This window comes from Tenacibaculum lutimaris, from assembly GCF_003610735.1.
In the GTDB taxonomy this organism is placed as follows: Bacteria; Bacteroidota; Bacteroidia; order Flavobacteriales; family Flavobacteriaceae; genus Polaribacter; species Polaribacter lutimaris.
The window spans coordinates 434630-549972 of sequence record NZ_RAQM01000006.1; the positions used below are offsets into that span (position 1 = coordinate 434630).

The following is a 115343-nucleotide window of genomic DNA, read 5'->3' on the forward strand; positions in this document are numbered from 1 at the left end:
GGAGCTACCTAAAACAATGGTTTACGCTACCTAAAATAATTTTAACTGTAAGTTCTGTTTTTATCTTTTATTTTTTATTCCAAATACCACATTATGGAAAGTATTTCTTCTATAGTTTAGAAGTTTTCTTTTTCCTTTTTATAATAATTAGATGTCAATTTTTAATCAAGCAACAAAAGCAGCGAGTAATAGAAACTAGTAAAAACTGGTTATTAGAAGATATCATTTTTAAAATGGCATCTTCTAACTTTATTGTCTTTTTTTGTAATGTGTATAATATTTTTCGATTAGCAGAACTGATGCATAGAAAAGAGTTCACACTTCTTATTTCTGTCTTTTCGGTTCTTTTAATATTAGTCTCTTACATCACTTTAGAGTTAATCCCTAAAAAGTCAGAAGAATTACTCGAAGCACAGTATCCTGAATATAAATTTGCTAACAATTAAAAATCCAACAATCTAAAAATCCAAGGATCCAACAATCTAACCTACTTCTTCCCTTCAACAACAATAACAATTTCACCTTTAGGTGGTTTTTCAGTATAATATGATAGTACTTCTTTTACAGTTCCTCGCTTGGTTTCTTCAAATAATTTTGTCAACTCTCTAGAAACTGATAGTTGCCTTTCCTCTCCAAAGTATTCTGCAAAATTTGCCAAGGTTTTTAATAGTTTGTGCGGACTCTCATAAAAAATCATTGTACGAGTTTCTTCAGCTAAGAACTGTAAACGCGTTTGACGCCCCTTTTTTACAGGTAAAAAGCCTTCAAACACAAATTTATCATTCGGTAAACCAGAATTTACCAATGCAGGTACAAAAGCAGTTGCTCCAGGTAAACATTCTACTTCAATATTATTTTGCACACATGCTCTTGTCAATAAAAAACCAGGATCGGAAATTGCAGGAGTTCCAGCATCGGAAATCAGAGCAAAAGTTTCTCCACTTTGTAAACGTTTTACGATTGTTTCTACCGTTTTGTGTTCGTTGTGCATATGATGCGATTGCATAGGTGTAGCAATATCAAAATGCTTTAATAGTTTTCCGCTAGTTCGCGTATCTTCTGCTAAAATATAATCTACTTCTTTTAAGACTTTCAACGCTCTTAGCGTAATATCTTCTAAATTCCCAATCGGTGTAGGTACCAAGTACAATTTGCTCATACAACAAAACTACAAAGTTTTTAGTCTAAAAAGTTAGGAATCTCTACCTTTTTGTACTTTTGCTATATGTCGAACGACCTATTGAAACACATTCAGATTCCTGCTGATTTACGTAAGTTAACATCAGACAAATTACCACAACTTGCCCAAGAATTGCGTGAGTTTATTATTGATGTAGTTGCAACAAAAGAAGGACACTTAGGCGCAAGCTTAGGTGTGGTAGAACTAACCATTGCACTTCATTATCTGTTTGATACTCCTAACGATTTATTGGTTTGGGATGTTGGACACCAAGCATACGGACACAAAATTTTAACAGGAAGAAAAGACATTTTTCATACTAATCGTCAGTTTGATGGTATTTCAGGTTTCCCAAAACGATCTGAAAGCAAATACGACACCTTTGGTGTAGGACATTCATCTACCGCTATTTCTGCAGCTTTAGGAATGGCAATTGCTTCGAAATTACAAGGTATTCATAAACATCATATTGCGGTGATTGGTGATGCTTCTATTGCAAGCGGAATGGCTTTTGAAGCCTTGAATCATGCAGGAGACACTAATGCTAATTTGTTGGTTATTCTGAATGATAATGCGATTGGAATCGATCCATCCGTAGGTGCTTTAAAAGATTATTTAACGAAAATTAAATCTCCACGATTAGAAGTTGAACAACACAATATTTTTGAAGCCTTAAATTTTGACTATTCTGGACCTATTGATGGACATAATTTTGAGGAATTATTATCGGAACTAGAACGTTTAAAAAACATTCAAGGACCAAAGTTTTTACATGTAATTACTACCAAAGGAAAAGGATTACGACAAGCAGAGCAAGATCAAGTAAAATACCATGCTCCGGGAAAGTTTGATAAAATTTCTGGAGATGTATTACCAAAAGAAGAAAGCAAGTACACAAAATATCAAGATGTTTTTGGTAAAACCATTGTTGAATTAGCACAGCAAAACGAAAAAATTGTAGGAATCACCCCAGCCATGTTAACAGGAAGTTCGTTAAAATTTATGTTGGAAGCTTTTCCTGACCGAACTTTTGATGTTGGTATTGCTGAACAACATGCGGTAACCTTAGCTGCAGGTATGGCTACCCAAGGGTTAATTCCGTTTTGCAACATATACTCTACTTTTTTACAACGCGCTTACGACCAAGTAATTCATGATGTAGCTTTACAAAACTTACCTGTAATTTTTTGTTTAGACAGAGCCGGATTGGTAGGTGAAGACGGAGCAACACACCATGGGGTTTTTGATTTGGCTTATTTACGTTGCATTCCGAATCTAATTATCTTTGCTCCTCGCAACGAAATTGAGTTACGTAACATCATGTTTACTGCCCAACAAGGCTTGGAACATCCGATTGCAATTCGTTACCCAAGAGGGAAGGGAAAAATAGAGCAATGGCAACTTCCTTTTGAAAGCATAAAAATTGGAAAAGGGACTTGTTTAAAGGAAGGAACACAAATAGCAGTGCTATCTATTGGAACTATAGCTGATAATGCATCAGAAGCAATAAATTTGCTTGAAAACAACAAATCGATTGCACATTACGACTTACGTTTTGTAAAACCGTTAGACACCCAGCTTTTAAATATAATTTTCAACAAATTTAAAACAATTATCACTATTGAAGATGGTACGGTAAAAGGTGGTTTTGGAAGTGCAGTCTTAGAATATGCTTCCGAAGTAAATTATCAAGGAAAAATCAAGTTATTAGGAATTCCTGATGAGTTTATACACCACGGAACTATTCAACAATTACAAGAAGTTTGTGAGACAGATATTACTTCTATTAAAGAAACAATTCAAGACTTTTTATAAAATGAATCTTTTTTAAGACTAATTATTTTCATGTTTTATATTCGCGGAATATAACCCCCAAATATTTAATACATGAAATTATTATTTAAAGCTCTTGTATGCTCTTCTATTTTCTTAGCATCATGTAGCGACAAAGAAAGTATTCCTAATGTTAAGCTTCAAAGCTATTCTTTTGATTCTGAAACGAATTCTACTCTAATGTTTCAAGATGGCGAATCACAAGAAGTTATGACGTCCGAATGGAGAGCTTATGAAATTAGTAAGGTAATACGTGTTAAACCTATTGATAACAAAACCATTGAAGTTGCCAATTTTGCTCCAATAGATTTAGAAAACATCACAATTACTGCCGTGATAGAAAATGAAGGAATTGATAAACCGATCAAACTTTTTAATATTGATAAAATAAGAGCTCATGGTAAACAAGAAATTAACTATCCGTTTATAGGTAATACTTCTTTGTTTCTAAATACCAGCAATGAGATAGTTGACCTATCTAACTTTGAAGAGACAGGTATTAATCCTAACCATATTACATTTGATTTTACTGGTGACAATAAAATTGTTCATAAACTTAAAGCCTTACGTAAATTAAAATGGGTTATAAAGTACCACGATTTTGATCATAATAACGATACAAGTAATAATTGGGCTGAAGATATAAGCGCAAAAGACATTCGTAGGTTTACAGGATTAATGATAAACCTTGGTGTTGTATTTACCTCAGATAATTTTAAAAATGAATTTATTAGTGAACATATTGTAGGAAATGATGGTACAACTGCGCTAACTGAAAACGAAAAATTAGGAGCTTATAATATAATCTTAAACAAACCTCGTTACAATTGTGGTAAAGTTGTTAATGTTTCTGGTTTAGGAGGTGGTGCTACTTTTGGTTTAGCTGAACATGTGCTAAGAGATTATATTCGCAAAGAAACTGGTTTTATTACAGCTCATGAAATTGGGCATACAATAGGTTATAATCATTCTTCAAATATGACATACCCTCATGAAGTAAATGGTGTGAGTACAGGAATTAGTCCTGTTACTACTCGAATTATGAATCAATTTTTCGAAGATGGTTTATTCCCTGTAACATTAGAAAATTATTATCTACCATCCGATTTTGAATAATAAGAATAAAAAAAGCGAACCTAAATTGGTTCGCTTTTCTTTTATAAAATTTAGAAACCTATAGGGTCTCCAACTGCATTACAGTCTTCTGCATATAATATAAATTTTTCTACTCTAGAACCCACAACATTAGTTGTTGTTAATGTAACTGTGTATGTACCTGGTTGAGTAACTGCCACAATTGCCGAATTGTGTGATGGGAAAACTTTCCCTAAATTTCCTGCTGGTGTTATAGACCAATTATAACTTGCACATCTTTCAAAAGGAACTGATAATTCATTGTTTATTGTTGTTGTACAAATATAGTTACTTCCTAATCTATCTTTCTCATAATTATTGGGTACAGGAGATCCAAAGGTTGAATAAACTGGATAAGCTAAAGGTCGTGTCGGGTAATTCACACAGTCAACATTACATCGAGTATCTGTTAAAGTAAATCTTTCGTCACAGTCACCAAAAACTACTCTAATTTCTGCTTGTGAAAATCCAGTACTAAAATATAAGGTTACCGACTTTTGATTAGAAGCTCCTACAATTTGCACAGAATTACCATTTTCTATAGACCATTGATATGTAGAATGGTTTTCTACAACAGTATAGGTCCTGTACTGTCCAATATAGTCTTTGCTCTCATTATCCACTTCAATATAAGAGCATACTCCACTCCTAGAGACTAAGTTACTTTCATCTTTTGATTTTTCTGTTTTAATTTTTGGAGACATATCATCTATAGAGTCTTCAGTTTGACATGAAAAAAGAAAAATAGAGGATAAGACAATAAATGCGAAGTTTTTAAAATTCGTTTTCATAATAATTTTTTTGGTTAAACTGTCACCAAAATAGTAAATAAAAAAAAGCGAACCAAATTGGTTCGCTTTTTTTATAATAATTCTCGGAATATTCCGAGGTATTTCTCTTAGTTATTTAAAGCTTCTGCTCCACCAACAATCTCTAAGATTTCGTTTGTAATAGCAGCTTGACGAGCTTTGTTATAAGTTAATAATAACTCATTACGTAATTCCGTAGCATTATCTGTTGCTTTGTGCATTGCAGTCATACGAGCACCGTGTTCGGCAGCAAATGAATCACGAATTGCTTTGTATAATTGCGTTTTTAATGACTTAGGAATTAACTCTAAAATAATTTCTTCTTTAGAAGGTTCAAAAATGTAATCTAAATTAGCATTTGATTCTCCTTCTACAGGTTGAATTGGTAAGAATTGCTCTACCTCTGCTATTTGAGTAGCAGCATTTTTAAACCTGTTGTAAATAATTTCTATCTTGTCGTAAGAACCATCTACAAATAAATTCATTAACTTTTCAGCTACTTCAGCAACATTATCAAAAGTTAAGTCATCAAAAATGTCGTTTCTGTTTTCAATAACTGTATAGTCTTTTGATAAAATATCGTTACCTTTTTTACCAATCGTTAATAAATCAACAGTAGTATTGTTATATTTTTCATTGATTGTTTTAACTGTTTCTTTTATAATAGATGAGTTAAAACCACCACATAAACCTCTGTTTGAAGTTATACTAACTAACAATACTTTATTTACTTCTCTTTCTGTTGAATATACTCCACCAGCATCACTATCTAAAGTAGCGCTTAAGCTTTGTAATAATTCGGTAAGCTTAGATGAATACGGGCGCATTGCCGTAATTGCATCTTGAGCTTTTTTCAACTTCGCAGCCGATACCATTTTCATGGCAGAGGTAATCTGCATTGTTGATTTAATCGAAGTAATTCTGTTACGTATTTCTTTTAAGTTTGCCATTTATTTGAACTTAAAATTTATAAAACCCCCGTTGTTACACGGGGATGCCTTTTTTGTTTTTATTAAGCTGAAAATTTAGCTGAAATTTCTTTAGCAGCGTCTCTTAAAGTATCAATTACTTCATCAGTTAATTTTCCTGCTTTTAAAGTATCTAAAGTATCTCTGTGCTTCGCATTTAAATACTCTAAATAATCTTTTTCGAATTCTTTCACCTTGTTTACAGGTACATCTTTTAACAAGTTCTTAGAACCTGCATAGATAATAGCTACCTGATCTTCTACGGTATAAGGGTCGTTTTGAGCTTGCTTTAAGATCTCAACGTTACGCTTACCTTTTTCAATTACATTTAAAGTAGCTGCATCTAAATCAGAACCAAACTTAGCGAATGCTTCTAATTCACGGTACTGAGCTTGATCTAACTTTAAAGTACCAGATACTTTTTTCATTGATTTAATCTGAGCAGATCCTCCTACACGTGATACAGAGATACCTACGTTAATCGCTGGACGAACCCCTGAGTTGAATAAATCAGACTCTAAGAAAATCTGACCATCAGTAATTGAGATTACGTTTGTTGGAATATAAGCTGAAACGTCTCCTGCTTGTGTTTCAATAATTGGTAAAGCAGTTAATGATCCTCCACCTTTTATTTTTCCTACTAACGAAGCAGGTACATCATTCATTTGTGCAGCAATTGTATCATCGTTAATTACTTTTGCAGCACGTTCTAATAATCTTGAGTGTAAGTAGAATACATCCCCTGGATATGCCTCACGTCCTGGTGGTCTTCTTAATAATAAAGACACCTCACGGTAAGCTACTGCTTGCTTAGATAAATCATCATAAACAATTAAAGCTGGTCTACCAGTATCTCGGAAATATTCTCCAATTGCAGCTCCTGCGAATGGTGCATATACCTGCATTGGTGCAGGGTCAGATGCATTTGCAGCAACAATAGTTGTATAAGCTAACGCTCCTTTTTCTTCTAACATGTTAGCAATAGCTGCTACTGTTGAAGCTTTTTGACCGATAGCTACATAGATACAGTAAACAGGTTGTCCTGCATCAAAAAATTCTTTTTGGTTTAAGATAGTATCAATAGCAACAGTTGATTTACCTGTTTGACGGTCTCCAATGATTAACTCACGTTGACCACGTCCTACTGGAATCATTGCATCAATAGATTTGATACCTGTTTGCATTGGCTCAGTTACAGGCTCACGGAAGATAACCCCTGGTGCTTTGCGCTCTAAAGGCATTTCAAAAGTTTCACCTTGAATTGACCCTTTACCATCTATTGGTTGTCCTAAAGTGTTAACAACACGTCCTACGATTCCTTCTCCAGCTTTTAAAGAAGCAATTCTTTCTGTACGCTTTACAGTAGATCCTTCTCTTACTGAAGTAGAAGCTCCTAATAATACAACACCTGCATTATCCTCTTCTAAGTTTAATACGATACCTTCTAATCCGTTATCGAATTCTACTAATTCTCCGTATTGTACGTTAGATAATCCATAAACACGTGCAATACCATCACCTACTTGTAATACTGTCCCTACTTCGTTTAATGAAGCCTTAGACTCAAAATTTGTTAATTGTTCCTTTAAAATTGCTGATACTTCAGCTGGTTTAATTGCTGCCATCTTATTTCTTTTGATGTATAATTAAATTTTTGGAATGTAATGACCGTTGTCAAACTCTCTCCTTAACTCATTAAATTGGCTAGAGATACTTGCATCATACTGCACATCTCCAACTCGTAAGATAAATCCTCCTAAAATATCAGGATTTACTATATTCTCAATACTTGCATTGTTTCCTGTAAGGGCAACAATTTTAGCTTGTATTTTATCTTCTAACTCTTTTGTTAAAGCTACTGCTGTAGTAACTTTAGCTACGTTGATGTTCTTGTGGTAATCATATATAACAGCATATTGCTTAGCAATAGACTCTAACATTACCATGCGCTTATTTTCCTCTAATAAGTTAAATAACCCTTTTACTATGTTATCTACTTTATCACCAAAAAGCGCATTTAAAACCTTACGTTTATCTGCAGCTTTGATTACAGGACTTTTAAGCATAACATCTAAATCATCGCTCTCAGCAATTGTATCAACGATTAACTTCATGTTATCGTTTACTAAAGTTTCGCTTCCTGAATCTTTAGCTAAGTTTAAAACTGCTTTTGCGTAACGTAGTGCTGCTCTTGCTTCTTTCATCTACTGATTAGTTTAAAGTAACCTCTTCTAACATTCCTTCAACAAGCTTTAATTGATCGTCTTGTGAAGCTAATTCTTTTCTTACAACCTTTTGAGCGATTTCAATAGATAAATTACCTACTGTTTTCTTTAATTCAGCGATAGCTGCTTGTTGCTCTTGTTTTATTGTAGCTTTAGCATTATCAATCATTGTAGTTGTTTGCTCTTCTGCTTCTTGCTTAGCGTCAGCTATAATTTTATCTTTAATCTCACGAGCTTCTTTCATCATTGCGTCTCTCTCTGCTCTTGCTTCTTTTAACAAACGCTCATTATCAGCTTGTAAATTTTGCATTTCCTTACGAGCGTTTTCTGCAGCATCTAAAGCTCCTTGAATTCCTTCTTCACGCTCATTTAACGCATTCAAAATAGGCTTCCATGCAAACTTTGCCATTATAAAGATTAATAAAGCTAAGATTACAAGTTGCATAAGAAACAACCCTATTGAAAAGTCATTAAATATTCCCATTATTATATATTTTTATCGTATTTTTTGTTTAATTGTGTAAACAATTCCTGCAACCAACCGTTACAGGAATTTGTTTTTTTTGTTTTGTTGCTTATCCTAAAAGTAAAGCACCGAATGCTAAACCTTCTAATAATGCTCCAATAATAATCATTGCAGTTTGGATTTTACCAGCTGCTTCTGGTTGACGAGCAATAGCTTCCATTGCACTACTACCGATTTTTCCTAATCCTAATCCTGCTCCGATTACGATTAATCCTGCTCCAACTAAATTAAGTGTCATAATAATTGATTTATATATAATTAAACAAATTTTTGATTCTAATTCTTAGTGATGATCATGTTCTTCTACAGCCATACCAATGAATAACGATGATAACATGGTAAAGATATAGGCTTGTAAAAAAGCTACTAATAATTCTATAATAGTTAAAAATAAAGTTAGGAAGAAAGAAATTCCTGTAGCACCTGCTGTTCCAAACTTTGCTTTTAATAAAATCATCAACGCTGCGATACCCATTACTACAGAGTGACCTGCGGTGATGTTCGCGAATAAACGCACAAATAAAGAAAATGGTTTAGTTAACATACCTAACACCTCGATAGGCGCTAACACTAACTTCATTAATACCGGCACACCTGGCATCCAGAAGATATGTTTCCAATAATCTTTATTTCCACTGAATTGCACAATAAAGAAAGTAAATAACGCTAAACAAACTGTTACTGCTATCTGACCTGTTACGTTAAACCCTAACGGGGTTAACCCTAATAAGTTTAACACCCAAATAAAGAAGAATACGGTTAATAAGAACCCCATAAACTTACGGTAATGCTTCTCACCGATATTAGGACGTGCAATTTCGTCTCTTACATATAATACTAAAGGCTCTAATATACGTGCTGCTCCTGTTGGGATTGGCCCTTTCTTATACCCTGAAGCTAAACTTCTAAATCCGAAGAACATTAACAAACCTGCGAACAGCATACCAAAAACACTTTTAGTAATAGATAAATCTAATACTTTTTGTGCATTTGTAGCGTGGTGTTCCTCATCAAAAGCAACTGCTTCTTCTCCTGCATTTAATTCATATATTTTACTATGAATTTTCGTTAACTTAACTCCATCTTTTTCTAAGACAACAGCACCGTCATCATTGTGATGAAATTCTGAAGACATAAAAACTCTTAACCCTTCGCTTGTCCAAACAATTACTGGCAACGGAAACCCAATATGTTTACGTTCTCCCGCATTGTTTGTGTAAGAAAAAAGTGCAAAATCATGCGAGTCTGCTAAGTGATGCTTAATATAAGCGTCTATCGATTCTTTAGTGTTAACTCTACCATTATCATTGGAAGTTGTATCGCCTCCACCTGCAAATGCAGTTAACGATGAAAACACAAGTGTCAAAAGTGTTAAAAACTTGATAGTTCTGTTTGCTACCATCATACCTTTACTAAATATAGATTTTGGGTCTGTAAATTTCGCTGCAAAGGTACACATTTAATTAAAACTACAAACCCTTTTTTTTCTTAGTTTTAAAGAAGTCTGTGCTATACCTTAAACAGTTCATCTATTTAGCGTTAAGTATTTTTGAAAGCGCTATAGTTTCAATAGCTAAAAATACCATAATAGGAATTAATAAGGTGGCTTTTTCAGGAGTTGTTAACCCTGCCTCTGAGAAAATACTCTTTTGAAACAACAAAATAAAAATACCAAATTTCACCATTAACATTCCTAAATACAGGTACCCTGTTTCATTAGGTAAATACCCCAATACCCACTCTATTAAAGCATAAATTAAAATGGTTGCTATAACATTAAAGCAATATACTTGTAACACCGAAAAAGAAAGTGTTACTTCTGCGTTAGAAAGTAAAAAGCTATTTAAAAAAAAGCCTCCTATCCCTAAAACTAAGATGATAGAAGAAAATATTAGTATTCGTTTACCCATTATTATCGGTTATCTTAATTACTTGGCGTATTACAGAATATATGGCACCAAAAACCGCTGCAAGTGTACAAATTTTTGTATAAAGTTCACTGTCGTTTGGATATTTTTGGTCCAACCATTCACCTAGTAAACTTCCTAGATAAATGGTTAAGCCCATTTGAAGTGCGATTCCTGTGAATCGTATGTATTTATTAAGCGGATTTTTCTTTGAGTCCTTGCTCATTTTTATTTAATTCTTTTACCGCTCCTCTCATGGCACAAGTTGCGTTAAACTCAGCTCCTGGCTCTACAGAAAGCTTACCTATAACCACATCACCATTTATATTTGCTGTTGATTTAACGGTAAGTACATTTGAAACTAATAACTCTCCAGAAAATTTCCCTTCAATATCAGCATCAGTACATTCTACTTTTCCTTTGATAAGACCTGAACCACCAATAATTACTCTACCATTTGTAACTATTGTTCCTTCTAAAGTACCGTCAATTCTAAAATCTCCTTCTGAAATGATTTCTCCAGTAATTTTAGTGTTCTTTCCTATAATATTTCTTTCTGCAACTTTGTTTTCTCCGGCTTTTTTACTCTCTTTACCAAACATATTCGGGGAATTTAAGGGATTTATGTTTTATTTAATTGTTCTATGATTTCTTTTGCTTTTTTACCTTCTTCGGTAGTTGCATAACTAACCGCAACAAATTCTAACGCTTTCTTGTAGGTTTCTTTATCTTGATATTTACCTATAGCTAGGGCTTTTAGGAGTGCGAATTTAGGAATTAAATTTGAATTCTGCAGTGTAGACGAAAAATTATCTATCTCATTAACAGCTTCTTCAAATTTATTCTCTTTATACAAATAGTAAACTTCTTTATACTTGTTTAAAATTTCATCTTCTTTTTTCTCCACTACTAACTTTACATCTGGATTTTTAATTATTTGAGCAAAAGTTGTTTCAGGATACTTTTGTAAAATGGTGTTCTTATACTCATTAGATTTTACTAAATCTCCTTGTTCTTTATAAATTTGATATAAATGATAGCTTATAGGTAGCTCTAACTTGTCATCGGCACTTACTTCTCTTAAACGCTCTAGATTCTTAATAGCTAGTGTATGGTTTATAAACTGCTCTTTGTAAATCAACCCTAATTGATACAATGCATCATTACGCTCCAAAACTAAATTTGTAATTGTTTGTTCATCGGTCGGAATAGCATCTATATAAGTAGAAAGTTGATATCTTGTATTTACTTTTGTTTCTTCTGTATTTGCTAATGTGTTGTCAATAGTGTTTATTGATTTATCTGATAACCTCCAATTATCCTCCAATGGACGTGTTCCCCATACTTTCTGAAACTCTCCTCTTCCAAAATTAAGAGCTTGTGTATTGTAGAAGTACCATTTTCCCTTATTTGCTGAACTATTTATTGAAGCACCTCCTCCAAAACTATTTCCAAAATTTTGTGCATTTAACAATTGTTGTTGTTTTTCTTCGTCTTCTTTTTTGATTTTTTCAATATAGCTTTCAAAAAAAGAAGTTCTTTCATCTGAAGTCATGGCTACTAATTGAAGAATACTATCGTTGTTCTTCACCGTTTCTTCATACTTTCTTAAGGCAGTAAGTCCTTTATTTTTTCTTCGAATTCTTCGAATTCTTTTTTCTTGATCAAATTCTTTAGAAACTACTTGCATTACACTATCGTAATATGAGCCTGCTAGTAGGTAATCTTCTTTTTCAAAAGCCATATCTGCCAAACGTTCGTAGGCATAAGTTTTTTGATAGTTATTATTATGCTTTGCTTGTAGTGATCTTTTATAGTATTCAGCTGCTTTTTCTTGATTATTTCTTCCTTCTTCTAAAACTCCTGCTTGATAATACAGTGCATTTAAAAACTTGCGATTGTCTGTGTTTTTTATAAGTTTTTTCATTCTTGCTAACACCACTATAGATGCTGAATCATTCGGAGTATTTTTAGCGTATTCTATTTCTGCTCTAATACGAAATCTATCTGGAGCTCTTCTACTTTCAGCTAATTTTTTAAATACCATTCGAGCAGAATCTTTTCTATCTAATTCACTATACACTTGCCCTAAAACAAACATATTTCTAGCCGTTTGCTCTTTGTTATAATTTGTAGTAGTTGCTAACTTTAAATAATCCACTACTTTTTGAATTGTATCTGTTTGCTCATACGCCATTGCCATAGCTGTATAGGCTTGCTCTTTAGTAGATTTTCCTATCTTTTCCGTTTCGTCTAAAACGTCTAACAACAATCGTAACGTTTGTATCGCTCTTTTTTCATTACCTAAACGAATGTTTGCTTTAGCCCTCCAAATTCTGGTTTCGTAATTTAAATTTGCTTTAGGGTAATTTACTATAACGTAGTTAAACGCCTCTAACGCTGGAATAAATCGCTGTGTGTAGTATCTTGATTTTCCTAACAAAAGGTAAGCATCATCTATTTGACTGTTTTTTTCGTACCCATTAATATTCATAGAGTGGGTTTGAATTGCTTTTACAGCCTTTTCTTCTGCTTTTTCAAAAGGAGTAAGGTTTTTATTTTCTTCGTCTTCTTCACCTGCGTTAAATCCTGTACCTGGAGTTAGTACCTTAGCATCTATTGTACTCTCATCAAATGTGATGGGTTCAATTTGTAAACGTTTCCAAAAGTTATCTTCATGTTTTTCTTGAATTTCTTCAAGGCCTTTTAAATACGCCTGTTCGCCATTAAAAAGCACATTGTATTTGGTAGTAACAGCGTGATAGCTTCTATTTAAAAAAGCATCCTTTTTAACACTACACGAATACACGATAGCTACTAAAACACTGAATACTATTATCTTGCCCCCTTTTTTCATAAAATAAAGCTTTTACTGTACAACAACGTTATAATTGTCTTTTTTGTACGTAAAAAGGTAAAAATAATAATTATAAGGTGATTTTAACCCTATTTTAAATAGAAAAATAGCTTTCTAACTCTTGTAATGTTTCTTGTGATGTGTGAATGTCTTTTACTAGGTTTCCTTTATCTAAAACCACTATACGCTCGCAAACTTCGGTAACATGACTTAAATCGTGACTAGAAATTAACACGGTTACCTCGTTATTTTCAGTCAATTTTTTAATTAGTTTTTTTAATCTGATTTGCGTAGTTGGATCTAAGTTTGCAAAAGGTTCATCTAAAATTACTACTTGCGGATTCCCCATCATTGCAGCAACAATACCTACCTTTTTCTGATTTCCTTTGCTTAGACTTCGTAAATACTTTTTCTTTCCTAAGATTTCACCATTAAAAAATTCTTCAAACTCAGTTAAGAAGTCTTGAATATCAGCTTTGTTCATTCCGCGTAAATCTCCTACAAAATCAAAATATTCCTCAGGTGTTAAGTAACCTATTAAAAAAGACTCATCAATAAATGATCCTGTAAAAGTTTTCCAATCTTCACTTTTATTCACTACTACTTCATTATTCACAATTTCTCCAGTAGTAGGTCGAATTAAGTCTAACAACAAATTAAATAAAGTAGTTTTTCCTGCTCCGTTATTTCCTACCAATCCGAAAGATTGTCCGCTAGGGATTTCTATACTTTCAAGGTTTAAAACTTGTGCTGTTCCGTAGGTTTTTGAAATATTTTGTATTGAAATCATTTTTAATTCTTTTAAGGTTGGTTATGATTTTTGGCTGAATGCGTGTATTGCAGCATATTTGTTTTTAATGTATCTCTTTTCTATTCTATTCATAAAGTAATTTTTGAACACTAAAGCGATTGCTCCTGTTATAGCGATTGCTAAAACACCTGAATTGAACCCTACAAACTTGTTAAAAATCCAAAATAAGAACATTGGAACCCCCATAATAGGAATGATAATTAAAAACTGTGTTGCACTAGTTCCTTGATAGTTTGAAAATCCGCTTTTATTTAAGTCGATTCGTTTTTTATTGAATGCACCGGCAAATAGTAAAAACAAAGAATTGAACCCGATGTTAAAAATAGCTCCAGCAGTAATCATCAAAAAGATATCTAATCCATAAAAATATAAATATGGAATGCTTAAAAGGTATAACCCTGCCGATACTACAACCATTAAGTACCATTTACTTTCTAAAAACTTTCGATAACGAATATTTTGACTCATAAGCATCTTGTAATATTCACTATCCCAAGCAGGAATAAATTGACCATAATTAAGTGTAAATCCCCCAGTAATAAATATTGCTGCGAAGACTAAAAAAGCAGGCATTTTTTCTCGATACATCTCTTGTCCGAAGAAGATTGCTCCATAAAAAAGAAATAAAAACGACATAAAAAATACTGTTTTAGTACGTTTGTTTCTCCAAATTTGTCGGATGTCATTTTTTATAAACGGCGCTACATCTCCTAAACTATCAATAAAAGATAAATCAGTAGTACTAGCTACTTCTTCTTTACTTTTAATAACATCATCTAAATATACTTTACTTCGTAAAAGTTTAAAGTTCAAATAATACAATCCTGTAAGCAAAAGCACTCCTAAAAGAGCTAATATTGGGTTGCTATATACTGATTGAAAAACAGGTGCAAAAAACTCAGTAATATTGAAAATTTCGTATTTGTTTACCAAAAACAACAGCGCTAAAACAGCAACCATTATTCCTAATGCATAGTTGTTTTTATTGATTAAGAAATTGAGATAGTTTGCACTTAACACTAATGTAATCATTAAAAACAACCAACCTATAACCCCTATAGTATTGTAACCTTGTCCTATTAGTACTATTGAAAAAGGAATATAGAAAAATAACGGCATGAAGTTGAAAAACGAAAATGCTGACTTTCCTAACACGAAATGCACTAACTTTTCCTTTCTTATAGGTAATCCAAGAAATGGTTTAATATTCAACACAGGAAGTTTTTGCATTAAATAGCGGAAAATTAAATCAGCAACTAACAAGAAAATGATAATTCCATTTACAAAAAACAAAGGGTCAGTATTTGGGTATTCTTTTTTAATAAAAAAATAACCTCCTAAACCTATCATTAAAAAAGAAGCTAACATATATAAGGCAAAAAAGCCCATGATAATTTTTAGCGCAATACTTTTCCCAAAATAAGAGGAGCGAAAAAATTGTTTCCACTCAAGTTTAAAAAAATGTGCAATCATTTGGTTACTAATTTGGTTGATTGTTTTATAAGTCTATTGTCACTTAATTTTGTTACATAAAAAAAGCATCAATTTAAAAATTGATGCTTTTTCTTATTTCTTATACCGTAAAAAGTTATTTTATTTTTAACGACTTTCCAATTGCTTCAAGTTCAAAAATAAAGTCTCTTTTATTTACAGAGGGTGCATAAGTAAACCCTTCAAATACAATTACTCGGTTGTGTTCTTTATCAACTATCGTGTAGTTAATAAATGGCCCTGCCATAAAATCATTTTTCACTTCCCATTTACCTCTTGTTTCATATGCTTTTTTTCCATCTATTTCTGCATCATACGTAAACGGTGTATATGCTTGTTCTGTAATCATGTACATTCCTTCTTTGCTTCCAGGAATGTATTTTTCACCAATAACATCTCTCATCTTAGTGATATTATCAGCTACTTTAGCTTCGTCTTTCAACGGATAACTATATACTAATATATTATTTGATCCATCTCCTCTGGCAATTCCGCTTTTTAAGTGTTGACGTAACCATAAAAAATCACCTGTATCTTCGACTAAATTGTACCTTTTAGGAATAGTAATTGTAACCCCTAAATTTTTAATTGTTTTAAATTTACTCTCATCTACTTTTTCTTTATTAAAAATTCTTTGAGTAAATTTAATATCCTCATCTTTAAATAACTGCGTAATTTCTTTTCCTCTATTACGAATTAAATTTACGATACCATCTTTATCTTTTGCTGTTGCGTAAATTAATATTTGAGGTTGAGCATATTTATTTTTTTCAACTGCTATTTTTTCTTTTTCTCCTTCTCTAACTATTAAAACAGCCTTTGCATTTCTTATAAAACCTTTATAACCTGTAGGGTCTATTTGGCTAACTGACAGTAGTGTTTCTGGTTGTGGTAAACCTACCTGATGCTCTCCAAAAACAGTACGAATTTCATCTCCAATTCTTCCTTCCCAATCAACCCCTTTTATAACTACCAAAATCTTATTGGTGTTACCTGTAGATGTTGGCAAAACATAATTATCTTTCCCTCCTTCTGTTTTACATGATATTGTAATAAAAATCAATGCAAAAAAGGTTAATAGTTTATTCATAGTTGATATGATTTAAAATAGTTTGGTTTTAACTTTTAAAAATTTTAAGCTTCATTCCTGGCTTTAAACTTTTAGCACTCCAAATATTGTTCCATTTTTTAATTTCTTCGATAGAAACTGCAGGATATTTTTTTGAAATGGTCCATAAGGAATCTCCATCTTTAACAACATAAACTTCGTGTTTACCTTTTGGAGTCTCTACCTTCTTCTTTGATACTTCTTTCGGTATTGCCATTCTCTTTGGGTAAATAGTTAATCGTTGACCTATTTTTAAGTGATGTGTACGTAAACCATTCCACCTTTTAATATCGCTAACTCTTACACCAAACTTATTTGCTATTTTTCCTAAATAATCTCCACTTCTAACTTTATAACGAATACGTTTGTCCATTTCAAAGTACTTAGGTAGTGGTTTTTCTCTTTTAGCATCATCTTCGTTAGCTAATGCATAGATTTCTTCTTCTTTTTCTAAGAACTCAATCATGTCTCTTCGAGGTAATCGAACAGCATAGTTTTTTTCTTTTACATATGGAATGATATCTATCTTATAAGATGGGTTTAAAAATGATAATAAATCAGAATTAATACCTGTTTTTTCAGAAATTTGATCAAAACTAATGGTTCTTTTTACACGAATTGTATCTGTTTCAAAATGGTAAATTTTTGGAGATTCAGGATAAATATGATGTTTATCTGCATACTCAAAAATATACATTGTTGCATAAAATGCAGGAACATATCCTGCTGTTTCTGTAGGTAAAAATGGACGAATATTCCAATAATTTTTATAACCTCCAGAACGTTTTATTGCTTTTGAAACATTTCCTGGCCCTGAATTATATGCTGCTAAAGCCAAATCCCAATCGCCAAAAATCTTATATAATTGACTTAAGTATTGACATGCTGCAATGGTAGATTTTACAGGGTCTTGACGTTCATCTACATACGAATTGACCTTTAAATCAAACTGAATTCCTGTTCCATACATAAATTGCCATAAACCAGTAGCTCCTACCCAAGAACGAGCATCTGGGCGAAGTGCAGATTCTACAATTGCCAAATACTTCATTTCTAAAGGAATGTCGTACTGATCTAAGTATCGTTCAAACATTGGAAAGTAATATTTAGCACGTGCCATTAAAGCTGGATAATATTTCTTTCTATGCTTTAAGTAACTATTAATTACCTTTTCTAACGCAGGATTATATTCTAAATGAAAAGGAGTTTTTACATTTAAATCGTGTAACCTTTTCTTTAATAATTCCGTTGTTAGTACTGTTGTTGTATTAGCTAGAATATCTTTATCATTAAGAACATATTGGATGCTATCAAACAATGAAGAATTAAATTTTTCTTCTATCAATAAGCTATCAATCATTTTTAAATCTTCCGTAGAGAATAATTCTTGATAATTTACAGAGTCTTTTACAATGAGTTTAACATCAATGCTATCTTTAACGACCAAAAGACTATCGTTTGGTTGTTGTGCTATGATTGAGGTTGTAAAAAGGAGTAGTGTTAGTAATTTTTTCATTTTAGTTTTTTATAAATCTAATTCAACAGCAATCGGACAGTGGTCTGAATGCTTAGCTTCAGGTAAAATATACGCTCTTGAAATTTTATCTTTCAATGGTTCAGTTACCATATTGTAATCAATACGCCAACCTTTGTTATTTGCTCTGGCATTTGCTCGATAACTCCACCATGAATACTCTTGTTTTTCCGGATGTATATGACGGAAACTATCGATAAAACCGCTATTTATAAACTTTCCTAACCACTCACGTTCTTCAGGTAAGAATCCTGAAACTCCTTTCATTTTTGGGTTATGAATATCTATTTCTTCATGACAAATGTTATAATCTCCACAAATAACTAAATTCGGAATTTCTTTTCTCAATTCAGTAGCATACTCAAGAATTTCATCCATATAATTGAACTTATAATCTAAGCGATCACTGTTAGTTCCTGAAGGTAAATACATACTCATTACAGACACCCCGTCAAAATCTACACGAAGATTTCTTCCCTCAAAATCCATTGACTCGATTCCTGTTCCGTACTCTACATGATTTGGTTCTTCTTTACAAAAAATTGCGACTGATGAGTATCCTTTTTTCTCTGCTGAAAACCAATAGTGAAAAGGGTATCCTGCATTTTCAAATTCAGTTACATCTAATTGTTCTTTGTGCGCTTTGGTTTCTTGAATACATATTACATCAGGATTTGCTGCTTGTAACCAATCGATAAATCCTTTTTTTAATGCCGCACGTATTCCGTTTACGTTGTATGAAATTATTTTCATTAAACTTCTTTTAATTTAACCTCAGGGTAAAAATATTGCTTTTTTATTTTATTTGAAAAGCTTGCCGAAAAGTATAAAACTTCGACAAGCTCTATTTGATATTTTCTTAATTATTAAGAAAAAGTTTAGTCTAGAATGATTGGTTCTTTTAAAAGAAACCAAGTGATTTGTGTTTTTTCTCCTGTTTGGGTTTGAATCTTCTTTTTTCTTGGAGAAAGAAGCATCCCTATAGGGATTAGTATTATAAGCCTAATAAGAAAATTATCAACGTGAAAAATCTTATCTAGAATTGCACTTCCTATAAATATAATTGCAAAAACTATGATAAAACTATTTTTTGCTAAGAACTTCATATTAAATATCCATCTCAGGAATTTCTCCTTCCACTATTAAAGTACCTTCAGTAGCCGCTTGAATTTCTTCAACAGATACTCCTGGAGCTCTTTCTAACAAGTAAAATTTATTGTCTTTAATTTCTAATACTGCTAAGTTGGTTACAATTTTTGTAACACATCCTACACCTGTTAATGGCAGTGAGCATCTTTTTAATAGTTTAGATTCTCCTGCTTTATTGGTATGCATCATCGCTACGATGATATTATCTGCTGAAGCTACTAAATCCATTGCTCCACCCATTCCTTTTACCATTTTTCCTGGTATTTTCCAGTTCGCAATATCACCATTTTCTGCAACCTCCATTGCTCCTAAAATAGTTAGGTGAACATGCTTTCCTCGAATCATTGAAAAACTCATTGCCGAGTCAAAAAAACTCGCCCCTGGCATAGTGGTGATGGTTTGTTTTCCTGCATTGATAATATCAGCATCTTCTTCTCCTTCAAAAGGAAAAGGCCCCATACCTAAAACACCATTTTCTGATTGAAATTCTACCTCAATATCATCACGAACAAAGTTGGCTACTAGTGTTGGAATTCCGATACCAAGATTTACATAATATCCGTTTTTTACTTCTTTTGCGATTCTTTTCGCGATTCCGTTTTTATCTAACATAACTAGCTTCTTTGTCTTACAGTTCGTTGTTCAATTCTCTTTTCATATTTCTCTCCTTGGAAAATGCGTTGTACAAAAATTCCTGGAATATGAATTTGATTTGGATCTAATTCTCCTACTGGAACTAACTCTTCAACTTCAGCGACAGTAATGGTAGCTGCTCCACACATATTTGGATTAAAGTTTCTTGAGGTTCCTTTAAAAATTAAGTTTCCAGCAGCATCTCCTTTCCATGCTTTTACAAAAGCAAAATCTGCTTTAAACGCTGGTTCTAACACATACATTTTTCCATCAAACTCACGAGTTTCTTTTCCTTCTGCTACTTCTGTACCATAACCTGCTGGGGTATAGAATGCTGGAAAACCTGCTTGCGCTGCTCTACATTTTTCAGCCAAAGTTCCTTGTGGAGTTAATTCAACTTCTAACTCTCCTGATAACATCTGGCGCTCAAATTCATCATTTTCTCCTACATAAGAAGAAATCATTTTTTTTATTTGACGATTTTGTAATAATAATCCTAAGCCAAAATCATCAACTCCTGCGTTATTAGAAATACAAGTAACATTTTTTACTCCTATTTTAACTAACTCTGCAATAGCATTTTCAGGAATACCGCATAAACCAAATCCTCCTAACATAAAAGTCATTCCGTCTTTTACACCTTCTAATGCTTCTTGTACGTTATTTACTTTTTTATTTATCATTATTATAGTTGTTGTTTTAAAGCTTCGTTACTAAAAATCCGTATCGTCAAGTTTCTCTTCTTCTCCTTCTTTCGAAGAATCTACTTTTGAACAATCCAAATTAATACTTATATCTTTTGGTTTTTCAAAACTTCCATTGCTTACATCTAAGGTCTTGTCCTCATAACACTTTCTCATAAAAATTCCCCAAGTAGGAAGTGCCATTGTTGCTCCTTGACCATATCTTAATCCTGCAAAGTGTGTTGCTCTGTCTTCTCCTCCAGCCCAAACACCTGTTGCTAGATTTGGGACTATTCCCATAAACCAACCATCAGATTGATTTTGAGTAGTACCAGTTTTACCAGCTATAGGGTTGGTAAACCCATAAGGAAAACCAGTAGCAGCATCTCCTGCATTCGTATAATTAGATCGTAACCTTGCACCCGAACCTGCCCTTGTTACTCCTTGCATTAAATCTAGTATTACATAGGCTGATTCTTCACTTAGTACCTCTTTGGTTTCAGGGACAAACTCTTGTAAAACAGTTCCGTTTTTGTCTTCTATTCGAGTAACCATTAGTGGACTTACACGTAATCCTTTATTTGCAAAAGTTGAATACGCACTTACCATTTCCATTAATGATAATTCAATAGCACCTAATGCAATAGACGGATTTGCCTCTAATTTAGATTTTATTCCTGCAGACTCTGCTAATCGTACCACATTTATTGGTGAGACTTTGTCTATTAACTGTGCAGTGATTACGTTTACAGAACCTGCTAAAGCATCTTTTAAGGTTAACTCTTCTCCATATTTACCTCCCGCATTTTTTGGTGTCCAGTCTTCTGGCATTCCATATTTTTCCTTAGGAATAGTATATGGTGTGTTAGGTAACTTATCACAAGGAGACATTTTTAATTGATTAATTGCTGTAGCATACACAAAAGGTTTAAAGGTAGAACCTACTTGCCTTTTTTGTTGCTCTACTGCATCGTATTTAAAATACTTATGGTTAATACCACCAACCCAAGCTTTAATATGACCTGTTTGCGGTTCAATAGATACTAAACCTGAACGTAAGAAATATTTATAATGTCGAATAGAATCATAAGGTGTCATCACTGTATCACGTTCACCTTTCCATGTGAAAATTCGCATATCTGTTGCGGTATTAAATACCTTATCTATTTCCTTTTCAGATTTACCTTCGGCCTTCATTCGTTTGTAACGATCTGAGTTTAGTTTAGCTCTTCGTAAAATTCTTTCTATATCTCTCTTATCTATATCATAAAAAGGAGCTGTTTTGTTACGCTTTTGCTCTTTATCAAAATACGTTTGAAGATTAGACATATGTTCTACTACAGCTTCTTCTGCGTATTGTTGCATACGCGAATCAATCGTTGTATAAATTTTTAATCCATCTTTATAAATATTATACTCTTCACCATTTGCCTTAGGGTGTTCTTTTGCCCAATCTTTTAAATAATTTCGTAAATGCTCTCTAAAATAGGTTGCCAAACCATCACTATGACTTTCAGGAGTGAAATTTATTTTTAAAGGTAACTTTTGTAATGAATCTTTTTGTTGTTCTGTTATAAACCCATTTTTTTCCATTTGAGCAAACACAACATTTCTACGAACTAACGATTTCGCTTTTGAACGTTCTCTATGTGGATTAAACTGCCTTGGGTTTTTTAACATTGCCACTAAAATAGCAGACTCTTGTAAGTCTAAATCTTTAGGTTCTTTTCCAAAATAAATACGAGCTGCTGAACGGATACCTACTGCATTAAAGATGAAGTCTTGAGTATTAAAATACATTGTTACTATTTCTTCTTTGGTATATTGACGCTCTAATTTAACTGCTACTACCCATTCTTTAAGTTTTTGTGATAGTCTTTTAAAAATATTGCTAGACCCACCTCTATTAAATAAGTTTTTAGCTAACTGTTGTGTTATTGTACTTGCTCCTCCTGATCTTCCTAAATTGGCAACTGCTCTAGCAGTTCCTCTAAAATCGATTCCTGAATGCTCATAAAAACGTTCATCTTCAGTAGCAACTACCGCTTTAATTAAATTTTCTGGTAAATCTTTATATTGAATTGGAGTTCTATTTGCATTTACATAGTATTTCCCTAAAGTTTTTCCATCTGACGAAATTACTTCTGTTGCTAAATCACTTTTAGGGTTTTCTAATTCTTCAAAAGTAGGTAACGCACCAAATACCCCCCATGAGGCCAGCAAAAAAAGAAGACCTAATGTTAGAAAGCCTCCAATAATAATACCCCAAAACCATTTAATATACTTACTAAAATTTGCTGTTTTTTTCTTTGTCATTTATTGTGTTTTTTCAATTCTAAATCCTACATGAGTAATTCCTTCCAGTTCTTCTATGCCTTGAACTTCTCCATTTTTTCGCATAGCTTGACGAACTTTAAAGGTATAATCTCCTGTGCTTGGAAATGTTATGTTTTCTTTATAAAAAAGTTTATTCTCTTTAATATCTGAAAAACCTTGTCCTAAAAATTTTCCTGTAACATCTGCCATATCATACTCTAAAGTATCTACAATAACTTGACCGTCTGGAAAATTCATTTGTGTTATTAAGAAAAGATTACTGTACTCGTAATCTTTATTATTTCTAAGGTTTATAAAAAGGTTTTTTTTATTTATTGAATCATTAACTGGAAAAGTAAATTGTATTGTATTGGTTCTATGCCAAGCACTTTTTGGAAGTGCCACATACTCATCAAAATCACTATTTGAATTACACGATACAATTAGTGTAGCTATAAAAAAAAGTAAACCAATTTTAGTTCTCATTATTGGGGTTGTTTTTAGTATCGCTATTGTTCTTTTTACGTTGGTTATTATTCCTTCTTCTCGGGTTTCTAGGTTTTTTTTGTTGTCCTTGAGTTGGCTTTTCTGTTGTACCTCCTTCTGGTTTTGGTTTCCTATTTCTAGGATTATTTTTAGGTCTTGGCTTTCTATTGTCAACTCTTTTTTTCTCTGGTTTCGGTTCTCCTTCTACCTTTTTTACCTGCTTAGCTTGAGGTTTCTTTGTCGTTTTAGGAATAGAAGCCTGATTCTCTGTTTTTTTGTTTACAGGTTTTTTTGGCCTTCTTCTGTTATTTCGACCTTTTTTAGGAGTATCAAAACGTGTTAAACTATCTTGACCTACAACATTTTCAAAATCTATCGGAGTTTCCTCTGCTATCTCTAATTCATATTCTTCTAACGGCAAAGCAAGTTCATTATTTTTATTTAATTCAATAATCTCTTGAACTTGATCTAACGATAATTTATACCATTTGAAACTTTCTTCTTTATAAGTATACCAAAGTAATTTTTTAAAGATGTCCATTTTTACAAAAACGGCATCTCCTTTTTCTGTTTTTAAAACTTTATCTTGCTTTGGGAAGCTTTGTAACGCATCTAAATACGTGTCTAATTCATAGTTTAAACAGCATTTTAACTTACCACATTGTCCTGCTAATTTTAACGGATTTAGCGACAATTGCTGATACCTAGCAGCAGCAGTATTTACTTTTCTAAAATCGGTTAACCAAGTAGAACAACATAGCTCTCTACCACAAGACCCTACACCCCCTAAACGAGCTGCTTCTTGACGCATACCTACCTGACGCATTTCTACACGAATAGAAAAAGCGCTTGCTAAATCACGAATTAACTGACGAAAATCTACACGATCATCGGCTGTATAATAAAAAGTAGCTTTGGTTGCGTCTCCTTGGTATTCAACATCTGAAAGTTTCATTTTCAACCCTAAACGACTGATAATTTCTCTTCCTTTTCGTTGTGTTTCTGGCTCTCTTCCTCTAGCTTCTTGCCAAACATCGATGTCTTTTTGTGAAGCTTTTCTGTAAATTTTCTTTACTTCCTCACTATCTACAGTAATTTTCTTCTTTTTCATTTGAACTCTCACAAGTTCTCCTGCTAAAGAAACTACTCCTACATCGTGACCCGATGAACCTTCTACCGCAACCACATCTCCCATGGAAATGGTTAGGTTTTCAGGATTTTTATAAAAGTGTTTTCGACCGTTTTTAAAACGGACTTCAAAAATATTAAATGGTGCTTCACCCGTAGGTAAAGTCATATTCGATAACCAATCAAAAACAGCAAGCTTATTTCCGCTTCCACAAGTACCTGTTGCACAATTTCCATTGCTCTTACATCCTTTAGGCACACCGTCTTTGTTAGTTGAGCAACTGCTACAACTCATACAATAGTATATTTTTAAAAGCTTTTTAAACCTGTAGTTTATACAGTATCAAAAAGCATTTTTTATTATTGACTTTCAACTAGATAAAATCTTTTTTATCACGTCTTTCCTTAATCTGTAAAGATACATATTCTGATGAAAAGTGAAAATCGATTTTTTGTTAAAAGAAAACCGCTACTTTTATCGTAAAAGCAGCGGTTTTTTATTATTAATTCTAATATTTTTTCTAGTTATTCTTTTTTGCCCAAGTATCACGTAAACCTACTGTTTTGTTGAATACTAAAGCTTCTGAAGTTGAATCATCATCCACATTAAAATACCCTAAACGTTGAAATTGGAAACGGTCTCCAATCTTTGCCGTTTGCAAACTAGGCTCAACGTAAGCAGTAATTTTCTCCAACGAATTCGGGTTTAAAAACTCCATAAAATCTTTGTCTTTATGACTGTCTGGAGCTTCATCTAAAAATAAACGATCGTACGCTCTTACCTCAGCTTTTACTGCGTGCTTTTTCGACACCCAATGAATCGTTCCTTTTACTTTACGCTTACTTTCTTCTGTTCCGCTTCCTGATTTACTTAACGGATCGTACGTACAGTGGATTTCAGTAATATTTCCATTTTCGTCTTTTATACAAGATTCTCCTTTTATGATATAAGCATTCTTTAAACGAACTTCTTTACCAATGGTTAAACGGAAATATTTCTTATTTGCTTCTTCTTTAAAATCGTCTCTTTCAATGTACAATTCTTTTGAAAAAGGCACTTCTCTTGATCCTGAGTTTTCATCTTCAGGATTATTTTCTGCAATTAAAATTTCCTCTTCTCCTTCAGGATAGTTCGTAATTACCAACTTCACAGGATCTAAAACTGCCATTACTCTGTTCGCCGTTTTGTTTAAATCTTCACGGATTTTAAACTCTAACAACGCTACATCAATCACATTTTCACGTTTTGAAACCCCTACAGTTTCCACGAAACTACGGATAGAAGCAGGTGTATAACCACGACGACGTAACCCTGAAATAGTTGGCATGCGTGGATCATCCCATCCAGAAACAACACCTTCTTCTACCAACTTCATCAGCTTACGCTTACTCATCACTGTATAGCTTAAGTTTAAACGTGAAAACTCACGTTGTTTTGGTGGTAATGGATATTCTGATTGACTATACTCATACACATTATCTCTAAACCAATTGTAAAGCTCACGGTGAGGTTTAAATTCTAATGAACATAACGAGTGTGAAATTTGCTCTATATAATCACTTTCACCATGCGTCCAATCGTACATTGGGTAAATTACCCAATCGTTTCCTGTACGGTGGTGTGCCTTTTTTAAGATACGATACATAATAGGGTCACGCATTAACATGTTTGGTGAAGTCATATCAATTTTAGCACGTAAAACATGCGAACCTTCATCAAACTCACCATTTTTCATGCGTGTGAATAAATCTAGGTTTTCTTCTACACTTCTGTCACGATAAGGACCTGCAACTCCTGGTTGCGTTGGTGTTCCTTTTTGTTCAGCCATTGCTTCTGAAGATTGACTATCTACATACGCTTTTCCATCTTTAATTAATTGAACTGCCCAATCATAAAGCTGCTGGAAATAATCAGAAGAATAACATTCGTTTTCCCATTGATACCCTAACCAAGCTACATCGCGCTTAATAGCATCTACATACTCTTGCTCTTCTTTTGCTGGGTTGGTATCATCAAAACGAAGGTTTACAGGAGCGTTGTACTTTTCTCCTAAACCAAAACTTATACCAATAGCTTTAGTATGCCCAATGTGTAAATACCCATTTGGTTCTGGTGGAAAACGAAAACGTAAATTTTCTTTTGGCATTCCGTTTGCCAAATCCTCTTCAATAATTTGCTCTAAAAAATTCAATGATTTCTTTTCTTCTGACATTCTGAATTGTTAATTGTCTTTGTTCAATCTTCTGTAATTTCTTCCATCAATCCCTCTTAAAAGAATTTATTGGTGAAATTAAGCCACAAAATTACATAGAATCTGTGAGATATTTACACAAAGAAAACTAAGGATTAAACTTTTACAACAAAAAAACGGAAACCTAAACAAGTTTCCGTTTTTTTATTTTTATACAATTCGGTTTTATTTACCGTAAGAATTGTTTGCCTGATTTACATCTGCCATTAATTTAGACGGATCAATTTCAACTGATTTCACATCCTTTTGGGTTGTAAAAGTATATGTTGGATGTGCAAAAGTCCAATCGGTAATAACTGTAGCGTTGGTTGGTTTTTCTCCACGCATCATACGTAACGGAATATTGAATGATTCTTTTGAACCATCTGTATACGTTACCTCAACATCAATAGGCATTGGCATTTGACCAATACGCTCTAAGGTAATTACTTTTCCATTAACAGACTTAATTCCGTAATCAATAGTATGTGTTGTTTGAGTCCATTCATTTAAATACCAATCTAACTGAAGTCCTGAAACTTTTTCGGCTGTACGCTTAATGTCGTTGGGTGTTGGGTGTTTAAACGCAAAATCTTCAAAATACTTTTTTAAGGTTTTTGCTACATTTTCTTCCCCAATAATATATTCTAATTGTGATAAGAAAATGTTCCCTTTAGAATAACTTGCAACTCCATATGCTGTATTAGTATGATATCTATCAGCATGCGTTGTTAAAGGCTCTTCAATATTATTTCCCACCACATAATTGTATCCTCTGTAAGAACCAGCATGCGGATTTTCTTTTCCTTCTCTTAAGATTTCATTTTCTGCTTTGTTTGAAATATAGGTTGTAAACCCTTCATCCATCCAAGGGTGCTTGCTTTCGTTCGTTGCTAATAAGAATTGGAACCAAGTATGCGCTAATTCGTGTGCTGTTACACCAAATAAGCTTCCCCATTTACGTTGCCCAGTAATTAGTGTACACATTGCATACTCCATACCTCCATCTCCTCCTTGGATAACTGAGTATTGCTTGTACGGATACTCACCTATATGCTTACTGAAATACTCCATTAACTCAGCTGTTTTTGGTTGTAACTTCTTCCAGTTTGCTAAATATTCAGCATCTAATGTTTTTTTGTATAAGAAATGTAAATCGATACCGTTTTTCATTTTATATGTATCGTGAATAAACTCCGGATCTGCCCCCCATGTAAAATCATGTACATCTGGTGCTGTAAATTTCCAAGTTAATTTATCTCCTGAAGGAAGGTTTAATGGTTGCTTTTTATCTTCGTAACCATGACCTACTTCTTGTGGATTTTGTACATATCCTGTTCCTCCAACTACATAGTTCTTGTCAATATGTAATGTTACATCAAAATTACCCCAAACTCCGTGAAACTCTCTTCCTAAGTATGGTGGTGTATGCCAACCTTCAAAATCGTATTCTGCCATTTTAGGATACCATTGTGTCATAGACAAAGCTACTCCCTCTGCACTATTACGCCCTGAACGACGGATTTGTTTTGGTACTTGAGCATCAAAAATCATATCAAAAGTTACGCTTTGCCCTGGTTGAATTGGCTCATTTAACGTAACCTCTAAAATAGTTCCAACAGTTTCATGGTTTACCGCTGTTCCATTTTGTTTTAAAGAGTTTACTTTGATATATCCTATTTCTGATGGTGATAATTTACTAATTCTGTCTCCTACTCTTCTATCTGGATCTTGAATGTTTCTCGAGCGAACATCCATTTGAGAGTTAGGCTGAAAAGCATTAAAGTATAAATGATAAAACACTTTATCTAACACATCTGGTGAATTATTTGTGTACACCAGTTTTTGAATTCCTTTGTATTGATAGGTTTTTACATCCATATCAATATCCATTGTATAATCTACATGCTGTTGCCAATAGCCATTATTGGTAGTTTGCTTATTCTCATGTGCTTTTACCACATTAGTATCAGTGCCGTTTTTCATTGTAGCACATGAAACTATTGGCAATAATAAAAGGCTAAAAATTATTTTCTTCATATTAAACTGGTTTAATTCCCATTGAGGTTAGTGTTCTTTTCAAACTCTTTAATTCTTCTTCATTTTTTAATATTGGAAAACTACGTCTTTTTCCGTTTTGTAACTTTAAAAAAATACGTTCTCTTCCGTAAGCTACTTTTGTTTCTAGTCCTGCTATTTCTTTTAATGAATATTTAGACTTCCACGATCTTTTTACAACGTAATACAATATTACTGCTACTGAAACTAAAGCCAATAGAAACATAAAACTAAACAATAATTCATTATTTTGATAACTCATTAAGTATAGTTGAACTCCCATATTAACACCGTTAACAAACATTAAAATTACAACTAACCAAGAATGCTTAGGTACTTCGTCTTTAATAGTTAGTTCTTCTGTTTTTTTATTGAACTCTAATTGCATAGCTTTTTCATTATAACAAAAAAAGAGCATCAAAAAATAATGCTCTTTTTTAGCTAATTTATATTAGTCTTATTTTCTTCCGTTAACCATTCTATCAGCCATTCTAACTGCATTGTAAGCGTTTACAACACGTCCTGAAACTGATAATTCTGAGAAAGGAACTTTTACAGGCTCATTACCATATCTAGCTCCTGTTCCTGGTTTTACAACTTCAAAATCAATCTTAGTTCCTGAATTCATTAAGATGTGCTTTACTTGACTTGCTGTTAATTTAGGATAGTAAGAACGTACTAATGCTGCTACCCCTGCTGCTGCTGGAGAAGCCATAGAAGTTCCGTTGAATTTCTTGTACTCATTGTCAGGAGTAGTTGAATATACTTGCACTCCTGGAGCAAATACATCTACATTCTTTTTACCGTAGTTAGAGAATGTTGCTGGTAAATTCTCATTGTAATTAGCGCTCATTGCACCAATTGTTAAGAAGTTATCTGCAACCTCAGTTAATAAATCTGGAGCATCGTTAGGGAATGTTTTTTCAACATCAATGTTTTTACCATCATTTCCTGCTGCGTTTACAATTAATACGTCTTTAGAAGCCGCATACTTAATTGCATCGTAAACCCACTCTTTGTTTGGTGAAAATGCTTTACCAAAACTTGTGTTGATTACTTTTGCTCCATTATCAACTGCATAACGAATACCTAACGCTACGTCTTTATCATACTCATCTCCGTCAGAAACTGAACGAACTGCCATAATTTTTACGTTATTAGCAACACCATCCATACCTTTACCATTGCTACGAGTTGCACCAACAATTCCTGATACGTGAGAACCGTGAGCTTCTCCTTTTTCAGAGTGCCCTGTGTTACCGTTTCCATATCCTGGCTTATCGTTAATATCGTAAGCATTGTCTCCTACTACTGTACGGTAATCTGTTTTTAAGTTTTCTCCATCAATTGTTTTTTGAGCATTTTTAATACCTTTTTCAAAGTACTCTTTTGCTTCAGTTAACGAATCAAAGTATCCTAACATTCTAGTTGCAAATTCCTTTGCATTACCTATCATTGGATCGTTTGTATTGATAGCCTCAACTTCCTCTTTTGTGTAAGAAGATTTTCCGAAGTATTTTGTTAATGCTTTATCAGACTCAATTGCTCCTGTTTTTAAGTTACCGTAGCGACCAACTGTTTTCTTAGCTTCATCTACTTTTTCAGCTTGAAAAGCTTTTACTTCTGCTAAGGTTTCAGCATCTGCAACTTCTGGCTTCATTAAAATACGCTCGTACTCTAAGTGCTCTTTATATGAATCTCCTAAAAAGTTCCATCCGTTGATATCATCAACATAACCATTTTTATCATTGTCTTTTCCATCTCCTGCAACTTCTTTGGTGTTTACCCAAGCTACATCTACTAAATCTTCGTGTTTTAAATCAGTACCCGAATCAACTACACCAACAACAACCTCAACATGTTTTTTTCCTTTTAAGAATTCATACGCTTTGTTAACGCTCATTCCAGGAATTGTATCAGTTGCTAAATCTAAGTGTTGCCAGTTTTCTTGTTCATAATCTGTTAACTCAGCTTTTTTTGCTGGAATATTAACTACTGTATTGCTTCCTGCTGGTACAGGGATTTTGCTTACTGTGTTACAACTAGCTAAAGTAGCTACTGCAATTGCCGAGTAAAATACGGGCTTTAAAACTCTCATAATCTCTATCTTAATTAAAAATATCTGTAAATTTAAATGTCTCTTTTAAGCGAACTCCTTTTTCAGTATGTTTTACAGTTATTAGCTCATTATAAGCATCGTGCTCTAAAAACAGGTAAAACTCTTTATCGGCAGCTTCATTTAAGAAAGCTTCTTTTTCTTTTAAGGTAAGTAGCGGTCTTGTATCATAACCCATTACATACGGTAATGGAACGTGTCCTGCTGTTGGTAACAAATCTGCCATAAATACTAAGGTTTTTCCTTGGTATTCTATTTTAGGCAACATCTGTTTTTCTGTGTGCCCGTCTTTAAATAAAACATCAAAACCAACATAATCTTTTGCGTTTAGATGCAAAAAATTTAGCTGTCCACTTTCTTCAATTGGTAAGATGTTTTCTTTTAAGAAGGACGCTTTTTCACGTGCATTAGGGTGAACAGCCCAATCCCAGTGACGTTGGTTACTCCAAAAACGTGCGTTTTTAAAGGCTGGCTCGTACCCTGTTCTATCTTTATTCCATTGTATTGCTCCTCCACAGTGATCAAAATGTAAGTGTGTTAAAAATACATCGGTGATGTCATCTCTATGGAAACCATATTTTGCTAAAGAAGTGTCTAATGAAAAGTCTCCATATAAATAATAATAACCAAAAAATTTATCGGACTGTTTATTTCCAATTCCCGTATCGATTAAGGTTAATCGATCTCCATCTTCAATCAACATACAACGCATGCCCATTGAGATCATATTGTTTTCATCGGCTGGATTTGTCTTCTGCCAAATCGATTTTGGAACCACGCCAAACATAGCGCCTCCGTCTAATTTAAAGTTACCTGTTTCTATCGGATAAATTCGCATAACGACAAAGATGCAGAATTTTAGCGAATTAATTTGTTAATAAAAACAAAAAAGCACATCTATACGATGTGCTTTTAGAGGTGTCGAGCGGATTCGAACCGCTGTAGATGGTGTTGCAGACCACTGCCTAGCCACTCGGCCACGACACCTTATATTGATAAGGACTGCAAATTTACAGCTTTTATCTTTTTTTGCAAGCTTTTTTTACTTTTTACGCACTTCCGACAAAACAATTGCTACCTCAGCAACATTTCCTCCAATAGGTGGATTAATTTTTGCTACGCTAACCTCCGCTTCATCAACTAATTGTATCTCCCTAAAGATTCTTTCTAAAATTCGTTTTGCAACATGCTCTAGTAATTTAGAACGAATTGCCATTTCTTCTTTTACAATTTGATTCAAATGCACATAATCTACTGTATCAACCAAATCATCAGTTTGTGCTGATTTTTGTAAATCGGCTTTTACTTCGATATCTACTCTATATTCCGATCCTATTCTTGCTTCTTCATCTAAGCATCCGTGATTTGTAAAAACACGAATGTCGTTTACACGTATTATTCCCATGTCGCAAAAATAGTAATGTTTCTTTATTTAAGTCGTGTAAATTTTATTTCAAAAAAAAGAGGAAAATAAAATTGTTTTCCTCCTTTATAATTTCTTTTTTTAAAGAATTTCGAATGTTTGAGTCAATCCACCTATAGTCACTTTATATTTTCCTTTAGGTAAATAATAATTGTCATTCTTTGCTTTTTTAATTTCAGCCTCTTTATGTTTTTTCATGTATTTCTTTCTTCCTTTTTCTGAAAAAGAAACATCATATACAACCTCGTTAAATCCTTTTGTTGCATTCATTTTTATAGTGTTTACCAAGATATCATCTGAAGAATACACTTCTAACACAAGCTCTTTATCAGAATTTACATAAAATGGAATGGTAACACTTGGTGTATAAGGCTCTAACCACTTACTCCAAGAGCTTCCCCAAGAATTTCTTTTTTTAATATTCTTTATACTAAAAATAGCTTCTTTACTGTTAAACTCTTGTAACGAAGTAACATCTGCTTTGTATAAACTACGTCCGTGGGTACCTACTAATAAATGTTTTGCTTTTGGTTGAATTACTAAATCGTGCACTGCTACATTTGGTAAACCATTACTAAACGCTTCCCAAGTTTCTCCTTGATTAAAAGAAACATACAATCCGTTATCGGTTCCTAGGTATAAAATATTTTCTTTTTCTGGATCTTCCTTAATCACATTTACCGCAGAAGTTGGAATATTACTACTAATGCTTTTCCATGTTTTTCCGTAATCATCAGAAACGTACACATACGGAGTAAAATCATCAAAACGATACCCATTTAACGTAACATATACACGCTCTTTCTTATACTTTGAAGCTATTACACGACTTACCCATAAGTTTTGCGGAAAAGAATTAGAAATTTTCTCCCAACTTCCTCCTCCGTTTTTAGTCACTTGTACCAACCCATCATCAGATCCTACATAGATTAACCCAAATTGAAACGAACTTTCAGAAATAGTAGTTAATGTTCCGTAAGCTACATTGCCTTCTTTTTCTCCTTTGGTTAAATCTCCTGAGATTTCTTCCCAATCATCACCTTTATTTAGTGAACGGTGTAACTTATTCCCTCCTAAATACAAGATATCTTGATTGTGTTTTGACAACAAAATTGGTGTTTGCCAATTAAATCGATATGCTGGCTTATCTTTTTTTGGTTTTGGCTGAATATAGGTTTGTTTTCCCGTAGCTCTATCAATTCGATAATAGTTTCCAAATTGATACCCCGTATATACAATATTAGGGTTTCTATCATCAACAGCAACCTGCATACCATCACCTCCCATTAAACTTTCATAAGGATTCTTTCCTGTTTGATGCCAGCTTTTGTCAATTTTTGCATTATGATTTCCTACCCAAACTCCGTTGTCTTGTAATCCACCATATACCTTGTACACTTCTTGATTATCCGCATATACGGTATAAAATTGACCAACTGCTGGTTGATTTAATTTAATCCAGCTTTCACCATCATCGTATGAAATATTTAATCCTCCATCATTACCATCAATTAGGTGTCCTTGTTTTTTAGGATTTACCCATAATGCTTGATGATCGGCATGTACATTTTCTTTACTAATAGATGTAAATGTTTTTCCTCCATCTTTTGATTTTAAAATAGGAACTCCTAATACGTAAATTCCATTTTCATCTTGCGGGTCTACACGAACTTCCCCAAAATAGTATCCATATGAATAGTACAAATCATCTAAATACCCTTCATGTGTTTTTTTCCATGTTTTTCCTCCGTTGATCGTTTTAAAAACCTCCGCTCCTATTACTGGAGTATCAAATAATGCAGCATTAGCGTCTTTTAAGTAACCAACCAAATCACTAGGTCTCATTTCTCCTGGACTTGAGCGAATGATTTGTTTAATATTTTCTGCACGATATTTCTCTTGAAGACCATTCATTTTAATATATGAATTCAATTTTTTGTCTTTCATATTTAAAAGTTCATCTGTCGAAATTGAAGCAAGTTCTTCTTTTGTCAAAGCTCCTGAACCTTTAGCTTGCTTCGTAGAATCTTTCTTTCTTCGGAATTGACTATCGTGAAAAGCATACACTGTGTTTTCATCATAAACCGCTAAACCAATTCTTCCTACTCCATCTCCGTTAGGAAAACCATTGTTCTCAGAAATTTTAGTCCATGTATTTCCTGCATCTGTCGATTTATAAATTGCTGAATTTTTTCCGTCTCCATCAAAATTCCATGCTTTACGCTCACGTTCCCATGCAGCAGCATATAAAATATTAAAGTTATTTGGTACAGGCTGAATATCTATAATTCCTGTATTTTCATCAATAAACAAGGTTTTTGTCCATGTTTTACCTCCATCAGAAGTTTTAAAAACTCCTCTTTCATTATTAGATGAGTATAAATGACCTATAGAACCAACGATTACCTCATCTGGGTTGTTTGGATTGATTAAAATACGACCTATATGGTGAGAATCAAGTAGTCCTACATTTGCCCAAGTTTTACCTTTGTCGGTAGATTTTAAAATCCCGATTCCTGCATACGACGAACGAGAAGAATTATTTTCTCCCGTACCTACCCAAATTGTTCCGTTTTTCCAATCTACAGCAATATCACCTACATTTTGTGTAGGAGAGTTGTCTAATATTGGAGTAAAAGTCGTTCCGTTATTATTGGTATGCCATACTCCTCCAGAGGCATATCCTACATAAAATTCTGTTGGGTCTATTGGGTTTACATCAATATCTACCACACGTCCACTCATTACTGTAGGTCCAATACTTTTAAATGAAATGTTTTTTACCGTGGAGTTTTTTGTCAATGCTTCTTTTTGCTGTAAAGCCTCTTGTATTTTTTCTGCTGAAGTAGGTTGTTGAGCAACTACTGTAAATGGCAACAAAGCAATACAAACTTTTGCTAAGTTTTTCATGATCATTTGGTTTAGTAAGTTGGTGAAAATACTGTAAGTAAAAACTATTTCAAAAAAATTAACAGAAATTTGGGGTATTTCCTCCAAGTAATACACCCACAAAAAATTATTAGATTTGTGTTAACTCAATTACATAAAGCTATGACTATTTTTATTCTTTCTGTTAGCGAACATATTTATTCAACACAAAGAATATACAAAGAAGCTCTTCGTAGAGGTCATAAAGTTGAAATTGTCAATCATTTAAAATGCTCTATCAAACTAGGCAAAGGTAAACCTGCAATTATTTATCAGGGCAAAGACATTGTTGATATTCCCGATGTAATAATACCTCGAATAGGCTTTTCTGCAATGAGACATGGAGCTGCTGTGGTTAAAGAGTTTGAACTAAACGGAGTGTACAGTACTGCTAATTCATCGGGCATTTTAAAAGCACAAAACAAAATAGAGACCTTACAAATAGCCAATAGAAATGAGTTACCGATACCACAAACTGTTTTTTCAGTAAATCCTGAAAATGTAGCAGAACAAATAGATTTATTAGGAGAAGCTCCTATCATAATTAAATTACAAGAAGGCACACACGGATCTGGAGTAATTTTAGCAGAAAGTAAAAAATCTGCTATTTCTATTATTGATACTTTATACAGTTCTAATACCGGTATTTTATTACAAGAATTCATTAAAGAAAGTAATAGCGAAGATATTCGTGCTTTTGTAGTTGGAAATAAAGTAATTTCTTCAATGAAACGCAAAGGGTTAGATGATGATTTTCGTTCTAATATTCATAAAGGAGGAAGTGGACACAAAGTTACTTTAACTGCTGAGGAAGAAGAAATAGCTATTAAAGCAGCTCGATACTTAGAACTTCCTATTGCTGGCGTTGATATGATACGATCAAAAAGAGGTCCCTTATTAATTGAAGTTAACTCGACTCCTGGATTACAAGGAATTGAAACATATACCAAAGATAATATTGCTAAAACTATTATTAAATTTTTAGAAGAAAATGTTCTACCAAAACTTTAAAAACGAAACCATAGAAATAAGAGGGCAAAAGATAAAGTTGGGTGAATCTAAACTCATCCGAATTCCAATTGACCGATTACCTACAGGAACCCTCATAGAAATTCCTGTATATATTTTTAATGGTGATGAAGTGGGGCCAACTATTTTATTACAAGGCGGTTTGCATGGAGACGAGGTAAATAGCGTAGAATTGGTACGAAGAATGTTAATTGATAAATCGTATAAAATTCATCGTGGTTGTGTTATTGTCGTGCCTTTATTAAATGTATTTGGTTTCTTAAACATGTCTCGCGACATGCATGGTAAAGATGTAAATCGAAGCTTTCCTGGGTCAAAAACAGGATCTTTAGCCAGCAGAATGGCATATTATCTGATAAAAGAAATAACTAATAATGTAGATTTCGCTATTGATTATCATACAGGCGGTGAACAACGTAACAATTTTCCACAAATACGATACACCCCTCAAGATGAGATAGGGCTTCAACTAGCCAATATTTTTAATGCTCCTTTTATGTTTGGTTCTAGCCTTATTCCAAAATCTTTTAGAAATCAATGCTATAAAAACAATATTCCTGTAATTGTATATGAAGGAGGAGAATCATTAAGACTAGAAGAAAAAGCCATTCAACAAGGAATTGACGGAACACTTCGTGTTTTAAAACACTTTAAAATGATACATGAAAAAGTTCAAGTTCCTAAAAAAAAATCTTCTATTCACATTAAAAAAAGAAGATGGATACGTGCTAAAGTTGCAGGACTCTTTACACCAACGGTTCATAATGGTGAAAAAGTAGAAAAAGGACAAATTTTAGGGCATATTATGGATACTTATGGGGAAACAAACTTTACTGTAAAATCTTCAGCAAATGGCTATATCATTGCTAAAAATAACTTTCCAATTATTAATATGGGAGATGCTTTATTTCACCTAGGAAATACATAACTAATTGATTTTATTTGTTTTATAATTTATTTTTTACGTTCTTCAATTCAAATTAACTAATTAACTAATCAAAAATTATAGATTATGGAATTTCTTATTAGCTTATTAAGCGGTGCTGTAGGAGGTAATCTTGCAGGAGCTGTATTAAAAAAGTATTCTTTAGGCACCCTTTGGAACTCTGTTGTAGGGATTTTTGGTGGTGGCCTCGGAGCTCAACTGTTAGGAATGCTAAACATTGATATTTCTGGTATTATCGGAAACATTGCTGGAAGTGGTGTTGGTGGAGCTGTTTTACTGGTTATTGTTGGTATCATTAAAAGCGCCATGGCTAAAAGTTAAACACAAATAAAACTAAAGAAAAGACGCCCTAAATAAGGCGTCTTTTTTATTTATAGACGAAGCCCAATAAATAGCAGTACCTTTGTAAGCTCATAGTGGTGTCTTAATTTAGATCCTACTGAAGAATTATATATGACATTTACATCGTTAGGTTTATCAAAAGCTTTAGTGAAAGCTGTAACCGAAAAAGGGTACGAAACCCCCTCTCCTATTCAAGAAAAAGCAATTCCAGTTATTTTAGAAGGCAAAGACGTATTAGCTTCTGCACAAACCGGAACAGGGAAAACTGCAGGATTTACCTTGCCTATTTTACAAAATATATCAGAAAAAAAGAATCCAAAATATCGTCCAATCAAAGCATTGGTACTAACACCTACAAGAGAATTAGCGGCGCAAGTTTATGATAATGTACGCGAATACAGTACACATTTAAATATTAAATCTACCGCTATTTTTGGCGGAGTAAAACCAAGCACTCAAATAGCAACACTTAAAAACGGAATTGATGTTTTGGTGGCTACTCCTGGTAGATTAATAGATTTACACGAACAAAATCAACTTTCTTTAAAACGTGTAGACGTTTTGGTTTTAGATGAAGCCGACAGAATGCTTGACATGGGTTTTTTACGAGATATTAAAAAAATTATCTCATTTTTACCTCAAAAACGTCAAAACTTGTTGTTTTCGGCAACTTTTTCAAAAGAAATAAAAAAATTAGCAGAAGGTATTTTACACAATCCTGTGATGGTTGAAGCAGCTCCTGAAAATACAACTGCCGAAAAAGTAAATCAAAAACTATATAAAGTTCCGAAAAGCAAGAAAACCGAATTAGTTGGTCAATTAATTTCAAAAGGAAATTGGAGTCAGGTATTAATTTTTACTCGAACTAAACATGGTGCTAATAGATTGACTGAAAAACTAGTTAAAAGAGGAATTTCTGCCGCAGCTATTCACGGAAACAAAAGTCAAGGAGCAAGAACCAAAGCCTTAAAAGGATTTAAAGATAACTCTATTCGTGTTTTGGTGGCTACTGATATTGCTGCACGTGGATTAGACATTCCATTACTACCGCATGTTATTAATTTTGAACTTCCAAACGTTCCTGAAGATTATGTACACCGAATTGGTAGAACAGGAAGAGCTGGTGCTAGCGGAGAAGCTATTTCATTAGTATCGCAAGAAGAGGAAGCATACTTAAAAAGTATTGAGAAGTTATTAGGACAAAAAATTATCGTTTCTCAGTTAGAAGGGTTTGATTTATCTACCATAAAAGATGAAGTTAAAACTGAACGACCAAAGCAACAACCTAGAAATAAACCAGCTAAAAAATCATTTAGAACGTCTTCTGATCCAAAGAAAAAAACAAAAAAGACCTCGGCAGAAAGCTCAAAAAAACATACTCCTAGAAAGCGAAATAACCGTAACAGAAGGAATAATAACAAAACATCTAACTAGTTAAAGCTAAAATAACATTTTACTCCTTTAATTATCAATGCTTTTGACATTTTACTTATTAGGTAAAACAATATTTCGGTACAAATCTTGTTATATAGTAGTGTATTACAAAACCAATATAATTATGAAAAAAAATGTTTTTTTATTAGTTGCTTTAGCAACTTTTTTCACCGCTTTTATTAGCTGTTCTAACGATGATCCTAAAACATCTCAAGTAGAAGTTCGCTTAGTTGATGCTCCAGGAGATTACGATGCAGTAAACATTGACGTGCAAGACGTGATGATTAATGCAAATGATGGAGAAAACGGATGGAAGAGCTTAGGGAACGTAACCCCACAAGTTTATGACTTACTAGAATTAACCGGAGGTATTGATGCTTTATTAGTTGATACTGAAATTCCTGCTGGAAAAATTAGCCAAATCCGTTTGGTTTTAGGTGATAACAACTCGATTGTAGTAGATGGACAATTATATCCATTAGCAACCCCTAGCGCTCAACAATCAGGATTAAAATTAAACGTACATCAAAATTTAGTTGGAGGTGTAAAGTATACCTTTATTTTAGACTTTATGGTTGACAAATCAATCGTGGTTGAAGGTAATGGTACTTATAGTTTAAAACCAACTATTAGAGTTATTACCGAAGCTGCTTCAGGTGCTATTTCTGGAATGGTAAATCCTTTTGATTATCAAGTAGAAGTTAGCGCTGTTTCTGGAGAAGAAGAGGCAATCACAACCTATACCAATGAAGAAGGTAAATTTATGTTACACGGAGTGCCAGCAGGTACTTATAGCGTAACCTTTACTCCAGACGAGGCTTCTGGCTTAGCACCAAAAACTGTTGAAGGAGTTAATTCTGTACTAGGTGAAAACACCGATATGGGAACTATTGAGTTAGTAGAATAATTCTTATAAAGATAAACTCTTTAAGAGGCTATTTCAAAACGTCATTTTCGAATATAGGAAATTTCATCTGTTACAAGTTAAGGGATATTTTTTGTAATTGACTTCTCAAATTCATTCAAAATGACATCAAATTAGATGTTTTGAAATAGCTTCTTTTTTTATATTTTTAAGCTAAAATTTATTTCCATAAATGGACGCTTCTAAAAAAGCTATTACACAGCGTATACAAAACATCATAAATGATGAAACCTTAAATAATTTAATCCCTGAAATTATTGATAGTTTTAATGAGTTTTCCTTATCTAAAAATGAGTTTTTAGTAAAAAAAGGAGATCCTTGTCGTTATTTCTGTTTTGTAGAAAGTGGGATTTTACAATACGCTGTTACCGTTTCTGGACAAGAAAAAACTACCTATTTAGCTTTAAGAAACGGATTCGCCTCTTCCTTAAAGAGTTTTTTACAACAAACTCCTTCCCCAAAAAACATTAAAGCTTTAAGTGCTTGTAAACTTTGGGGGCTAACAATTGGTGATTTTAAACACCTTATAAAAAACAACAGAGCTTTTCATCAATTTTATTACAATTTTATAGAAAATCAAATTTTTTTAATTGATGATTACCGTATTGATTTACTGACGTTAACTCCTGAAGAACGTTATAAAAAACTACTTATTAACGAGCCTAAGCTTCTTCAAGAAGTTCCTTTACATTATTTAGCTTCTTTTTTAGGGATTTCTACTCGACACATGAGTAGGATTCGAAAAAACATAAATTAGCGCCAAATGGCTAATATTTGCACAGTTTCTTTCCGTATTTTTGAAGGACTTTATTAAGTTTTATTTAAAACATGATGAAACATCCATAATTAAACAGAGATAAAATAATTTAGATGTTACATCTGACCATTAAAAAACAATAAATTATTAACAGATGAAATACCATGCAATAAATAGCCAGTTGTTTACTAAAAATCGTAAAAACTTTATGGCACAAATGAAGCCAAATAGTTTAGCTGTTTTTAACTCAAACGACATATATCCTGTAAGTGCAGATAGTACTCTGCCTTTTGAACAACACCGAGATATTTTCTTTTTAAGCGGAGTTGATCAAGAAGAGAGTATCTTAATTTTATTCCCTGATTGTCCGAAAGAAAATTTACGTGAAGTTTTATTTTTACGTGAAACTAATGAGCATATTGCTGTTTGGGAAGGTGAAAAGCTAACCAAAGAAAAGGCTTTAGAAACTAGTGGAATAAAAAACGTACACTGGTTACAAGATTTAGAAAAAGTATTAGCTGAAATGATGGCCTTAGCCGATACAGTTTACATCAACACTAACGAACATTACCGTGCTACTGTTGAAACTGAAACTCGCGAAGCTCGTTTTACTAAATGGTTATTAAATAAATATCCTGCACATTCAGTAGCAAAGAGCAATCCTATTTTACAACGTTTACGTTCAATAAAAGATCAAATCGAGATTGATTTAATTCAAACCGCTTGTGATATTACTGAAAAAGGATTCAGACGTGTATTAGATTTCGTAAAACCTGGTGTTTGGGAATATGAAGTAGAGGCAGAATACATTCACGAATTTATTAGAAACCGTTCTAAAAAATTCGCTTATACACCAATTATTGCATCAGGTAACAACGCAAACGTGTTACACTACATTGAAAACAACCAACAATGTAAAGCTGGTGATTTATTATTGATGGATGTAGGAGCTGAATATGCAAATTATTCATCAGATATGACTCGTACCATTCCTGTTTCTGGGCGTTTTACTGACAGACAAAAAGCAGTATACAATGCTGTAAATCGCGTAAAAAATGACGCGACAAAAATGTTAGTTCCTGGAACTCTTTGGGCTGATTATCATGTAGAAGTTGGTAAATTAATGACTTCTGAGTTATTAGGTTTAGGCTTATTAGACAAAGCAGATGTTCAAAATGAAGATCCTAATTGGCCAGCATATAAAAAGTATTTTATGCACGGTACTTCTCACCACATGGGATTAGATACGCATGACTACGGATTGTTACACCAACCAATGGAAGCTAATATGGTATTTACAGTAGAACCTGGTATTTATATTCCAAAGGAAGGTTTTGGTATTCGTTTAGAAGACGATGTTGTTATTCAAGAAACAGGTGAGCCATTTAACTTAATGCGCAACATACCTATTGATGCAGACGAAATAGAAGATATTATGAATAAATAGTATCGTTTTACATACATTAAAAACGTCATTACTTTTCTAATAGAAAAGTAATGACGTTTTTCTTTTTTATTTCATCCTAAAGCTAAGAAAAAAATACTTCTACTGGATCTCTATTCTTTTTTATTATTTTAGCTCCAAAAATTGTTATTATATGACTTATTTAGGAATGATTGGTCCTTGGCAAATTCTCTTAATCTTAATTATTTTACTTGGAATTATACCAACCATTATTGCTCTCGTTGATATTTTAAAAAGTGAGTTTAAAGGAAACAATAAAATTGTTTGGGTTTTAGTAGTTTTATTTGCCAACTTTTTTGGCGCTGTCTTATATTTCTTAATTGGAAGAGAACAAAAAATAAAAGAGTAAACAAAAGTTTATCATAAAAAACAGTAAAAAATCCCTACTAATTAGCAGGGATTTACTTTGTTATCTATCTATTTAATTTTTAAATTCGGCTCGCTCCTCATGTTACTAATGAGTTTGCAAACTTTTTACTTTATCTAGTACATAATTAACGTGTTGTTTCTCATTAGTTTTTCTACTAACAACTAAACTATTTAATTATGGAACTAAACGAAACAAAACTACACGACTTATTAGGAAAAGTGGTTACCGAAATGGGTGCTGCAGCTAATGGACCTCTTGTTACCATTGGTGACAAACTAGGATTGTATAAATCTCTTTCAGAATCTGAAGCATTATCTTCTAATGAATTGGCAGATAAAACAAACACATCAGAAAGATATGTAAGAGAATGGTTAGCTGCACAAGCTGCTTCTGGGTACGTAGAATATGATGCCGCTAATAATAATTTTTTCATGACTCCTGAACAAACTGCTGTTTTTGGTAATTCGAAAAGCCCTGTTTTTATGACAGGAGGATTTTATGCTGTGTCTTCAGTATATCATGACGAACCAAAAGTTGAAGAAGCTTTTAAAACAGGAAAAGGAATTTCTTGGGGAGATCATAACACTTGTTTATTTTGTGGTACCGAAAAGTTTTTCAGTCCATCTTATGAAGGAAACTTGATTGATAATTGGTTACCAGCATTAGATGGTGTTGTTGATAAATTAAAAAAAGGAGCTAAAGTTGCTGATATTGGTTGTGGTCATGCAGCTTCAACAATTATAATGGCTAAAGCATTTCCAAATTCTACTTTTATAGGCTTTGATTTTCATGAAGAATCTATTAACCAAGCAAGAAAAAGAGCTGAAGATGCCAATGTTAACAACATAACTTTTCAAGTTGCCACAGCTAAAGATTTTCCTGGTAAAGATTATGATCTTATTTGTTTTTTTGATTGTTTACACGATATGGGCGACCCTGTTGGAGCTTGTAAACATGTAAAAGAAGCTCTAAAACCTGATGGAACTTGTATGATTGTAGAACCTTTTGCTAATGATTCATTAGAAGAAAATCTTAATCCTATCGGAAGAGCTTTTTATGCATTTTCTACCACTATATGTACTCCTTGTTCTTTAAATCAAGAAGTTGGACTTGCTTTAGGGGCTCAAGCAGGAGAAAAAAAGATAGGAATGGTCGCTAATGAAGGTGGTTTTTCTAAATTTAGGGTTGCAACTCATAATCCATTCAACCTAATATTTGAAGCAAAACCATAAATAACACAAATTAAAAAAGCCCTTAGGTAAGGGCTTTTTTAAATCTATTCTACTTTCAATGTGTATTGAGGTGTTGGATTCAACGGGCAAAAATATACATACTCTCCTTTTGCTAACGTTACTTCTTTAGTGTTTGACTTACTGTTATTCTTTACTAAAGAGGTTACGTATGCTTCTTTAATATGGTGTTTTTCATCTGTCTTTCCTTTAGGTGCTAATACAAACCCAACATCATGTCCTACATTTTTATTTGAAATTTCAAAAACATAAGTCCCTGCTGGAAGTGTTAATGATTTTTGAGTAAAAACTCCTTTGGTTTGCTCTAATGTTACTGTTTTTACTTTTTGTGCATTGGCTTGAAAAACAACACCAACTAGTAATACTAAGATTATAATAATTCGTTTCATTTTAATTGTTTTTATTATGATTATCATTTTTTAAAACAAGTAGTTCTGCAACCGTCCCCCATTAATAATAAAATATATTATTTACGAATACAAAACTTACTTGTTTTTTAAACGCTTTGTGTAAATTTTCCTGCTTCTACTTTTGGAAAATCAACTTCTGTTTCTGCTATATGATTTACATAATTAGTTAATGTATTAGAAACAACATTTAATAAAATTTCTAAAATGTCTTCATCAGTATATCCTACTGCTTTAACTTCTGCAATTTCTTCTGGACTTACATTTCCTCTATTTCTTGTAATACTTTGAGCAAACTGTAATCCTACTTTAGTTTTAACGTCTGATGCTTCTGCTTGTCTATTTTGCTCTATTTCATCTTCTGTCAAACCATTCATTTTACCGATAGCTGTGTGAGCAGACAAACAATAATCACAAGTATTTTCCTCAGCTATTGCCAATGCTAATTGTTCTCTAAATTTATTAGAAAAATTACCTGTTACAGCAATATCTCCTAAGCTCAAATAACTTTGTAAAAGTGTTGGTGAATTTCCCATTACTTTAATTATGTTCGGAATAAATCCTACTTTTTTCTGAACAGCTTCGAATAATTCTTTCGATTTTCCTGTTGTAGTTTCTGGGTTTAATGTTTTAATTCTTGTACTCATAATTTTACTATTTTAAAATTGTCTTTTTAGTTTGTTTTTTCACAGTTACATAATTCTCTTTCTGGAAACTGCTCATCATATTCTTGATACCCCCAACAATTAGGGCATTGGTTAATTTCTGTTTTCATAATTCATTGGTTTTGAATTCTGATACAAAGATGCGACGGGAGTTAACCTCAAAAAATGGACAAAAGTTCTTAAAGCTTGTACATCTGTTTTATCTAACAATTTTCTTACAAAAAAGCTTCATTTTCTTCACGGTTTCGTAAAGTGCAGATAACACTACCGTGTATTAATAATAGTAATTTTAAATCGTCAAAAAAGGTTGTTTGTATTAGTGTAACAAACGTATTAGTTGTGTAGTTGACCACGCGTTGCGTGGTTTTTTCTTTTTTATAAACTATAGTTTTTCTTAAACTCTTTAGGAGAAGAGCCTGTTGCTTTAGTAAAAAAGCGAGAAAAATAAGCAGGATCGTTAAATCCTAATTCGAAAGCAATATGCTTAATAGCTTTATTTGTATACAGCAATAACCTCTTTGCTTCTGTAATAATTCTGCTCTTTATAAAATCACTTGGCGTTTGAGTTCCTATTTTTTTAAAATGCTTCGTTAATGATTTCGGTGAAAGCCCTAACCTATTTGCATAATCTGTAACACTGTGTAGTTTTGTGAAATTTAGTTCTACCAATAAACTAAAATCTTTAAAAAGTTTTGTTTCTATATTCTCTTTTACAACATCTTTTTCCTCTTTCATACGTACAGAATATACAATAAATTGTTTTAAAAGTGATTGTAACATATCGTGTTGTGCTGTTTCTTCTAACTCAAACTCTTCAACTAAACTTAAAAGAATAAAATTTAGTTTTTCTGCTTCATTTTCTGACGGAAAAACAAAAGGTGTTTCATATACATTATTAAATAATACACCATTACACGCCACTTCTGTATCATGTGCTTGAAGACAATAAAAATCTCTCGTAAAACTCAACTGATATATTTCTTTCATTTTTTCAGAAACTACAGAAAAAACTTGACCCGGAGATAAGAAAAACAACGTATTCCCTTTAAACGAATAACTTTTAAAATCAATATTATATGTTCCGCTTCCTTCTTTAATCCAAAAAATCTTAAACTGTTCTATTTGTTGTGGGGAATTTACCACACAAAACTTTTGAAACTGAACTGTTTGTAACGAAAAAATATTTTTATACGAGTAACTTTGAATATTCTGTATAGCCATTATACTTACATATATTTAATCGTTGGTCGAAAAAATATGGTGAGCTAACAAAACCAATGTATATTTGACTTATAATTATTCTTGTTTTGTTACAAAAAATACTACTTCTTGTCTTTTTATTATTAAGTATTTCATCATATACTCAGTCTAATTGGCAAGAATTTAAAAAATTATCTTCTCCTAAAAAAAAGTGGGTATTACTCCACCCTTTTAAGGCTAAACAAGCCTTAATTGTTTCACGTGAAGCATTAAGAGTAAGTGACTCTATAAGAGTTTCTCCCTTGTTAGATGGTGATTATTCTGGTGGAAAAGTAGATGCTTTTCGTCATGCTTTTTGGATGGCTTTATTACAACAAGAAATTGGCAAAAAAGCTGCTCGATCACTTGGAAGAGTCCATGAAAAAGAAAACTATCAAACCTTTAAAAAACAACAATTAGAAGATGGAGTTGTTCCTGATGAAATTTCATCAGAAATGGACTTGTTTAATAACGAAATAGGCTTATCTCTTTCTGAAGAAGGTAATAACCTTCCAAAAAGCGGATTAATTTACAGAGTTATTAATGCTATTGATCAAGGAAAATTAAAAATCATTAAAAAAGATGAAAAAGGAAATTTTTTAACTTGTGATGATAAAATTATTTCTAAAGACTCTCTCAAAGGAAAGTGGAAAAACAACAAATGTTTAGTCAATTCTAATTACAACCAATAAATGCAAAAGGTATATTTTATTTCAGGTACAATGTGTACAGTAGATTTATGGCAATTTGTTTTTCCTAAGTTAGAAAATATACAACCTATTCATATTGATATTACACCAGCAACTTCATTTGATGAGATCAATGAAATTATTTTAAATCATATTGAAGCTCCAGCTACTATTGTGGGGTTTTCCTTGGGTGGATTTTCTGCTATGAATTTTGCAATTCATCATCCTAAAAAAGTAAAAAAATTAGTTATTGTAGCTGCCAATACTGATGGTTTAAACGATAACGAAATACAATTGCGAAAAAGTACTATTGATTTTTTAGAAAAACACAACTATAAAGGAATTTCACAAGCAAGGATTCAACAGTTTTTACACCCAGATAATCACAGTAATTCTGAAATCGTTTCCATTATAAAAAAAATGGATACAGATTTAGGGAAAAAAGTATTATTACGCCAGTTAAAAGCTACATCTACTAGGATAAATATTTCACAAGAAGTTTTAAAATTAAACATTCCTTGTCTTTTTATTACTGCAGAAAATGATGCGCTAATTAACCCTAAAAAGATAAAGGAATTTGTCAATCAAACGAAAAAGGGAAGATATATTACGATTAAAAACTGCGGACATATGATTCCGTTAGAAAAGCCAAAGGAGCTTGCTCATATATTAAATTTGGTTTGATTCTTAACCTTTAAACAACTAACTTCGCTATCAGACGATATCAATCATTAAAACGACGGATATCTTAACCGTTGGCAACAAGTTTAAAAAAAATTAAATGAAAATTAAAACAATCCTTCTTATACCATTTTTATTCATAATTATTTCTGTCAATGGTCAGAATAAAACTAAAGAGAAAATACTTTTTTTAGAAAATCAGATAAATACTTTATCAAAAGAGATTGATTCAAATCAACAAAAAATGCTTGAACAATCTAAAGAAATTAAAGAATTATCTAATAAAATAGAATACCAAGGAAACCTAATTAATAATCAAACTGTCCTAATAGACACATCATTTGACGGTGTATCATCTCAACTAAGTGCTTCATCTTACTTCATAGGGATTTTCGGTATTATAATAGCCCTATTTTCAATAGGATTAAGCATCTACGTAAGTCGTATGTCAAGAAATATTAAGAATATTAGTCTAGATAATGAAACCTTGCTTCAAAAAAACGTTACGATTAAACAAGAAATTGAATTACTTAGTGAAAAAATAGTAAACGATAGCACAGGATTGTATAAAGTAATGAGAACAGAAGAGGCTAATCACATTTTAGATAGATTGATTTCAGTACCTGAAGATATTAGTAATATGTTTTCAAATCTTGCCTCTAGAGAACTGAATGATAATCATTTTTTACAAATGAAAGAGGCTTATACCCAAATTAAGGATGATGAGGAGTTTGCTGATTCATACTTAATTCAGTTTTTTCAACATTTCGCAGGTTTATCAGTCATAGATGAAGAAATTAAAGATAACCTACTTTCAAAACTAGATATGTGTGTGAAATGTTCTTTCAAAAATGACATCGTCAATTCAACGCAAAACTATATATCTGCTTTACAAAAAAAAGGGTTGAATAATTCTAAATCCGAAATAAACATTTTTGTAAAAATCATAGAAAATAGTAAATACAAAGATCTAGAAGAGTTATACTTTTCTGTCTTCAACACTCTATCAACAAGAAATGCTCAATTTGCTTTCTTCCAAATAATAAATAAAACGGATAATACTAAATTGTTCAGGAAAAACTACGGAAAACTTTTAGAAAATTATAAAACTGAAAACACAACCGACGATGAAAATTTAGTTTTTGAGGAATTAGAAAATTTAAATCAATAATACTATGAGTGACTTATCAATAGCAATGAAAGCGGGTCTAATGACTCATAATTTACATAACTTATTAAATGGTGTTGCTGATATAGGGACAGCAAGTAAAATTGGAGTAATCACAAGTTCTTTACAACAATTTTTAAATGGTCAGGCAAATATTTCTATGGCTCATAAACTTGGTTTAATGACATCTGACCTTCAATTATTATTAAATAGCATAGGTAAGCAAGGTGCAATTGGTTTAGTATTAGGATTATTAATGAAAAAATAACCAGTTGCCAACAATGGCTATAAGTAATTGCTCGTTTTCGCTTACTTCTGAAAATCCTTGCGGTGTTTTCAGTGTGGTGCGTACTTGCAAAGTTAAATACTAAACCACGCAGCTACTCATAGCCGAGACCGATAGCGAAACCCCTTCAAAAAAACCTTCTATTTAAACCCATTCTAAATATTTAAGAAAACAATTCGTAAAGTTTGTTCAAGTAGTGTGTTCCGCTTAAATTTGTGCTATTATTTAATCAATCAACAAAATAATGAGCGGATTACTAAAATCTTCTATTGGAAGAAAGTTTGCCATGGCACTTTCGGCATTCTTCCTGATGTTTTTCTTATTACAACATTTTGCAATTAACATCACCTCTATTTTTCCAGATAATGGAGCTACATTCAACAAACTATCTCATTTTATGGGAACTAACGGTTTAGTACAGTATGTAATGCAGCCTATCTTAATTTTTGGAGTTGTTTTTCACTTTGTAATGGGATTCATCTTAGAAATGAAAAACAACAGTGCACGTAAAGTAAGTTATGCTAAAAATAACGGAGCTGCAAACTCTACTTGGATGAGTAGAAACATGATTTATAGTGGAGCTGCTATTTTAGCGTTTATTGTATTACACTTTATCGATTTTTGGTTTCCAGAAATCAACACCAAATTCATTCAAGGTGATTGGAGTGGTTTACACGATGGAGAGTTTAGATACTTCCACGAGTTACAACACAAATTTGTAAGTCCACTTAGAGTAGGTGCTTATGTAATTGCTTTTGTTTTCTTAGCATTACACTTATTACACGGGTTCAACTCTGCATTCCAGTCAGTTGGAGCAAATAACAAATATACCAGAGGATTGAAAACATTTGGTAAAATATATGCTATTGGTATTCCTGCAGGATTTATCATCATCGCATTATTTCACTTTTTCAACCACTAATAAAACCACTTAAATATGGCAATTTTAGATTCAAAAATACCAAAAGGTCCATTAAAAGATAAGTGGACAACTTATAAAGATAAAATCGACTTGGTAAACCCTGCAAACAAACGTTTAATTGACGTAATTGTAGTAGGTACAGGTTTAGCAGGTGGTTCTGCTTCTGCAACATTAGCAGAATTAGGATACAACGTTAAAGCATTTGCTTACCAAGATTCTCCTCGTCGTGCGCACTCTATTGCAGCACAAGGAGGTATTAACGCAGCAAAAAACTATCAAGGAGATGGTGACTCTTTTTACCGTTTATTTTACGATACAGTAAAAGGTGGAGATTACCGTTCTCGTGAGGCTAACGTTTACCGTTTAGCTGAGGTTTCTGCAAACATCATCGATCAATGTGTGGCGCAAGGAGTTCCTTTTGCTCGTGATTATGGTGGACAATTAGATAACCGTTCGTTTGGTGGGGTATTAGTATCTCGTACTTTTTATGCGAAAGGTCAAACTGGTCAGCAGTTATTATTAGGAGCTTATTCAGCAATGAACCGTCAAATTGCTCGTGGTAAAATTGAAATGTTCAATCGTCATGAAATGTTAGATGTTGTTATTGTTGATGGAAAAGCTCGTGGAATTATTGCTCGTAACTTAGTTACTGGTGAAATTGAGCGTCACTCAGCACACGCAGTAGTAATTGCTTCTGGTGGATATGGAAACGTGTATTTCTTATCAACCAACGCAATGGGATCTAACGCAACAGCGGCTTGGAAAGTTCATAAAAAAGGAGCATTCTTCGCAAACCCTTGTTACACGCAAATTCACCCAACTTGTATTCCTCGTTCAGGTGACTACCAGTCTAAATTAACCTTAATGTCTGAATCGTTACGTAACGATGGTCGTATTTGGGTTCCTAAGAAAATGGAAGATGTATTAGCAATTAGAGAAGGAAAATTAAAACCAACTCAAATTGCTGAAGAAGATAGAGATTATTACTTAGAAAGAAGATATCCTGCATTTGGTAACTTAGTACCTCGTGATGTGGCATCTCGTGCTGCAAAAGAGCGTTGTGATGCTGGTTACGGTGTAAATGCTACTGGTGAAGCTGTATACTTAGATTTTAAATCGGCAATTGAGCGTTACGGTAAAGAGCAAGCAAAATTAAAAGGTATTGAAAACCCTTCTGCAACTAAAATCACTGAATTAGGTGAGGCTATCGTAGAAGCTAAATACGGAAACTTATTCCAAATGTATGAAAAGATTGTAGATGACAATCCATACAAAACACCAATGATGATTTATCCTGCAACTCACTATACAATGGGTGGAATTTGGGTAGATTATAACTTAATGACAACTATTCCTGGTTGTTATGCTATTGGTGAAGCAAACTTCTCTGATCACGGAGCTAACCGTTTAGGAGCTTCTGCATTAATGCAAGGTTTAGCTGACGGATATTTCGTATTACCTTATACAATAGGCAATTACTTATCTAATGATATCCGTACAGGTAAAATTTCAACTGAAACTAAAGAGTTTGAAGAAGCTGAAAAAGCGGTTAAAGACCGTATTGATTTCTTCATCAACAACAACGGAGAGCATTCTGTAGATTACTACCACAAGAAATTAGGAAAAATCATGTGGGATAAGTGTGGAATGGCACGTAACGAACAAGGTTTAAAAGAAGCTATGGCTGAAATTAAAGAGTTACGTGAAGATTTCTGGAAAAATGTAAAAGTTCCTGGAGATGCTAACGAAATGAACCCTGAGTTAGAAAAAGCAGGAAGAGTAGCTGATTTCTTAGAGTTAGGAGAATTATTCGCTAAAGATGCCTTGAACAGAACAGAATCTTGTGGAGGTCACTTTAGAGAAGAGTCTGTTGAATTAGACGGGCCTCAAAAAGGAGAAGCAAAACGTGATGATGCTAATTTCGCTTACGTTGCTGCTTGGGAATATAAAGGAGAACCAGCTGATGCTGTTTTACACAAAGAAGAATTAGAGTTTAACGATATTGAACTAAAACAACGTTCATACAAATAAGAAAAGAGATATGAGTAACATGAATCTTACGCTAAAAATTTGGAGACAAAAAGGAGCGAACGATAAAGGAAAAATGGTCGAATATAAAGTGACCGATATTTCTGAGCATATGTCTTTCTTAGAAATGATGGACGTATTAAATGAACAATTAGTTAACACTGGTGAAGAGCCTGTAGCGTTTGACCACGACTGTCGTGAAGGAATTTGCGGTATGTGTTCTATGTACATTAACGGTGAGGCACACGGACCAGATCGTGGAGTAACTACTTGTCAGTTACACATGCGTATGTTTAACGATGGTGATACAATTACAATTGAGCCATTTAGAGCTGCTGCATTCCCTGTAATTAAAGATTTAGTAGTGGACAGAAGTTCTTTTGAAAGAATTCAACAAGCGGGAGGATATATCTCTGTAAACACATCAGGAAACACTACAGATGCAAACGCTATCTTAGTTCCTAAAGAAAACGCTGATAAAGCAATGGATGCTGCAACTTGTATTGGTTGTGGTGCTTGTGTAGCTACTTGTAAAAACTCATCTGCAATGTTATTTGTAGGAGCAAAAGTATCTCAATATGCTTTATTACCACAAGGACAAGTTGAAGCTACTGAACGTGTTAAAAACATGGTAGCTCAAATGGATTTAGAAGGTTTTGGTAACTGTACAAACACTGGAGCTTGTGAGGTTGAATGTCCTAAAGGAATTTCTTTAGAAAACATCGCTCGTATGAACTCTGAGTTCTTAAAGGCGAGTTTTAAAGGATAAAACACAACACCTTAGTTATAAAAAAACCGAAGCTGATGCTTCGGTTTTTTTATGCTTTTACATCTTTAACTTCACTTATTCTTTATTTCATAACGCTTATACCTTTTTTCTGTTTCTGAAACTATATACAAAATACATTTGCCACCATTGATTACAATATGATGATCTGTGGGGGACTATCTTATTACTAAATCAAAAAAGCCTGAGTAAATGCTCAGGCTTTTTAATTATTTATATAGAAACGTTCTTACTTCCAAGTATTATCTGCTTCACTACCATTCCAAATTAGAGTAGCTAAATAAGGATTATCTATAAAAGGATTTCTATTTCCTTGTGCATTAGCTACAACATTATTTCGTTGTATTTCTAAATCTGAAACAGGATCTTCGGCATTCCATTGTAATAATAAAGCAACCATATTACTATCTGACGCTACAACAGATCCTACAGCTACATTTTTTGGTAAACATTGACTACCATAACGTAAGTACATATACATCATCATACGCGCTACATCACCTTTCCATTCATCACCTGGATACCAGTTTCCAGAAACATCACCTGCATTACCTGAGCCAGCAGCAAATTTTTTACTCGATCTATCATTATTAAATTTAACATCTGAAGGTCTTAAATGATGTGCATCTGAACCTGGTGCAGAAGTGTTAGTAAACGTTGGTGTTCCTAATCCTTTGGCATACACGTGTTCTCTATTCCAATCAGTTCCTTGTGTACCACCATTTGCATCTTTACTACGAGTTCTATCTGTTACATAATTTCCGTCATTATCATCATACCCATAAATTAAGACTACTTTGCTATTATCTGTAGGATCTAAATCAGATTGTTTTAATACGTCCCATACACCAGGAGTATATGATAAGTTGGTAGTATGTGTGCTTATTATCGTTGTAGCTAATTCTTCTCTTAGGGCATTACCCGTCAAGTTGAAATCGGTATTTTTATAATATTCAGCTAATTCAGAAGGTATATTAAAACTCCCTGCGTTATTAGAAGGCTCTTCTACCTTAATGGTTATAGTGGCTGTAGAACAACTTTTTGTAGCATCATCATCACAAATTGTATACGTAAACGTGTCATTACCTACAAAATCAGCTTGTGGTATATATGTTATTGTTCCATTACTATTTAAGGTAACTGATCCATTTGCATTAGAACTGTTAATAGCATCTAATTGCGCATCATCAATTAGACTGTCATTTTCTAAGAAATTACTAATCGTAATTTCTGTGTTTTTTTGTGTAGTATAGACATCATCTTTTGCTTCTGGATTTCCTTGATCTACAACAGTTATACTTACTGTTGCTGTTGCACATTTATCTTCTTCTTTTGTACTACAAATAGTATAAGTAAAAGAATCTGCCCCTACAAAGCTTTTAGCTGGCGTATAAGTTATTTTATTGTTGGTTTGAACTATAATACCATTTTCATTAGAAGTTGTTGGGAACGACACTTCTATACTTCCTTGCGTATATGTATCATTTGATAAGAAGTTTAATTCAGAAGCTGTATCTTCGGTTACTTCATAAGAGTCATTTACAGCGACAACCTTTTCTTCTTTTGGTGGTATAACTTCGCTATCACTTCCTCCACAATTTATAAATAATGCTAACATTGCTATTAGTCCAATTACTTTCTTCATAATCTACTACTATTAATAATTATTCTTTTTTATTCTTATCATGTACTTTAGTTGGTACATTTTCGTTCCATACCGTTAAAATATCTGTTGCAACGCTAGCACCACTTCCAGCAGCAATGGCAAACTGACTACGCCAACCAGCTAAGGTTCCGCAAACATACAGTCCTTCTTTAATCAAATGGTTAAAATTACGTAATTGTATTCTATCTTTCATTGCATTTGCTCGCATGTGCTTTTCTACATATTGCTCCAATCCTGCAATTTCAAATGGTTTTGAATAGTTTAATGCAATCACTACCATTTTACTTGTATATTCACCTTTGTTTGTGATTATTTTATACCCTTCTCCTTCATCTAAAACTGCTGCTACTTTTTCATTTTTTATCTGAATAACTTCAGGATATAATTCTTCTAGCTGCTTTTTTCCTTCCTCTAAAATATCTTCACCTAAAGTTCCAGGAGCTAATCCTAAAACATTATTAAATAAAGCATCTTGTAAATGAGAAGCTCGTTGGTGCATGATAACTCCTACCTTTTTTCCTTTTGCATATTCTTTAGTTAAGGCAGAACCTAAAACTAAGGCGCATTGCATTCCAGAAACACCTCCTCCAATTATAAGTGCGTCAAAATTCATTTATGATAATAACATTTTAATATTGGTTGCAAATAACTTAACTGCGATTGCTAAAAGGACAACACCAAATATTTTTCTAATAATTTGAATTCCGTTAGGTCCGATGACTTTTTCAATTTTAGTTGATGTTTTTAATACAAAATAAATTACAACTACGTTTAGCAAAACAGCTACAATTATATTTTCTAATTTAAATTCTGCCCTTAAGGAAAGAAGTGTTGTTAAACTTCCTGGACCCGCAATTAGTGGAAAAGCCAAAGGAAAAACGGTTGCACTAATTGCTTCTTCTTCATCGTCTTTATAGAGGGTTATACCTAAAATCATTTCTAAAGCAAGAAAGAATAGAATAAATGATCCTGCAACAGCAAAAGAATGTACATCTATTCCTATTAAATTTAATAATCGTTGTCCAACGAATAAAAATAAAATCATAATAAACCCTGCAATAACAGATGCTTTTTCTGATTGAATGTGTCCTACTTTCTTACGTAAATCAATAACAATTGGAATATTTCCAACGATATCAATTACCGCAAATAATACCATAAAGGCTGTAAAAATTTCTTTAAAGTTAAAGTCCATAGTTGATGTTTTTCGTGTGCAAAATTATATAAGTAATGTTACAATCTAGTATTTTTGCATTTAAATTTACAAGAAGTTCATATAAACTTCCAATTTTAAAATTAATTTATGTTTCAGTTAGGAAAAACCATCGTTTCAGAAGACCTTATAGAAAAAGAGTTTGTGTGCAATTTATCTGCCTGTAAAGGCGCTTGTTGTATTGATGGTGATGCAGGTGCTCCTTTAGAAAAAGAGGAAACCAAAATATTAGAAGAAATTTATCCTAAAATTAAACCTTTTTTACGCAAAGAAGGTATTGAGGCTATTGAAAAACAAGGGACTTGGATAACTAGCGATTTTGGAGAATTAGAAACTCCTTTAATCAATGATGCCGATTGTGCTTATGTTATTTTTGATGATAAAGGAACTGCTTTGTGTGCTATTGAAGAAGCATACAATCAAGGAATTGTGGATTGGAAAAAACCAGTTTCATGTCACTTATACCCAGTTCGTGTAAAAGACTATAGTGAGTTTGCTGCTGTTAATTACCATAAATGGGAAATTTGTGATGATGCTTGCTCTTTAGGAAAAGAATTACAAGTACCTGTATACAAATTTGTAAAACAAGCCTTAATTAGAAAGTTTGGGCAAAATTGGTACGATGAACTTGAAAAAGTTGCTGAAAAACACTTGAAAAAATAAGTTAAACATAAAAAAACGACGCTAAATAGCGTCGTTTTTTGTTCTATTTTATATATAATTAACTAATATACCCCATTAGTTTTCTATGCAATCGAATAGCATATCCATCAGATAATCCTGCAATATAACTACATACTTGCATAATTCTGTCATATAAATCTTCTCTCTCTTGTTGGTATTCTTCTGGAAGTAAATTCAATACTAATTTATCGTAGTTTGACTGTTTGTTCTCAAACTTATTATTAAGTGCGGTTACGAAAACATCTAGCAAATCAGCAATGATTTTATAACCAGCTACCTCTTTTTCAACTACTTCTTTACTTCTGTAAATTTTATCAACACTTATTTTGATAATATCGTTAATCTGTGCTTCGTATTTACATTTGTCTAACAAACCTTTATCAAAAGTTCCGTTTAAAATATCCTCTTCATTTTCTAAAAAGATAGTAACTGCTTCATTTATTAACACACCAATTGCTAAAGCACGTAAATAACTTACACGGTCTTTTTGATGTTGTAATGAATGGTATTTCTTACTATCAATTGTATCCTTTACCAACTTAATCATGTATTCTAAAGCATAATCTTCTTCAATTAAGCCAAGGTTGATTCCATCTTCAAAATCGATAATTGTATAACAAATATCATCGGCTGCTTCTACCAAATAGGCTAATGGATGTCGGTAATAAGAAATTCCTTCAGATTCTTTTTTTAATAAACCCAAATCTTCAGCTATTTCTAAAAAAGCAGCTTTTTCAGACTGAAAGAAGCCGTATTTTTTATCGACAATATGTTTGGTTGGTTTCTTTGGAAGACTCTCTTTAGGATATTTTAAAAAAGCTCCTAAGGTTGCATACGACAAGCGTAAACCTCCTTCAACACCTTCTCTGCTTTCTGTAAGGATTTTAAATCCGTTAGCATTCCCTTCAAAATCAATTAAATCTTGATATTCTAAATCAGTAAGCTCTTCTTTGTATTGAAGGCCTTTTCCTGTTTTAAAATATTCACCTATCGCTTTTTCTCCTGAGTGACCAAACGGTGGATTTCCAATATCATGCATTACGGATGCTGCCGCTACAATAGCTCCAAAATCATTAAAAGTGTACCCTAACTCTTTTAAATTTGGATGACGCTCTAATAGCTCTTTTCCTACCCTGCGTCCTAAAGTACGTCCTACAACTGACACCTCTAAACTATGTGTTAAACGTGTATGGACAAAATCGGTTTTTGATAATGGAATTACTTGTGTTTTGTCTTGTAAACTTCGAAAAGCCGACGAAAATATAATTCTATCAAAATCTACTTCAAAACCTAAACGAGTTTCGTCTTGTTTAGCACGTTCACGTTTTTGAGTATCACCAAAACGTTTTAAAGAAAGGAGTTGTTCCCAGTTCATTCTCTTTTAAATTAAATCAGGGTTTATTATAATTTTATTTTTATCAACTGTAATTAAACTATAATCAGAATGATTTTCAGCTGTAATAATTAATTGCTTTCCAACATTAAGAGAGATATCAATCAGAAGCTTCATTAATTCATTATGATCTTCTATTGAATTAAACTCTCTAGGGTCAATATCAAATTCTATTTCTTCAGGAGTAAAAAAATGTAAGTTTATTTGAATTTTATCTTTGATAAAAATTTTAGCTACTGATAACAATCCTTCACCACTATTCCAACCATTTTTTATCTGAGACAAATCTATCTTACAATCATTTTTATCAGTATCAATATTATACCATGCTAGTTTACAATGTTGATTCAAAAAAACAATAAGTTTTTCCCAATCATAAACATTGGTATTTAAAATGTAAATATCTCTCCAGCTTCCATCCCAATCATAAACCTTACTTTTTAATAATTCCCAATTTATCATCAGAATAAAATTTTGTCGAAAATACTAAAAAAGAGAAGCCTCTCGACTTCTCTTTATCACTTTTAATTTAATTCTAGCTTAAGATCCGCACATTAAACAATCGTCTGGACCTGCATTTTTAGAAGCTTCTACCATCGCTTTGAATTCATCCGTACTCATTGGCTTGTCTTCTTCTTTCTTTTCTACATTTAACGTAAACTGCTTCGCGTTTACTGCAGATTTTGTACGTAAATAGTACATTCCTGTTTTTAAGCCCGATTTCCAAGCATAGAAGTGCATAGAAGTTAACTTCGCAAAGTCAGGATCTTGCATAAATAAGTTTAACGATTGAGATTGATCAATAAAATATCCTCTATGGCGTGCCATATCAATAATATCTTTCATACTCATTTCCCAAACCGTTTTGTATAAATCTTTTAAGTTTTGTGGAATAGCATCAATATGCTGGATAGATCCGTTTGCACGCATAATATCTTCTTTCATATTGTTGTCCCATAAATCTAATTCTACTAAATCTTCTAATAAATGTTTGTTTACTACGATAAACTCACCAGATAATACTCTACGAGTATAAATGTTAGAAGTATATGGTTCGAATGCTTCGTTGTTTCCTAAAATTTGAGAAGTAGATGCAGTTGGCATAGGTGCTACTAATAACGAGTTACGAACTCCATGTTTCTTCACTTCTTTACGTAACTTCGCCCAATCCCAGCGGCCACTTAATTCATCATCATTAATTCCCCACATATTGTGCTGGAATTCTCCTTGCGACATTGGCGAACCTTCAAATGTTGAATACGCTCCTTTTGCTTTTGCAACTTCCATAGATGAAGTAACCGCAGCAAAGTATAAGGTTTCAAAAATTTCTTGGTTCAACTTCTTAGCTTCTTCTGAAGTAAATGGTAAACGTAACATGATAAAAGCATCTGCTAACCCTTGAATTCCTAATCCAACCGGACGGTGACGGAAATTAGAGTTTTCAGCTTCTTTTACTGGATAATAGTTACGATCGATAACTGTATCTAAATTACGCGTAACTTTTTTAGTTACTTCAAATAATTTTTGGTGATCGAAGAACTTGTTTCCATTTTCATCTTCGGCAACAAACATTGGAATTGCAATCGATGCTAAGTTACATACTGCAACTTCATCTTCTGCAGTATATTCCATAATCTCAGTACATAAATTTGAAGAACGAATGGTTCCTAAATTCTTTTGATTCGACTTACGGTTTGCCGCATCTTTATATAACATGTACGGAGTACCTGTTTCAATTTGTGATTCTAAGATTTTCTCCCATAAATCACGCGCTTTAATAGTTTTTCTTCCTTTACCTGCAGCCTCATATCCTGTATATAAACGCTCAAACTCTTCACCATACGTATCGTATAAATGTGGACACTCGTGCGGACACATTAACGTCCATTCAGCATCTTCTTGTACACGTTTCATGAATAAATCTGAAATCCACATAGCGTAGAATAAATCACGTGCACGCATTTCTTCTTTACCATGGTTTTTCTTTAAGTCTAAGAAATCGTAAATATCAGCATGCCAAGGCTCTAAATACATAGCGAATGATCCTTTACGTTTTCCTCCTCCTTGGTCTACATAACGAGCTGTATCGTTAAATACACGTAACATAGGTACAATTCCATTCGATGTTCCGTTAGTACCAGCAATGTATGATCCTGTCGCACGAATATTATGAATAGATAACCCGATACCTCCAGCTGATTGTGAAATTTTAGCTGTTTGTTTTAAAGTATCGTAAATCCCATCAATACTATCATCTTGCATTTGTAATAAGAAACAAGAAGACATTTGTGGTTTAGGCGTACCTGAGTTAAATAAGGTTGGTGTTGCGTGGGTAAAGTATTTTTTACTCATCAATTCGTATGTAGCAATTGCTTCGTCAATATCTTCTTTGTGGATACCTATAGCAACACGCATTAACATTTGTTGCGGACGCTCAACAATGTTTCCGTTTAATTTTAATAAGTAAGAACGCTCTAATGTTTTAAAACCAAAATAATCGTAGTTAAAATCACGGCTATAGATAATTGTTGAATCTAATTTATCAGCATTGTCCATGATAATTTTATATACATCATCTGCTAATAAAGGAGCTTTATTTCCTGTACGTGGATTGATGTACTCGTATAAATCGGTCATTGTTTCCGAAAACGATTTCTTGGTGTTTTTATGTAAGTTAGATACGGCAATTCTCGCTGCTAATTTCGCATAATCAGGATGCGCAGTTGTCATTGTCGCAGCAATTTCAGCTGCTAAATTATCTAACTCAGAAGTAGTTACCCCATCATACAGTCCTTCAATAACACGCATTGCTACTTTTACTGGATCAACGATATTGTTTAATCCGTAACACATTTTTCTAACCCTTGCTGTGATTTTATCGAACATCACAGGCTCTTTTCTGCCGTCTCTTTTTACTACATACATATTGATATTGGTTTTTAGTTGGTTAATAGCGTCGCCAAAACATAGTTGTTTATGACAACATGTAAAATGTTAATACTAGTTTGTTTCTTTTGAAACGATTATAACGCTAAAGCACTGAAAAAAGTGCTCTAGCTGAGTAATACTGCATGTAGGGGAAATAGCAGCTTATTGGTTCCTAAAAATCTGCATCAAAGCTGATGCTTCCTGTACCACCAGATTTTACTCCAGCTTTTTGGTACTCTGATACTCTTTTTTCAAAGAAGTTAGTTTTTCCTTCCAAAGAAATCATTTCCATGAAATCAAATGGATTGGTTGCTTCGTATTCTTTTTCACAACCAAATTCAAGTAATAATCTATCAGTTACGTACTCTAAATATTGAGTCATTAAAGTTGCATTCATACCTATTAAACTCACTGGAAGTGACTCAGTAATAAACTCTCTTTCAATATCTAAAGCAGAAATAATAATTTCTTTAATTCTTTCTTTTGGTACTTTGTTTACTAAGTGGTGGTTGTGTAAGTGTACCGCAAAATCACAGTGCATACCCTCATCACGAGAAATTAACTCGTTAGAGAAGGTTAGCCCAGGTAATAACCCACGTTTCTTTAACCAGAAAATTGAACAGAATGATCCTGAGAAGAAAATTCCTTCAACTGCAGCAAAAGCAATTAAACGTTCTGCAAAAGAATCAGATTCAATCCATTTTAATGCCCAGTCAGCTTTCTTTTTAATGGCAGGAAAAACATCAATTGCTTTAAACAACCTGTCTTTCTCCTCTTCATCTTTAATATACGTATCAATTAATAATGAATAGGTTTCAGAGTGAATGTTTTCCATCATGATTTGAAAACCATAAAAGAATTTTGCTTCTGAATATTGAACTTCGTTTACAAAGTTTTCTGCTAAGTTTTCATTTACAATTCCGTCAGATGCTGCAAAAAATGCTAAAACGTGTTTAATAAAATAACGCTCATCATCTGTTAACTTGGTATTCCAGTCATTTAAGTCTGAATGTAAATCAATTTCTTCTGCAGTCCAAAAACAAGCTTGTTGCTTTTTATACCATTCCCATAAATCGTTATGTTGGATTGGAAAAATTACAAATCTGTCTTTATTTTCTTGTAAAATTGGTTCAATAGATGCCATGCTTTCTTTAGCTCTTTTAGTGTGTTATTTTTTTATCGCCTGAGGGAGAAACAAAGATTGAAAAAATTGCTAAAAATTGAAAGCTATACTTATTCACAAATCCCTTGAAGTTTTTAACAAAATGAATTTTTTACCTAATTTTAAGAAAACTCTCTCCTTTTATAAAAAACTTAAAAACAAACACTTAAAAAACAAAAAACCGCTTAAACAGTGATACTCACTGAGTTTCTTATTTAGTGCTTACACATAAAAAAAGTGATGCAAATTGCATCACTTTTTAACTCCTCATTTTAGTCTAAAAAAGAGCTTATTTTTCAACCTTTAAAACATCTGAAATAATTTGTTCTATTTGTTTTTTTGGTAACGCTCCATGAGCCATTTGTGGATCTTCGCCTACTGGACAAAATAACATCGATGGAATACTTCTAATACCAAAAGCAGCTGATAATTCTTGTTCAGCTTCTGTATCTATTTTATAAATATTGATTTTTCCTTCATACTCTGCACTCAGCTCTTCTAAAACAGGTGCTAAAGCTTTACAAGGTCCACACCAATCGGCATAAAAATCTATAATTGCAGGAATTTCTCCTTCAAATTTCCACTCTTTATTCTCTTCATAGTTAAAAACCTTCTTAAAGAAAGTTTCTTTATTTAAATTCTCTGTCATGTTTATCTGTCGTATTATAATTATGTAAAGGTAGTCGTTTTTATTTCAATAGCTTTCAGTAGTATTTTTGTTAAATTCATCTTAAAATGAATTGTTATGATTGTTTTTCTTCTAAATTTGATCCAATTAACCAATTTTTAAATCATGAAAAAAATCCTTCTTCCCATTATTTGTGCAGGAGCAATTTTAGTTTCTTGTAAAGAAGAAAAACAATCTAAAAATAATATTAGTGTGAATTATCCTGAAACGGCTAAAAAGCCTGTGGTAGATGAATACTTTGGCACCAAAGTAACTGATAACTACCGTTGGTTAGAAGATGATAGAAGTGCTGAAACAGAGGCTTGGGTTAAGGCTGAAAATGAAGTTACCTTCGATTATCTAAGTAAAATTCCATATCGCGAGCAATTAAAAGATCGTTTATCAGAATTATGGAACTACGAAAAAGTGGGAACACCATTTAAAGAAGGAGATTATACTTATTTCTATAAAAATGACGGATTACAAAACCAATACGTTATTTATAGAAAAGATAAAGATGGAAAAGAAGAAGTTTTCTTAGACCCTAACACTTTTGCTGAAGATGGAACTACTTCATTAGGATCAATCAGTTTTACTAAAGATGGAAAAACAGTTGCGTATGCTATTTCTGAAGGAGGAAGTGATTGGAGAAAAGTAATTGTAATGGATGCTGAAACTAAAGAAATTAAAGGAGATACTTTAGTTGATGTAAAATTCTCTGGAATTGCTTGGAAAGGAAACGAAGGTTTCTACTATTCTAGCTACGATAAACCAAAAGGAAGTGAGTTATCAGCAAAAACTGATCAACACAAATTATACTACCATAAATTAGGAACTCCTCAAAGTTCTGATGAAGTTATTTTTGGAGCTACTCCAGAACAAAAGCACCGTTATGTAGGTGGTTACTTAACTGAAGACAATAAATACTTATTAATTTCTGCTTCAACTTCAACTTCAGGAAACAAGTTATTCATTAAAGACTTAACTGACCCAAATAGTAAGTTAACACCAATTATTGACAATTTTGATAGCGATACAGGTGTAATTGACAGTAGAGGAAGTAAATTATACTTAGTTACTAATTTAAACGCACCTAACAAAAAGATTGTTACTGTAGATGCTGCAAACCCAACACCTGAAAACTGGGTAGATTTCATTCCTGAAACAGAAAATGTATTATCTCCTTCAACTGGAGGTGGATATTTCTTTGCTAAATATATGGTAGATGCTGTTTCTAAAGTAGTACAATACGATTTTGACGGAAAATTAATCCGTGAGGTTGAATTACCTGGAGTAGGAACTGCTGGTGGTTTCGGTGGAAAAACTGAGGCTAAAGAGTTATATTTCTCTTTCACAAACTACAACACTCCTAGCTCTTCTTACAAATTCAATCCAGAAGACGGAACATATGAATTATACTGGAAACCTGCTATTTCTTTCAACGCAGATGACTATGAAAGTAAGCAAGTATTCTATACTTCAAAAGACGGAACAAAAGTTCCTATGATTATTACCTATAAAAAAGGATTAGAGTTAAATGGTAAAAATCCAACTATTTTATATGGTTACGGTGGATTCAATGTTTCTTTAACTCCTAGCTTTAGTATTGCTAACGCTGTTTGGATGGAGCAAGGTGGTGTATACGCTGTACCAAACTTACGTGGTGGTGGAGAGTACGGTAAAAAATGGCACGATGCAGGTACGCAATTAAAAAAGCAAAATGTATTTGATGATTTTATTGCTGCTGCTGAATACTTAATCAAAGAAAACTATACATCATCTGATTACTTAGCTATTAGAGGAGGATCTAACGGAGGTTTATTAGTAGGAGCTACTATGACACAACGTCCTGATTTAATGAAGGTAGCTTTACCTGCTGTTGGAGTTTTAGATATGTTACGTTACCACACATTTACAGCTGGAGCTGGTTGGGCTTACGACTACGGAACTTCTGAGCAAAGTGAAGAAATGTTCAACTACTTAAAAGGATATTCACCAGTACACAATGTAAAAGAAGGTGTTCAATATCCTGCAACAATGGTAACTACTGGTGACCATGACGATCGTGTAGTTCCTGCGCACAGTTTTAAATTTGCTGCTGAATTACAAGATAAGCAACAAGGTAACAACCCTGTGTTAATCAGAATTGAAACGAATGCTGGTCACGGAGCAGGAACTCCTGTAGCTAAAACTATTGAGCAATATGCTGATATTTTCGGGTTCACTTTATTTAATATGGGATTTGAATCGTTACCAAATACTCAAAAATCAAAAATAAAGAGTTAAAAACTGTAACACTTTTATAAAAACACACTCTTATTAGAGTAAATTTACTACCTCGGGGCAAAAACCTCGAGGTAGTTTGTTAAATATAAGATTCAATCAAAAATCACAAAAAATGAAAACCATTCACAAAATGTTGTTTACAACTGCAGTTGCTTCTTTAGGAGTCGTTGCTTGTAAAACAGACAAAAAGCCTGAAGAAAAAGTGCAGGCAATTGTTTTAGAAAACATGGATACTTCGGTACAACCAACAGACGATTTCTTTAGATATGTAAACGGTTCTTGGGTTGATAAAACAGAAATTCCTGCTGATGAAACTTCTTGGGGAGGATTCAACCAATTAAGAAAAACTACGACTAAAGATGTTTTAGCCATCTTAAACAAAGCAATTGAAGAAGGAAACTTCGAAAAAATAAAAGATGCTGAAGGAAACGAAATAGATTCTGATCAAGAAAAAGCTGTAAACTACTACGAAACCATTATGGATACCGTAGCTAGAAACAAAGCTGGAAAAGCACCAGTACAACCTTTTCTTCAAAAAATTGAAGAAATTAAAGACTTAAACGACGTACAAACATATATTACCAACATGGCTCCTTACGGTGGCGCTGGTTTCTATGGTTTTGGGGTATTCAATGACCTTAAAAACAGTAGTATGAATGCTGGTTATATGGGTGCTGGTGGACTTGGTTTATCAAGAGACTACTATGTAGATGAAAAAGTAAAGGACAAGCTTGAAAAATATCAAGTCTTTGTAGCGAATATGTTACAAGAATTTGGTGATGACGAAGCAACAGCTAAGAAAAATGCAGCAACTATTGTTGCTTTTGAAAAAAGTTTAGCTGAACCAATGATGACTAAAGAAGAGCGTAGAGATACTCGTAAAATGTACAATCCTATGACTATTGCTGAATTATCTGAATTAGCTCCAGTAATTGATTGGGAAGCGCATTTAAAAGGAATTGGTGTTAACCTTGAAGGTTTAGATGGTGCTAAAGGTCTTGAAAAAGTTATCGTTACCGATCCTAAATACTTCAAAGCTATGAACGAAGTATTAAAAAATGCTCCTATTGAAGATGTTAAATTAGTATTACGTTGGAATGCAATTAACAACTCTTTAGGTTTATTATCTACCGATTTAGAAAAAGCTAATTGGGAGTTTTACAGCAAAGAAATGCGTGGAGCTAAACAACAAAAACCAAGAAACGAACGTGCTTTAGCAAACTTAAATGGTGCCATTGGTGAAGCTTTAGGTAAGTTATATGTTGATGAAAAGTTCCCACCAGAGGCGAAGCAAAAAGCTAAGGAAATGATTGATAACGTAATGTTAGGTTTTGAAAAACGTATTGCGCAATTACCTTGGATGAGTGCTGAAACTAAAGAAAAAGCTTTAGAAAAATTAAGCAAATTAACTGTTAAAATTGCCTACCCTGATAAGTGGAAAGATTACGCTACTTTACAAGTAAAAGGATTAGAACAAGGAGGTACATACTTTGATAATGCCGTTAACGTTCGTAAATGGAACTTTGAAAAAGATATGGCTAAATTAGGTAAAGAAGTAGATAGAACTGAGTGGGGAATGTCTCCTCAAACAGTAAATGCTTACTTTAACCCTGTAAACAACGAAATCGTTTTCCCTGCAGCAATTTTACAACCTCCTTTCTACAACTATAAAGCTGATGAAGCTGTAAATTATGGAGGAATTGGAGCTGTTATTGGTCACGAAATTTCACATAGTTTTGATGATTCTGGTGCTCGTTTTGACGGTGATGGAAACTTAAAAAACTGGTGGACTGAAGAAGATTCAGAAAAATTTAAAGAAGCTGGTGCTAAATTAATCAAACAATTTAGTGACATTGTTGCTATAGACAGTATGAACTTAAACGGTGAATTTACATTAGGTGAGAACATTGGTGATTTAGGTGGTGTACAAGCTGCTTATGAAGGATTACAAATTTTCTTAGAAAAGAATGGTCGTCCTGAAAACATTGATGGTTATACTCCTGAGCAACGTTTCTTCCTTTCTTGGGCAACAATTTGGAGAACTAAAGTACGTGATGAGGCTTTAAAAAACCAAATCATGACCGATCCGCATGCTCCTGGAAAGTACAGAGCGTATATGCCTCTTAAAAATGTTGATGCTTTCTACGAAGCATTTGACGTTAAAGAAGGAGATAATATGTACTTAAAACCAGAAGATCGCGTTAGAATTTGGTAAATTCAACAAAAAAAATAAGTACCTTTAAACCAGTGTGTAAACACTGGTTTTTTATTTTTAATAAATAGATAATTAGGTATTGCGTATTTCAAAAAATAGTAAGTAATTCGCCCTCCTTAACTTTTTATCTGAATGAAACTAATAGGAAGAGCTGAAAAAATATCCTTTTTAAATTGGGAAATTGAAGATTTGCCTGCTAAAATAGATACAGGCGCCTATACTTCTGCGATACATTGTAAGCATATTAAAGAAAAAGATGGTGTATTAGAATTTATATTATTGTGTCCGAAAACAGAAAAATACAATAATAAATTACTACAAACTAACAAGTATCAAGTTAAAAGTATAAGAAGCTCAAACGGTAAAAAACAAAAAAGATATGTAGTATCAACATCTGTTGTTTTTTTCGATAAAAAATATAAAATAAAACTATCTTTATCTGATAGAGGTAAAATGACCTATCCAGTTTTAATTGGTAGAAAATTTTTAAATAAAAAGTTTATCGTTGATGTTTCACAAAAAAACATCGCATCAAAAGAAAAATAAAATGAAACCTGCGTAATTTAAATAATTATAAAATATTTACTTGATTATTTAAATTAACAAAGGTTATATTATGACTATTAAAAAAACAGTAAAAACAAACACATGAAAATTGTTGTTCTTTCTAGAAACTCAAAATTATATTCAACAAAACGTTTAGTAGAAGCAGGAGAAAAAAGAGGTCATGAAATGTTGGTATTAGATCATACAAAATGTGATTTAATTATTGAAAAAAGAAAACCAGCTATTGTATACAATCATGAGCTAATAACTGATGTAGATGCTATTATACCTCGTATCGGAGCTTCAGTTACTTTTTATGGTACTGCTGTAGTACGCCAATTTGAAATGATGAAAGTTTTTTCGGTTGTAGAATCACAAGCCTTAGTGAGATCTAGAGATAAATTAAGTAGTTTACAAGTGCTATCTAGAGCTAATTTAGGCTTACCAAAAACTGTTTTTACTAATTATTCTAAAGATACTTCTGAAATTATTAAAAAAGTAGGAGGAGCTCCTTTAATCATCAAATTACTAGAAGGAACACAAGGTTTAGGAGTTGTATTAGCTGAAACAAAAAAAGCTGCTGAATCGGTTTTAGAAGCGTTTAACGGCCTTCAAGCACGTGTAATCGTTCAAGAGTATATTAAAGAAGCGAAAGGAGCAGATATTCGTGCTTTTGTGGTTGATGGCGTGGTTGTAGGGGCTATGAAGCGTCAGGGTAAAGAAGGAGAGTTTAGATCAAACTTACACAGAGGCGGTACTGCTGAAATCATAGAATTAACTGATGAAGAAGAAAATGCTGCTTTAAAAGCTGCTAAAGCAATGCGCTTAGGTGTTGCTGGGGTAGATATGTTACAGTCAGATAGAGGTCCGTTAATTTTAGAAGTAAACTCTTCTCCTGGTTTAGAAGGTATTGAAAAAGCCACAGGAAAAGACATTGCCAAAAGTATTATTCGCTTTGTAGAAAGAAGCGCTTAAAAATATAAACCGATACGAAAGTGTCGGTTTTTTCTTTCCTACTAATCCGTTACTTTTGCATTTATGCTACAAGTAAACAATATTTCATTTACCTATCCTTCAAAAGAAAAAACCTTAGAAAACATACAATTCTCCCTTCAAAAAGGAGAACACTTATGTGTTATGGGTGAAAGTGGTTGCGGAAAATCAACTCTTTTAAAAATTGTATATGGTTTGTTGGATGTTGATAAAGGAGATTTATTTTGGAATAATACTCAAATTTTAGGTCCAGAACATCACTTAGTTCCTGGGATGGAATTTTTTAAGTACGTAGCACAAGATTTTGATTTAATGCCATTTACTTCGGTAAGTGAAAACATAAAAAAGTTTCTTTCTCGATTTTATCCTAAAGAAGCAGAAGAAAGAACTCAAGAGCTTTTAGAAGTAATTGAAATGACAGAGCTTGCCAATGAAAAAGTAAAGAATTTAAGTGGTGGTCAACAGCAAAGAGTAGCTATTGCTAGAGCATTAGCTAAAGAACCTGAGTTGTTATTGTTAGATGAACCTTTTAGTCAAATAGATAATTTTAAGAAAAACTCGTTACGTAGACGATTATTCGCTTACCTAAAAAAGAAAAATATAGCTTGTATTGTTGCTACTCACGATGGAAATGATGCTTTATCTTTTGCTGATAATATGATGGTAATCAGAAATCATCAAGTTCTTGCATACGATAGTCCTTCAAACTTATATCAAAATCCGAAGGAAAAATATGTGGCCTCTCTTTTTGACGATGTAAACGAAGTTTCAATTAATAATCAAACACTATTATTATATCCTAATCAACTACAAATTGTTGATGAACCTTCTAATTTAAAAGGAACTGTAGTAAAATCTTATTTTAAAGGAGGATACTGGTTGATAGAAGTAGCTTACAATAACCAATCGATTTTTATAAATCATCAAGAAAATATTGAGGAAAAAACAACAGCCTTTTTTAAATTAAAAAAGGCTGTTTAAACCAATAATAACTATCTCATAATTATTACTCAACTATCTTAAAATAAATTTGTTTCTTAAAAAAAATACACTCTTACCGTATTAAACACCTAAAGATAAAAGTGTATTGTAGTTTTCTCTTTCTATTCTTGGTTATAACAACCTTTCCTGTATTTAAAACAATTAGGTTTTAATTTACCCTACTTTTTTTTAGAAAATTTTTTTAATCGTGTTTTTCGCTCCATTAAAATCGAAGCTTTCCCCTATTTTTTTTCCTAAAATTAGCTTTCCAATAGGTGAAGAAGGTGAAATGGCAAAGTATTTTTTATTATCAACCGTTAGTAAACCTACACTTATACTGATAAAATAATTTGTAGTAGAAGTTTCCACCACGCTGCCCAAACAAGCTACTTCTGAAGTAATATCTATTTTCAATTTTGCTAAGACCTCTTTCATTTGAGCAATTCCACTGAGTTGTTGGCTGGCTTTTTCCATTTCTAACTGAAGCATTGCTCGTCCTGTTTCGTGTTTATCTCCTGCAGAACTTTTTGTTTCAGATTGCAGCGCTTTTTGATGAGATGCAATGGTTTCTTCCACTGTTTGCAAACGTTTGTTTACATACAATTCACATTGTTTATATAACTCTTCTTTTATGTTCATTCTTTTTATTTCAAGTGAAATAGTATTAATCTAAAAGTTCCGCAAGCTCCTGCCCTACCAAACTGCCAATGGCTACTCCCATTCCGCCTAAACGAACTCCACAAAAAACATTATTAGAAAGTTGCTTTACAATTGCTTTCTTCTGATTTCCAACACCCATAATTCCGCTCCAACGATGTTCTATTTCAACTTCTGTATTTGGTAAAATGGTGGTTTTTAAAATTTCTTCTAATTTGTTTTGAATAAGTTCAGTTTGCCCAAAATTAGTAGTTTCTTCACCTTTAAAATCAAGGTTTCTACCACCTCCAAACAAAACTCTATCATTAATATTTCTAAAGTAATAATAGCCTTTATCTAAGTGAAAAGTTCCTTTAATGTGTAAGTTTTTAATTGGTTTTGTAATTAATACCTGCGCTCTTGCAGGTTGTACATTTTCATTCAACAACTGATTGGCAAACCCGTTAGTTGCAACAAATAATTTTTTAGTGTTAAATGTATTTTGATTGGTTTGCACCTCAACTTGTTCGTTGTTTTCAGTAAAACTTTCAACCTGAATATTATTGACGATTTTAATTCCTGAAGACACTACTTTTTCCAACAACTTAGCCGCCATTTTTCCTGTATCAATTTGACCTTCAAACTGATTGGTAATGTATTGTTGATGAATTTTTTGAAAACCAAACTTATTTTCATCAATTGTAAAAACATCTGAAGAAAACAAAGGTTTCAAAAGTTGATTTATTGAATCTTTTTGCTCTAAACACAACTCGTACAACTCAGTTGTTAAGAATAATTCATATCCTTTATTTTGCTGAAAATCGATGTTTTTATCACCTAAGGTTGTTCGTAATAACTGTAATCCTTCCCAACGTTTTTTAACCAAGTTAACAACTTCTTCTTCGGTATGTGTGTTTAAATCGTCAATAAGTTCTGATAAACTTCCAAAACAAGCAAAGCCTGCATTTTTTGTACTTGCTCCTTGAGGTAGCATTCCTTTCTCTAGAATTAGAATTTTTGCTTTTGGATGCATTTTTCGCAACTGCAACGCACAATTTAATCCTACAATTCCACTACCAACTACAGTAAAATCTATAGCTGTAAACCACTCTTTTAACTCCCAATAACTGAAATTCAACATCATATAAAACTGATTATATTTGTGACTTGGCACACTCCTTGAATGTCTAAATTTAAACATTAAAAAACAACTCTATGAAATGAGCCATCGCAATTCTTTTTTACTAATAGAACTGTTTAATGGCGAATTACATCTGACCATTAAAAACAATAAAAAATTTAAACAGATGAAACTAATAGGAATCTTAATTTTAGCTTTTAGTATAACACAATGCGCAAGTGTAAAAATGGATAACAATCATCCTTTTAAAATTGAATCGGCAACTTACAATCACGTAACTGGAGGTGTAAAAGGAAGCTACAACTCTACTAATTTAATTATCAATTTTACGGCTAAAGAAGCTGTTGATTTTCAAAAGGTATATTTTCAAAATAAAATAACCAATGCCGTGATAGAACAAAATGGAGACAAACAGTATATAGCTGCACGCTATAAAACTTCATCCAATGATCGAAAAGATATTATTCTGCATGCAGATCCAAAACAAGAATTTGGTAATACACCAAATAACCCTGTAGAAAAATTTCCGTTTGAATTAAAAGAAAACGAAGCTATGATTTCGTACGCAATAGGTGAGAAAATACACTATGTAAAAGTGGAGAACATTGTAAAAAAAGACAAGGTTTTTATGCAGTAATTCTAACGAGATATTAGTTAACAAAAGCACCTCTTTTTGAGGTGTTTTTTATTTTTGGCACGTAATTTGAAAACTCATAAGCATAACCATAAAACGAAAGCTTATGAAACGTATAAAATTACTTTTATTACTACTTGTTGGTAGCGTAACACTTACATCATGTGTTGTAAGAAATGAAATTGTACATGATGGTTTTGGAGATGATGGTTTTTCTTTACGCCAATATATTTCAAGTTATGATTTATGGTATGTAGATTATCACAAAACGACAGGTACAGGTGATGTTCCATTTTTGTCAAGAGCGTTTACCATTTCATTTTTAAATGGAACCATGTATGCAAACAATAATATTGTTGATATTGGTCGTACAGGAAACGGTTTAGGAATTGCAGTTGGAAGTTACGGAACTTATGGAACTGTATTAGAAACACGACACGATATTGACGGTTACTTTGAGTTTGAGGTAGTACAACTTTCTGACAATAGAATTCGAATTGATGATTTGTCACAAAACGTAAGCTATTATTTAGTAGGGTATCAAGTAAATACTTTTGATTATGATATGTTATTCTATAATAATATTGAATACTTTTTACAAGAATATGTAGCTTGGGAAAAGATTAATAAATATGGAGGAGTTGACAACCCTTTTGATTATGAAAATTACTTACAATTTACTCCAGAAAATGACGTGACATTCTATTCATCACACGATCCTTTTGGCACAAATATTGATTATATAAGTTGGGACTTTGTAGGAAGTTATATAGTCCGTAATGTTCAAGGCGAACAGAACCTTAAATATTTAACACTTAATTATGATAACGGAGATACTGAAGAATTTGACTTAACCGTTATTAATGATGGTGAGATAGAATTGTATCATGTAAATTCTCAAAGAACCTATGTTTTTTCTGGTAGAGGATTTATACAGTACAAAAAAGGTGAAGATACCACTAGTACTAAACCAGCTGTAAGGAATAGCGGTAGAAAACGTACTAAGATAGAAAGAGAAACAGTTCCGAAAAGGAAATAAAAATAAAGTTTGGTTAGTTGATTTTTGGTTGGTGTAGTAGCCAACTAAAAGGAACCGCTCCGTAAGGGGCGGTTTTTCATTTTATAATAGTTGCTTAACATAAAAAAGGTTACCTTTATACAAAACAAAAAACCATGCAACAAACTGCTTTAATTACAGGAGCAACCTCAGGTATTGGTAAGGCAACTGCTCAACTTTTTGCTAAAAATAATATCAACTTAATTCTTTGTGGTAGACGTATTGAAAAGCTTCAACAATTACAACAAGAACTATCACAATTTACCAAAGTACATATACTTCAATTTGATGTTCGCTATAACGATGACGTAAAAAAAGCAATTAACAGTTTACCTGATGAATTTAAACATATAAACATTCTTATTAACAATGCTGGTAATGCTCATGGGTTAGATAGCTTTCAAAATGGAAATATAGACGATTGGGATGCCATGATTGACGGAAATGTAAAAGGGCTTTTATATGTTTCAAAAGCTGTTATTCCTCAAATGGTAGAGCGTAACAACGGATTTATCTTAAATATCGGTTCTATTGCTGGAAAAGATGTATACCCTAACGGAAATGTGTATTGTGCATCAAAGTTCGCTGTAAACGCTTTAAACAAAGGAATGCGCATAGATTTAAATCAACATAACATTCGTGTGTGTGCTATTCATCCAGGATTGGTAGAAACCGAGTTTTCTGAAGTTCGTTTCAAAGGAGATTCTGAAAGAGCAAAAACCGTGTATCAAGGATACAAAGCGCTACAACCTGAAGATATTGCAGATATTATCTATTTTGTAGTTACGCGTCCGTATCATGTAAATATTGAAGATTTAATCGTATACCCTACAGCGCAAGCCAGTGCAACTATTGTGAACAAAAATGCTTAAGTTGTGATTAACAAGCGTCTTTTAATTAAAAACTTGCTGTCGCATAACGACGAAAATAGTTTTTATGATAAAAAACAAAAGTTATCCTTAGGTTCTAAAGAAGGAAAAGCAAAGTTTATCAAACATATTTGCGCGCTTTCTAACTCTAACCCTAATAACAATTCATACATTATTATTGGTGTTGAAGATGAGGAAAATAAGATTATTGGCGTAGATTTTTACGATGATAGTAAAATTCAAAATTTGGTAAATGCCTATTTAAACAATCCTCCAAAAATAGAATATGAAAACGTTCCTTTTCCTCGCCTACAGCGTCATAAAGTAATTGGATTAGTAACCATTTACCCTAACAATTTAATTACTTCCTTAGCTAAAAACGCATGGAAATACCGTAGAGGATCCATTTTTTATCGCAGAGGAAGCAACTCTATGCCTGCTGAAGATGTTTTTGAACTTAAAAACAATAACCAAGCAATTGTTGAAGCTATTGAAAAAAACGCCAGAAACAACATACAACTTACTTTAGATGGTGTTTTTGATTTTATTAATAAACATAAGCCAGAGTACAATCCGAGATACAAAGTATTTAACGAGCAATTTGTACTGTGTTGGGCAGGAAAAAAGAAACTAATTAATGGTGAAGAATTTTTTACTCGAGTAGACATTGAGTTAGTTAATGAACAAGTTCGTTTGTTCTTTTCTTCGTTAGATGATGTACAAATTAGCTATAATGAGCAATCATTTATAATTACCGAATACATCGTTTTAGGTATTGATAAAACTGAAAAACGCTATCCGTTAGAAAAAACAATCATTAATTTTAAAGACAACGGAAAGCACGATATTGTTACCGAATTTTTATTTGAGGCGCCTCAATATGATAGTAACATTTTACAACTCATTTACAACAACAACAATAGTATTATAGCAAAAATTGTAAAACACAAGCCGCTATCGGTTACTGAGCATGAAGATGTATTTAGGCTTCCTACTTCCTACTTAATTTGCTATTTAAATGGGTTTTTAAACGCTCCTTTACAATTAAAAAAGGCAAAAAACTATATTAAAAACTTAGAAGATAAAACCACCTATATTAAATACAAAGAAGCGATGCGAGTAATACGTAAGGTGAAGTATAGTTAAAACCTTCTTTACTTACAAAAACATTAGCTCAATTTTTTATAATGATGTTCTCTATGATATTTAACAAACTCTTTATCTATAATATGCTTTGGATGTACTTTTAAAATTACCCCATCTATTCCTAAGATATTAAAATTATCATCAATTGATATAATCCCTAAGTCAAACATTGTATGATGATTAGGGCATAAGCATAAAATATTTTCTTTGGTATCAGGTCCATTATGGGGCTTTCCCAAGGCTTTGATATGTGCTGCTTCAGAATAACTAGTAACTTGGCTTTTTATTTGAATTCCACAAACTTGACAAGCATCATTATATAATTCTTTTATGTACTGAGCTATTCTAGTTTCTCTAATAACTCTACTTACAAAATATTTTTGCCGTACAGTTGAACCATAATTTGAAACAGGTTCACTAACTGTATTCCTTTTAACTTCGTCTAGTAGGTTTATTTTATTACTTATTTTTTCTAATCTAAATCTCCAAATTACATAACCACTTTTCCCTTTATCACGCCAATAATCTTTAACTAAAAACAGTCCATCATATCTATATCCCTCTTCTGGAGAAAATTTTGACTGCTTATTATACCCCCTAATTACTCTTACTGGTAATCCTTTTTCACAAGAAATAGCTAATGCTTTATTTCCTCTTGTTAAGGTTTGATCAGCAACTTGAACTTTTGAATTATTACTTCTACCTCCATGCCCTGTATATATAATAATATTACCCAAATCTTCATCATCTTCATAACCTCCAGAAATCACAATTGAATCTGATCCTTCATTTTCAGAACCACTAATTCCAGCTTGAGTCGGCCTATGAACTTTAGAAATAGAAAGATCTATCCTATTATCAAAAGAATCTCCTTCAAAAATCCCTTTTATTTCACCAAATATCCTCTTTTTCATACAAATTTGTTAAATTTCAACAATCAACCCATTATAACAAAGTCAATTACCTAAATCGTACTATCTCATCACCAATTGAATAATCGTAATTATTCCAATCAACAAGATAAAAGACAACGACAGACTCCTAAATTTATCTTGTGGTATGTGAGCTAATATTTTCTTTCCGATAAATGAACCTACCAAACCAATAAAAAATAAAAAAGGCACATATTTTAAATCGTGATCATGAATATAACCGTTTTGATAATACACAAAAGTTCTTGAAAAATCGATCATAAAATCTATAAAAGCAGAAGTTGCTATAAACACACTTTTTTCTAAATTAAAAGCTGCCATAGTTAACCCTCTAATGGCTCCACCAGTACCTAACAATCCAGCAGAAAATCCTGACAGAGCACCACCTACAACAGCATTTTTTCTGTTAGGAGAAAAAGAAAACTTATTTCTAATCAAGAAAAAAGCACTAAATGCTACTAAAAAAACACCTAAAAATATTTCTAAATATATACTGTTTAAATGTTTTGATAATACACCTCCCAAGATTACAAAAACCACTGAAGGAACTCCTATGTTTATTAATAACTTCTTATCTAATCCTTTTTTGAACAAAAAGATTTTACTCACATTACTCGACAAGTGAAAAATAGCTGTAAGTCCTAAAACGGAATAAAAATCGAAATAAAAATTTCCTAACGGAACAAAGAAAACAGAAGAACCAAATCCACCTATTGTTCCAATTATTTCAGCCACTAAAGCTAGTAGTAAAAATATAAAGTTAATATCTTTCATTTGCACCTTTTAAGTAACGAAGGTACTTGGTTTTATATTAAGAATCAATCTATGTTTTAGGTAAAAAATAACCCTTGAAATTATCAAGGGTTAGAATTTTTTTACTTTCCTCCATTTAATGTTTCTTGCCAACCTTTAAGCTCTTGCCATTTTCCTTCTGAAGCTAGCTGAGCTTGTTTTGGCCATGTATCTGGTTTATGAATTTTATAACGATCTCCCCCACTATTTAATACTTCTCGACATTTTTCTACAGATGTTTCTCCTAATTTTTTCCATGTATCAATTCCAAAATTGTGAAAAAGACTTTCTATTTTGGGTCCAATACCTTCCACTATTTTCAAGTCATTTTCTTTTATCTTTTTACCAAAAATTTTCTTTACTAATGCACTATCAAAAGAAGTTTCTGTACTTTTTCTTGCAAATTTTAAATCTGTTTCTAAGTTTGAGTTATTCTCTCTACAAGTTCGTAAACTAGCTTCTAATTTTGCAATTTTATTCTTCAAAAGAACAATCTCATCTTCTTTTATGTTTTTACAAGATAATTTCCCTATCAAAAAGCCAAAAAAAGCAGTAATAAGTCCTACTAATAATGGAATTAATATACACCAATTCATAGTTTCTGTTTTAAATTTATTTTAGTTGATTCCTGATTTTTATCGTTATGTATTACATGTTGTTGTTTTTCAATAGCACAATAATGTTTCTTACAACATAAATACCAACACAACAAAGTACCTACTACAATAGTTAAAAAAATACCATACAAATATGTTGATCTCTTACTCATTTAAAACATCTTAATTTACTGATTGTTAATTTATTAAAAATTATTTAATCTATTAAGAGATTTTTAAGAACTCATCTTAAATAATTGTTAAGCATCAATTTTTATTGAAACGTTTATTTGAAACAAGCGTCTTTTAGCTGTAACCTAATCTTAAAATAAAAACGTAACATCATGAAAAAATTTGTATTAACTGCTTTAGCAATCGCTTTATCTTTCGGAACTATTACTGCTGCTTCAACTTCATATGAAGCTCCTGTTAAAACTAACCTTGAATACTCCAACGTAAGTACTTTTTGTAAATTAATTAGAGCTGGAAACTTTGAAGCTGTAAAAGCTATGGTTGAAAACGGAACAGATATTAACAGAAAATCTGTAGGATTAACTCCATTAATGTTTGCTGCCAGATATAACAAGGCAGAAATTGTTCAATTATTAATTGATAATGGAGCTAAATTAAAAGTAAAATCAGAAAGAGGATATACTGCCTTAGAATATGCTAAAATGTCGAAAGCACACGAAGCTTATAAAGCTATTGCGGCGGCTTTAGAAAAATAGTATAACCAACAACTTAGATAAAAACAAAAAGTCTCATCGAAATGATGAGACTTTTTTATGTTTTGAAAACTGTGTTTTCTTATAAATCGAACTTAATTCCTTGTGCTAAAGGTAATTCATCAGAATAATTTACAGTGTTAGTCTGACGACGCATGTACACTTTCCAAGCATCAGATCCAGACTCACGTCCACCTCCTGTTTCTTTTTCACCACCAAAAGCTCCACCAATTTCAGCTCCAGAAGTACCAATGTTTACGTTAGCAATACCACAATCAGACCCTGCAAATGATAAGAATTTTTCAGCTTCTTTCATTTCATTTGTCATGATTGAAGAAGATAATCCTTGCGCAACTCCGTTTTGTAATTCAATAGCATTTTCAACACCACCTGAATACTTCATTAAGTATAAAATCGGAGCAAATGTTTCGTGTTGAACAATTTCAAAATGGTTTTCTGCTTCAATAATTGCTGGCTTTACATAACATCCACTTTCGTAACCTTCTCCTTCTAAAACTCCTCCTTCAACTAATACGTTTCCTCCTTCAGCTTTTGCTTTTTCAATAGCAGCTAAATAAGTATTTACTGAATCTTTATCAATTAATGGTCCAACGTGATTATTTTCATCTAATGGGTTTCCAATCTTAATTTGACCGTAAGCTCCAACAATCGCATCTCTTACTTTATCGTATACAGATTCGTGGATGATTAAACGACGTGTTGAAGTACAACGTTGACCACAAGTACCTACAGCTCCAAATACAGCTCCAGGAACTACTACTTTTAAGTCAGCTGTTGGAGTAATGATAATTGCATTGTTTCCTCCTAATTCTAATAAAGATTTACCGAAACGCTCAGCAACTTTAGTACCAACAATACGTCCCATTCTTGTAGAACCAGTAGCTGATACTAAAGGAATACGTGTATCTTCAGTAATGTATTCACCAACTTTATAATCTCCATTAACGATACAAGAAATTCCTTCTGGTAAATTGTTAGCTTTTAAAACCTCAGCTATAATATTTTGGCAAGCAACTGAACATAAAGGAGCTTTTTCTGAACCTTTCCACACACATACATTACCACAAATCCAAGCTAAAGCTGTATTCCAAGACCAAACTGCCACTGGGAAGTTAAATGCTGATATAATACCAACAACTCCTAATGGGTGCCATTGCTCTCTCATTACGTGTCCTGGTCTTTCTGAAGGAATTACTTGTCCGTTTAATTGACGAGATAAACCTACAGCAAAATCACAGATATCAATCATTTCTTGAACCTCACCTAAACCTTCTTGGTAAGATTTACCCATTTCGTAAGAAACTAACTTACCTAACGGCTCTTTTAACTCTCTTAATTTGTTTCCAAATTGACGTACAATTTCTCCACGCTGAGGTGCAGGCATTGTTCTCCAGCTTTTAAATGCTGAAGTAGCAGCATCCATCACTTTTTCGTAATCTTCTTTGGTAGAAGCTTTTACTTTTCCTATTAACTTTCCATCTACTGGTGAATATGATTCTATAATTTCACCGTTTGAAAAGTTTACTGAACCTGTTGAAGTTCCTTCATTTATCTCTTTTAATCCTAAAGTAGCTAATGCTTCTTTGATACCAAAATCTGCCATATTTTATATTGTAATTTTAGTTGTTTAAATTTAAAGCTCAAAACTACGAATAATTTTACAATTAATAAATTAAACAAACAGTGTTGTTTTTGTTTAAAAATTAACAAATAATCATGAAAAACATTTACCTACTACTTTCTTTACTGTTGTTTTTATCAGCATGTAATACACCTAAAAAAACTTCTAATGAACAAAAAGACACTCCTATAAATGAATTTGCAATTATTATTCATGGAGGTGCTGGTACAATTCTGAAAAAGAATATGACTCCTGAAAAAGAAGCTGCTTATAAAGCTAAATTAGAAGAAGCAGTTAGAACTGGATATGAGATTTTAAAAAATGGTGGTTCTAGCGGTGATGCTGTTGTAAAAACCATTCAGGTAATGGAAGAATCTCCTTTGTTTAATGCAGGAAAAGGAGCTGTTTTTACCCATGAAGAAACTAATGAATTAGATGCTTCATTTATGGATGGAAAAACACTGAACGCTGGTGCAGTTGCTGGAGTAAAAGATATAAAAAGCCCTATTGAAGCTGCTAGAATAGTAATGACAAACTCAGATCATGTTATGTTATCTGGTTCTGGTGCTTCTCAGTTTGCTAAAGAACAAGGGTTAGAAATTGTAGACCCGAGTTATTTTTATACCGAAAATCGCTTTAAATCTTTACAACGAATTAAAGGCAAAGAAAAAACAGCATTAGATCATGATGATAAAGAAGCTTCTTTTCATGATGCTGATATTAAAAATAGTAAGTTTGGTACTGTAGGTTGTGTAGCCTTAGATAAAAATGGAAATATTACTGCGGGAACTTCTACAGGAGGAATGACTAACAAACGTTGGGGACGTATTGGAGATTCTCCTATTATTGGTTCGGGTACCTATGCAAATAATAAAACTTGTGGTGTTTCTTCAACTGGTTGGGGTGAATACTTTATACGCTCTCAAGTAGCTTATGATATTTCTGCTCAAATGGAATATCAACAAAAATCATTAAAAGAAGCTACTAAAGATGTTATTCAAAACAAATTAACCAAACTTGGTGGAACAGGTGGTGTTGTTGCACTTGATAAAAATGGTAATATGTCTTTTGAATTTAATACTGCTGGAATGTACAGAGCTTCAATGAATGATAAAGGTGATTTAATCATTAAGATTTACAACGATTAAAACTGATAATTTAAACCTGTATAAACACCTATAAAATATGGCTGAAACCCATTTGAATCATTTTTAAATGTATTTAACTGGGTTTTTAGCATTGGGTTAATATTTAAAGACCATTTTTTACTGAACTTATAATTAAGGTCTACCCCTAAATTTCCACTAAAATTAATAGAGTTTAAGTTATTAGCTTCACCAGAAGTAGAAAAATTCGTGGTATTAAGAGTTACATCATTTTTATTTAAAAACAACGAACTAAAACCAACTACTAATTCTGTTTTAAGCTTTTTCCCTTCTAAGAAATTGTATTTTATTTGTACAGGAACTTCTACATACCCATATTTTTGATTTAACTCTCCATCAAGGCTTCCTGAACTTATAGATACTGAACTTGTACTAAAATCTGTTTGAGAAGTATCGTTTAATGAATAACTTTCACCAGAACTAAAAACTACGTTAGAGCTACTTGATTTTACAGGGTTTACAGCTACATTAGTATTAGAGTACCCCATTTCTTGTAAATGAATTCCTGATTGAAGTGTCCATTTTTTATTTAATTGATAAGCCACTTGAACTCCATACGAATAACTTGTATTTCCCTTTGTTGAATTTGATAAGCTTGCATCTATTGGAGATGATTCAGAAAATGAATTCGAGTTTAATATTGCTACTGTTGGTGAAACAGACCAAGACTTCTTTTTTTCTTCCTCTTCATTTTCCACTTTTTCTTCATTTACAACAGCTAAAAAGTCTTTTTTAGGTTTTAAAACCTTATTAATTGTATCATTTTCTTTTTTCAAAAAGGTGTTTTCTTTCTTTTTAAAAACTGGCAAGCTATTTTCAAGCTTGCCAGTAAGTTGCTCTTGTTTCACAACATCATTTTTTGCTAGTAAAGCCCCTTCAACTACTTTACTTGCTATGTTGTTGCTATCTTTTCCTTGCAACTCTTTTTTGCTAACCTTCACAACATGATTAGCGGTTAAAACTTCATTCTCATGAAGCTTTTCTTTAAATATTCTTTTCTTTTTCGTTTCTTCTTTTACAATAACTATTTCTTGCGAATTTTCTTTTATTGGTTCAGTTAATAAAATATCTTTTAGATCATCTTTTTTATTTTCTTCAGGTTTTAATGATTCTGATTCAACAATTACTGGATCTATTTTTTCTAAATTCTCTTGTTTATCAATATAAGGATACAATAAAAGTCCTAAAACAAATACTGCAGCAACCACTCCTGAAAACCACCAAATAGGAAAAACACGATGTTTTTTCTTTTTTTGCAGTTTTTCTTCAATAGCGCTCCATACTTTTTCGTTTGGAGTAACCTCCAAATCTTTAAATCTTTCTTGAAAAAGTCTATCGATGTTTTTTTCTTCCATCATTTATGCCTTTTGCGCTGTTGCTTGATACACTTCTACCTCTTTTTTTAATAATTGACGTGCTCTTGATAAATTAGATTTTGACGTTCCTTCAGTAATATTTAATAATGATGCTATTTCTTTATGCGAGTAATTGTCTAACACATATAAGTTAAAAACTAAACGATATCTATCTGGTAAATTTTGAATAAACCCTAATAACACATCCACATTTACACTTTCTGTTTCAAGTACAACTTCTTCTTCTAATTCTTCACTCACCCCTTCTGTTACCAATTGTAAAGGCGATTTCTCTCTATATTTTTGTAAAGCTGTATTTATAGTTATTCGCTTCATCCATCCTTCAAAAGATCCTTGACCTTTGTATTGAGATATCTTTTTAAAAATGGTTAAAAAGCTGTCTTGCAACGTATCTTCTGCATCTTGATAATTTTGAGAATACTTTAAACAAAGCGCAAAAAGTTTACCAGAAAATAACTGATAAACTTGAGCTTGAGCTGCTATATTTTGACGACAGCATTCTTGTATGAGTTTCTCTAAATTGATGTTACAAATTTACTGGAATTACCACTTCTTCGTAAACATCTTCTCCTTCTTCATTTTTACCTTTCCAAAACTTGAATACATAATCTTCTACTTGTGTTGCTTCAACAGTAAAAGCGTACTCTTCTTCTCTAAGTTCTTCAGTACAAGCTCCATCAAGATTTACTATAGCTGTACCAGCAACTATTCTAGTGGTATCAACCTTTTGGTAGTACAATCCATCAAAAGCATAACAACTATTAGGTAGTGTATATTTTATTTTAATAGTATCTACCTCACCGAAGGTAAAGCTCTCAGGAGTTTCGGCACTGTCAATCTTTAAAAACTCATATCTAAAATTAGGTCCATCATCGTCTAAACAAGAATAAAACGTAAACACACTCAAAAAAAGAATCAAAAATTTTTTCATTACTTATATTTTACTGATTTATCTACTAGATGAAAAAAAATTAAAAAGGTTGCGTGTAATACTTGTATTTTTGTCAAAGTTTATGAAAAGTACCGTTTTTAACATAAAATCTACTGAAGATTTCAAGAATATAGCACTGCAAGTTTTTAAGCATCAATTTGCTAATAACAAAGTATATCGCTCTTTTTGCGATTTAATCTATGTTCATCCTTCTGATGTACATACTATTGAACAAATTCCATTTTTACCTATTCAGTTTTTTAAAACTCGTGAAGTACTTTCATCTACTGATGAAATTCAAGAAACCTTTACAAGTTCTGGAACTACAGGAAGTACAACTAGTAAACATTTAGTAACTGACTTATCATGGTATGAAACTAGTTATTTAAAAGGTTTTGAACATTTTTATGGTAACATCGAAAATTATGTAGTATTAGCTTTGTTGCCAAATTATTTAGAACGCAAAGGATCTTCTTTAATTTACATGGTTGATGATTTAATTAAGCGTTCTCAACACTCGGAAAGCGGATTCTACCTCAACAATCTTAATGAGTTAGCACAAAAGCTTAAGTTCCTAGATACCCAAGGAAAAAAAGTACTTTTAATTGGTGTTTCTTTTGCTTTGCTCGACCTAATAGAGCAATATGACTTCAACCTTTCTAATACTATTATTATGGAAACTGGAGGTATGAAAGGGAGAAGAAAAGAACTTATTCGTAACGAATTACACACTATTTTAAGTAACGGATTTGGTGTGAAAAATATACATTCCGAATATGGAATGACAGAATTATTAAGTCAAGGATATTCAAAAGGGAATGGTCTTTTTAACTGTCCACCTTGGATGCAAATTCTAACTCGTGATCCTGAAGATGCTTTAACTATTTTACCAAAAGGAAAATCAGGAGGAATTAATGTGATTGATTTGGCAAACTATAATTCTTGCTCATTCATAGCAACACAAGATTTAGGAAAAGTATATCAAGACAATAGTTTTGAAATCATTGGACGTTTTGATAATTCTGATATTAGAGGTTGTAACTTGATGGTTTTATAATTTTTTATCTTAAACTATTAAAAACAACAATTTTAATACTTTCATTTTGTAATACTTACAGCTTTTCGTCGACTACTTTCTAAATTAGTAGACGATGAAAAATACCATTACTCTTCTTTTACTTATCATTTCAAGTGCTTTATTCTCTCAAAAAACAGAATATTACCTTAAAAAAGGATATATAGCCGAAGGTTATGATGTTGTTTCTTATTTTAACAAGAAACCACTTGAGGGAAATAAAAAATATCAATCAATTTATGATGGTGTAAAATTTAAGTTTTCTTCAGAAAAAAATTTAGCCTTGTTCAAAGAAAATCCAACAAAATACATCCCACAATATGGAGGCTATTGTGCCTATGCAATTGGAAAAACAGGCGAAAAAGTAAGTATTAATCCTAAAACCTTCGAAATTAGAGACGGTAAACTATATCTCTTCTATAACTCCTGGGGGACCAATACATTAAAACTATGGTTAAAAGAAAACCCTGAGCAATTAAAAAAACAAGCAGATATCAACTGGAAAAAAAGAATTCGTAGATAAATCCTTTGTATCTAAAATTTTCAGTTCTTTTTTATTCTTACTTTTGGTAGATAAAAAACATCTATGAACAATTTTTCTTTTTTTAACCGAGCCAATATTCAGCAAGAATTACAAACAACTGAGTTCGATATTTTAGTAATTGGCGGTGGAATAACGGGTGCAGGTATTGCTTTAGATGCGGCATCACGCGGAATGAAAGTCGCCCTAATTGAAAAAAATGATTTCGCTTCGGGTACTTCAAGTAAATCAACTAAACTTATCCATGGTGGATTGCGATACCTTAAACAATTTGATTTTTGGTTGGTAAAAGAAGTAGGCACCGAACGTGCCATTGTTCATAAACTAGCGCCACATTTGGTAATTCCTGAAAAAATGATTTTACCTTTAATTGAAGGTGGAACTTACGGTTCGTGGTTAACCTCTATTGGACTTAAAGTTTACGATGTTTTAGCTTCTGTTGAGGGAGACGATAAACGTAAAATGCTTGATAAAAAGGAAGCGTTAGAAAAAGAACCTTTGTTACCTGAAGATATTTTAAACGGAGCAGGTTTTTATGCTGAATATCGTACCGATGATGCGCGCTTAACTATAGAAGTGTTAAAAACAGCAAGTCAATATGATGCGCAAATACTAAACTATACGAATGCAGATGAATTTATTTATGAAAATAAACGTGTAGTAGGCGCTAAAGTAACCGATGTTTTTACTAATGAAAGCTATGATATCAAAGCTAAATATGTCGTAAATGCTGCAGGACCTTGGGTTGATGAATTGCGTCAAATAAATAACTCCAAAATTGGAAAACGTTTACACTTAACAAAAGGAGTGCATTTGGTAGTTCCGCATGAAAAATTACCTGTAAAACAATCCGTATATTTTGATATTCCTGATGGTCGTATGATGTTTGCTATTCCTCGTGGAAAAGTAACCTACTTTGGAACTACTGATACCAATTATCAACAAGACAAAGATTCAGTAGAAACCTCAATGGTAGATGCTTTGTATTTAATTGAAGCAGTTAATAATATGTTTCCTGATATTCATTTAACGATAGATGATATTCAGTCTTCATGGGCAGGATTACGTCCGTTAATTCATGAAGAAGGAAAATCAGCTTCAGAATTATCTCGTAAGGATGAAATTTTTGTTTCTGACACAAAATTAATATCAATAGCTGGAGGAAAATTAACAGGTTACAGAAAAATGGCTGAACGTATTGTAGATATCGTTGCTAAAAAAATGAAACGTCGTTTTGAGGTAGATTTCGACCCTATACAAACTGAAGAAATTGTGTTAGCTGGTGGACCATTTCAAAATTATAAATCGGTAAAATTATATAGCAATCAGGTTTATAAACGTATAAAATCGTTTGGTTTTACTGAAAAAGATGCCAATTATTTGGTGCATAACTACGGAAAGCAGACCGAACTTATTTTAGATAAGTTTGATGAGTTAGAAGAAGAAAACCTTGAAAAACGTTTATTACAAGCTGAAATTTGGTTTACGACTAAACACGAAATGACTTGTACTCCTACGGACTTTTTTATGAGAAGAACTGGTCGCTTGTTTTTTGATAAACCTAGTGTTGATATCCATAAAAACTTTGTAATACAAGAATTTGCTAAACGTTTTAACTGGAATAATGAAACAACTTTATTACACAAAAAAGAACTAGAAGAAAAAATAAATTTAGTAGTAAATTTTAACTAGTTTCTTATCTAAAAAATTGTCATAGAATCATATCTTTGGCGGCTTCAAAAGCCTTACTATACAAAAGGCTTTTACTTTAAATTTTTTAGTAATATGAAACAACTGGTATTCGTCTTTTTTTTATTTGTTACTCTTATAGCTAAAAGTCAAACTAATATTATTTCTAATTCTGATTTCAATAATATTAAAATCAATAATATCACCTTGAGTGATTTAAAAAAAACGCTTGGAAAACAAACGAAGATAGAATCTTTGTTAGGTACTTCTAATTCTTATGAAGATAATGGCTTTTACTATTATTATAAATTCAATGGATTAAAAATTGATTTTTCTACTTCTGGAAGAAAACCTTACATTGAATCGTTTGATGTTTTAAATAATGAAGCTAGTTTTACTATTAAAGGTATTACAGTAACTGTAGGAGACCCTATTAGTAAATTAGGAACTATTGACCTAAGTACTGGTAGAAATGGTGATAAAAGCATTTTATTTGCTGAATGTGATAGTTGTGATGTTTTTATTAATATTGACTTCGATCAAACAACAAAAAAGATTACAAAAATCAATTATTTTGATATGTCTTAATTGATATTACAGTTAAAAAACACATACAAAAAACCCCTGAAACTAAGTTTCAGGGGTTTTTAATTATTTTACTACTCTATTTTTTCATGTTCTTCCAAATCTTTTGTCAGGTCTAACTTTCGAAGGGTTGGATTTAAAATTCCCGTAGTTACGACCGTAATTAAAGTCATCGTTCCACCAAAAACAACGGCTGTTACTGTTCCCATTAATTTTGCTGTTACTCCGCTTTCAAAAGCACCTAATTCATTAGAAGAACCAACAAACATAGAGTTTACTGAAGCCACTCTACCACGCATATGATCGGGTGTTTTTAATTGTAAAATCGTTTGACGAATAACCATCGAAACTCCATCAGTAACTCCACTAAAAAACAACGCTACAATAGAAATCCAAAAAACAGACGATAATCCAAAAACTATGATACAAACTCCAAAGCCAAAAATAGCTGCTAAGAGCTTCATTCCTGCATTTCTACTAATAGGTATATAAGCCGTTACCAACATTGTTAAAAATGCACCTACAGCAGGTGCAGCACGTAATACACCAAACCCTTCAGGACCTACTTTTAAAATATCTTGTGCATACACTGGTAATAAAGCTACAGCCCCACCAAACAATACCGAAATCATATCTAACGTAATGGCTCCTAAAATTGCTTTTGTCTTATATACAAAACGAACTCCTTCTTTTAAACTTTTCATGACTGGCTCACCAATCTTCGGATTTAAAATTGGTTTCTTTTTGATAAAGAAAACGGTTAAAAATGATACAGAAACCAGTCCAAAAACAATACACAAAGACCAATGCACACCAATCCAAGAAATGGTTAAACCTGCAAAAGCAGGACCTAATACTGAGGCTATTTGCCATGTAGAACTACTCCATGTTGCCGCATTTGGATATAATTTTTTTGGAACAATTAAAGCGATTAATGAAAAAATTGTTGGTCCGAAAAAAGATCGTAACAATCCACCAAAAAATACCAATGCATAAATTGCATACAGAATAGTTTTTTGTTCCCATCCTTCAACAAAACTAGGTAAGGTTAAAAAGAATAAACCTAAACTTATGAGAGAAAATAACCCAATACATAAAGCAAGTAAGTTTCGTTTCTCCTTTTGATCAACAATATGCCCTGCAAACAATGCCATGGATACAGCTGGAATTACTTCCATCAATCCAATAATACCTAATGATAACGGATTTTTTGTGATGCTGTACACTTGCCACTCAATTATGATAAATTGCATAGACCAAGCAAATACCAAAGCAAAACGGACTAAAAGAAAAATGTTGAACTCTTTAATTCTGAGGGAAGCGTAGGGATCTTTTTTTTCCATGGATTAATTCAATTTCAAATCCATTAAAATGGAGAACGTTTCATTTACATCACGTTCTTTTACCACAATGGTCATTTCATGAGTGGTAGATATTACTTCTTGTACAGCAATATTAGCCCATGCAAATTGCTTTAAAATAAAGTAATAAATTCCTGATTGATCTAAATTTTCTTTTGGAAGCTTTAACGTGATTGACGCTAAATCGTTCACATTATTAATTAATGTTTCTTTCTTAAAAATTTCTTCAACATAGGGTTGTAAATTTTTACTAGTAACAATGTTTGTTTCAAAGATTCCTTGTGAAACGGTTAAGAAATAATCGTTACTATCAGCAGACTTGCTTAAAATTTTAGCAATTTCTTTTAGTAATGAAGTGGTATTTTTAAATGTAAAATCGCACAAATCTGAACGTACAATTACATCACCTAAATTTAATGCTAGTCGTTTAATGTTTTTACGAACTCTCAATTCATTTGCTGGAGATAGCCTATTAATTGCCATCATTACCGCACCAACTTTTACTTCTTTCTTTAAAAGCTTTGAAACTTCTGGTAAGATTTCTCTTGCTAATGAAGATACATTTATTAACTTTTCATTTAAAGCCTCTTCTATAAAAGGCGTTTTTCTGATAGTAATTTCAACAGCTTCTTGAATTGTTTTCATCTGTTTAATTTTAATTATTCCTTAGGGTCAGATGTAATTCGCCAATAATTATCTCAATAGGTTTTAAGAGTTGTTATGGCTCATTTCATAATTGTTTGTTTTTAAACTAAAAGTAATAAAAATATAATAATTAGTAATTTTATACCTTTATTTATTTTTCATCAAAAATTTAACAAAAATATTTACTAATCAGATTTTTAAATTAACTTTGTTATTATTTTTTTATACAAAACCTATAAACAACTCAATTATAGAAGCGATTGATGGGGCTTCTTAATTCATTTTAAGAAGGATTATTTGTACAAATGCAAACAACTAATCTAATCTATTTGTTAACTTTAAAAACTCATCTTTCGCTTCTTTTTTGTCATATAAGACATTATATACAGCGTTTATAATTGGAGTTTTTGCACCGTTATTTTGATTAATTTGATATGCACTTTTAGTAGCATAATATCCTTCTGCGACCATACTCATTTCTAACATAGCAGATTTTACCGTATAACCTTTACCTATCATATTTCCAAACATTCTATTTCTACTAAATGTAGAATATCCTGTAACTAACAAATCACCTAAATAAGCTGAGTTGTTAATGTTACGCTTCATTTTATGTACTTTTTTAATAAAACGTTTCATTTCACGAATTGCATTACTCATTAGTACTGCTTGAAAATTATCTCCATAACCTAAACCATGAGCTATTCCTGCTGCAATTGCATAAATGTTTTTTAGCATTGCTGCGTATTCAGTACCTATAATGTCGTCGGAAATTTTTGTTTTTATATAGCGACCTGCTATTGATTTACTTAACTCTTTAGCCTTTTCTTCGTCTTGACACGCCAATGTTAAATATGATAAACGTTCCATCGCCACTTCTTCAGCATGACAAGGACCAGAAATAACTCCTATACTTTCATACGGAACATTATATGTTGTATGAAAATGTTCACCTACAATTAATCCTGATTCTGGAACAATACCTTTAATTGCAGAAAACACAACTTTATTTTCTAACGAAACATTCAATTTTTCTAACTCTTTGTTTAAAAAAGCAGATGGAATAGCAAAAATTAACACATCGTAATTTTCAATAATGTAATTCATATCATCTGACAAATCCAGTTGTTCTGGATGCAATTCAGCTGAACTTAAATAACTTGGGTTGTGTTTATTGCGTTTAATATGTTCAATTGCATACACACTACGCATATACCAACCAATAGTTTCTAAATTTTCGGATAACATTTTAACAATAGCAGTTGCCCAGCTTCCTCCTCCTAATACAGCTATTTTAGTTTGATTGCTCATAAGTAGTATTTGTTTGTATGACAAAATTAAGAAATCTATAAACTACTCTCTAATCTTAAACCTTATTATATTTGAATTTTAAAAAATTATTGAAACATATGAACGTACAAATTATAAACAAGTCCAAACATCAAACTCCTACATACGAAACAGAAGGATCTGCTGGAATGGATTTACGCGCTAATATAGACGAAGCAATTGTTTTAAAACCACTTGAAAGAGCTATTATTAAAACAGGTTTATTTATTGCGCTACCTGTTGGATATGAAGCACAAGTTCGTCCACGTAGTGGACTCGCTGCTAAGAAAGGAATTACCGTATTAAATTCTCCTGGTACAGTAGATGCTGATTATCGTGGTGAAATTGGAGTGATTTTAGTAAATATATCTAACGAAGATTTTATAGTAAATGATGGTGAGCGAATTGCGCAATTAGTTATTGCAAAACACGAACGAGTAAACTGGCAAGAAGTAGAAGTTTTAAACAAAACTGAACGTGGTGCTGGTGGTTTTGGTAGTACAGGAGTTTAAAATATCTATCTACAATTTTAGGTTTATGAATTAAAAAAAAGCTGTTCTTTTAAGAAGAACAGCTTTTTAAATAGTAATAGTTTGAACTTTAAATTTAAATTACTTATTCTTGATTTTCAATAGCTTCTTTAATTTTATTTTCAAGTTCGTCCATTAATTCAGGATTGTCTTTAATAACACCTTTTACAGCGTCTCTTCCCTGACCTAATTTTGTGTCTCCGTAACTAAACCAAGAACCACTTTTCTTTATAATTCCGTACTCTACACCAATATCTAAAACTTCACCTACTTTTGAAATTCCTTCACCATACATGATGTCAAATTCTGCTTGTTGGAATGGTGGAGCCACTTTATTTTTTACAATTTTAACTTTAGTACTGTTACCAATTACCTTATCGCCATCTTTAATTTGAGTTCTCTTACGAATATCTAAACGAACCGATGCGTAGAATTTTAAAGCATTACCACCTGTAGTTGTTTCTGGGTTACCAAACATAACTCCAATTTTTTCACGTAACTGGTTAATGAAAAATACCGTACAGTTAGTTTTACTAATTGTTCCTGTTAATTTACGTAAAGCTTGAGACATTAAACGTGCATGTAACCCCATTTTAGAATCTCCCATTTCACCTTCAATCTCAGACTTTGGTGTTAATGCTGCAACCGAGTCAATCACTACAATATCAATAGCACCTGAACGAATTAAGTTATCAGCAATCTCTAAAGCCTGCTCACCATGATCTGGTTGAGAAATAATTAAATTATCTACATCAACTCCTAAACTTTCAGCATAAAAACGATCAAAAGCATGTTCAGCATCAATAAAAGCTGCAATACCTCCTGCTTTTTGCGCTTCAGCAATTGCATGTATTGTTAAGGTTGTTTTACCCGATGATTCTGGTCCGTAAATTTCAATAATTCTTCCGCGTGGATAACCTCCAACTCCTAAAGCTAAATCTAAACCTAAAGAACCCGATGAAATAGCATCTACATCTTCTACTTGGCTATCGCCTAACTTCATTACCGTTCCTTTTCCATAGGTCTTATCTAGCTTATCTAGTGTAAGTTGAAGCGCTTTTAATTTCGCTTCTTTTTCTTTATCTGCTGCCATAAATCGTGCTAATTATTTTAATATATAAGAATGGCTAAGTTATGAAAAACTAACTTTAATTCCCCATCTTTTTATGTTACATTTTGTAATATTGTACTCCTTAAAAATAACAGATGTCAGAGCATCATCACTTTATTATTTACAAACCATACGGTTTTCTTTCTCAATTTATAACCAATCAAATAAAAGGAGGCAAACACAAGTTGTTAGGAGAATTATATGATTTTCCTGAAAAAACAATGGCTGTTGGTAGGTTAGATGTAAAATCGGAAGGATTATTATTACTTACAACAGATGGAAAAGTAAGCGATTTTATTACTACCAGAGGCGGAGTTGAAAAGGAATATTATGTTCAACTAGATGGTGCTATTACTACGGAGGCTATTAAACAATTACAAAGCGGAGTTGAAATTGGTTTTGATGGAAAAAAATATATGACAAAACCTTGCAAGGTTAAAATTATTGATGATCCTAATCTTCCTGAACGTTCTAAAAAAATTCGCGATGCTCGTCACGGTCCTACACCTTGGATATCAGTTATCTTAACTGAAGGAAAATTTAGACAGGTACGAAAAATGACTTCTGCTGTTGGATTTCCTACCCTCCGTTTGGTACGTATTCGTGTGGGTGATATTTTATTGGGTAATATGCAGGTGGGTGAAGTAAGAGAGGTTGAGGAATTACTGTAACCTAAGTTACTTTTTAAAAAGTATCTTTTAAGTACTTTTACAAGTATGAGAGATAATTCAAACACTTTTATTTACATTATAGCGGGTATAATTATTCTACACTTTTTAATAGGCTTTGGATATTTACTTTATAAAATGAGTAAAAAAGAAAATAAAAAATAATTATTTCCTCACCATTCTTATATGTGGTATTCCATCTTCTAAATAGCCCTCACCTATTTGTTTAAATCCGTGAGATTCGTAGAATTTTTGTAAATAGGTTTGTGCAGAAATGGTAATTGTAGTTTCATTATAGTTATCAACAATTGCTTTGATTGATGCTTTAATCAAATCGTGTCCGTAACCATATTTACGTTCACTTTCCTTTACTACTACCCTACCAATACTAGGTGTATCAAAATATTCACCACTATTAAACAATCGTGTATAAGCTATTATTTTTCCTTCTTTTACACCTAAAACATGTAATGCTTTAAGATCTTTACCATCAATATCTTGATATACACAATCTTGTTCAACAACAAAAACTTCAGAACGTAATTGAAGTATCTCATACAGTTCTGAAGTTGTTAATTCTTGAAATTTTTTTACCGTGATATTCATTAACAGCAAGCTATTTTTTCTACTCTATTAGCATGACGTCCACCTTCAAATTCAGTCGATAAGAATATTTTTACAAAACCTAAGGCTTGTTGTAACGATACAAAGCGAGCTGGAATTGTTAGGATATTCGCATCATTATGTTGACGTGTTAATTCAACTAATTCATTATTCCAACACAAAGCAGCACGAACTCCTTGGTGTTTATTAGCTGTCATTTGCGCTCCGTTACCACTTCCACATAAAATAATACCCATTTCAGCTTGTCCTGTCTCTACAGCTTCTGCAGTTGGGTGAATGGTATCTGGGTAATCCATACTATCAGTATCATTCGTACCAAAGTTGATTACTTTATGTCCTAATTCTTCTAAAAGTTTAACAATTTCAAACTTATATTCTGTACCTGCATGGTCATTTCCTACAGCGATTGTCATAATTTGTTGATTTTAATTCAGTTGTGAGTTACAAAAATACAGTTATTCACGGTTATCAACAGTAATTAACAATGCTTTTTTTAGTATTCTTAATAACCCATTAAAAATTAAGGGATTAAAGCATGTTATCTAATTGTTAAGAACTAATAGTATATTTTAAAAAGAAAATTTGATTTTTTAAATATTTTTTACAATACAAGAACAAGAATTAATTATGCAACTTTTTTTTTGAGATTTTAATGAACATTTATCAACATAAAATTAACCCTTTTTTTACATTTAAAAATAAATTAACTATTCATAAAATTACGTGAATTACTGTTTATAACTTTTGTTAATAACTCTATTTTATAGTTGATTTTAAAGATTTTATTTATCTAATAACTTGTTTATTTATTTTAATAAGTCATTCTACCAAAAATTAAATCCACTTTTTATTCCACATATTAACACGCTATAATAACAATCATTTCTTTTTTTAAATTTTAAAAATCTTTTTTATTAATAATATAATATGTTGATAACCGTTTTTTTGAAATTCTAGATTTTCTTTTTCTGAAGATCAATTTTAGTTTTTACGTATTTGTGATTTATTACTTAGAAAGCTTTCTTAAACTTCTTTTGGTTGAAAGTTGCTGAAATAAGATAGAGAGAAGGAATCCTGTTCTTTCTCCTTCTGCAAGGTAAAATTCCGAAAAATTAAGCTGTGTAAGCTACTTTTGTTAATAAGTACTGATAAGTGTGTTTAATAGAAAATTACTTGGCTATCGCCTTACGATTAAACGGCTTTTTTAGCTGCTTTTATAAGGTAAACAGAGTCTTTTGCTTTTACTACTTCTGTAGGATTTTTTTCGTTTAAAGTCGTATTAATACTTACTACAGTAACAATAATTCCTGTAATGAATATGAAAATAAATAATGCTATTATTTTGCGTAAGCTTTTCATTTATAACGACTTTCTTTTATTATAAAGACGTATAAAATTAAGATATGTTACAATTTTCTTAAGTTTTTTTTAACTTTTTTATGGAATTATGATTTTAACAGCCCTTTTAAACATACTTACTTTTACTGAACCTTGACCTATTAACTCTCCATCTGCTTGAATATAAGGTAAATCTGTACTATTTAAAGGAGTTATTAACAATGAGTTTGATGCATGTGTTTCTACCTTTTTATGTTGTACTATTTTTCCGTTGTATAACTTTCGAATATTAAATAATAAATCTACTAATGAGAAGTTCTTAGCAACCGTTATATCAAATAAACCATTACTACTGTAATTATAATCAGTTAATTGCATACCCCCACCAGAAAATTTACAAATTCCGAATAAGGTCATTAAACATTTAGTTTTAATAATTTGATTGTTAACTTCTATAATAAAAGTAGTTTTTTTATAAAGTAATAAACCCGCTATTCCACTTAATAAGTAGGCAATAGGTCCAAATCTTTTTAACTTGTTCAACTTATTAACAACATATCCATCATAACCTATTCCTGCTACATTACAAAAGTATGAAGAGGTGTTTTCTAACTCTAAATAGCCAATATCTTGGTGTATCGTTTTACCTTGTTGAATATAACTAATTGCTTTTTTTATATTTTTTGAAATATTATAGGTTTTAATCCAATCATTTCCGGTTCCTAACGGAATTACAGCTATTGTAATTTCTTGATTATCAATTGTATTTTGAGTCATTATTCCGTTAATAATATGATGTAAAGTACCATCACCACCTACCGAAATAATTTTTTTAAAACCTTCATTAATAGCTTCTTGAACTAATGCTATTTCATGTTTAGTATGGGTAGTTTGTGCATACTTAAAGGTAATATTTTGAGTTGTTAATTCTTGTTGAATAGTATTCCAAATCTTATTAAAATTACCTTTTCCTGCAACTGGATTTACAATTACAAACCATGAATCACTCATATACATACTTTTAAATAAAAAGTTGAAATGTACGAAATGAATTTATAACAGTTATTTAAAATCATTAGCGTTAATTTTATTCGTACTTTGGTTGAAAATTAAATAAGACGAAAGATTAATGACTAGAAAGAAAAAAATCTACAAAAAAAAGGGAAAGGTAATTAAAGATCTTACCCGAAACATTTTCAAAATACTTAACGAAGACAGCAATAAATATTACAATTATAAGCAGATTGCTGCTAAATTGAAAGTTTCTGATACTGATGGCAAGACTCAAATTATTCAAAAATTAGCTGAACTAACCGCTAATAAAAAGATAAAAGAAGTTGACCGAGGTAAATTTCAAATTAATGAAGATCGTAAATATCACATTGGTACTTTAGATGTTACTTCCAACGGAAATGCCTATTTTATTTGTGATGACTTTGAACACGATATTTTTGTCCCATCTGTTAATTTAGGTAAAGGTTTACATAACGATACAGTTAAAGCGTATGTATACAACAAACGTAGAAGTAATAAACAAGAAGCTGATGTTGTTGAAATTATAGAAAGAGCAAAAACTGAATTTGTAGGGGTTTTACAAATGAATAAAAATTTTGGATTTGTAGTACCTGACAGCAATAAAATGTATGCTGATATCTTCATCTCTCAAAGTAAATTGAATGGAGCTAATGATGGTGATAAAGTCGTTGCTACAATGACTGATTGGCCAGAGAATTCTAAAAATCCATTTGGAAAAATTACACAAGTTCTTGGAAGACCAGGAGATCATGATACTGAAATTCATTCTATTTTATTAGAATATGGATTACCATACGAGTTTCCTACTGAAGTTGAAAAAGAAGCATCTGAATTACCAATAGAAATTACGAAAGAAGAAATTGCCAAACGTAGAGATATGCGTGGTGATTTAACCTTTACTATCGATCCTAAAGATGCCAAAGATTTTGATGATGCCTTATCATTTACTGTACTAGAAAATGGAAACTATGAAATAGGAATTCATATTGCTGATGTTTCACATTATGTACAACCAAAAACTATTTTAGATGATGAAGCTTACGATCGTGCAACATCAGTGTATTTAGTTGACAGAGTAGTACCAATGCTTCCTGAAATGTTAAGTAACGGAGTTTGTTCTTTACGACCAAATGAAGAAAAACTTACATTCTCAGCAGTGTTTGAAATGAATGAAAAGGCTCAGGTAGTAAATCAATGGTTTGGAAGAACAGTTACCTATTCTGATAAACGTTTTGCTTATGAAGAAGCCCAAGCGATAATAGAAACAAAAGGTAATATTATTCCAGAAGATGTCTCATTAACTGGTGAAGCCTATGAAGTTGATGAAAATATTGTTGAAGCTACGCTTAAACTTGATGAATTAGCAAAAAAAATGCGCAAGAAACGCATGAAATCTGGTGCTATTTCTTTCGATAAAATTGAAGTAAAGTTTCACTTAGATGAAAATGCAAATCCTACTGGAGTATTCTTTAAAGAAGCCAAAGATGCTAATAAATTAATTGAAGAATTTATGTTGTTAGCTAATAAAAAAGTAGCTGAATTTGTTGGATTATCAGGTGGAAGACCAAGTAATAAAACTTTTGTTTATCGTGTACACGACGAACCTGATGTTGAAAAATTAGCTTCTTTACAGAATATAGTAAGCAAGTTTGGATATAAGATTAATACAGAAACACGTCAAAAAACTTCTGACAGTTTAAATAAATTATTATCTGATGTTCATGGAAAAGGTGAAGCTAATATGGTAGAAACCTTAGCGATTCGTTCCATGAGTAAAGCAGAATATACTACTCAAAATATAGGCCACTACGGATTAGCTTTTGATTATTATAGCCACTTTACTTCACCAATTCGTCGTTATCCTGATGTGATGACGCATCGTTTATTACAACACTATTTAGATGGAGGAAATTCACCTAAAGCTGAAATTTATGAAGAGAAATGTAAACACTCTTCAAAAATGGAAGAATTAGCATCAAAAGCAGAAAGAGATTCTATCAAATATATGCAAGTTAAATACATGCAAGATCATAAAGATCAAGAATTTGAAGGTGTTGTTTCTGGTGTTACTGAATGGGGAATTTATGTAGAAATAAAATCCAATAAATGTGAAGGTATGGTGCGTATTAAAGACATTAAGGACGATTATTATATCTTTGACGAAAAACAATATGCTGTGATTGGTCAGTCGACTAAAAACATGATTCAATTAGGTGATGAAGTTGTTGTAAAAGTAAAACACACTGATTTAGAGCGTAAACACCTAGATTTTAATTTGATATCACATTAAATTATATATAAATAACTATGAAAATTTGGATTACAAACGAAACAGAAAAAACAAAAAATTATTTAATTGCAACTGAAAACTCAATTTGGATAACAGAAGAAACTAAAGATGTTAACATTAACGATCTTATAGAGAATAACGAACTTTCTAACATGTCTATTTATAAAACAAATGACATAAAAGAAGTTCTTTTTAACGAATCTGATTCTCAAATTACAATTGAATTTAAGGATAGTAAGATAAAAGATATTGAAATAAACACCAATTCTGAGGTTTTTACTGATGTTAATAATTTCTTTGTATCAAATTTAAAAGGAGTAGAAATTAAAAATTATTCACTTTTAAAACAGATAAAACCTTCACTATTCGGTACTGCTCTTTTTGGAGGTATTACTTGGGTATTGTACACAACTGCTTTAAGTATTCAAAATGGTCAGCATCTTGATACTAGTGGAAGAAGAAGTTTAATTAGGAAAATTATTGTAGGAATTGCTGATTTTTTAGGACCTACAGGTTCTTTAATTGTAGGAGGATTACTTACCTTACTTTTTGTATATACTTTTATAAATACCATACGTAAACCTAAAGAAGGAAAAGTATTGAAAACTTTAAAGAAACAAGAAATTAAATTTAGTTTTTAACAATAAATTTCAATATTTGTCTTTATTGTATTGGTATAATTATTGTTTTACTACAATAAACTAATGGATTTATTATGAAGAATTTAGTATTTATAAGTTTGTTTTTGATTACTGTTATAGCATCAGCTCAAACAACCATGACGAAAGAATTAGGTAGCTTTTACCAAGTAAAAGTGTATAACGGAATTGATTTAGAATTAGTTAAATCAAACGAATCTAAAATTGTAGTTACTGGTGAAAAAACTGATAAAGTAAAGATAAAAGTTGAAGGATATACATTAAAAGTATTATTAAAATTTCCTGAAACTACAGCCGATGGAAAGGTAAAAGCTACCTTGTATTATAAAGAAGATATTGATGTAATTGATGCCAATGAAGGTGCAACAATAACTGGTAAAGATATTAATCAACAAAAAGTTGAAATAAAGGCTCAAGAAGGAGCTTTTATCAATCTTGTAGTTAAGGTTAAGCATTTAAAGGTAAAAAGCTCTTCTGGGGCAGTTATAAGGCTTTCTGGTAGTACAAAGAACCAAAATGTTGATGCAGATTTAGGTGGCATGTATCACGGATATAAAGTAGCAGTAGAAGAAATGACTATTGTTAAAGCAGGATCTGGATCTAAAGTAGAAGTACAAGCAGGTGAAACTTTAGACGCTAAAGTATCGTTTGGAGGTTCTATTTTTTACAAAGGAAAACCTGAAGTTTTTAGAGATAAAAAAGTAATTGGTGGAGTAATTGAACACAGAGGTTAATTTTGTATCTTTGTACAGCAAAATTTTATAAAAATGAACTTACTTACAATATTTTTAGGAATGATTGGGCCTTGGCAAATAGCTATTGTCGTTGCATTAGTATTATTATTATTCGGAGGTAGAAAAATTCCTGAATTAATGAGAGGATTAGGTACAGGTATCAAAGAATTTAAAGATGCTACCAAAAATGAAGATGAAGATGCTGATAAAGCAGAAGAAAAAAAATAAGTATATACTTTATATAAAAAAACCGAAACATTTACGTTTCGGTTTTTTATTTGTTTATAGTTTTATAGCAGTACCAGAGGCTGTTACCATAAGCATACCTCCACTTGCTCCTACGGTTTCATAATCTAAATCGATTCCTACTACCGCATCTGCACCTAGTCTTTCAGCTCTTTCAGTCATTTCCTTAATAGCTATTTCTTTAGCTTCTCTAAGTACTTTTTCATAAGATCCAGATCTACCCCCTACAATATCTCTTACACTTGCAAAAAAGTCTTTAAAAACGTTTGCTCCTATAATTGTTTCACCAGTAACAATACCTAAATATTCTTTAGCAGGTTTATTTTCTAATGATGGTGTGGTTGATAATATCATAATTACTCTTTATCTTTTTTATCTTGAGCTTTTTTCATCGCCTCTCCTATTTGATTACTTGCTGTAAAGCTTGCTACCATATCATTTAACATATTACTTCCTACTTGAGGTGAATTAGGTAATAATATTAAATTACTATTGGTTTCTTCTCCTAATGATTGTAAGGTATCATAATGCTGTGTTACTACAATTAAAGCAGATGCTTCTTGACTGTTAATACCTACACGGTTTAATACTTCAACAGATTCTTCTAAACCACGAGCAATTTCCCGACGTTGATCGGCAATACCTTGTCCTTGTAAGCGCTTACTCTCAGCCTCAGCTTTTGCTTTTTCAACAATTAAAATACGTTGTGCATCTCCTTCATACTGAGCTGCTGTTTTTTCTCTATCAGCTGCATTAATTCTGTTCATTGCAGCTTTTACTTGAGCATCAGGATCTATATCGGTAACTAAGGTTTTAATAATATCGTAACCATAATCCATCATAGCGTCGTTTAATTCTGTTTTTACAGCGATTGCAATATCATCTTTCTTAACAAATACGTCATCTAAGCGCATTTTAGGTACTTCTGCACGAACAACATCAAAAACATAAGAAGTAATCTGATCGTGAGGATAATCTAACTTATAAAAAGCATCATATACCTTATCTTTTATTACTTTGTATTGAACAGATACTTTTAGTTTTACAAATACATCATCTAACGTTTTTGTTTCAACGATTACATCTAATTGCTGAATTTTTAAACTCAATTTTCCTGCAATTCTATCCATTAAAGGAATTTTTAATTGCAATCCTGAGTGACGAATACTTTGATAGCGACCAAAACGTTCAATAACAGCTGCAGTTTGTTGTTTAACAATAAAAAAGATTGATAAGAATACAAAAAAACCGATAACGATAACCGGATACATGTAAATAGGCATAGTTTTAATTTTTAAATGTTAGTAATTTTTTTGTTAAAGATACTATTTATATGACGAACTTTTTTTGAATTGTTACAGTCCATTTTAAAATATATATTTGTAAAAAATCAACTTTATGGAACTTATACAACAAAGCATAACAGAAATCTTGTTATTACTTTTTTTAATCGTTACTTTTTTACAATCTGGAATAGATAAGGTAAGTGATTGGAAAGGAAATTTATCTTTTATTAAAGATCATTTTCAAAACTCACCATTAAAAAATTCAGTACCTCTTTTATTAGCTATTATTTTAGTTTTAGAATTATTAGCAGGGGCTTTAATGTTTGTAGGAATTTTCCATTTAGCAACTACAGGAAATAATACTTATGCTTTAATAGGAGCTGAATTATGTGCTTTAACTTTAATTTTTTTATTAATAGGTCAACGTTTAGCAAAAGATTATGCCGGAGCAATGACATTAGCAGTTTATTTTTTAATAGCCATTTTAGCTGTGTATTTATTAAATAGATAATTTTTATTTTAAATTAAATATTTAATAATTTTTACTTATTAAAAAACCTCTTAAAAAATCAATTTTAAGAGGTTTTTTATTTTTATTAAGGTGTTTCTATGTTTTAATATTTTAAACTGAAATAATAACCTTTAAATTAAGTTTTACCTGTTTTTAATGATATAAATTAAAGAAGAATACTCACCGTTTCTTTTTGCTTTTAAATTTGATTGTAAACCAATGAAAAATGCGTTAAAAGGTCTAGATTTTTTTGTTTTGTAATTTTCTGATAAAAGTGAAACATAATACGAATCAAATTTCATAGGAAGTATTTTTTCAACATTCATATCAACCAAAGAAAATAGTTTTGAAATAGCTGTTTTTGAAAAATGCCATAAATGTCTTGGAACATCATAAGCAGCCCAAAACTCTTTGTAATGTTTTGCATCAAAACTTTTATGATTAGGTACTGCTATAATTAATACTCCATTTGGTTTTAATAATTTTTTTAATTGTTTAATATATTCAACCAGATTAGGAATATGTTCTAAAACATGCCAAAGAGTAATTACATCAAATTGATTGTTTTCAACTTGATTTAAATTTTCATACAAAACTATATTTTTACTTTCTGCATATTCTCTAGCTTTGTCTGAAGGTTCTATACCTGTAATTTTCCAACCACCAGTTTTACATACTTTTAAAAAATCTCCCGTGCCTGCACCTACATCTAAAATAGTTTTTTCTTCTGTTTTAAATGAGTTAATTAATTTGAGTTTTTTCTTAAGGGTATGATTTTTTACAAGCTGGTAAACTTTATCAAATAGAGATTTTTTACTATCTGTATGTGAAATGTAATTTTCACTTAAATAGTATTTATCTAAATTACTAGGAACAGGAGAAGTTACGAGCATATCGTAAACTTCGTTTTTCATTACTTCATAACTCTCCTCAGAAACTGTATAATCTATACAGTTTAAAAAAGGTTTTAAGTTCTTATAGAACTCTTTTTCTGTAATCAAACTTTATGTGTGTTGAGTGTTCCATGTGGAACATTGGTTTTTGGTTTAGCAATTATACATAAAAAAATAAAACGTTCCACATGGAACATTTTATTTTTTATGGTTCTAAATACGGTTAGTTATCTACCCATGTATACAAGTAATACAGAAATATCACTAGGTGATACTCCACTTATTCTACTAGCTTGTGAAATGGATGTAGGTTGTATTTTAGATAATTTTTCCCTCGCTTCAAACGATAAAGATTTTACTTTGCTGTAATCAAAAGTAGAAGGAATAGGTACATTCTCTAATCTATTTAATTTATCAGCATTACTTTTTTCTTTTTCTATGTAACCAGAATATTTTAAATGAATTTCTACTTGTTCGATAATTTCATCGTCGATTGAATTTTCTTGGATATAGTTTTCTAAGTTTTCAATAGATCGAAAATCTGAAAAAGTTAATTGAGGTCTAGCAGCAATTTTATAGAGTTTCATTGACTGATTAATTGTCGCTAAATTCTTACTTTCTAAAATAGGATTTACTTCTTCTTTTGTAATACTTAAATTACTTATAAAATCAATTAAGTTTTGAGTTTTGTTTTTCTTCTCTTCTACTCTATCCATTCTTTCTTGAGAAGCTAAACCTAACTTATAAGATTTCTCTGTTAAACGTAAATCGGCATTATCTTGTCTTAAGAGTGTTCTATATTCAGCACGAGAAGTAAACATTCTATATGGCTCTTCTGTTCCTTTAGTAATTAAATCATCTATTAAAACACCGATATATGCTTCACTTCTTTTTAAAATAAAAGGTTCTTTTTCTTGAACTTTTAAAGCAGCATTTACACCCGCCATTAAACCTTGTGCAGCTGCTTCTTCGTAACCTGTCGTTCCGTTAATTTGACCAGCGAAAAATAAGTTATTAATTAACTTAGTTTCTAAATTGTGTTTTAATTGTGTTGGTGGAAAATAATCGTATTCGATAGCATATCCATATCTGAAAAACTTTACGTTTTCAAATCCAGGAATTGAACGAATAGCTTTGTCTTGGATATCTTCTGGAAGTGAGGTAGAGAATCCATTTACATATATTTCTACCGTATTCCATCCTTCTGGTTCAACAAAAACCTGATGACGTTCTTTCTCTGCAAAACGATTAATTTTATCTTCTACAGAAGGACAATAGCGAGGACCTGTTGATTTAATTCGACCGTTAAACATTGGTGAACGATCAAACCCTTCACGAAGTAAATCATGAACTTCAGGATTGGTATACGTTAAATAACAAGAACGTTGTTTCGCTAATGGTTTTGTAATTGGTAAATACGAGAATTTTTCAGGAGCGTCATCACCTGGTTGTTCTGTCATTTTTGAATAATCTAACGAACGTCCATCAACACGTGGAGGTGTTCCTGTTTTCATTCTTCCAGCTTCAAAACCTCTAGCAACTAAATCTTCTGTTATACCTGTTGAAGCACCTTCTCCTGCTCTACCACCACCAAATGTTTTTTCACCAATGTGAATCAATCCGTTTAAAAAAGTACCCGCTGTAACGATTACTGTTTTGGCTTTTATTTCTAAACCTAAAGCTGTTTTAACTCCTGCGATAGTATCACCATCAAACAACAATCCGTTTACAGAATCTTGGTAAAAATCTAAATTCTCGGTTTGCTCTAACATCGTTCTCCAGCATTCTGCGAATTGCATTCTGTCTGATTGTGCTCTTGGACTCCACATTGCAGGTCCTTTTGATTTGTTAAGCATTTTAAATTGAATTGCGGTCTTATCGGTTACAATACCACTGTAACCACCTAGGGCATCAATTTCGCGTACTATTTGCCCTTTCGCAATACCTCCCATTGCAGGGTTACAACTCATTTGAGCAATATTTTGTAAGTTCATTGTAATTAACAAAGTGTGTGCTCCCATGTTTGCACTTGCTGCAGCTGCTTCGCTACCAGCATGTCCACCTCCTACTACAATTACATCGTATGTTGTATTAAATAAACTCATTTTTTTTATTCAGTTCCACGTGGAACGCTTTTTATTTTTTATCTAAAATTTCTAAACATTCGTTTTCTTTCGAACGCATTAATTCTTTCTCTTCTTCTGTTTTATCCTTGTATTTCATATAGTGTAAAATACCATGGATAATTACGCGGTGCAATTCGTTTTCAAAAGAAACATTAAACTCTTTAGCATTCTCTTCTACTCTTTCTACAGAAATAAAAATATCACCTCCTACTAATTTACCTAAGGTATAATCGAAACTGATAATGTCGGTTAAAGTATCGTGCTGTAAAAATTCAACATTGATTTTGTGTAAATAAGCATCATCACAAAAAATATAGTTGATTTCTCCTAGTTCAAAACCTTCCTTTTCAATACAGGATTCTATCCATTTTGAAGTGTTTTCTTCATTGTGTAATTGAAATTCGGTTTCGTAATTAAATGCAATCATTTCTTTATATTAAATACTATATATTCTTAATCGTAAACTGTTAATTAAAAAGCTATAGTAATTACTATTTTTTAAGGCTTTTTAATACGTTATTCTTTATCTTTTGGAAGGCTAAAGTACTCTTGAACCTTCTTCTTGTAATTTTGGCGCAAAGGTAGTGATTGTCTGTTTAATATCTCTGTTTGGTTATAAAACAACTTTTTAAATTTTAGTTCTTTACTGTTATTGTTATTAAACTCTTGTAAATTGGTATTCGATTTACGTTGTTTTTCTCTGTTTTGTTCAAAGGTAGCTTTGTCTAGTTTTAGCAATTCATAATTTAATTGCTGCATTCTATTAATGCTTTCTTGAGTAAAACCTTTTTCTAAAATTTGATTTTCTAATTCTTCCATCTTCTTCAATGCTTTTTTAGCTTCTTTATTATCTCCGTTTCCTTCTTTAATAGCATTTTCTAATTGCTCTCTTAGTTGAGATTGTTCTTTGTAAATTTGATATAATTCACCATCTAAATCGTCATTCTTTTCGCCTTCACCCTCACCTTCTTTTTGTCCTTCTTTATCGTCTTTTGGTTTGCCTTGATTTTGTTTTTGCATGCCTTCTTTCATCTTTTCCATCAATTCATTTTGCTGTTGAATAATGTCTGGTAAACTAAACGATTTGCCCTTCCCCTTGCCTTTTCCGTTTCCTGGTTTTGGGTTTTGCATAGCATCTAATGTATTACTTAACATATCTGCTAGTGTGTTTGCAGAAGTCATAACATACTGTTGATTTGATACGCCATTTTGAAAATAATTATCGGCAAAGTTTTCTAATGATTGATCTAAGTTATAATGAGCTTGTGCTAGTTGATCTTGTACTTTAGATGATATACTAGGTATACGCATAGAAAGTACAAATAAACTATCATCTATATGTTCAAAATAAGTTTTAAGCTGGTGTTGTTTTTGTAAATTTTTACCAAAGTTTGGATGTGAAGAATTTGTTGAAGAAAACTCATCCATCAATGCTTCTTGATCAAAAGAAAACGTAATTAAATTTTCTAAGATTTGACGTAAACCTTCCATATTCTCCTCCTCCATTTCAGCACTCATCGATTGCATAGCTTGTTGCATCTTCTGACTCATTTGCTGCATTTTCTCAGAAGCCTTTTTCTGATTTTTTTTAGCATTCTGTTGCTGATCGTTGTCTAAATTTTCATCAGCCTTATTGAGTTCTTCTTGAACTTCTTTTTCTAAATTTTCCATAGAAGGGATTTCCATGGGTTGTTTTAAATTTTTATTGTCTTTATCAAGATCATTTAATTCTTTTTTTGCTTTTTGAAATTCAGTATTAATTTCTTTTTGCTCTTCTTTTGTTGTGTTTTTATCGCTTAATTTTTCTTGTTTTTTTGATAATTCATCAAGCTTATTTGCTAGCTGATTCATCTTCTGTTCTACATAAAAACGTTTGGTCATTTCTAAAATACGCTCCAAACTACGTTCTTGTTGTTTGTTTTGTTCAGCAAGTTCTTTGGTCTTTTTTATGAGCTCTTCCTTATTTAGTTTGTCCGCTAACTTCTTTAACTCATCTAACAACTTTTGTTGCTTTTCAAGTTTTTTAAGTTCTTCTATACGTTTTTGTAAGTTTTCTTTTTTCTCTTGAAGTGTTTCATTTTCTTCTTTCTTTTCAGAGAAATTTTCTTGCAGCTTTTGGGTTTGACGTTGCATCATTTCCTTATACTGTTCTTGACGCTTAACCAAATTCTGAATTTTCTTCTGATCGTTCCAGTTAATGTTCTTTTTATTCTGTAAATCGAACTGTATTTTCTCCAATTCTTTTTTACTTTTTTGTTGTTGATCCAAAGAATTGTTAATGTTTTCAATGTAATTTTTTTGCTCTAATAAAAGTTCTTCCTCTATTTCTTCTTCAGATTTTTGACGATAACTAAACTTTTTACTCAGGGCGTTTTTACTACCATTTACAATGTCGTTATCATATACTTGAAAATATAATTCGTAATTGATACCATTTTTTAGATTCAAATCACCAGGAAATTCAAAATAGAAAGTTTGGATATTCTCTTTATTAATGGTTATTGATTTACTCTCAATATTCTGAGAATTGCTTTTATCATAATAAACTATTTCTAGTTTTTTAAATCCATAATCATCTGCAATTTGACCTGCAAATTGAGCATTACCTCTAGTAATACTATCGATGTTAGAATTGACTGAAATCGTTGGATATTCATCTTTAATAACATCAATAGAAAATTGTAATTGTTCGTAATCTTTTAAGTTTTTATTAGATGTGGCAATTTGATAGTGTAAACTCTCATTCAGTTGTTTTTTAAACTCAAATTTCTCGTTTTCTTTTCGTGTAAAAATTTCTCTTTTTTCTTTATTGATGAAGGTAACTGTATCGGTTTCAGAAGTTTTAATATTCCAAGTAATGAATGTTCCTTGTGGAACATTTAAGTTTCCAGTGTTGTTAATAGTCTCATTAGCTTTTTTAATATACGATGGATATTGTAGATGTAATGAAATGTTTTGTATTGAAGGAGTATTGATTATGGTAAGTTTATATTCTTGTGAATTAATACCATTTGCACTCGCATAAAAAGTTATGGGGTTTTGTACTTCTGAAAAAGTATAAGAGAATAATCCGTTTCCTTCGTTTTCTAAAAAGTATTGCTGATTATTGAAATGAACTTTAGCTTCATTTGGAATAACCTCTCCTGTTGTTTGAAAATATATAGTTATATCTTTTCCTTTAATAACACGTAAATCTTTTGCGGTTAAATTAAAATAAAATGGAGCAGGCGGATTGTAATCTACCGAATGATTTACTACTCGATTTAAACTTTGAGAAAGCTTTTCAGAAGTTCCTGTAAGCAGAGAAAGCACCCAAATAAAAACAGGAATCAATACATATTTTAAATATTTTTTATTGCTACTAAAATTGATGGCTTTGTTGAAAGATATGGGTTGTAATTCTTTCGATTTTTGTTCAATACTTGCAACTAATAAATCAGATTGCTGATTGGTTTGTTGTAATTGTAGTACGTTTAATAATTTATCTTGTACTTCAGGAAAATGGTTTCCAATAATTTTAGAAGCCTCTTCAAAAGAAATTCCTTTTTGTAATCCTATAATTTTAAAGATAGGAAAACATATAAAACGGAATAGTAAAAACAATTCAACAACAATAAACAACCAAAATAAAAGGGTTCTAGCAGTGGGTTGTAACCAAAGAAAATATTCAATAAATAAGGTGAAAAATAAATATAGTAACCCTAATGAAACAAATAAAATGCTTCCTTTTATCAATTCATTGGTATAGTATTTTCTACTGAATTGCTGTAGCTTTTGCTGTATTTTCGTAAACTCTCCCATAAGTAATTATAAAAATACATGTTTTATGAGGAATTCTAAGTTAAGATTTGTGTAAACATGTTGTTTTAGGGAGAAAACTCCTGAAAAGCGTTAAAAATCGGTTGTATGAAGTCATGAATTAATAGAATTAGATGATTAGTTATAGTTGCGTTATTTTTTCTTTTAGCTACATGTCTTTATTCTTTCAGCGAAGCGATCTTGATTCTCTTTTCTATTTCTAAACATAAAACTATCTTTGCGTTTTCAAATCAATAAAAAATGACTGAGAACGTAAGAGTACGCTTTGCTCCGAGTCCGACAGGACCTTTACACATGGGTGGTGTAAGAACTGCTTTATTCAATTATTTATTTGCTAAAAAACATAACGGAACTTTTGTTTTACGTATAGAAGATACCGATCAAACTCGTTATGTAGCTAATGCAGAACAATACATCATCAATTCTTTAGAATGGTGTAATATTCCTTTCGATGAAGGTCCAGGTAAAAATGAAAAATTCGGACCATACCGTCAGTCTGAGCGTAAAGATTTGTATAAAAAATATGCCGACCAGTTGATTGAAAGCGGTTGGGCGTATTATGCTTTTGATACTGCAGAAGAATTAGATGCACACCGTAAAGACCATGAAGAAAAAGGAAAAACCTTTATCTACAATTGGCATAACCGATTAAAATTAAACAATTCTTTAGCGCTTTCTGCTGACGAAGTTTCAGAAAAGATAAATGCAGGAGAAAAGTATGTAATCCGTTTTAAGACTCCACAAGATGAAACCTTGATTTTACAAGATGAAATCCGTGGTACGATTAAAGTTGAAACAAATACCTTAGATGATAAAGTATTGTTTAAGTCAGATGGTATGCCAACCTATCACTTAGCAAATATTGTTGATGATCATTTAATGGAAATTTCGCATGTAATTCGTGGTGAAGAATGGTTACCTTCTCTCCCACTTCACGAATTATTATACCGCGCTTTTGGTTGGAAAGCACCAAAATTTGCTCACTTACCATTAATTTTAAAACCAGTAGGAAAAGGAAAATTAAGTAAACGTGATGGTGATAAATTAGGTTTCCCAGTTTTCCCGTTAGAATATACTAACGAAGAAACTAACGATGTTTCACGTGGATATAGAGAAGACGGGTATTTTGCTGATGCTTTCATTAATATGTTAGCTTTCTTAGGGTGGAATCCAGGAACGGAACAAGAAATGTTCAGTTTAGAAGAGCTTGTAGAAGCGTTTGATTTAAGTAGAGTAAGTAAATCAGGAGCGAAATTCAGTCCAGATAAAACAAAATGGTTTAATCAACAGTATTTACAACAAAAATCGAATAAAGTTTTAACCGATTTATATTTACCTATTCTTGAAGAAAAAGGAATTAAAACGGATGAAGCCTATGCTGAAAAAGTAGTTGGTTTAATAAAAGAACGTGCTACGTTTGTGGCAGATTTTTGGGAGTTATCAAACTTTTTCTTTGAAAACCCATCAGAATATGATGAGAAAGCAGCAAAGAAACAATGGAAACCTGAAACTGGAGCTTTAATGCAAGAGTTAATTGAAGTAATTTCTAAAATTGAAGATTTCTCAGTTGAAAATGCTCAAACAGATATTAAAGGGTGGATTACTTCTAAAGAAATTGGTTTTGGTAAAGTAATGCAACCACTTCGTTTAAGTTTAGTAGGTAAGTTGGCAGGACCAGATTTGTTTGATATTATGACAATGATTGGTAAAGAAACTACCATTACAAGAATACAAAATGCAATAAACGCATTATCATAATACAAAAAAAGCCGCTTATTAAGCGGCTTTTTTATTTTATATTTTGAGGTTTAAATCATACAACCTCCTAAATGTTTAGCTGAACTACGTCTTCCTGAAGAACCACTATTATTCCAATTTAATTTGAAAACAATACCTAAAGTTCCTTGAATGTGCGAACGCATACTTTCGTATCCTTCAAAAGAGTGCTTGTAATATAATTGAGGATTGATACCCACTTTATCACTCACCCAGTAAATTCCACCACCACCAATATTCAATGTTGGTGTCATTTTACGTTCAGAATCTACTAAACTTCCTCCAATAAAAACATACGGAGCAAGTTTATCTAATACAGCATCAAAATTATAACGAAAAGAAGCATCCATAGAAAAATACTTTACTGAATTAGAAATAAACCCTACATCATCAATTGTGTTAAATGACATGGCTCCATCTAAAGAAAAACGATCGCCAATAGGCATAGTTAAACTTAAGGTTGGTACTTGAAATAAGTGTTGATCACCAATAAAAGCGGCATCACTTTCACTAAATTTCGTTATTCCGAAACCTATACCTATTTGCCAAGAATCGTTTAAGTTTTGTGAAAAAACGGATGTTGTTAAACAGGTAAAGATTGCTATGAATAAAATTTTATGTTTCATCGGGAGAATTGTGTTTAAGAGTAATAACTGGTTTAAAAGGGTTTTAGTATATTAAATTTAATTGAGATTAACATTTTTAATAGCGATAGTAAAGTCATCTAAATCATTATCATTTAAAATTAAATGGATGGCTTCATCACAAACTTTTTCAACATTTTTATCAGAAAAGTTTAAGGCGAGTGCTATTTTACGAAGTATACCAACTTCTTCTTTTGCTACTTCTTCATCAGCAAAAATCATTTTAGTTAAAAGATATAAACGTTCAATACGCTCATCGTAACTTACTGGTGAGTTTACAGGAAATTTTTCAGGACTTTTTAAAATAAGAGTATATTCTTCTTCACTAATGTTTAATTTCTTAGAAGCTCTATCTAATAGTTCTTGTTCACCTTCAGAAATGATTCCGTCAACTTTAGCAATTTTTACGATGCTGGCAAAATGCCCTATTTCTTGTTTGTGTTTTCCGCTCGAATATAAATCTGATATCGACATAATTTTATTTTTATAAATACTATCAACAGGTAAGTTTAAAGCCTGTCAACTTTCGTCGAAAGTTAACAATTCTACCCAAAAACAAGGTATTATTTTTTCTTATAGTTGTTTTGTTTTGTATAAAAAGTAGTAATAAAATAGGATTATTTAATTGGTGATTTAAGACGCTTTTTAAAAACAGCAATACAAATACCTATATCTTGTTATTATCGTTGTTTAAAATGGTTTTATGGCGTTTTTAGCTTTGTAAAACCAAAAATTGAAGACCAAATAGGTATTTTTTATCATTTCGAAAAAAAGTATAAAAAATTAACTAACTTGTTAACGAGCAAATTTTAATAGAAGCAAAAATGAAATTAGTACTTACCTTTTGTTTTTTTCTTTTTTCAACCGTGTTTGGTTTTTCACAAAATCAACAAGACATAGAAAATGAAATTAATGAGCAAGTTTGGCAACCATTTAAAAAATCTTTTGAAGCTCGAGATTGGAAAACATTTAACAGTTTACATACCGATGATGTTTTAAGAGCGAACAAATATGGAATTCGTATAGGAGCTGAATACAAAAATTCTATTGAAGCTTCTTATCAGAAACCAATTAATAAAAGACGAAAGATAGACTTTTGTTTCGACCAAAGAATTTATAAGGAACATACAGGTTATGAAGTAGGTTATTACCGAATCATTTCCACAGAAAAAGATAAAAAACCTACTATTTCATACGGAAGTTTCCACGTGGTATTGAAAAAAATAAACAATCAATGGTTTATAGCTCAAGATTGGGATACCAATACTATGAATGGAAAACTAATTACCAAACAAGATTTCGAAACAGGGAATTGTTTACAATAACATAGCTGTAATTCTGAAGTACAGCGAAACAATCTCTAAATAGTGTGTTCTCAACTAACAGATTACTTCGGTCGTCACCTCCCTCGTAATGACGCTTATTTTTATGTTTTGCTATTATTCATATATCGTCATTGCGAGCGACAGCGAAGCAATCTTTAAATAGTGTGTTCCCAACCAACAGATTACGTCGTCGTATCCTCCTCGTAATGACGCTTATTTTTATGTTTTGTTATCATTCATATATCGTCATTGCGAGCGTTAGCGAAGCAATCTTTTCCTTATGAGTTGTAAATAAACAGATTACTTCAGTTGTACCTCCTTTGTAATGACAAAATATTTTAAAAATCGAACACCCAACCCTCAGCTAAATCCAACCAATCAGGATTCTCAAGATTAATCAAATTCTCTTTTCTTTTTCTACTACCAGCTTTTAACTGTTTCTCTCTAGCAATCGCTTCATCCATAGTAGAAAATTGTTCGAAATACACGAGTTTATCACAATTATATCGATGAGAAAAACCATTGTGTTTTCCTGATTTATGCTCATAAACTCTTTTGATTAGGTTAGAAGTAACTCCAATGTATATAACAGTATTATTCTTGTTGGTTAAGAGGTAAATACAAGGCTTTTTCATAGTGTTAATTTACAAAATTATTTACATCGTCATTGCGAGCGTTAGCGAAGCAATCTTTAACTCGTGCGTTCCCAACCAATAGATTACTTCGTCGTATGCTCCTCGTAATGACGTTGAAATTTTTTGTTTCGTTGTTGCTATTCATACCGTCATTGCGAGTGTTAACGAAGCAATCTTTAACTTGTGCGTTCCCAACCAACAGATTACTTCGTCGTATCCTCCTTGTAATGACGTTGAAATTTTTTGTTTTGTTGTTGCTATTCATACCGTCATTGCGAGTGCTAACAAAGTAATCTTTAAGTTATGCGTTCTCGATTAACAGATTACTTCAGTCGTACCTCCTTCGTAATGAAGTTGAAATTTTTTGTTTCGTTGTTGCTATTCATACCGTCATTGCGAGCGATAGCGAAGCAATCTTTAAGTTGTGCGTTCCCAACCAACAGATTACTTCGGTCGTCACCTCCCTCGTAATGACGTTAGGTTTATTTTTTATTCGTCATTGCGAGTGTTAACGAAGCAATCTTTAAGTTGTGAGTTCCCAACCAACAGATTACTTCGTCGTATCCTCCTCGTAATGACGTTGAAATTTTTTGTTTCGTTGTTGCTATTCATACCGTCATTGCGAGCGATAGCGAAGCAATCTTTAAGTTATGCGTTTCCAACCAACAGCTTACTTCGGTCATAACTTCCCTCGTAATGACGAAAAGGTTTGCCTCCCTCCTCTTTTTTTACTATGTTTAACACGCTAAAAAAAGTAAAAAGTAGTACTACCCCTTATCTCAACTATTTTTTTATTTAAAAAGTAACAACAAACACTTCTTTATGGATTGTCGTAAAGAGTTGTGGTTGTATGTATTTAATTTAGTGTCTAAAAAAGAAACGTAAAATACGTTTATACAACTATTTGTATAAGTATAGAGATGTATTTTATACAGATCTAAACAAGTTGTGTACAATTTCAACAAAAAAACCGAATTAGATGAAAATAAGTGAACATTTTGGACTGAATAAATCTCAAGCGGAATTAGATTTTATTGATATTGATTTTACGACTGACACACCTCTTTTTTTAGACCCTTTCTTTTTGAGTAAAAAGACTGATAATTGGTCAAATCAAGCAACTTTAACTTTGCGTAATTTTTTCCAAAGAGTTATTGACTTAATAAGAGCAGGAAATGAAAATGAGGCAAAAGAATTATTTGACTATTTACACGAACCGAACACAACTTGTTTAGGACTGTCAAGAGGTAATCCTCAAGGTAAAGGAGTTGGAGCTGGAGATACAGATAAAATCTATGACAGCTTATTAAGAAGTAGAGCAATACAAACAGGATTAATTCAAGATATAGAAGATAATATTTTATTTGTTGATAATTTCGGAAAAGACAAACTTTCTGATATGACGACTAATATAATTACAAAGCATTTGATTGATTACACTCAAAATCAATGTAGACTGCACAATATTCCTCTTTCGGCTGGCGTAAATTCAGGTTTCTTTTGGAATAGTCGACAAGAAGAGTGGGAATCTGAACATACAGAAATGCTCGTAATAAACGGGCGAAAACTATTATTAGTTCCCAAAGGAATAGTTTCCTTTAGTAAGGCTTACGTTCCTGATAGGTATTACAATCAATTTGTCCTAGATTTTTTACAAAATGAGAACATCAGAATGAATACAGCTTTAGTTCAAAGACGTCAAAGTGGAACTAGATATGTAACCAAAAAAAGTCTCAAAGAAATAAATCCACTATCAAAAGAATTTTTGAGAAGATTCACTAGACAACATCCGGAAATTTTACAGCAGTTCAAGGATGAATTAGAAGTTAGCTCTTTGGCAAATATTGAGTTTACAGAATTTAATTTCAGAGCAGTTGCGACATCTTTAATTGAAAGATTAAATGCAACACCAACAGGTTCTGCTAATGCCGATAATTTCCATAATATTATTATTGGAATTTTAGAATTAATATTTTACCCACATCTTATAAATCCAATAAAAGAGAGAGAAATTCACGATGGTAGAAAAAGAATTGATTTAGTATTCGATAATGCCGCTCAAGATGGAATTTTTAGAAGACTCTCGGAGAATCATAATATACCTTGTCCCTACATTTTTGTAGAATGTAAAAATTACACAAAAGATGTTGCTAATCCAGAAGTTGACCAATTAGCAGGTAGGTTTTCTGTAAACAGAGGAAAAGTTGGGTTTTTAGTGTGTAGAAATGTTGATAATATGCCTAGATTAATTCAGAGGTGTAAAGACACGTTTAATGATGGAAGAGGACTTATGATACCGTTAGTGGATAATGATTTAATTGAGTTGTTAAATGTCTACAATGATTGGGATTGGGAACCGATTGAACGATTTTTATCGGACAGAATAAGAGAAATAACAATATAAAAACCACCCGCAACTATGGCTATAAGTAATTGCTTGTTCTCGCCTACTTCTAAAAACCTTCGAGTATTTTCAGCTTGGTGTATACTTGCAAAGTTTAGTGCTAATTCGCGCAACTACTCATAGCTGGAGATGTTAAAAAACAAAACTCCCACACAAAAAATAA

Annotated in this window: 112 protein-coding genes and 1 tRNA gene (1 of these 113 cut by a window edge); 45 read left to right on the forward strand and 68 right to left on the reverse strand. The window is 32.1% G+C overall.

Annotated elements, in window-relative coordinates:
- A protein-coding gene (locus C8N26_RS02120; protein ID WP_120185817.1) for a hypothetical protein crosses the window boundary here: on the forward strand, window positions 1–446 show its 3' portion. 253 nt of this gene lie to the left of the window's left edge; only the last 446 of its 699 coding nucleotides appear in the window; its start codon lies beyond the left edge, outside the window; it ends in the stop codon at window positions 444–446.
- A gap of 41 nt (window positions 447–487) precedes the next feature.
- On the opposite strand, the gene rsmI is transcribed toward C8N26_RS02120, so the two are convergent.
- Complete coding sequence (rsmI, locus tag C8N26_RS02125) at window positions 488–1159, reverse strand: 16S rRNA (cytidine(1402)-2'-O)-methyltransferase (protein ID WP_120185818.1); 672 nt, start codon at window positions 1157–1159, stop codon at window positions 488–490.
- Between the two features lie 66 nt (window positions 1160–1225).
- On the opposite strand from rsmI, the gene dxs reads away from it, so the two are divergent.
- Window positions 1226–2995 carry a 1-deoxy-D-xylulose-5-phosphate synthase gene (dxs, locus tag C8N26_RS02130; protein WP_120185819.1) on the forward strand — a complete coding sequence of 590 codons (1770 nt, stop codon included), beginning with the start codon at window positions 1226–1228 and terminating at the stop codon, window positions 2993–2995.
- A 72-nt stretch (window positions 2996–3067) separates the two neighbouring features.
- A complete protein-coding gene (locus C8N26_RS02135; RefSeq protein ID WP_120185820.1) occupies window positions 3068–4129 on the forward strand; it encodes a zinc metalloprotease in 1062 nt (353 codons plus the stop codon).
- A 50-nt stretch (window positions 4130–4179) separates the two neighbouring features.
- Here the strand turns inward: C8N26_RS02135 and C8N26_RS02140 are convergent, their stop codons facing one another.
- The 30 genes from C8N26_RS02140 to C8N26_RS02285 all read right to left on the reverse strand — a co-directional run bounded on the left by C8N26_RS02140 (window position 4180) and on the right by C8N26_RS02285 (window position 35516).
- A complete protein-coding gene (locus C8N26_RS02140; protein ID WP_147418473.1) occupies window positions 4180–4938 on the reverse strand; it encodes a hypothetical protein in 759 nt (252 codons plus the stop codon).
- 107 nt (window positions 4939–5045) lie between these two features.
- On the reverse strand, window positions 5046–5906 hold the full coding sequence (atpG, locus tag C8N26_RS02145; RefSeq protein ID WP_120185822.1) for an ATP synthase F1 subunit gamma: 861 nt from the start codon (window positions 5904–5906) through the stop codon (window positions 5046–5048).
- A gap of 62 nt (window positions 5907–5968) precedes the next feature.
- Entirely contained in the window at window positions 5969–7549 is a 1581-nt protein-coding gene (gene atpA / locus C8N26_RS02150; protein WP_120185823.1) for a F0F1 ATP synthase subunit alpha, read from the reverse strand.
- Between the two features lie 21 nt (window positions 7550–7570).
- Window positions 7571–8128 (reverse strand): ATP synthase F1 subunit delta, encoded by a 558-nt coding sequence (atpH, locus tag C8N26_RS02155; protein WP_120185824.1) that lies wholly within the window; start codon window positions 8126–8128, stop codon window positions 7571–7573.
- A gap of 7 nt (window positions 8129–8135) precedes the next feature.
- Window positions 8136–8633 carry a F0F1 ATP synthase subunit B gene (locus C8N26_RS02160; protein ID WP_028891525.1) on the reverse strand — a complete coding sequence of 166 codons (498 nt, stop codon included), beginning with the start codon at window positions 8631–8633 and terminating at the stop codon, window positions 8136–8138.
- 91 nt (window positions 8634–8724) lie between these two features.
- Complete coding sequence (atpE, locus tag C8N26_RS02165; protein ID WP_028891526.1) at window positions 8725–8913, reverse strand: ATP synthase F0 subunit C; 189 nt, start codon at window positions 8911–8913, stop codon at window positions 8725–8727.
- Between the two features lie 45 nt (window positions 8914–8958).
- Window positions 8959–10080, reverse strand: coding sequence for a F0F1 ATP synthase subunit A (gene atpB / locus C8N26_RS02170; RefSeq protein ID WP_120186070.1), 1122 nt, complete (start codon window positions 10078–10080; stop codon window positions 8959–8961).
- A gap of 124 nt (window positions 10081–10204) precedes the next feature.
- On the reverse strand, window positions 10205–10585 hold the full coding sequence (locus C8N26_RS02175) for a DUF6168 family protein (protein WP_120185825.1): 381 nt from the start codon (window positions 10583–10585) through the stop codon (window positions 10205–10207).
- Window positions 10578–10808, reverse strand: a complete 231-nt coding sequence (locus C8N26_RS02180) for an AtpZ/AtpI family protein (protein ID WP_028891529.1) — start codon at window positions 10806–10808, stop codon at window positions 10578–10580. Before C8N26_RS02180 ends, C8N26_RS02175 begins: the two co-directional genes overlap by 8 nt.
- Entirely contained in the window at window positions 10777–11184 is a 408-nt protein-coding gene (locus C8N26_RS02185) for a bactofilin family protein (RefSeq protein ID WP_028891530.1), read from the reverse strand. The genes C8N26_RS02180 and C8N26_RS02185 overlap by 32 nt, the downstream gene beginning before the upstream one ends.
- 20 nt (window positions 11185–11204) lie before the next feature.
- Complete coding sequence (porW, locus tag C8N26_RS02190) at window positions 11205–13439, reverse strand: type IX secretion system periplasmic lipoprotein PorW/SprE (protein ID WP_120185826.1); 2235 nt, start codon at window positions 13437–13439, stop codon at window positions 11205–11207.
- A gap of 94 nt (window positions 13440–13533) precedes the next feature.
- Window positions 13534–14229 (reverse strand): ABC transporter ATP-binding protein, encoded by a 696-nt coding sequence (locus tag C8N26_RS02195; protein WP_028891532.1) that lies wholly within the window; start codon window positions 14227–14229, stop codon window positions 13534–13536.
- 21 nt (window positions 14230–14250) lie between these two features.
- Window positions 14251–15723 (reverse strand): DUF5687 family protein, encoded by a 1473-nt coding sequence (locus tag C8N26_RS02200; protein WP_120185827.1) that lies wholly within the window; start codon window positions 15721–15723, stop codon window positions 14251–14253.
- A 115-nt stretch (window positions 15724–15838) separates the two neighbouring features.
- On the reverse strand, window positions 15839–16831 hold the full coding sequence (locus C8N26_RS02205; protein ID WP_120185828.1) for a DUF4837 family protein: 993 nt from the start codon (window positions 16829–16831) through the stop codon (window positions 15839–15841).
- A 28-nt stretch (window positions 16832–16859) separates the two neighbouring features.
- The gene (locus tag C8N26_RS02210) at window positions 16860–18365 is read right to left on the reverse strand and encodes a lytic transglycosylase domain-containing protein (RefSeq protein ID WP_120185829.1); all 1506 of its coding nucleotides are present in this window, start codon (window positions 18363–18365) and stop codon (window positions 16860–16862) included.
- A 9-nt stretch (window positions 18366–18374) separates the two neighbouring features.
- Window positions 18375–19136, reverse strand: coding sequence for an exodeoxyribonuclease III (locus C8N26_RS02215; protein WP_028891536.1), 762 nt, complete (start codon window positions 19134–19136; stop codon window positions 18375–18377).
- Window positions 19137–19261: 125 nt separating this feature from the next.
- The gene (locus tag C8N26_RS02220) at window positions 19262–19489 is read right to left on the reverse strand and encodes a hypothetical protein (protein ID WP_028891537.1); all 228 of its coding nucleotides are present in this window, start codon (window positions 19487–19489) and stop codon (window positions 19262–19264) included.
- Window position 19490: 1 nt separating this feature from the next.
- Window positions 19491–20144 carry a 3-oxoacid CoA-transferase subunit B gene (locus tag C8N26_RS02225; RefSeq protein WP_120185830.1) on the reverse strand — a complete coding sequence of 218 codons (654 nt, stop codon included), beginning with the start codon at window positions 20142–20144 and terminating at the stop codon, window positions 19491–19493.
- A gap of 2 nt (window positions 20145–20146) precedes the next feature.
- Complete coding sequence (locus tag C8N26_RS02230) at window positions 20147–20848, reverse strand: CoA transferase subunit A (RefSeq protein ID WP_120185831.1); 702 nt, start codon at window positions 20846–20848, stop codon at window positions 20147–20149.
- 30 nt (window positions 20849–20878) lie between these two features.
- Window positions 20879–23164, reverse strand: a complete 2286-nt coding sequence (locus tag C8N26_RS02235; RefSeq protein WP_120185832.1) for a transglycosylase domain-containing protein — start codon at window positions 23162–23164, stop codon at window positions 20879–20881.
- Entirely contained in the window at window positions 23165–23650 is a 486-nt protein-coding gene (locus C8N26_RS02240; protein ID WP_081728287.1) for a gliding motility lipoprotein GldH, read from the reverse strand.
- Complete coding sequence (gene ricT / locus C8N26_RS02245) at window positions 23640–25073, reverse strand: regulatory iron-sulfur-containing complex subunit RicT (protein ID WP_120185833.1); 1434 nt, start codon at window positions 25071–25073, stop codon at window positions 23640–23642. The genes C8N26_RS02240 and ricT overlap by 11 nt, the downstream gene beginning before the upstream one ends.
- A gap of 226 nt (window positions 25074–25299) precedes the next feature.
- The gene (locus C8N26_RS02250; RefSeq protein ID WP_120185834.1) at window positions 25300–26991 is read right to left on the reverse strand and encodes a glutamine--tRNA ligase/YqeY domain fusion protein; all 1692 of its coding nucleotides are present in this window, start codon (window positions 26989–26991) and stop codon (window positions 25300–25302) included.
- Window positions 26992–27195: 204 nt separating this feature from the next.
- The gene (locus tag C8N26_RS02255; protein WP_211327778.1) at window positions 27196–29049 is read right to left on the reverse strand and encodes a M1 family metallopeptidase; all 1854 of its coding nucleotides are present in this window, start codon (window positions 29047–29049) and stop codon (window positions 27196–27198) included.
- Window position 29050: 1 nt separating this feature from the next.
- The gene (locus C8N26_RS02260) at window positions 29051–29455 is read right to left on the reverse strand and encodes a hypothetical protein (protein WP_147418474.1); all 405 of its coding nucleotides are present in this window, start codon (window positions 29453–29455) and stop codon (window positions 29051–29053) included.
- A gap of 69 nt (window positions 29456–29524) precedes the next feature.
- Window positions 29525–31165 (reverse strand): S8 family serine peptidase, encoded by a 1641-nt coding sequence (locus C8N26_RS02265; protein WP_120185837.1) that lies wholly within the window; start codon window positions 31163–31165, stop codon window positions 29525–29527.
- Window positions 31166–31175: 10 nt separating this feature from the next.
- Window positions 31176–32021 carry an MBL fold metallo-hydrolase gene (locus C8N26_RS02270; RefSeq protein ID WP_028891547.1) on the reverse strand — a complete coding sequence of 282 codons (846 nt, stop codon included), beginning with the start codon at window positions 32019–32021 and terminating at the stop codon, window positions 31176–31178.
- 78 nt (window positions 32022–32099) lie between these two features.
- Window positions 32100–32170 (reverse strand) — tRNA-Cys (locus C8N26_RS02275).
- Between the two features lie 55 nt (window positions 32171–32225).
- Window positions 32226–32588 carry a dihydroneopterin aldolase gene (gene folB / locus C8N26_RS02280; protein ID WP_120185838.1) on the reverse strand — a complete coding sequence of 121 codons (363 nt, stop codon included), beginning with the start codon at window positions 32586–32588 and terminating at the stop codon, window positions 32226–32228.
- A 99-nt stretch (window positions 32589–32687) separates the two neighbouring features.
- Window positions 32688–35516, reverse strand: coding sequence for a VPS10 domain-containing protein (locus C8N26_RS02285; protein WP_120185839.1), 2829 nt, complete (start codon window positions 35514–35516; stop codon window positions 32688–32690).
- Window positions 35517–35657: 141 nt separating this feature from the next.
- Between C8N26_RS02285 and C8N26_RS02290 the strand changes: the two genes are divergently transcribed.
- The 9 genes from C8N26_RS02290 (at window position 35658) to C8N26_RS02330 (ending at window position 44034) form a co-directional block, all read left to right on the forward strand.
- Window positions 35658–36545, forward strand: a complete 888-nt coding sequence (locus tag C8N26_RS02290) for a RimK family alpha-L-glutamate ligase (RefSeq protein WP_120185840.1) — start codon at window positions 35658–35660, stop codon at window positions 36543–36545.
- A complete protein-coding gene (locus C8N26_RS02295; RefSeq protein ID WP_120185841.1) occupies window positions 36526–37491 on the forward strand; it encodes a succinylglutamate desuccinylase/aspartoacylase family protein in 966 nt (321 codons plus the stop codon). Before C8N26_RS02290 ends, C8N26_RS02295 begins: the two co-directional genes overlap by 20 nt.
- 84 nt (window positions 37492–37575) lie before the next feature.
- Window positions 37576–37830, forward strand: coding sequence for a hypothetical protein (locus C8N26_RS02300; RefSeq protein ID WP_120185842.1), 255 nt, complete (start codon window positions 37576–37578; stop codon window positions 37828–37830).
- A 132-nt stretch (window positions 37831–37962) separates the two neighbouring features.
- Entirely contained in the window at window positions 37963–39285 is a 1323-nt protein-coding gene (locus tag C8N26_RS02305) for a DEAD/DEAH box helicase (protein WP_120185843.1), read from the forward strand.
- 124 nt (window positions 39286–39409) lie between these two features.
- A complete protein-coding gene (locus C8N26_RS02310; protein ID WP_120185844.1) occupies window positions 39410–40192 on the forward strand; it encodes a DUF4382 domain-containing protein in 783 nt (260 codons plus the stop codon).
- Window positions 40193–40382: 190 nt separating this feature from the next.
- Window positions 40383–40967 (forward strand): Crp/Fnr family transcriptional regulator, encoded by a 585-nt coding sequence (locus C8N26_RS02315; RefSeq protein WP_120185845.1) that lies wholly within the window; start codon window positions 40383–40385, stop codon window positions 40965–40967.
- 154 nt (window positions 40968–41121) lie between these two features.
- Window positions 41122–42414, forward strand: coding sequence for an aminopeptidase P family protein (locus C8N26_RS02320; protein ID WP_120185846.1), 1293 nt, complete (start codon window positions 41122–41124; stop codon window positions 42412–42414).
- Window positions 42415–42565: 151 nt separating this feature from the next.
- Window positions 42566–42781, forward strand: coding sequence for a PLD nuclease N-terminal domain-containing protein (locus C8N26_RS02325; protein ID WP_120185847.1), 216 nt, complete (start codon window positions 42566–42568; stop codon window positions 42779–42781).
- Window positions 42782–42978: 197 nt separating this feature from the next.
- Entirely contained in the window at window positions 42979–44034 is a 1056-nt protein-coding gene (locus C8N26_RS02330) for a class I SAM-dependent methyltransferase (RefSeq protein ID WP_120185848.1), read from the forward strand.
- 44 nt (window positions 44035–44078) lie between these two features.
- Here C8N26_RS02330 and C8N26_RS02335 read toward each other — a convergent pair whose 3' ends face one another.
- The 3 genes from C8N26_RS02335 to C8N26_RS02345 form a co-directional block, all read right to left on the reverse strand.
- The gene (locus C8N26_RS02335) at window positions 44079–44441 is read right to left on the reverse strand and encodes a cupredoxin domain-containing protein (protein WP_120185849.1); all 363 of its coding nucleotides are present in this window, start codon (window positions 44439–44441) and stop codon (window positions 44079–44081) included.
- A gap of 107 nt (window positions 44442–44548) precedes the next feature.
- Window positions 44549–45106 (reverse strand): carboxymuconolactone decarboxylase family protein, encoded by a 558-nt coding sequence (locus C8N26_RS02340; RefSeq protein WP_120185850.1) that lies wholly within the window; start codon window positions 45104–45106, stop codon window positions 44549–44551.
- 393 nt (window positions 45107–45499) lie between these two features.
- On the reverse strand, window positions 45500–46345 hold the full coding sequence (locus C8N26_RS02345) for a helix-turn-helix domain-containing protein (protein WP_120185851.1): 846 nt from the start codon (window positions 46343–46345) through the stop codon (window positions 45500–45502).
- 86 nt (window positions 46346–46431) lie between these two features.
- On the opposite strand from C8N26_RS02345, the gene C8N26_RS02350 reads away from it, so the two are divergent.
- The 7 genes from C8N26_RS02350 (at window position 46432) to C8N26_RS02380 (ending at window position 52906) form a co-directional block, all read left to right on the forward strand.
- Window positions 46432–47055: a DUF6973 domain-containing protein gene (locus tag C8N26_RS02350; protein WP_120185852.1), complete on the forward strand. Its 624-nt coding sequence runs from the start codon at window positions 46432–46434 to the stop codon at window positions 47053–47055.
- Window positions 47056–47736, forward strand: a complete 681-nt coding sequence (locus C8N26_RS02355; protein WP_120185853.1) for an alpha/beta fold hydrolase — start codon at window positions 47056–47058, stop codon at window positions 47734–47736.
- A 97-nt stretch (window positions 47737–47833) separates the two neighbouring features.
- Window positions 47834–48904 (forward strand): hypothetical protein, encoded by a 1071-nt coding sequence (locus tag C8N26_RS02360; protein ID WP_120185854.1) that lies wholly within the window; start codon window positions 47834–47836, stop codon window positions 48902–48904.
- A 4-nt stretch (window positions 48905–48908) separates the two neighbouring features.
- Window positions 48909–49169 carry a hypothetical protein gene (locus tag C8N26_RS02365; RefSeq protein ID WP_120185855.1) on the forward strand — a complete coding sequence of 87 codons (261 nt, stop codon included), beginning with the start codon at window positions 48909–48911 and terminating at the stop codon, window positions 49167–49169.
- Window positions 49170–49431: 262 nt separating this feature from the next.
- Entirely contained in the window at window positions 49432–50109 is a 678-nt protein-coding gene (locus C8N26_RS02370; protein ID WP_028891570.1) for a succinate dehydrogenase cytochrome b subunit, read from the forward strand.
- A gap of 15 nt (window positions 50110–50124) precedes the next feature.
- Entirely contained in the window at window positions 50125–52140 is a 2016-nt protein-coding gene (locus C8N26_RS02375; protein WP_120185856.1) for a fumarate reductase/succinate dehydrogenase flavoprotein subunit, read from the forward strand.
- Between the two features lie 10 nt (window positions 52141–52150).
- On the forward strand, window positions 52151–52906 hold the full coding sequence (locus tag C8N26_RS02380; RefSeq protein ID WP_028891572.1) for a succinate dehydrogenase/fumarate reductase iron-sulfur subunit: 756 nt from the start codon (window positions 52151–52153) through the stop codon (window positions 52904–52906).
- Window positions 52907–53153: 247 nt separating this feature from the next.
- Here the strand turns inward: C8N26_RS02380 and C8N26_RS02385 are convergent, their stop codons facing one another.
- The 3 genes from C8N26_RS02385 to C8N26_RS02395 are packed head-to-tail and all read right to left on the reverse strand — an operon-like array spanning window position 53154 to window position 55785.
- The gene (locus C8N26_RS02385) at window positions 53154–54569 is read right to left on the reverse strand and encodes an endonuclease (protein WP_170141617.1); all 1416 of its coding nucleotides are present in this window, start codon (window positions 54567–54569) and stop codon (window positions 53154–53156) included.
- A 19-nt stretch (window positions 54570–54588) separates the two neighbouring features.
- Window positions 54589–55203, reverse strand: a complete 615-nt coding sequence (locus C8N26_RS02390) for an FAD-dependent oxidoreductase (protein WP_120185857.1) — start codon at window positions 55201–55203, stop codon at window positions 54589–54591.
- Window positions 55204–55785: a MarC family protein gene (locus C8N26_RS02395; protein WP_028891574.1), complete on the reverse strand. Its 582-nt coding sequence runs from the start codon at window positions 55783–55785 to the stop codon at window positions 55204–55206.
- A 108-nt stretch (window positions 55786–55893) separates the two neighbouring features.
- On the opposite strand from C8N26_RS02395, the gene C8N26_RS02400 reads away from it, so the two are divergent.
- Window positions 55894–56466: a DUF3109 family protein gene (locus C8N26_RS02400; RefSeq protein WP_028891575.1), complete on the forward strand. Its 573-nt coding sequence runs from the start codon at window positions 55894–55896 to the stop codon at window positions 56464–56466.
- 58 nt (window positions 56467–56524) lie between these two features.
- Here C8N26_RS02400 and C8N26_RS02405 read toward each other — a convergent pair whose 3' ends face one another.
- The 5 genes from C8N26_RS02405 to trxA form a co-directional block, all read right to left on the reverse strand.
- Window positions 56525–57862 (reverse strand): deoxyguanosinetriphosphate triphosphohydrolase, encoded by a 1338-nt coding sequence (locus C8N26_RS02405; RefSeq protein ID WP_120185858.1) that lies wholly within the window; start codon window positions 57860–57862, stop codon window positions 56525–56527.
- Window positions 57863–57868: 6 nt separating this feature from the next.
- Window positions 57869–58342, reverse strand: coding sequence for a hypothetical protein (locus tag C8N26_RS02410; protein ID WP_120185859.1), 474 nt, complete (start codon window positions 58340–58342; stop codon window positions 57869–57871).
- A 78-nt stretch (window positions 58343–58420) separates the two neighbouring features.
- Window positions 58421–60805: a ribonucleoside-diphosphate reductase subunit alpha gene (locus C8N26_RS02415; protein WP_120185860.1), complete on the reverse strand. Its 2385-nt coding sequence runs from the start codon at window positions 60803–60805 to the stop codon at window positions 58421–58423.
- 175 nt (window positions 60806–60980) lie between these two features.
- Window positions 60981–61952 carry a ribonucleotide-diphosphate reductase subunit beta gene (locus tag C8N26_RS02420; protein WP_120185861.1) on the reverse strand — a complete coding sequence of 324 codons (972 nt, stop codon included), beginning with the start codon at window positions 61950–61952 and terminating at the stop codon, window positions 60981–60983.
- 307 nt (window positions 61953–62259) lie between these two features.
- Complete coding sequence (trxA, locus tag C8N26_RS02425) at window positions 62260–62619, reverse strand: thioredoxin (RefSeq protein WP_028891581.1); 360 nt, start codon at window positions 62617–62619, stop codon at window positions 62260–62262.
- 144 nt (window positions 62620–62763) lie between these two features.
- On the opposite strand from trxA, the gene C8N26_RS02430 reads away from it, so the two are divergent.
- The 5 genes from C8N26_RS02430 (at window position 62764) to C8N26_RS02450 (ending at window position 69658) form a co-directional block, all read left to right on the forward strand.
- Complete coding sequence (locus C8N26_RS02430; protein ID WP_120185862.1) at window positions 62764–64923, forward strand: prolyl oligopeptidase family serine peptidase; 2160 nt, start codon at window positions 62764–62766, stop codon at window positions 64921–64923.
- A 112-nt stretch (window positions 64924–65035) separates the two neighbouring features.
- Window positions 65036–67138, forward strand: coding sequence for a M13 family metallopeptidase (locus tag C8N26_RS02435; protein ID WP_120185863.1), 2103 nt, complete (start codon window positions 65036–65038; stop codon window positions 67136–67138).
- Window positions 67139–67270: 132 nt separating this feature from the next.
- Window positions 67271–67684: an ATP-dependent zinc protease family protein gene (locus tag C8N26_RS02440; RefSeq protein WP_028891584.1), complete on the forward strand. Its 414-nt coding sequence runs from the start codon at window positions 67271–67273 to the stop codon at window positions 67682–67684.
- Window positions 67685–67786: 102 nt separating this feature from the next.
- Window positions 67787–68659: a 30S ribosomal protein S6--L-glutamate ligase gene (gene rimK, locus C8N26_RS02445; protein WP_028891585.1), complete on the forward strand. Its 873-nt coding sequence runs from the start codon at window positions 67787–67789 to the stop codon at window positions 68657–68659.
- Window positions 68660–68722: 63 nt separating this feature from the next.
- Window positions 68723–69658 carry an ABC transporter ATP-binding protein gene (locus tag C8N26_RS02450; RefSeq protein ID WP_028891586.1) on the forward strand — a complete coding sequence of 312 codons (936 nt, stop codon included), beginning with the start codon at window positions 68723–68725 and terminating at the stop codon, window positions 69656–69658.
- 189 nt (window positions 69659–69847) lie between these two features.
- Here the strand turns inward: C8N26_RS02450 and C8N26_RS02455 are convergent, their stop codons facing one another.
- Together C8N26_RS02455 and C8N26_RS02460 are read right to left on the reverse strand one after the other, a co-directional pair.
- The gene (locus C8N26_RS02455) at window positions 69848–70297 is read right to left on the reverse strand and encodes a GreA/GreB family elongation factor (protein ID WP_211327779.1); all 450 of its coding nucleotides are present in this window, start codon (window positions 70295–70297) and stop codon (window positions 69848–69850) included.
- Window positions 70298–70322: 25 nt separating this feature from the next.
- A complete protein-coding gene (locus tag C8N26_RS02460; RefSeq protein ID WP_120186073.1) occupies window positions 70323–71432 on the reverse strand; it encodes an NAD(P)/FAD-dependent oxidoreductase in 1110 nt (369 codons plus the stop codon).
- A gap of 169 nt (window positions 71433–71601) precedes the next feature.
- Here C8N26_RS02460 and C8N26_RS02465 point away from each other — a divergent pair, with 169 nt between their 5' ends.
- The 4 genes from C8N26_RS02465 (at window position 71602) to C8N26_RS02480 (ending at window position 75141) form a co-directional block, all read left to right on the forward strand.
- Window positions 71602–72072, forward strand: a complete 471-nt coding sequence (locus C8N26_RS02465) for a hypothetical protein (RefSeq protein ID WP_147418476.1) — start codon at window positions 71602–71604, stop codon at window positions 72070–72072.
- 103 nt (window positions 72073–72175) lie between these two features.
- Complete coding sequence (locus C8N26_RS02470) at window positions 72176–73108, forward strand: hypothetical protein (RefSeq protein WP_120185866.1); 933 nt, start codon at window positions 72176–72178, stop codon at window positions 73106–73108.
- 134 nt (window positions 73109–73242) lie between these two features.
- Window positions 73243–73998: an SDR family NAD(P)-dependent oxidoreductase gene (locus C8N26_RS02475; protein WP_120185867.1), complete on the forward strand. Its 756-nt coding sequence runs from the start codon at window positions 73243–73245 to the stop codon at window positions 73996–73998.
- A 3-nt stretch (window positions 73999–74001) separates the two neighbouring features.
- Complete coding sequence (locus tag C8N26_RS02480) at window positions 74002–75141, forward strand: ATP-binding protein (RefSeq protein WP_120185868.1); 1140 nt, start codon at window positions 74002–74004, stop codon at window positions 75139–75141.
- 23 nt (window positions 75142–75164) lie between these two features.
- Here the strand turns inward: C8N26_RS02480 and C8N26_RS02485 are convergent, their stop codons facing one another.
- From C8N26_RS02485 to C8N26_RS02495, 3 genes are all read right to left on the reverse strand, one after another.
- A complete protein-coding gene (locus C8N26_RS02485; protein WP_028891594.1) occupies window positions 75165–76055 on the reverse strand; it encodes a YDG/SRA domain-containing protein in 891 nt (296 codons plus the stop codon).
- Window positions 76056–76115: 60 nt separating this feature from the next.
- Window positions 76116–76847, reverse strand: a complete 732-nt coding sequence (locus tag C8N26_RS02490) for a sulfite exporter TauE/SafE family protein (RefSeq protein WP_120185869.1) — start codon at window positions 76845–76847, stop codon at window positions 76116–76118.
- Window positions 76848–76948: 101 nt separating this feature from the next.
- A complete protein-coding gene (locus C8N26_RS02495) occupies window positions 76949–77461 on the reverse strand; it encodes a hypothetical protein (RefSeq protein WP_120185870.1) in 513 nt (170 codons plus the stop codon).
- 344 nt (window positions 77462–77805) lie between these two features.
- Between C8N26_RS02495 and C8N26_RS02500 the strand changes: the two genes are divergently transcribed.
- Entirely contained in the window at window positions 77806–78189 is a 384-nt protein-coding gene (locus tag C8N26_RS02500) for an ankyrin repeat domain-containing protein (protein ID WP_028891597.1), read from the forward strand.
- Window positions 78190–78268: 79 nt separating this feature from the next.
- Here C8N26_RS02500 and amaB read toward each other — a convergent pair whose 3' ends face one another.
- A complete protein-coding gene (gene amaB / locus C8N26_RS02505; RefSeq protein ID WP_120185871.1) occupies window positions 78269–79810 on the reverse strand; it encodes an L-piperidine-6-carboxylate dehydrogenase in 1542 nt (513 codons plus the stop codon).
- A 113-nt stretch (window positions 79811–79923) separates the two neighbouring features.
- Between amaB and C8N26_RS02510 the strand changes: the two genes are divergently transcribed.
- Complete coding sequence (locus C8N26_RS02510) at window positions 79924–80976, forward strand: isoaspartyl peptidase/L-asparaginase family protein (RefSeq protein WP_120185872.1); 1053 nt, start codon at window positions 79924–79926, stop codon at window positions 80974–80976.
- Here C8N26_RS02510 and C8N26_RS02515 read toward each other — a convergent pair.
- From C8N26_RS02515 to C8N26_RS02525, 3 genes are read right to left on the reverse strand one after another with little or no spacing between them, the layout of a single operon-like run.
- Complete coding sequence (locus tag C8N26_RS02515) at window positions 80973–82352, reverse strand: outer membrane beta-barrel protein (RefSeq protein ID WP_120185873.1); 1380 nt, start codon at window positions 82350–82352, stop codon at window positions 80973–80975. The genes C8N26_RS02510 and C8N26_RS02515 overlap by 4 nt on opposite strands.
- Complete coding sequence (locus C8N26_RS02520; RefSeq protein WP_317124620.1) at window positions 82353–82904, reverse strand: RNA polymerase sigma factor; 552 nt, start codon at window positions 82902–82904, stop codon at window positions 82353–82355.
- Window positions 82897–83301, reverse strand: coding sequence for a hypothetical protein (locus tag C8N26_RS02525; protein ID WP_120185875.1), 405 nt, complete (start codon window positions 83299–83301; stop codon window positions 82897–82899). The genes C8N26_RS02520 and C8N26_RS02525 overlap by 8 nt, the downstream gene beginning before the upstream one ends.
- An 82-nt stretch (window positions 83302–83383) precedes the next feature.
- Here C8N26_RS02525 and C8N26_RS02530 point away from each other — a divergent pair, with 82 nt between their 5' ends.
- From C8N26_RS02530 to C8N26_RS02545, 4 genes are all read left to right on the forward strand, one after another.
- Window positions 83384–84358 carry a LuxE/PaaK family acyltransferase gene (locus tag C8N26_RS02530; protein ID WP_120185876.1) on the forward strand — a complete coding sequence of 325 codons (975 nt, stop codon included), beginning with the start codon at window positions 83384–83386 and terminating at the stop codon, window positions 84356–84358.
- 94 nt (window positions 84359–84452) lie between these two features.
- Window positions 84453–84899 carry a YHS domain-containing (seleno)protein gene (locus C8N26_RS02535; protein ID WP_120185877.1) on the forward strand — a complete coding sequence of 149 codons (447 nt, stop codon included), beginning with the start codon at window positions 84453–84455 and terminating at the stop codon, window positions 84897–84899.
- Window positions 84900–84962: 63 nt separating this feature from the next.
- Window positions 84963–86609, forward strand: a complete 1647-nt coding sequence (locus C8N26_RS02540; RefSeq protein ID WP_120185878.1) for a glycerol-3-phosphate dehydrogenase/oxidase — start codon at window positions 84963–84965, stop codon at window positions 86607–86609.
- 93 nt (window positions 86610–86702) lie between these two features.
- Window positions 86703–87194, forward strand: coding sequence for a hypothetical protein (locus tag C8N26_RS02545; RefSeq protein WP_028891606.1), 492 nt, complete (start codon window positions 86703–86705; stop codon window positions 87192–87194).
- Window positions 87195–87265: 71 nt separating this feature from the next.
- Here C8N26_RS02545 and C8N26_RS02550 read toward each other — a convergent pair whose 3' ends face one another.
- The 3 genes from C8N26_RS02550 to C8N26_RS02560 all read right to left on the reverse strand — a co-directional run bounded on the left by C8N26_RS02550 (window position 87266) and on the right by C8N26_RS02560 (window position 90508).
- A complete protein-coding gene (locus C8N26_RS02550; protein ID WP_120185879.1) occupies window positions 87266–88534 on the reverse strand; it encodes an MFS transporter in 1269 nt (422 codons plus the stop codon).
- 3 nt (window positions 88535–88537) lie between these two features.
- Entirely contained in the window at window positions 88538–89197 is a 660-nt protein-coding gene (locus C8N26_RS02555; protein WP_028891608.1) for a hypothetical protein, read from the reverse strand.
- Window positions 89198–89512: 315 nt separating this feature from the next.
- Window positions 89513–90508: an NAD(P)H-dependent glycerol-3-phosphate dehydrogenase gene (locus C8N26_RS02560; RefSeq protein WP_120185880.1), complete on the reverse strand. Its 996-nt coding sequence runs from the start codon at window positions 90506–90508 to the stop codon at window positions 89513–89515.
- Window positions 90509–90606: 98 nt separating this feature from the next.
- Between C8N26_RS02560 and dut the strand changes: the two genes are divergently transcribed.
- On the forward strand, window positions 90607–91038 hold the full coding sequence (gene dut, locus C8N26_RS02565) for a dUTP diphosphatase (protein ID WP_120185881.1): 432 nt from the start codon (window positions 90607–90609) through the stop codon (window positions 91036–91038).
- A 103-nt stretch (window positions 91039–91141) separates the two neighbouring features.
- Here the strand turns inward: dut and recA are convergent, their stop codons facing one another.
- The gene (gene recA / locus C8N26_RS02570) at window positions 91142–92149 is read right to left on the reverse strand and encodes a recombinase RecA (RefSeq protein ID WP_028891613.1); all 1008 of its coding nucleotides are present in this window, start codon (window positions 92147–92149) and stop codon (window positions 91142–91144) included.
- 113 nt (window positions 92150–92262) lie between these two features.
- Here recA and C8N26_RS02575 point away from each other — a divergent pair, with 113 nt between their 5' ends.
- Window positions 92263–92838: a pseudouridine synthase gene (locus C8N26_RS02575; RefSeq protein WP_120185882.1), complete on the forward strand. Its 576-nt coding sequence runs from the start codon at window positions 92263–92265 to the stop codon at window positions 92836–92838.
- A 162-nt stretch (window positions 92839–93000) separates the two neighbouring features.
- Here C8N26_RS02575 and C8N26_RS02580 read toward each other — a convergent pair whose 3' ends face one another.
- The 4 genes from C8N26_RS02580 to C8N26_RS02590 form a co-directional block, all read right to left on the reverse strand.
- Entirely contained in the window at window positions 93001–93441 is a 441-nt protein-coding gene (locus tag C8N26_RS02580; protein WP_120185883.1) for a GNAT family N-acetyltransferase, read from the reverse strand.
- Window positions 93441–93872 (reverse strand): ribose 5-phosphate isomerase B, encoded by a 432-nt coding sequence (gene rpiB / locus C8N26_RS02585; protein WP_028891616.1) that lies wholly within the window; start codon window positions 93870–93872, stop codon window positions 93441–93443. Before rpiB ends, C8N26_RS02580 begins: the two co-directional genes overlap by 1 nt.
- A gap of 778 nt (window positions 93873–94650) precedes the next feature.
- Window positions 94651–94818 (reverse strand): hypothetical protein, encoded by a 168-nt coding sequence (locus tag C8N26_RS13455; protein WP_170141618.1) that lies wholly within the window; start codon window positions 94816–94818, stop codon window positions 94651–94653.
- A gap of 78 nt (window positions 94819–94896) precedes the next feature.
- Window positions 94897–95808: a diacylglycerol/lipid kinase family protein gene (locus C8N26_RS02590; protein ID WP_245962514.1), complete on the reverse strand. Its 912-nt coding sequence runs from the start codon at window positions 95806–95808 to the stop codon at window positions 94897–94899.
- 118 nt (window positions 95809–95926) lie between these two features.
- On the opposite strand from C8N26_RS02590, the gene rnr reads away from it, so the two are divergent.
- The 4 genes from rnr (at window position 95927) to C8N26_RS02610 (ending at window position 99743) form a co-directional block, all read left to right on the forward strand.
- Window positions 95927–98122, forward strand: coding sequence for a ribonuclease R (gene rnr / locus C8N26_RS02595; protein WP_120185885.1), 2196 nt, complete (start codon window positions 95927–95929; stop codon window positions 98120–98122).
- A 17-nt stretch (window positions 98123–98139) separates the two neighbouring features.
- Complete coding sequence (locus C8N26_RS02600) at window positions 98140–98763, forward strand: hypothetical protein (RefSeq protein ID WP_120185886.1); 624 nt, start codon at window positions 98140–98142, stop codon at window positions 98761–98763.
- A 74-nt stretch (window positions 98764–98837) separates the two neighbouring features.
- Window positions 98838–99515: a head GIN domain-containing protein gene (locus C8N26_RS02605; protein ID WP_120185887.1), complete on the forward strand. Its 678-nt coding sequence runs from the start codon at window positions 98838–98840 to the stop codon at window positions 99513–99515.
- A gap of 33 nt (window positions 99516–99548) precedes the next feature.
- On the forward strand, window positions 99549–99743 hold the full coding sequence (locus C8N26_RS02610; RefSeq protein WP_120185888.1) for a Sec-independent protein translocase subunit TatA/TatB: 195 nt from the start codon (window positions 99549–99551) through the stop codon (window positions 99741–99743).
- Between the two features lie 54 nt (window positions 99744–99797).
- Here the strand turns inward: C8N26_RS02610 and C8N26_RS02615 are convergent, their stop codons facing one another.
- On the reverse strand, window positions 99798–100115 hold the full coding sequence (locus C8N26_RS02615) for a heavy metal-binding domain-containing protein (protein ID WP_120185889.1): 318 nt from the start codon (window positions 100113–100115) through the stop codon (window positions 99798–99800).
- A 2-nt stretch (window positions 100116–100117) separates the two neighbouring features.
- Complete coding sequence (locus C8N26_RS02620) at window positions 100118–101044, reverse strand: SPFH domain-containing protein (protein ID WP_120185890.1); 927 nt, start codon at window positions 101042–101044, stop codon at window positions 100118–100120.
- A gap of 115 nt (window positions 101045–101159) precedes the next feature.
- Here C8N26_RS02620 and C8N26_RS02625 point away from each other — a divergent pair, with 115 nt between their 5' ends.
- The gene (locus C8N26_RS02625) at window positions 101160–101558 is read left to right on the forward strand and encodes a DoxX family membrane protein (protein WP_028891624.1); all 399 of its coding nucleotides are present in this window, start codon (window positions 101160–101162) and stop codon (window positions 101556–101558) included.
- 143 nt (window positions 101559–101701) lie between these two features.
- On the opposite strand, the gene C8N26_RS02630 is transcribed toward C8N26_RS02625, so the two are convergent.
- The 4 genes from C8N26_RS02630 to C8N26_RS02645 all read right to left on the reverse strand — a co-directional run bounded on the left by C8N26_RS02630 (window position 101702) and on the right by C8N26_RS02645 (window position 108378).
- Window positions 101702–102556 (reverse strand): class I SAM-dependent methyltransferase, encoded by an 855-nt coding sequence (locus C8N26_RS02630; RefSeq protein ID WP_245962522.1) that lies wholly within the window; start codon window positions 102554–102556, stop codon window positions 101702–101704.
- Window positions 102557–102678: 122 nt separating this feature from the next.
- Window positions 102679–104556, reverse strand: a complete 1878-nt coding sequence (gene mnmG / locus C8N26_RS02635) for a tRNA uridine-5-carboxymethylaminomethyl(34) synthesis enzyme MnmG (RefSeq protein ID WP_120185891.1) — start codon at window positions 104554–104556, stop codon at window positions 102679–102681.
- A 31-nt stretch (window positions 104557–104587) separates the two neighbouring features.
- Window positions 104588–105004 carry an rRNA maturation RNase YbeY gene (ybeY, locus tag C8N26_RS02640; RefSeq protein ID WP_028891627.1) on the reverse strand — a complete coding sequence of 139 codons (417 nt, stop codon included), beginning with the start codon at window positions 105002–105004 and terminating at the stop codon, window positions 104588–104590.
- 89 nt (window positions 105005–105093) lie between these two features.
- Window positions 105094–108378, reverse strand: a complete 3285-nt coding sequence (locus tag C8N26_RS02645) for a DUF4175 family protein (RefSeq protein WP_120185892.1) — start codon at window positions 108376–108378, stop codon at window positions 105094–105096.
- Between the two features lie 258 nt (window positions 108379–108636).
- Here C8N26_RS02645 and gltX point away from each other — a divergent pair, with 258 nt between their 5' ends.
- Window positions 108637–110154: a glutamate--tRNA ligase gene (gene gltX / locus C8N26_RS02650; RefSeq protein ID WP_120185893.1), complete on the forward strand. Its 1518-nt coding sequence runs from the start codon at window positions 108637–108639 to the stop codon at window positions 110152–110154.
- Between the two features lie 50 nt (window positions 110155–110204).
- Here the strand turns inward: gltX and C8N26_RS02655 are convergent, their stop codons facing one another.
- Together C8N26_RS02655 and C8N26_RS02660 are read right to left on the reverse strand one after the other, a co-directional pair.
- Complete coding sequence (locus tag C8N26_RS02655) at window positions 110205–110798, reverse strand: hypothetical protein (RefSeq protein WP_120185894.1); 594 nt, start codon at window positions 110796–110798, stop codon at window positions 110205–110207.
- Window positions 110799–110855: 57 nt separating this feature from the next.
- Complete coding sequence (locus tag C8N26_RS02660; protein WP_120185895.1) at window positions 110856–111290, reverse strand: tellurite resistance TerB family protein; 435 nt, start codon at window positions 111288–111290, stop codon at window positions 110856–110858.
- 350 nt (window positions 111291–111640) lie between these two features.
- Here C8N26_RS02660 and C8N26_RS02665 point away from each other — a divergent pair, with 350 nt between their 5' ends.
- Complete coding sequence (locus tag C8N26_RS02665; RefSeq protein WP_120185896.1) at window positions 111641–112141, forward strand: Cif family virulence factor; 501 nt, start codon at window positions 111641–111643, stop codon at window positions 112139–112141.
- A 338-nt stretch (window positions 112142–112479) separates the two neighbouring features.
- Here C8N26_RS02665 and C8N26_RS02670 read toward each other — a convergent pair whose 3' ends face one another.
- Window positions 112480–112776, reverse strand: a complete 297-nt coding sequence (locus tag C8N26_RS02670; protein ID WP_120185897.1) for a GIY-YIG nuclease family protein — start codon at window positions 112774–112776, stop codon at window positions 112480–112482.
- A 979-nt stretch (window positions 112777–113755) separates the two neighbouring features.
- Here C8N26_RS02670 and C8N26_RS02675 point away from each other — a divergent pair.
- The gene (locus C8N26_RS02675) at window positions 113756–115180 is read left to right on the forward strand and encodes a hypothetical protein (RefSeq protein ID WP_120185898.1); all 1425 of its coding nucleotides are present in this window, start codon (window positions 113756–113758) and stop codon (window positions 115178–115180) included.
- Window positions 115181–115343: the final 163 nt, after the last annotated feature.

Coding starts and splice junctions, on each gene's coding strand:
- C8N26_RS02295 (WP_120185841.1), top strand. CDS start 36,526: ATGTTCTACCAAAACTTTAAAAACGAAACCATAGAAATAAGAGGGCAA.
- C8N26_RS02405 (WP_120185858.1), bottom strand. CDS start 57,862: ATGAACTGGGAACAACTCCTTTCTTTAAAACGTTTTGGTGATACTCAA.
- C8N26_RS02235 (WP_120185832.1), bottom strand. CDS start 23,164: ATGACAAAGAAAAAAACAGCAAATTTTAGTAAGTATATTAAATGGTTT.
- amaB (WP_120185871.1), bottom strand. CDS start 79,810: ATGGCAGATTTTGGTATCAAAGAAGCATTAGCTACTTTAGGATTAAAA.
- C8N26_RS02345 (WP_120185851.1), bottom strand. CDS start 46,345: ATGGCTATACAGAATATTCAAAGTTACTCGTATAAAAATATTTTTTCG.
- C8N26_RS02225 (WP_120185830.1), bottom strand. CDS start 20,144: ATGTTAGATAAAAACGGAATCGCGAAAAGAATCGCAAAAGAAGTAAAA.
- C8N26_RS02555 (WP_028891608.1), bottom strand. CDS start 89,197: ATGAAAACAATTCAAGAAGCTGTTGAAATTACTATCAGAAAAACGCCT.
- C8N26_RS02140 (WP_147418473.1), bottom strand. CDS start 4,938: ATGAAAACGAATTTTAAAAACTTCGCATTTATTGTCTTATCCTCTATT.
- C8N26_RS02330 (WP_120185848.1), top strand. CDS start 42,979: ATGGAACTAAACGAAACAAAACTACACGACTTATTAGGAAAAGTGGTT.
- C8N26_RS02510 (WP_120185872.1), top strand. CDS start 79,924: ATGAAAAACATTTACCTACTACTTTCTTTACTGTTGTTTTTATCAGCA.
- C8N26_RS02645 (WP_120185892.1), bottom strand. CDS start 108,378: ATGGGAGAGTTTACGAAAATACAGCAAAAGCTACAGCAATTCAGTAGA.
- C8N26_RS02615 (WP_120185889.1), bottom strand. CDS start 100,115: ATGATATTATCAACCACACCATCATTAGAAAATAAACCTGCTAAAGAA.
- C8N26_RS02605 (WP_120185887.1), top strand. CDS start 98,838: ATGAAGAATTTAGTATTTATAAGTTTGTTTTTGATTACTGTTATAGCA.
- C8N26_RS02610 (WP_120185888.1), top strand. CDS start 99,549: ATGAACTTACTTACAATATTTTTAGGAATGATTGGGCCTTGGCAAATA.
- C8N26_RS02550 (WP_120185879.1), bottom strand. CDS start 88,534: ATGGAAAAAAAAGATCCCTACGCTTCCCTCAGAATTAAAGAGTTCAAC.
- C8N26_RS02415 (WP_120185860.1), bottom strand. CDS start 60,805: ATGTATGTAGTAAAAAGAGACGGCAGAAAAGAGCCTGTGATGTTCGAT.
- C8N26_RS02335 (WP_120185849.1), bottom strand. CDS start 44,441: ATGAAACGAATTATTATAATCTTAGTATTACTAGTTGGTGTTGTTTTT.
- C8N26_RS02240 (WP_081728287.1), bottom strand. CDS start 23,650: ATGAGAACTAAAATTGGTTTACTTTTTTTTATAGCTACACTAATTGTA.
- C8N26_RS02515 (WP_120185873.1), bottom strand. CDS start 82,352: ATGATGGAAGAAAAAAACATCGATAGACTTTTTCAAGAAAGATTTAAA.
- C8N26_RS02620 (WP_120185890.1), bottom strand. CDS start 101,044: ATGCCTATTTACATGTATCCGGTTATCGTTATCGGTTTTTTTGTATTC.
- C8N26_RS02180 (WP_028891529.1), bottom strand. CDS start 10,808: ATGAGCAAGGACTCAAAGAAAAATCCGCTTAATAAATACATACGATTC.
- C8N26_RS02305 (WP_120185843.1), top strand. CDS start 37,963: ATGACATTTACATCGTTAGGTTTATCAAAAGCTTTAGTGAAAGCTGTA.
- folB (WP_120185838.1), bottom strand. CDS start 32,588: ATGGGAATAATACGTGTAAACGACATTCGTGTTTTTACAAATCACGGA.
- C8N26_RS02300 (WP_120185842.1), top strand. CDS start 37,576: ATGGAATTTCTTATTAGCTTATTAAGCGGTGCTGTAGGAGGTAATCTT.
- C8N26_RS02465 (WP_147418476.1), top strand. CDS start 71,602: ATGAAACTAATAGGAATCTTAATTTTAGCTTTTAGTATAACACAATGC.
- rpiB (WP_028891616.1), bottom strand. CDS start 93,872: ATGACAATCGCTGTAGGAAATGACCATGCAGGTACAGAATATAAGTTT.
- C8N26_RS02250 (WP_120185834.1), bottom strand. CDS start 26,991: ATGTCAGAAGAAAAGAAATCATTGAATTTTTTAGAGCAAATTATTGAA.
- dut (WP_120185881.1), top strand. CDS start 90,607: ATGAACGTACAAATTATAAACAAGTCCAAACATCAAACTCCTACATAC.
- C8N26_RS02560 (WP_120185880.1), bottom strand. CDS start 90,508: ATGAGCAATCAAACTAAAATAGCTGTATTAGGAGGAGGAAGCTGGGCA.
- recA (WP_028891613.1), bottom strand. CDS start 92,149: ATGGCAGCAGATAAAGAAAAAGAAGCGAAATTAAAAGCGCTTCAACTT.
- C8N26_RS02575 (WP_120185882.1), top strand. CDS start 92,263: ATGTCAGAGCATCATCACTTTATTATTTACAAACCATACGGTTTTCTT.
- C8N26_RS02395 (WP_028891574.1), bottom strand. CDS start 55,785: ATGGACTTTAACTTTAAAGAAATTTTTACAGCCTTTATGGTATTATTT.
- C8N26_RS02355 (WP_120185853.1), top strand. CDS start 47,056: ATGCAAAAGGTATATTTTATTTCAGGTACAATGTGTACAGTAGATTTA.
- atpA (WP_120185823.1), bottom strand. CDS start 7,549: ATGGCAGCAATTAAACCAGCTGAAGTATCAGCAATTTTAAAGGAACAA.
- C8N26_RS02390 (WP_120185857.1), bottom strand. CDS start 55,203: ATGAATTTTGACGCACTTATAATTGGAGGAGGTGTTTCTGGAATGCAA.
- C8N26_RS02670 (WP_120185897.1), bottom strand. CDS start 112,776: ATGAAAAAGCCTTGTATTTACCTCTTAACCAACAAGAATAATACTGTT.
- C8N26_RS02175 (WP_120185825.1), bottom strand. CDS start 10,585: ATGGGTAAACGAATACTAATATTTTCTTCTATCATCTTAGTTTTAGGG.
- dxs (WP_120185819.1), top strand. CDS start 1,226: ATGTCGAACGACCTATTGAAACACATTCAGATTCCTGCTGATTTACGT.
- atpG (WP_120185822.1), bottom strand. CDS start 5,906: ATGGCAAACTTAAAAGAAATACGTAACAGAATTACTTCGATTAAATCA.
- C8N26_RS13455 (WP_170141618.1), bottom strand. CDS start 94,818: ATGAAAAGCTTACGCAAAATAATAGCATTATTTATTTTCATATTCATT.
- C8N26_RS02495 (WP_120185870.1), bottom strand. CDS start 77,461: ATGAATTGGTGTATATTAATTCCATTATTAGTAGGACTTATTACTGCT.
- C8N26_RS02265 (WP_120185837.1), bottom strand. CDS start 31,165: ATGAGAGTTTTAAAGCCCGTATTTTACTCGGCAATTGCAGTAGCTACT.
- C8N26_RS02200 (WP_120185827.1), bottom strand. CDS start 15,723: ATGATTGCACATTTTTTTAAACTTGAGTGGAAACAATTTTTTCGCTCC.
- C8N26_RS02370 (WP_028891570.1), top strand. CDS start 49,432: ATGAGCGGATTACTAAAATCTTCTATTGGAAGAAAGTTTGCCATGGCA.
- gltX (WP_120185893.1), top strand. CDS start 108,637: ATGACTGAGAACGTAAGAGTACGCTTTGCTCCGAGTCCGACAGGACCT.
- ricT (WP_120185833.1), bottom strand. CDS start 25,073: ATGAGTTGTAGCAGTTGCTCAACTAACAAAGACGGTGTGCCTAAAGGA.
- C8N26_RS02655 (WP_120185894.1), bottom strand. CDS start 110,798: ATGAAACATAAAATTTTATTCATAGCAATCTTTACCTGTTTAACAACA.
- trxA (WP_028891581.1), bottom strand. CDS start 62,619: ATGACAGAGAATTTAAATAAAGAAACTTTCTTTAAGAAGGTTTTTAAC.
- C8N26_RS02365 (WP_120185855.1), top strand. CDS start 48,909: ATGAGTGACTTATCAATAGCAATGAAAGCGGGTCTAATGACTCATAAT.
- C8N26_RS02470 (WP_120185866.1), top strand. CDS start 72,176: ATGAAACGTATAAAATTACTTTTATTACTACTTGTTGGTAGCGTAACA.
- C8N26_RS02545 (WP_028891606.1), top strand. CDS start 86,703: ATGAAACAACTGGTATTCGTCTTTTTTTTATTTGTTACTCTTATAGCT.
- C8N26_RS02270 (WP_028891547.1), bottom strand. CDS start 32,021: ATGCGAATTTATCCGATAGAAACAGGTAACTTTAAATTAGACGGAGGC.
- C8N26_RS02320 (WP_120185846.1), top strand. CDS start 41,122: ATGAAATACCATGCAATAAATAGCCAGTTGTTTACTAAAAATCGTAAA.
- C8N26_RS02440 (WP_028891584.1), top strand. CDS start 67,271: ATGAAACTAATAGGAAGAGCTGAAAAAATATCCTTTTTAAATTGGGAA.
- C8N26_RS02665 (WP_120185896.1), top strand. CDS start 111,641: ATGAAATTAGTACTTACCTTTTGTTTTTTTCTTTTTTCAACCGTGTTT.
- C8N26_RS02530 (WP_120185876.1), top strand. CDS start 83,384: ATGAAAAGTACCGTTTTTAACATAAAATCTACTGAAGATTTCAAGAAT.
- C8N26_RS02540 (WP_120185878.1), top strand. CDS start 84,963: ATGAACAATTTTTCTTTTTTTAACCGAGCCAATATTCAGCAAGAATTA.
- atpB (WP_120186070.1), bottom strand. CDS start 10,080: ATGATGGTAGCAAACAGAACTATCAAGTTTTTAACACTTTTGACACTT.
- C8N26_RS02660 (WP_120185895.1), bottom strand. CDS start 111,290: ATGTCGATATCAGATTTATATTCGAGCGGAAAACACAAACAAGAAATA.
- C8N26_RS02675 (WP_120185898.1), top strand. CDS start 113,756: ATGAAAATAAGTGAACATTTTGGACTGAATAAATCTCAAGCGGAATTA.
- rimK (WP_028891585.1), top strand. CDS start 67,787: ATGAAAATTGTTGTTCTTTCTAGAAACTCAAAATTATATTCAACAAAA.
- C8N26_RS02205 (WP_120185828.1), bottom strand. CDS start 16,831: ATGAATAAACTATTAACCTTTTTTGCATTGATTTTTATTACAATATCA.
- porW (WP_120185826.1), bottom strand. CDS start 13,439: ATGAAAAAAGGGGGCAAGATAATAGTATTCAGTGTTTTAGTAGCTATC.
- C8N26_RS02135 (WP_120185820.1), top strand. CDS start 3,068: ATGAAATTATTATTTAAAGCTCTTGTATGCTCTTCTATTTTCTTAGCA.
- C8N26_RS02285 (WP_120185839.1), bottom strand. CDS start 35,516: ATGAAAAACTTAGCAAAAGTTTGTATTGCTTTGTTGCCATTTACAGTA.
- C8N26_RS02160 (WP_028891525.1), bottom strand. CDS start 8,633: ATGGGAATATTTAATGACTTTTCAATAGGGTTGTTTCTTATGCAACTT.
- C8N26_RS02485 (WP_028891594.1), bottom strand. CDS start 76,055: ATGAAAAAGAGGATATTTGGTGAAATAAAAGGGATTTTTGAAGGAGAT.
- ybeY (WP_028891627.1), bottom strand. CDS start 105,004: ATGATTGCATTTAATTACGAAACCGAATTTCAATTACACAATGAAGAA.
- C8N26_RS02290 (WP_120185840.1), top strand. CDS start 35,658: ATGACTATTTTTATTCTTTCTGTTAGCGAACATATTTATTCAACACAA.
- C8N26_RS02475 (WP_120185867.1), top strand. CDS start 73,243: ATGCAACAAACTGCTTTAATTACAGGAGCAACCTCAGGTATTGGTAAG.
- C8N26_RS02195 (WP_028891532.1), bottom strand. CDS start 14,229: ATGATTTCAATACAAAATATTTCAAAAACCTACGGAACAGCACAAGTT.
- C8N26_RS02450 (WP_028891586.1), top strand. CDS start 68,723: ATGCTACAAGTAAACAATATTTCATTTACCTATCCTTCAAAAGAAAAA.
- C8N26_RS02310 (WP_120185844.1), top strand. CDS start 39,410: ATGAAAAAAAATGTTTTTTTATTAGTTGCTTTAGCAACTTTTTTCACC.
- C8N26_RS02360 (WP_120185854.1), top strand. CDS start 47,834: ATGAAAATTAAAACAATCCTTCTTATACCATTTTTATTCATAATTATT.
- C8N26_RS02220 (WP_028891537.1), bottom strand. CDS start 19,489: ATGAAGTTCTTAGCAAAAAATAGTTTTATCATAGTTTTTGCAATTATA.
- C8N26_RS02490 (WP_120185869.1), bottom strand. CDS start 76,847: ATGAAAGATATTAACTTTATATTTTTACTACTAGCTTTAGTGGCTGAA.
- C8N26_RS02230 (WP_120185831.1), bottom strand. CDS start 20,848: ATGATAAATAAAAAAGTAAATAACGTACAAGAAGCATTAGAAGGTGTA.
- atpE (WP_028891526.1), bottom strand. CDS start 8,913: ATGACACTTAATTTAGTTGGAGCAGGATTAATCGTAATCGGAGCAGGA.
- rnr (WP_120185885.1), top strand. CDS start 95,927: ATGACTAGAAAGAAAAAAATCTACAAAAAAAAGGGAAAGGTAATTAAA.
- C8N26_RS02255 (WP_211327778.1), bottom strand. CDS start 29,049: ATGAAGAAAATAATTTTTAGCCTTTTATTATTGCCAATAGTTTCATGT.
- C8N26_RS02325 (WP_120185847.1), top strand. CDS start 42,566: ATGACTTATTTAGGAATGATTGGTCCTTGGCAAATTCTCTTAATCTTA.
- C8N26_RS02435 (WP_120185863.1), top strand. CDS start 65,036: ATGAAAACCATTCACAAAATGTTGTTTACAACTGCAGTTGCTTCTTTA.
- C8N26_RS02600 (WP_120185886.1), top strand. CDS start 98,140: ATGAAAATTTGGATTACAAACGAAACAGAAAAAACAAAAAATTATTTA.
- C8N26_RS02590 (WP_245962514.1), bottom strand. CDS start 95,808: ATGAGTGATTCATGGTTTGTAATTGTAAATCCAGTTGCAGGAAAAGGT.
- atpH (WP_120185824.1), bottom strand. CDS start 8,128: ATGAAAGAAGCAAGAGCAGCACTACGTTACGCAAAAGCAGTTTTAAAC.
- C8N26_RS02315 (WP_120185845.1), top strand. CDS start 40,383: ATGGACGCTTCTAAAAAAGCTATTACACAGCGTATACAAAACATCATA.
- C8N26_RS02215 (WP_028891536.1), bottom strand. CDS start 19,136: ATGAAAATAATTTCATACAACGTAAACGGAATACGTGCGGCATTAAAA.
- C8N26_RS02260 (WP_147418474.1), bottom strand. CDS start 29,455: ATGCAATTAGAGTTCAATAAAAAAACAGAAGAACTAACTATTAAAGAC.
- C8N26_RS02410 (WP_120185859.1), bottom strand. CDS start 58,342: ATGATAAATTGGGAATTATTAAAAAGTAAGGTTTATGATTGGGATGGA.
- C8N26_RS02500 (WP_028891597.1), top strand. CDS start 77,806: ATGAAAAAATTTGTATTAACTGCTTTAGCAATCGCTTTATCTTTCGGA.
- C8N26_RS02380 (WP_028891572.1), top strand. CDS start 52,151: ATGAGTAACATGAATCTTACGCTAAAAATTTGGAGACAAAAAGGAGCG.
- C8N26_RS02375 (WP_120185856.1), top strand. CDS start 50,125: ATGGCAATTTTAGATTCAAAAATACCAAAAGGTCCATTAAAAGATAAG.
- C8N26_RS02340 (WP_120185850.1), bottom strand. CDS start 45,106: ATGAGTACAAGAATTAAAACATTAAACCCAGAAACTACAACAGGAAAA.
- C8N26_RS02430 (WP_120185862.1), top strand. CDS start 62,764: ATGAAAAAAATCCTTCTTCCCATTATTTGTGCAGGAGCAATTTTAGTT.
- C8N26_RS02525 (WP_120185875.1), bottom strand. CDS start 83,301: ATGAAAAAATTTTTGATTCTTTTTTTGAGTGTGTTTACGTTTTATTCT.
- C8N26_RS02400 (WP_028891575.1), top strand. CDS start 55,894: ATGTTTCAGTTAGGAAAAACCATCGTTTCAGAAGACCTTATAGAAAAA.
- C8N26_RS02580 (WP_120185883.1), bottom strand. CDS start 93,441: ATGAATATCACGGTAAAAAAATTTCAAGAATTAACAACTTCAGAACTG.
- C8N26_RS02625 (WP_028891624.1), top strand. CDS start 101,160: ATGGAACTTATACAACAAAGCATAACAGAAATCTTGTTATTACTTTTT.
- C8N26_RS02185 (WP_028891530.1), bottom strand. CDS start 11,184: ATGTTTGGTAAAGAGAGTAAAAAAGCCGGAGAAAACAAAGTTGCAGAA.
- rsmI (WP_120185818.1), bottom strand. CDS start 1,159: ATGAGCAAATTGTACTTGGTACCTACACCGATTGGGAATTTAGAAGAT.
- mnmG (WP_120185891.1), bottom strand. CDS start 104,556: ATGAGTTTATTTAATACAACATACGATGTAATTGTAGTAGGAGGTGGA.
- C8N26_RS02455 (WP_211327779.1), bottom strand. CDS start 70,297: ATGAACATAAAAGAAGAGTTATATAAACAATGTGAATTGTATGTAAAC.
- C8N26_RS02210 (WP_120185829.1), bottom strand. CDS start 18,365: ATGAAAAAATTACTAACACTACTCCTTTTTACAACCTCAATCATAGCA.
- C8N26_RS02420 (WP_120185861.1), bottom strand. CDS start 61,952: ATGGCATCTATTGAACCAATTTTACAAGAAAATAAAGACAGATTTGTA.
- C8N26_RS02535 (WP_120185877.1), top strand. CDS start 84,453: ATGAAAAATACCATTACTCTTCTTTTACTTATCATTTCAAGTGCTTTA.
- C8N26_RS02385 (WP_170141617.1), bottom strand. CDS start 54,569: ATGAAGAAAGTAATTGGACTAATAGCAATGTTAGCATTATTTATAAAT.